We start from the raw sequence: 110,331 nt of genomic DNA, 5'->3' as shown, positions 1-110,331 counted from the left end.
GCCGACGGGCGCGTAGATGCGGCAGCGGGTCTTTTCCTGCTCGTGCACGATCTCGTGCAGCCGCTCGCCCATGCCGTGCAGGCGCTGGAACTCGAAGCTGTCGCGGTCATCGCCTGCCATCTCGAGGATCGCCGCCACCGTGTGGGCGTTGTGTCCGGCGAACTGCGGGTAGATGCGGTCGGTCATGCCGAGCAGCTTGCGGGCGTTGGCGATGTAGGAAATGTCGGTGTTGTGCTTGGCGGTGAAGACCGGGAAGTCGGTCAGGCCCATGACCTGCGCGCGCTTGATCTCCATGTCCCAATAGGCACCCTTCACGAGGCGCACCATGATCTTGCGGTCGAGCCGCTGTGCGGTGGCATAGAGCCAGTCGAGGGTCTGGCTGGCGCGCTTGCCGTAGGCTTGCACCACCACGCCGAAGCCGTCCCAGCCTGCCAGCGAGGGCGCGGCCAGCGCCGCCTCGATCACGTCGAGCGAGATGGCGAGGCGGTCGGCCTCCTCGGCGTCGATGTTGAGGCCGATCTTCGCCTTGGCCGCCATCTCGCAGAGCTCGACGAGGCGCGGCACGAGCACGCGCATGACGTCGTCGTGCTGGCCCTCTTCGTAGCGCGCGTAGAGCGCCGACAGCTTCACCGAGATCCCGGGGTTGTCGCGCAGGTCGTTCTTCTTGGCGGCCGTGCCGATCGCCTTGATCGCATCGGCATAGGCCTTGAAGTAGCGCAGGGCGTCGGGCTCGGTGCGGGCGGCTTCGCCCAGCATGTCGTAGCTGTAGGTGTAGCCCTTGGCTTCCTGCTGTGCGCCACGCTTCATGGCGCTCTGGATGGTCTCGCCCAGCACGAACTGCGCGCCCATCTCCTTCATCGCGCGGCCGACGGCCTTGCGGATCACCGGCTCGCCGAGACGGCGCACGGCCGAGCGCAGGTGGCCGACCGGACCGGGGCGCTGGTTCGGGTCGAGCACCTTGCCGGTCAGCAACAGGGCCCAGGTCGAGGCGTTGACCAGCGGCGAGGTCGAGCGGCCCATGTGCTTGCCCCAGTCGGAGGGGGCGATCTTGTCCTCGATCAGCGCGTCGATGGTCTCGGCGTCGGGAACGCGCAGCAGCGCCTCGGCAAGGCACATCAGGGCGATGCCCTCGTCGGTCGACAGGCCGTATTCGGCGAGGAAGACCTCCATAAGCCCTGGCTTGGCGCTGGAGCGGATAGCGCGGACCAGATCGGCGCCCTTGGCATTGATCCGCGCCCGATCGCCCTCGGTCAGGGCGGCGAGATCGCGCAGGCGGGCAATGGTTTTCGCCTCATCGGCGTAGGTTGCGGCATCCATCTCGGCGCGCAGGTCGGAAAGGGTGTCGTAAGGCATGGTGGTCTCCAGACGTTTGCCCTATGCTATCTCAGGTTCCAAAGTCCATTTTCCTGAAGATGGTATTTTTGAAAGGCGGGTTCTCTTAAAATGATGGAAGTCACGATGCAAAACGTCACGGACGAGTTTGACCGCTTCGACCGTGCGATTCTCACCACCCTGGCCGAGGAGGGGCGGCTCTCGATCACCGAACTGGCAAAGCGCATCGGCCTGTCGAAAAGCCCGACGCAGGCGCGTCTTCGTCGGCTCGAGGACTTGGGGGTGATCCGTGGCTACCGCGCGATTCTCGACCCCATCCAACTTGGCCTCGATCACGTGGCCTTTGTCGAGGTCCGCATGTCCGACACGCGCGAAACTTCGCTCGAAGCCTTCAACAAGGCGGTCACCGCGATCCCTGAAATTGAGCAAGTGCATTTGATTGCCGGAAATTTCGACTATCTTCTAAAGGTGAGGACCTCGGACATGCGCAGCTACCGGCGGGTTCTGGCCGAAAAGCTTTCGACGCTGCCGCATGTCTCGACCACGTCGACCTATGTCGCCATGCAGGCGGTGAAAGAGGACGGTCTGGCGGAGATCGCTGACTGACGACAGCCGCGCCGCCTCGGTCCCGGGCGCACCGGGAGAAAAGGAGTGTTGGCATGGTGACCCGTTGGATTCTTTCAATATTTCTCGTGGCAGCGGGGCCGTCAGTCGCGGAAAACACCGCGGAAAGCGCTGCGGAAAACGCCGAAGGCAGGCTGCCGGTGCACATCGGGCTGTCCTGCGCCGACGCGACGCTGGCGCTGACGTTGCAGGGCGAGAGCGGCAGGCTCTTCTTCAGCGGTGCCGAGATGCCGATGGCGCGGGCGCGCAGCGCGTCCGGCGTGAAGTTCGATTCGATCGACGATCCGGAAACCCACGTCTGGACCAAGGGCGACGAGGCCATGGTGCGGATCGCCGGGCAGGACCTGAAAGGATGCCGGGTCGACCGTGTGTCGCGTGTCACGGAAACGCAATGGCAGATGGTGCGCCTCGACGGGGCACAGATCGAGGCGACGCCTGCCGAGCTCACGTTCGAGGCAGACGGGACGCTCTCCGGGCAGGCCGGCTGCGACAGGCTGACGGGCAGCTGGGCCGCACCAGAGGCCGGAGCCCTGACGCTTGCGGTTGACGCGTCTCGCGCCGACGGCTGTCCGGCAGAAGACGCGGCGCGCGGAGAGGCCTTGCTCGCGGCCATGCAGGAGCTGACCAGCATCGGGTTTTCCGCGGAGGGCGAGCTGGAATTGCGGGCAGGTGACGTGACGCGGCTCACCGCAACACACTGACAGCAAAGACTGGCCAAGCGCGTCTGGATGCGGCACAGAGGGCACGGGCCCGCGTGGTGGAATGGTAGACACAGGGGACTTAAAATCCCTAGCCTTCACGGCGTGCCGGTTCGAGTCCGGCCGCGGGTACCAAACTTCAGGTCGCATCTGCGCTTGCGCCTCGGGCTGCCGATAGCGGCCATCTTCCTGATATTCCCCAAGGTCTACAGGCACCGCGCGCCATTTCCGAAGGGCCCGGGGCCGAAGGGGGCGGCGATCGGATGCGGGGGGCGTCCTGCACCGGAGGCCTAGTTCAGGGTGACGCTTCTGCTGCCCGCTCACCTTGAGGGTCCGCGGCAGATCCGCATGGCTCTCGGAGGGGGTTCTCGGTTGGGCTGTGGTCCATCCGAGAAGCGCGGCGACCTCGGAAGTGGGCCCGGCGAGGAGCCCCGCGGAAAAAGGGGCCCTCTGGCGGCGAGGAAAAAAGGTTAACGGATCCGGCGCGAATCTGGCTATCGTTTGTGAATTGTTTGAAAATTATGGAGTTGGCGGTGGCGGAAGAGTCGATCCACCCGTTGGCCCCGGACCACATTCCCGGATACGTGGCCGGCGCCGATGGCAGTGATGTTTTGTTCACGGCGATGACGATTTTCGGTATCGCGCTCATCATCGGTCTGGGCGTCATCTACCTGACGCTGCATTCCATCCCAGAGCGGATGGCGCATAAATCCAGCCACCCACAGCTGCAGATTGTCGGCATCCTCGCGCTGCTTGCCCTGTTCACCCACAACAACCTGTTCTGGGTTGCGGCGGTGCTGGTCGCGGGCTTCCAGTTTCCGGACATGCTCTCGCCACTGCAATCCATCGCGCGCTCGCTGGCGCGTCTCGCGGGGCGCCCGGTCGAGGAGGAGATCGCCGAGGCCAAGGCGACCGAACCGACCTTCCACCACCGTGACGGGGAGGGCTGACCATGCTCGAGGCCATTCTCTGTTCGCTGGTCACGCTGGTGCCGGACTACCTCTATCGCCGCTACGCGCAGGGCAAGCGGTTCGGGCAGGAGCTGACGCTTTTCTCGGTCTGGTACGAGCTGCGCTGGGGGTTGACGCTCTGGATCTTCCTGACCGTCACGCTGATCACCGTGCTTTTCTACTTCCACCCTGCCAGTCTCTCGGTGTCCTCCTATTTCCTCACGGTGACGATCCTGCCGCAGGTGAGCGGGCGGGTTGCCGAGATTTACGTGGACAACAACCAGAGAGTCGCCGCGGGAGACCCGCTGGTGCGGCTCGACGGGCTGTCGCAGCAGGCGCAGGTGGATGCGGCACAGGCACTGCTGGCGGAGACCGAAGCCTCGGCCAAGCTGGCGCAGACCGACCTCGCGCAGGCCGATGCCGGGATCGCGCAGGCGCGCGCGGCGCTGGTGCAGGCGCAGGAGGAGCTGCAGCGCAACGAACAGCTGCGCGACCAAGGGTCGAGCGCGGTGCGGCTTGTCGAGATCGAGCGCTACGAGAACATCGTCGACCAGCGCGAGGCGCAGCTGCGCGCCGCGGAGCTGCAGAAGGAAAGCGCCCAGCAGCAGATCGACGAGGTGCTGCCTGCCAAGCTCGAAAGCGCCCGGGCGCAGCTGGCACTGGCCAAGGCGGAAATGGATAAGACGCTGATCTCAGCCGGGGTCGATGGGCGCATCGAGCAACTGGCCCTGCAGGTCGGGGATTTCATCAGCCCGCTTGCCCGGCCCGCGGGCATCTTCGTGCCCACCGGCGCTGGGGCCGAGCGCTTTCAGGCCGGGTTCAATCAGATCGCCGCGCAGGTGATCCACCCGGGAATGGTCGGCGAGATGGGCTGCATGAGCAAGCCGCTCGACATCATCCCCATGGTGGTGACCGAGGTGCAGGACGTGATCCCCTCGGGGCAGTTGCGCCCCTCGGACCGGCTGGTCGACCCGCAGGACGACGTGCGTCCGGGCAGCGTGCTGGTCTATCTCGAGCCGCTCTACACCGACCAGCCGACCAACGTGCCGCCGGGCAGCAGCTGCTCGGTCATGCTCTACACCGACAACCACCATCGGCTGGAACACGAGGAAATGGGCACCGGGAAGCGCATCTTCTTGCACGTGGTCGACACCATCGGCGTGGTGCATGCAGCCGGGCTGCGGCTGCGCATGCTGTTCCTGCCGGTGCAGACGCTGGTCTTCTCCGGCGGCCACTGACGCAGGGCAGGGCGGGTGTTCAGGCCGCCTGTGGCAGGCTCTCGAGATGCGCGAGCACCTCGCCGAGCGGCAGCACGTCCGCGTAACGCCGCCCCATGTCGCCGAGATTGGCGGCATGGGTCTGCGGATCGTGGTCGCCGACGCATTCCTCGGGGATAATCACCCGGAAGCCATGCGAGAAGGCGTCGATCACAGACGCTCGGATGCAGCCCGAGGTGGCGCAGCCGGTGACGATCACCGTGTCCACGCCCTCTTGGGTGAAGAAGCTCGAAACGCCGGTCTGGAAGAAGATCGAGGGCGCGCGCTTGATCACCTGCGTGTCGTAGGCGGGGTCGAGGATGCGGGGGTCGAACTCGCAGCCGGGGGTGCCGAGGATCCAGTTCTCCACGTCGGCGATCTTCCAGCGCAGCGCGTCGCGGGCCGAGCTGTAGCCAGTGACGCAGCTGGCGACCGGCAGGCCCGCGGCGCGGGCCGGGGCGAGCAGCCGGGCGGTGGCCTCGACCGAAGCATCGATGCGCGCGCCGCCGCCCATGGGGAAGGCCGGGTCGGTCAGGCTGCGCTGGAAGTCGACGACGACGACCCCGCAGCGCCGGCCAAAGCCGATCTGCCCGCTGCCAAAGCCGAGTGCGGAATAACGGGTGAGCATGTCCATGGGAGGGTCTCCGGCAAAAGTCCGGACATTCTCGCGCAGCCGCGCCGGCTTCTGTCAACCGGAAGCGGTGGGTCTCGTGCCGCAGACGGTGCAGCAAGGGCGCGCCGCCCAATGTCCAAGCGCCCCGGCGAAGAGGTGCGCAAGCCATGCGCTGAGCGCGCAACTTTCCGGATAAGGTATGCGTTAATTGCATATCTGTCTTGCAGGTTGGATCCGCGTCTGGTGGCGGGCGCCGAGTCTTGCATAGATGTCGGGAAGGACTGCCGCGGTGCCGTGGTGCGGGCAGGGAGCCCGCAAGCGCAGCACTGCCGCGCCACAGGAGGACCTCAGGATGAACACCCACGCCCGCATCGCCTTTCCGGATCTGCAGTCGAAGACCATGAGCGCCGACGATGCCGCTGCGCTGATCCACGACGGCATGACCATCGGCATGAGTGGCTTTACCGGCTCGGGCTATCCGAAATCGGTGCCCGTGGCGCTTGCGTCGCAGATCGAGGCCGCACATGCGGCGGGCAATCCCTTCCGGGTGAAGGTGTTCACCGGGGCCTCGACCGGCCCCGAGCTTGACGGCGCACTGGCCAAGGCAAACGGCATCGAATTCCGGCTGCCCTACAACTCCGACCCCATCGCCCGCGAGCAGATCAACTCTGGCGAGATGAACTACGTCGACATGCACCTCAGCCAGGTCGCTCCGGTGGTCTGGGAGGGATTTCTCGGCAAGCTCGACATGGCAGTGGTGGAGGTCTCCGGCATCACGCCGGACGGTGACCTGATCCCCTCGACCTCGATCGGCAACAACAAGACCTGGCTCGATCAGGCCGAGAAGGTGATCCTCGAGGTCAACCATTGGCAGAGCCACGCGCTCGACGGCATGCACGACATCTACTACGGCACGGCGTTGCCGCCGAGCCGCGTGCCGATCCCGCTCGTCCGTCCCGACGACCGCATCGGCCAGAAGCATTTCCGCATCGACCCGTCGAAGGTGGTGGCGGTGGTCGAGACCGAGGCGCCGGACCGCAACCTGCCCTTCGCCAAGCCCGATGCGGTTGCCGAAGCCATCGCTGGGCACCTGCTGGAGTTTCTCGCGCATGAGGTGGCAAGAGGGCGCCTGCCAGCCAATCTGCTGCCGCTGCAGTCGGGGGTCGGCAATGTCACCAACGCGGTGCTCTCGGGGCTGATGGACTCGCCCTACCACGACATGACGGCCTTCACCGAGGTGGTGCAGGACGGCATGCTGGACCTGCTCGACGCCGGCAAGCTGCGCATGGCCTCGGCCACGGCCTTCTCGCTCAGCCCCGAGGCGGCGGAGCGGTTCAACCGCGACGCATTGCGCTACCGGGACAAGCTGATCCTGCGCCCGCAGGAAATCTCGAACCACCCCGAACTGGTGCGCCGCCTGGGCTGCATCGCGATGAACGGGCTGATCGAGGCCGACATCTACGGCAACGTCAATTCGACCCACGTGATGGGCTCGCGCATCCAGAATGGCATTGGCGGCTCGGGTGATTTCGCCCGCAACGCCTACCTGTCGATCTTCATGACGCCCTCGACCGCCAAGGGTGGCAAGATCTCCGCCATCGTGCCGCAGGTGGCGCATGTGGACCACATTTCGCAGGACGTGCAGGTCATTGTCACCGAGCACGGGCTCGCGGACCTGCGCGGGCTGGCGCCGCGCCAGCGCGCCGGGGTGATCATCGACCGCTGTGCCCATCCCGACTACAAGCCGATGCTGCGGGACTACTACGCGCGGGCGCTGCAGGGATCGTTCGGCAAGCATGCCCCGACGCTGCTGAACGAAGCGTTGAGCTGGCACCAGCGCTACGTCGAGACCGGCTCGATGAGGTAGGGTGGATGTCCTCCGAGCAGGCGCCAGCCCGGCGGCTTCGCCTTGTTCAGGACTTCCAGTGTACGACCTGAACGAAAAAGCCCGGCCAATGGCCGGGCTTTCGCATCTCGAGCGGGGGCCGGGGCCTCAGATATTCTCGGCCTGCGGCATGCCGAGGATGTGGAAGCCGCCGTCCACGTGCAGGATCTCGCCCGTCGTGCAGGCGCCCGCGTCGGAGACCAGGTAGACGGCGGTGCCGCCCACGGCTTCGAGCGTCGCGTTGGATCGCAGCGGGGTGTTCTGCTCGGTGAACTTGTAGGTCTTGCGCGCGCCGCCGATGGCCGCGCCCGCGAGGGTCTTCATCGGGCCGGGGGAGATCGCGTTCACGCGGATGCCCTCGGGGCCGAGGTCGTTCGCCAGATAACGGGTCGCCGATTCCAGCGCTGCCTTGGCCACGCCCATGACGTTGTAGTTCGGCACGACCTTGATCGAGCCGTCGTAGGTGAGCGTCAGCAGCGTGCCGCCGTTCTCGACCATAAGCGGATGCGCGCGGCGCGCCACTTCGATGAACGAGTAGCAGGAGATGTCCATCGAGTTCTTGAAGTTCGAGCGGCTGGTGTTGAGGAACCGGCCGGTCAACTCGGACTTGTCCGAGAACGCGATGGCATGGACCACGAAGTCGATGGTCGGCCAGCGCGCGCCGAGCTGTTCGAAGGCGGCGTCGAGCGAGGCGTCGTCGGTGACGTCCACATCGACCATGAAATCCGAGCCGACGCTCTGCGCCAGCGGCTCCAGCCGCTTGCCGAAAGCCTCGCCCTGATAGGTGAAGGCAAGCTCCGCCCCCGCCTCGTGCAGCGCCTTGGCGATGCCCCACGCGATGGAGCGGTCGTTCGCCACTCCCATGATCAGCCCGCGCTTGCCCTTGAGAAGCTCGCCCATGTCCGTCTCTCGCTTGTTATTCTTGATATTTGCTCAGCAGCATCGACCCGTTGGTGCCGCCGAAGCCGAAGGAGTTGGTCATCACCGTGTCGAGACCTGCGTTCTCGACGAGGCTGGTGGCAATCTCTTCGGGTTTCAGGGCCGGGTCCAGCGTCTCGACGTTGATCGAGGGGGCGATGAAGTCGTTCTGCAACATCAGCAGACAGTAGATCGCCTCCTGCGCGCCGGTGGCGCCCTGGCTGTGGCCGGTCATCGACTTGGTCGAGGAGACCAGCGGCGTGCTGCCATCGCCGAAGACGCGGCGCACCGCCTCGATCTCGCCGACGTCGCCGACCGGGGTCGAGGTGCCGTGGGCGTTGATGTAGCCGACCTTGCGGTGCTCGGGCAGGGTCTGCAGCGCAAGGCGCATGGCGCGCTCGCCGCCCTCGCCCGAGGGGGCGACCATGTCATGCCCGTCGGAGGTGGCGGCATAGCCGGTCACTTCCGCGTAAATCTTGGCACCGCGCGCCTTGGCGTGCTCCAGCTCTTCCAGCACGACGATGCCGCCGCCCGCCGAGATCACGAAACCATCGCGGCCCGCGTCGAAGGCGCGCGAGGCCTTCTCGGGCGTGTCGTTGTACTTCGAGCTCATCGCGCCCATGGCGTCGAAGAGGCAGGAGAGAGTCCAGTCGAGTTCCTCTCCGCCGCCGGCGAACATCACGTCCTGCTTGCCCATCATGATCTGCTCGGCAGCGTTGCCGATGCAGTGCAGCGAGGTCGAGCAGGCCGAGGTGATCGAGTAGTTGATGCCCTTGATCTTGAAGGCGGTCGAGAGGTTCGCCGAGATCGTCGAGCACATGGCCTTCGGCACCGCGAAGGGGCCGACGCGCTTGGTGGCGCCGGTGCTCAGCACGGTCTGATGCGCGGTCAGCAGCGCCGAGGTCGACGGGCCGCCCGAACCGGCGACAAGGCCGGTGCGCGGGTTGACCACGTCCGACTCCTCAAGGCCTGCGTCGGCGATCGCCTGCTGCATCGCGATATGGGCATAGGCCGCGCCCGGACCCATGAAGCGCAGGGTGCGCTTGTCCACGTGCTCGGACACGTCCAGATCGACGGCGCCCGCGATCTGGCTGCGGAACCCGTGTTCCTTCATCTGCTCGTTGGCGGTGATGCCGGAGCGGCCCGCCTTCAGCGAGGCGAGAACTTCTTCGGCATTGGTGCCGATGGACGAAACAATGCCCAGTCCCGTGACGACGACTCGACGCATGGGAAACCTCCCTTTCAGCTCTCGGAAAGAGCCACTTTCATGTCCTTGACCTGGTAGATGACTTCGCCATCCGCCTCGACGATGCCGTCGGCAACGCCCATGGTCAGCCGGCGGGTCTGCACGGCCTTGGTGAAATCGACCTTGTAGGTCAGCATCTTGCGGTCCGGGCGCACCATGCCGGTCAGCTTTACCTCGCCCACGCCGAGCGCGTAGCCGCGGCCCAGCCAGCCGCGCCAGCCGAGGTTGAAGCCGGTCAGCTGCCACAGGCCGTCGAGACCGAGGCAGCCGGGCATGATCGGGTTGCCGGGGAAATGGCAGTCGAAGAACCAAAGGTCCGGCGTGACGTCGAATTCCGCCACCACGTGCCCTTTGCCATGCAAGCCGCCATCACCCGAGATCTCGGTGATGCGATCCATCATCAGCATGGGCGGCGCCGGAAGCTGCGCATTGCCCGGTCCGAAGAGCTCGCCGCGCGCGCATTTCAGAAGATCTTCCTTGCCGAAGCTGGTGGGATAGTCGGCCATGCAGGCACGCCCCTTTTTCCTTTGTTTCAAGTTGCGCCCCCTCTATCACCGCGAAACCGCGCCATGCAAGCCTGAGCATCGTCGCGTCACGGCAGGGCCCGCGCCATGCCATCTTCGGTTTTCCGTTTGAAATGACAGGCTGTGCACCATTATATACAGTCCATGAAGCTAGGTAACCGGACTGAGCGATGACATCCGACGCCGTACAGAGAGGCAGCGACTGGTTGAACCAGGCAGGGCTGAGGCCGACACGGCAGCGCGTAGCGCTGGCGGCTTTGCTCGTGGGCGATGGCAAGCACCGCCATTTCACCGCCGAGAGCCTGTTCGCCGCGGCCCAGGCCGAGGGCGAGAGCGTCTCGCTGGCCACGGTCTACAACACGCTGCGCGCCTTCTGCGATGTCGGGCTGATCCAGGAAGTCACCGTCGACGGCAGCCGCAGCTACTTCGACACCAACACGCATGATCACCCGCATTTCTTCTGGGAGGATGATGGTCATCTGACCGATGCGCCCTCCGAGGATCTGGTGATCTCCAAGCTGCCGAACGCACCGGACGGGGCCGAGATCGCCTCGGTCGACGTGGTGATCCGCCTGCGCAGGAAGTGAGCGTCGCGCCTCCGGTTGCGGGGGCTGTCCCTCTTTGGCCGCTCTCGGGTAACTCCGCTCTCGGGTAACGATGTCGCATCCGCGGCCGGGTCGCGGATGCGTATTTGGAAAGAGAAGAAGCGCAGCCGGGGGCAGCTCGACGGAACCCGCCGCGCGCAGAGGGCGTTTTTCGGACAACCGGAAAAGGAGGCCCCCATGAGCCGCAAGCTGACTCTTCAATCCATCGAGCCCGTGACCCACGACGTGAACCATCTGGTGTTCGACCGTCCCGAGGGGCTGGACTTCGTGCCCGGCCAGGCGATCGACATGGCCCTGGACAAGGAGGGCTGGCGCGAGGAGCGCCGCCCGTTCACCTTCACCTCGCTGCCGGGGCAGGACCGGCTGGAATTCGTCATCAAGTCCTACCCCGAAAGTGCCGACGGTCATGACGGCGTGACCGAGCGCACCGGCCGGATGCAGCCCGGCGACGCGGTTCTGGTCGAAGAGCCCTGGGGCGCGATCGAAGACAAGGGCGACGGCGTGTTCATCGCCGGCGGCGCCGGGGTCACCCCGTTCATCGCTATCCTGCGCAAGAAGCTGAAGGAGCGTGGCACTCTCGAGGGCAACACGCTGGTCTTCTCCAACAAGACCGAGGCGGACATCATCCTGCGCGAGGCCTTCGAGGGTATGCCGGGTCTGAAGACCGTGTTCCTCGTCACCGACGAGGAAGCCAGCCCGTTGCACCGCGAGCAGATCGACGGCAAGCTTCTGGCGCAGGTGGTGACGCCCGCGCGCGACGTCTGCTACGTCTGCGGCCCGGACGCGATGCTCGACGACATGGCCAAGGCCCTGCGCGACATCGGCGTGGCCGAGGATCGGATCGTCACCGAGGAGTTCGACTGACCCCCTCGGGCCGGGGTGATCAGAACCATTGCCCCGGTTCCATCAGCCCCAGATCCAGAAGCTGCCGCGAGTGCCATTCGAAACGCGCCGAGTTGTGCCAGCGGAAGCTTGAAATCCCGTCGCTCGAGCCGGGGTTGCGCTTAAGCGCCTTGGCGGTGCGGAAGGAAGCGATGGCCGCGGTGAGGTTGTGGTGCCACGGACAGGCGTAGGTATTGTATTTCTCGTCACTGAAGGTGTGATCGCCGCGCAGCGCCAGGCCTTTCTCGGCACGGAAGAGCGCGATGCGGTCAATCTTGCGCCGGGCGACGGGGATGTGCTCCTCGAAGCGCCAGCGCAGCCCTCCGAAGAAATCCAGCTGCCGCTCCTTGGGGTGGTTGCCGCGCGCCGGGTCCGGACGCGCCAGCGCATAGTAGCCCGAGCGGTCGAGCCAGGCGTCGTCGAGCGAGACGGCGTTTGGCGCCATACCCAGATCACCGGCGTAGAGGTCGATCACGTAGGTCAGCATGGCGTCGCGCCGTTCCTCGCTGTGAAAGGCCAGCATCTCGGCGATGCTGCGTGTCTCGCAGAACGGGTAGAACAGGAACTCGGCGTTGTAGCAGTAATACATCCAGCGCCCCGGCAGTACGGCGCTCATCCGGGTGACCGCGCGCGGCACCGCATCCTCCGCATGGGGGTCGAAATCGATGCGCTTGGTTCGTTCGGCGACGTCGGGGGCCAGCGTCAGGTGAGGCGCCATGAACAGCAGGACCGGCGCGAAGCCGAGTTGCATATGGTGGCGCGCGGTGGTGTCCACCTCGGCCTGATCCTCGCAGAAGATCATCGCCACGGGGGTGCCGGCCGGCGCTTTCGCCAGCTCTGCTGCCTCCCGTTTCAGGAACTCGTCCAACCCGCTATACTGCATCCGCTTCTCGCCCGGCGTTTTGCGCAGAGACTCGGGGAAAAGCGCACGCATTGCAAGCTGGGGCGGTTTTGCGCTATGCGCACGCCCTGAACCGCCGAACCGGAGTCCTCTCATGTCCCAGTCGAAGACCGCGCCGAAGAAGCTTTTCATCAAGACCTACGGGTGCCAGATGAATGTCTACGACAGCGAGCGCATGGTCGAAGCTCTTGGGGGGCAGGGCTACGTGGAGACGCAGAGTCCCGACGACGCGGACATGATCCTGCTCAACACCTGCCACATCCGCGAGAAGGCCGCCGAGAAGGTCTATTCCGAGCTGGGCCGCTACAAGCACCTGAAGGCCGAAAGGCCCGACCTGAAGATCGGCGTAGCGGGCTGCGTGGCGCAGGCCGAGGGCGAAGAGATCATCCGTCGCCAGCCGATGGTGGACCTTGTCGTAGGCCCGCAGAGTTACCACCGGCTGCCCGAGATGGAGGCGAAGGCCGGGGCAGGGGTCAAGGCGCTCGACACCGACTTCCCCGAGGAAGACAAATTCGAGAAGCTGACATCGCGGCCCAAGGCCAAGCGCGGCCCGACCGCCTTCCTGACGGTGCAGGAAGGCTGCGACAAGTTCTGCGCCTTCTGCGTGGTGCCCTATACCCGCGGTGCCGAAGTCTCGCGTCCCGCCGGGCGCGTGCTGTCCGAGGCGCGTGACCTGGTGGAGCGCGGTGTGCGCGAGATCACCCTGCTGGGGCAGAACGTCAACGCCTACCACGGCCACGACAAGGGGCTCGCCGGGATCATCCGGGATCTTGCGAAGATCGATGGGCTGGAGCGCATCCGCTTCACCACCTCGCATCCCAACGACATGGACGACGCGCTGATCGCCGCCCATGCCGAGGTCGAAAAGCTGATGCCCTACCTGCACCTGCCGGTGCAGGCCGGCTCGGACAAGATCCTCAAGCGGATGAACCGCCAGCACACCGCCGAGAGCTACCTGAAGGTGGTCGAGCGGCTGCGTGCGGCACGCCCCGACCTGCACCTGTCGGGTGATTTCATCGTCGGCTTCCCGGAAGAGACCGAGGAGGATTTCCAGGCGACGCTCGACCTCGTCGAAGCGGTGCAATATGGGTCGGCCTTCTCGTTCAAGTATTCCGAGCGGCCGGGCACCCCGGCGGCGGAGCGTCCGCAGGTTTCCGAGGACGAGAAGGACGACCGCCTGCAACGCCTGCAGGCACTCCTGGGTCGCCAGCAGCGCGCGCTGCAGGACGCGATGGTCGGTCGCGAAGTCGGTGTGCTTTTTGAGAAACCCGGGCGCAAGCCGGGGCAGATGGGCGGAAAATCCGACTACCTGCACGCGGTACATGTGGCGGGCGAGGGGCTCTCGGTTGGCGATCTGCGCCGGGTGCGCATCGTCGAGTCCGGTGCCAATTCGCTGAAAGGCGAGTTGCTCTGACGCGATCCCGCCGCCGCATTTTTGTCACAGGCGGTTGGGAAACATCGGGCATTGGTGAGAGCTCGGAGACAATCCCCTGTCCGCGGCGCAGATGGTGGCCTTTTAGACACAATATGTGGTGGTTGCCCCTTCACAGGCGAGGAAATGGTGCTACTCTCCCGCTAAGTAAGGGGTTTGCCTTTGGACCGGGATGTCCGCGCCATGGGCTGATTGAGTATCAACATTGAAGGGGACAGAGGCTGTGGCGACACGCTTTTCCAAGGCTCTCCGCGGCGTTCTGGGGGCAGCGGCCGTATCCGCAATCGCCCTGACCGGCATCGCCGCCCCTGCGGCTGCCGCCGCGGACGGTGCGAACACACCTATCATTTCCACGCAGAACACGCGGACCATTCGTGGCGAGCGGTATATTCCGGGCATCTCGCTTTCACCCGACGGCTGCGAGATCTGGGTGATGGACGATGGCGCCGAGGGGTACGCGGTTTCGCGCGTGACCCGTGACGGCCGCCCCGTCTGCCATGAGATCAACATCTGCGGCACGCTCAAGGCGGACCAGTATTTTGCCACGGACAGCTACAAGATCTACCCGCAGAGCCGCTACCGGCTTGACGAGTTCTTCCGCGACGCCAAGGCATTCGGCTACATCATCGTGGGCCACACCGACGCCCGTGCCAGCAACGCCTACAACGACCGGCTGAGCCTCAACCGCGCCAATTCCGTGGCGGCGGTTGCCCATGCCAATGGCGCCCGGGTCATCGATGTGCGTGGCTACGGCGAGAACTACCCGGTGGCGACCAACAGCACCGCCGAGGGCATGGCGCAGAACCGCCGTGTCGAAATCCTGTGCGTGCGCTGAGGGGGGCCGGCCAGATGAAACTTGCGAAACTCGCGCTCGTGCTCGCCGCTGCCTCGGGTCTTGCCGCCTGCGACATGCCGATCGGCGAAGACAAGAGCCAGGACGTCAACCTGATCGACCGCAACGACCTGTCGCAGATCCGCTGGGGCGTCTGGGTTGATCCGGACGGCTGCGACAACTGGATCGCCGACGACGGCGTCGAGGGCTACCTTGCCCGCCGCCTCGACAAGTACGGCAAGCCGGTCTGCTCCGGCGTCGCCCCGCCCACGGTGGCAACCGGCGGCTTCAAGCAGGGCGCCACCTCGGTGATCGGAGACCCGCTCTGAGCGGGGCACTCACATACCAATGCCAACGGCCGCGCGGTGCACACCGCGCGGCCGTTTTGCTTCTTTGCACCCGCCAAGGGAACGAACCTGCTTGACCTCGGGCCCCGCCGCTTGGCACCATCAAGGTACACTCAAGCGCAGGAGACATGCGTGAACACAGGCATCCTGACCGAAGCCATCCTGGAATTTCCGGACAATCGCCTCCTCATCGATCTGTGCGGAGAATACGACCGCAACCTCACCGACATCGAAGCCCGAACCGGCGTGCAAATCCTGCGCCGTGGCAACCAGTTGGCGCTGCACGGCCCGGCCGAAGCGCAGGAGGCCGCGCGCGAGGTGCTGAATGCCCTCTACCAGCGGCTGGAACAGGGTCGCTCGGTCGGCCGCGGTGACATCGACCGCGAGTTCCGACTCGCCCCCGAGGAGCAGGAACCGGGCGATCAGCTCGAGATGTTCTCGGGTGGCAAGGTCGAGATCAAGACCCGCAAGAAACTCATCGAACCGCGCACCGACGCCCAGAAGGCCTATGTCCGCGCGCTCTTCGAGAACGAGCTCGCCTTCGGCATCGGCCCGGCGGGCACCGGCAAGACCTACCTCGCCGTGGCCGTCGGCGTGAACCTCTTCATCACCGGCCAGGTCGACAAGATCATCCTCAGTCGCCCGGCGGTGGAAGCGGGCGAGAAGCTCGGCTACCTGCCCGGCGACATGAAGGACAAGGTCGATCCTTACATGCAGCCGCTCTACGACGCGCTGAACGACTTCCTGCCCGGCAAGCAGCTGGCGAAGATGATGGAAGAAAAGACCATCGAGATCGCGCCGCTGGCCTTCATGCGCGGGCGCACCCTGTCGAACGCCTTCGTGGTGCTCGACGAGGCGCAGAACGCCACGTCGATGCAGATGAAGATGTTCCTGACCCGCCTCGGCGAAGGCTCGCGCATGGTGATCACCGGCGACCGCAGCCAGGTCGACCTGCCGCGCGGCGTGCAATCGGGTCTGCAGGACGCCGAGCGCCTGCTCAGCCATATCGACAAGATCAGCTTCAACTACTTCACCTCTGCCGATGTGGTGCGTCACCCCCTTGTGGCGAAGATCATCGAAGCCTACGAGAAGGACGCGGAGCGCGGGGCCTGACGGCCCCCGCTCCTTCCTACAGGCTCAAACATCCCGGGGGTCCGGGGGCGCGATGTCCCCGGCTTGCACATATGGCTCAGCTGACCGACACCGTTTTCGAGGACGACCGCTGGGAGGAAGCCGGGTTCGAGGAGCTGGTCGAGACCGCGGCCCGCGCCGCCCTGGCCCATCTCGGGCTTGATCCGGACGGCTTCGAGATCGCCGTGCTCGCCTGCGACGACGCGCGCATTGCCGAGCTGAATGCCGAGTTCCGCGAGAAGCCGACCCCGACAAACGTACTGTCCTGGCCTTCCGAGGAGCGTGGTGCCGACGTCGAGGGGGACGCGCCGGAGCTGCCCGAGACCGAGGACGGCCCCTTTGCGACCGAGCTCGGGGACCTCGCCATCGCCTATGAGACCTGCGCGCGCGAGGCGCAGGAGGCGGGCAAGGTCTTTGAGGACCATGTGACGCATCTGGTCGTTCATGGAACTTTGCACCTTTTGGGCTATGATCACGTGCGTGACGGCGATGCGACGCTCATGGAAAATATTGAGACCGAAATACTTGGCAAAATGGGTATCGCGGACCCATATTCGTCTGACCTCTGAGAGACACAGGATCAAAAGGACCGATGGGAGACAACGACGACTCGTCTAATGCAGCGCAAGGCGCGCATGAAAACGAGCAGATGGACCGGCCTCCGGGCTTTTTCAAACGCATCTTCTCCGGCCGCGTGAGCGGTTCTGACGGCGAAGGTGACCCGGGGCAGAGTCTCGTGGCAGCCTATGAGCGGCCCGTACATGGCATGATGAACCTGCGCCGCATGCGCGTGGAAGACGTGGCGATTCCCAAGGCGGAGATCGTCGCCGTGCCCGATACCCTCACCATGGATGAGCTCGTGACGGTCTTCCGCGACAGCGGCATGACCCGCCTGCCGGTCTACGCCGGCACGCTCGACACGCCCGTGGGCATGGTGCACCTCAAGGACTTCGCGCTGCTGCATGGCTTCAACGGCCATGGCGAGGAGTTCGACATGAAGAAGATGCTGCGTCCGCTGCTCTTCGTGCCGCCCTCGATGCCGATCGGCGTCCTGCTGACCAAGATGCAGACCGAGCGTCGGCATATGGCGCTGGTGATCGACGAATACGGCGGCGTCGACGGGCTCGTCACCATCGAGGACCTGATCGAACAGGTCATCGGCGAGATCGAGGACGAGCACGACACCGAGGAAGGTCGCAACTTCTTCCGCGAAAAGTCGGGCAGCTGGCTGGCGCTCGCCAAGACCCCGCTCGAGGAATTCGAAGCGGCGACCGGCATCGCGCTCACCGATCCCGACGAGATCGACGAGGAAGAGATCGACACGCTTGGCGGCCTCGTCTTCATGCTCGCCGGTCACGTGCCTGCGCGTGGTGAGGTGATCCCGCATCCCGACGGCATCGACTTCGAGGTGGTGGACGCCGATCCGCGTCGTATCAAGCGGTTGCGCGTGCGCCCCTCCACGCCGGCCTCCGACGGCACCATCACCGCGCCTGCGCTCCTGCCGCCGGTGCGCCCCGAGGGTGCGGTCAATGGCGGCGATGCCGGGGCCGGGCGTGGCTGAACCGGAGGCGCAGTCCGATGCCGGGCAAATCGGGGGCCGCCGCATGGTGACGGCCCCCGTTGCCGCATCGAAGTCGCGCCTCCTGACCGGGCGTCTGCGCATTCTTCCCGCTCTGGCCTGTGGCGTGCTGATGGCACTGGGGCAGGCACCATGGAACCTGTGGTACGCGGCGCTGGCCGGGCTGGTCCTGTCGATGGCGCTCTTCTCCCTGCAGCGTGGGTCGCGCGCGGCGCTGGCGGTGGGCTGGGGCGTCGGTACCGGCTATTTCGGCCTCGCGCTGAACTGGCTGACCGAACCCTTCCAGGTCGACGCGGCGGTGACCGCCTGGATGGCACCCTTCGCGCTGTTCTTCATGGCGGCAGGGCTGGCGCTGTTCTGGGGCCTCGCCTTCTGGGGCGCCGCACAGGCACCGCGATCAAGGCTCTTCGCCCTGGTCGCCACATGGACGCTGGCCGAATTGGCCCGCGGATACCTGTTCACCGGCTTTCCCTGGGGGCTCGTCGGCTACCTCTGGGAGCCCACCGATGCCATCCAGTGGGTGAGTTGGACGGGTTCCTTCGGTCTCACCCTGGTGACGCTGGCGCTGGCGGCGCTGCTCTCGCGGGCGCTGCGCGGTGCGTGGCGGCCGGCGGTGGCGGGGCTGGTCCTGCTGGCCGCTCTGCTCTGGGGTGGAACGCAGATGCTGCCGCCGCTTCAGGAGCTTGCGGGACGCCCGGTGGTCCGCCTCGTGCAGCCCAATGCCCCGCAGACCCAGAAGTGGGACCGGGACTACATCCCGATTTTCTTCGAGCGGCAGGTCGAGTTCACCGCCGCCCCAGCACAGGACGGGCTGCCGCGTCCCGAGCTGATCGTCTGGCCCGAGACCGCCGTGCCGCGGCTGCTGGAGAACGCCGAGGCCGAGTTGCGGGTGATCACCGATGCCGCCCTGCCGGCCCGCGTGGTGCTGGGGATCCAGCGCAGCGAGGGTTACGACTACTACAACTCCCTGGCGCTGGTGGCGCAGGGGCCGAAGGTCGAGGCAGTCTACGACAAGCACCACCTCGTGCCCTTCGGCGAGTACATGCCCTTCAAGGAGCTTTTCCGCCACATCAACGTCAGCGGCATCGCCGCGCGGGCCGAGGGCGGTTATTCCGCCGGGCCGGGCGCGCAGCTGCTCGATCTCGGCGGAACGTTCGGCAATGCCCTGCCGCTGATCTGCTACGAGGCGGTCTTCCCGCAGGACCTGCGCGCTGCCGCGCGACCCGAGCTGCTGCTGCAGATCACCAACGATGCCTGGTTCGGCAACTTCTCTGGCCCGTACCAGCACCTCGCGCAGGCCCGCATCCGGGCGATCGAACAGGGCTTGCCGATGCTGCGCGCCGCCAACACCGGTGTCTCGGCGATCATCGACGGGGCAGGGCGGGTGCTCAAGTCGCTGCCGCTGGGGGAGGCGGGCTTCCTGGATGCCCGGCTGCCGCCGCCGTTGCGCGTGACCTTCTATAGCCGGATCGGCGACCTGCCCCTCCTGGGACTCCTCGCGCTGCTGATGGTGCTGGCCTTCGCGCCGCGCCGCGGCGATTTCGATTGACGGCGTGATCACAAGGGCGTAGCCAGAAGTTTCACATCCCTGTCACAACGGCTTCCTGGCGTGACAGCTGGTATCTAATGGAGCACTTATGTCCCGAAAAAACTATATCTTCACCTCGGAGTCCGTATCCGAGGGGCACCCCGACAAGGTGTGCGACCGCATTTCCGATGCCGTGCTTGACGCGCTGCTGGCAGAGGACCCGCTGGCGCGGGTTGCCTGCGAGACCTTCGCCACCACCAACCGCGTGGTCATCGGTGGCGAGATCGGCCTGACCGACCAGGACAAGCTGCATGAATACATGGAGCGCATTCCCGATATCGCCCGCGCCTGCATCAGGGATATCGGCTACGAGCAGGACAAGTTCCACCACGCCACCTGCGAGGTCACCAACCTGCTGCACGAACAGTCCGCGCATATCGCGCAGGGCGTGACCGGCGCGGGCAACCGCGACGAGGGCGCCGGCGACCAGGGCATCATGTTCGGCTACGCGACGAACGAGACGCCCGAGCTGATGCCGGCGCCGATCCTCTACTCGCACGCCGTGCTCAAGAAGCTCGCCGAGGTGCGCAAGTCCGGCGCCGAGCCGATGCTGGGACCGGACGCCAAGTCGCAGATCTCGGTGCGCTACGAGGGCGGCAAGCCGGTCGGGGTGACCTCGATCGTGCTGTCTACGCAGCACACAGACGAGGGGCAGACCTCCGACGACATCCGCGCCATCGTCGAACCCTACATCCGCGGCACACTGCCCGAGGGTTGGATCACCGCGGACACCGAATGGTGGGTGAACCCCACCGGCAAGTTCGTCATCGGCGGGCCGGACGGTGACGCGGGTCTCACCGGGCGCAAGATCATCGTCGACACCTACGGCGGGGCCGCGCCGCACGGCGGCGGCGCCTTCTCCGGCAAGGATCCCAGCAAGGTCGACCGCTCGGCCGCCTACGCGGCGCGTTACCTTGCCAAGAACGTGGTCGCGGCGGGCCTGGCGGAGCGCTGCACGGTGCAGCTCTCCTACGCCATTGGCGTGGCCAAGCCACTGTCGATCTACGTCGACACCCATGGCACCGGCGATGCCGATGCCGAGGCGATCGAACGGGCCATTCCCAAGGCGATGGATCTCACTCCGCGCGGCATCCGCACCCACCTCGAGCTGAACAAGCCGATTTACCAGCGCACCGCGGCCTACGGCCACTTCGGCCGCGCGCCGGATGCGGACGGGGGCTTCTCCTGGGAGCGCACCGATCTTGCCGAGGCGTTGAAGCGGGAGCTCTGAGCCCGCGCAAATCCCTTTAGAAGGATTTGCAAATTCGACCGGGTCGAATTTGAAGGTAAGCAGGCGGGCCGGTGGGAAACCTCTGGCCCGCTTCGCTTTTGGCGCTTGAGCTATGGTCAATGCCTGCGGCCCATGCCATGGCTCTGGCATGGATTTGTGGATTGTCGTCACCCTTTGCGCCGCCTTCTTCCAGACCTTGCGCTTCATGCTGCACAAGGTGCTGAGCACGGGCGGGCTAACGGCAACCTCCTCGACCTTTGCGCGCTTTGCCTATGCCGCTCCCGCCGCGGTGCTGGTGGTGGCCGGCTACCTCATTGCCACTGGGCAGGAGTGGCCGCAGCTGAGTATCGCCTTCTGGGCCTATGCGCTCTTCGGCGCGCTGGGCCAGATCCTCGCGACGGTCTTCGTCGTGGCGCTGTTCCGGCAGCGCAACTTCGCCGTCGGCATCACTTTCAAGAAGACCGAGGTGATCCAGACCGCGCTGGTCGGCCTCGCGGTCCTGGGCGAAAACATCTCGGCGGCGGGCTGGGGGGCGATTCTGGTCGGTCTTGTCGGGGTGCTGCTGCTCTCGGAGACACCGGGCCTCCAGGGCAACTGGCTGCGCCGGATGGGCAGCCCGGCGGTGGCGCTGGGTCTCGCCTCGGGGTTCTTCTTCGCCATCTCCGGCGTCGGGTATCGCGGCGCCTCGCTCGAGATCGCCTCGGACGCGCCCTTCCTGCGGGCCGGGGTGACTCTGGTCTGCGTGGTGCTGTCGCAGGCGCTGGGAATGGCTCTTTGGTTGCGTCTCTTCGAGCCCGGACAGATCACTGCGGTCTGGGCCGCGCGCCGCACGGCATTCTGGCTCGGCCTTACATCGATGGCCGGCAGCCTGTCGTGGTTCACCGCCTTCACCCTGCAGACCGCCGCCTATGTGCAGGCGCTCGGGCAGGTCGAGCTGATCTTTTCACTCATGGCCTCGGTGCTGGTCTTCAAGGAAAGCATCACCCGGCGCGAGTTGGCGGGGATCGGCTTCCTGTGCCTATCGGTGCTCATCCTCGTTCTGGTGCTCTGAGCGCCGCTTCCGGGTTGCGCCGGACCGGGGAGGCTGACATTTTCCGCGCCAGAAAAGGAGCCCGCCCCATGTCCTTCACCCTTGCCACCTGGAACATCAACTCGGTCCGCCTGCGCGAGCCCATCGTCCTCAAGCTGCTGGCAGAAGAGGGGCCGGACGTGCTGTGCCTGCAGGAGACCAAGAGCCCGGTCGACAAGATCCCGCTCGAGCAGTTCGCGGCGCTCGGCTACCACCACATCGTGGCGCGCGGGCAGAAGGGCTACAACGGCGTCGCCATCCTGTCGAAGCTGCCGCTGCTCGATGCCGGGGACCAGGATTTCGCCACGCTCGGCCATGCCCGCCACGTCGCGGCGAAGCTCGAGAACGGCGTCACCATCCACAACTTCTACGTCCCGGCGGGTGGCGACGAGCCGGACCGCGAGAAGAATGTGAAGTTCGGCCAGAAACTCGATTACCTGACCGAGATGCGCGACTGGTTCCACGCCAACAAGCCGGAGAAGTCGATCCTCGTCGGCGATCTCAACATCGCCCCGCGCGAGGATGACGTCTGGAGCCACAAGAAGCTGCTGAAGATCGTCTCGCACACGCCGATCGAGGTCGAGCATCTGGCGCAAGCGCAGGACGCGGGCTCCTGGGTCGATATCACCCGTCAGGACATCCCCGAGGGACTGCTTTATTCTTGGTGGTCCTACCGCGCCCGCGACTGGGACGCGGCGGACAAGGGACGGCGGCTCGACCACGTCTGGGCGACACCGGACATTTCCAACGCCGGCCATGGCTCGCGCATCCTGCGCGACGCGCGCGGCTGGGAGAAGCCCTCGGACCACGTGCCGGTCTTCGCCAGCTTCGACCTCTGAGCCACAGCTGTGCCCGGACTTGTGACAAGTCCGGGCGCTTGCGGAACAATCCGCGATGCGCTCTGGTTGAGGCGGGGCCGGGGCAGGGGTCCCGGCAGCAATACCGGAGCGCCGCGCATGGGTCCCAACACCACCACGATATTCGCCGTCATATTGGCAGTCGCGCTGCCGCTGACGGTTGCCTTCGCCGTTTGGCGGGCGATCACCACCGCGCGCACTCCGCAGGGCGCGGCGGGCTGGACGGTGTTCCTGCTCGCCGCGCCGTGGTTCGCGCTGCCCGCCTACCTGTTCTTCGGCCAGCACAAGCTCCGCGGCTATCGGATCACCCGGCGCAGCAGCCGCGCGGTGCGCCGCGAGATGGACGCCTTCTGCGCCGACTACCCGCCGGCCGAGGCCGATCCCACCCGCTACCGCGCCTTCGAACGTCTCGCGGCCATGCCGGCGGTGGGTGGCAATTCGGCGGATCTGCTGGTCGATGGCAGGGCGACCTTCGACGCGGTCTTCGAGGCAATGGATCGGGCGCAGCATTACCTTCTGGTGCAGTTCTACACGATTGCCGAGGACGGGTTGGGCAACGAGATGGCCGCGCGCATGATCGCCGCCTCGGAGCGCGGCGTGCAGGTGCGGCTGATCTTCGACGGGGTGGGCAGCTACGGGCTTCCGGCGCAGTACCTCAAGGCGCTGCGCGATGCCGGGGTGCAGGTGGTGGACCCGGCCAATGCCCCGGGTCCGACCTCGCGCTTCCAGATCAACTTCCGCAACCACCGCAAGACGGTGATCATCGATGGCGAGGAAGGCTACATCGGCGGCCACAACGTCAAGGACGACTACCTCGGCAAGAACCCCACCTTCGGTCCGTGGCGCGACACCCACCTGCGCCTGCGCGGACCGATGGTGGCACAGCTGCAGCTGGTCTTCGCCGAGGACTGGCACTGGGCGACGGGCGAGACCATCGGACGCGGGCTCAACTGGCGGCCGGAGAGCGCCGAGGAGAACCTGTCGGGGCTGGTGCTGCCCTCGGGTCCGGCCGACGACATGGACACCGGCGCGCTGTTCTTCATTTCGGCCATGGCCGAGGCCCGCGACCGGGTTTGGATCGCCTCACCTTATTTCGTGCCCGATCAGGACGTGCTTTCGGCGCTCGTGGGGGCCGCCCTGCGCGGCTGTGACGTGAAGGTGCTCGTCCCCGATGCCATCGACCACTACCTGCCCTGGCTCGCCGCCCATGCCTTCTTTGACGAGGTGCGCGCCGCGGGCGTGGAGGTGCTGCGCTACGAGGGCGGCTTCGTGCACCAGAAGGTGATACTGGTGGACGACGATCTGGCGGCAGTGGGCTCGGCCAACCTCGACAACCGCTCGTTCCGGCTCAATTTCGAGACAATGGCGGTGATTTTCGACCGCGGCTTCGCGTCGCGGGTCTCGAAGATGCTGGAGGCCGATTTCACCAGCGCCTACAAGATGGACAAGCCGCTGAGCGCGCACCCGCTGTGGGTGCGCACCGCCGCGCCCTTCGCGCGGCTGCTGGCTCCGATCCTGTGAAGGCTCTGCCATGACGTCCGCTTCCTCTTCCCCCAGACCGGCCCTGAAGGTCGCCAGCTACAACATCCGCAAGGCCATGGGCATCGATCGCCGCCGCGATCCGGCGCGGATCCTGCAGGTGCTCAACCAGATCGGTGCCGACGTGGTGGTGTTGCAGGAGGCCGACCTGCGGCTCGGCCCGCGCCCTGCCGCCATCCCGCGCTTCCTGATCGCCCAGGAAACCGACTACGAGGTGGTCGACCTGGCCCGCAACGACGTCAGCCTTGGCTGGCACGGCAACGCCATCTTCGTGCGAAGGGGGCTCGAGGTGACCCTTACCGGGCGCATCGAGCTGCCGGGGCTTGAGCCGCGCGGCGCGGTCATGGCGCGGGTTGAAGGGGTGAACGTGGTCGGCGCGCACCTTGGTCTGCTGCGCCGCTACCGGCTCAAGCAGATGTCCCAGATCCGCGACCATCTGGGGGATCTGCGCGCCGAGGCGGCGATCTTTGGCGATTTCAACGAGTGGTCGGACGTGCGCGGCTACGAGCCCTGGGAGCGCGATTTCACCCTCACCCTGCCGGGGCGCAGCTACCACGCCTCGCGGCCCTTCGTCGCGCTGGATGGGGTCGCCTACGGCAGCGCGCTGGCGCTCGATGACGCCGGGGTGGAGGAGGGCGGCGCCGCGCGCCGCGCCTCGGACCACCTGCCGATCTGGGCGCAACTGTCGCGCCGGGACTGAGCGCGGCGGGAGGGTCTGGCGGGGCCGGTCTTGCATCAGGCCATATCCTGCGCCATGTAACACGCCAAGCGAACCGCCGCAGCGGAGGGAAAAGCATGCTGGAACTGGGCAAGACCGAGGCCCCCAAGGGCGATCTCATTAAGGACGTCAGCGAAGCCGACTTCATGGCCGAGGTGGTGGACGCCTCGCAGGAAGTGCCTGTGATCGTCGATTTCTGGGCGCCCTGGTGCGGCCCGTGCAAGCAGCTTGGACCGGCGCTGGAAGCCGCCGTGACCGAGGCTCGCGGCGCGGTGAAGATGGCCAAGGTCAACGTCGACGAAGCGCAGATGATCGCCGGCCAGCTGCGCATCCAGTCGATCCCGACGGTCTATGCCTTCTACAAGGGCCAGCCGATCGACGGCTTCCAGGGCGCGCTGCCCGCCTCGGAGCTGAAGGCCTTCATCGACCGCGTTGTCCAGGCTTCGGGCGGGGATGCCTCGGGCGGTCTCGACGAGGCCGTCGCCACCGCCGAGGAAATGCTCGAGCAGGGCGCGGCCGCAGACGCGGCGCAGGTCTTCGCGGCGATCCTCGAAGAGGACCCCAACAACGCCAAGGCCTTCGCCGGCATGGTGTCCTGCTATCTCGCTCTCGGCGAGATCGAGCAGGCCGAGGCGGTGCTGAACGGCGTTCCTGCGGAGATCTCCAAGGCCCCCGAGCTGGAAGCGGCGCACGCCAAGATCGAACTGGCCAAGCAGGCGAGCAACGCCGGTCCCGTGGCCGAGCTGACCGCCAAGGTCGAGGCCGATCCGGCGGACCTGCAGGCGCGTTTCGATCTGGCACAGGCGCTCTATGCCAACGGTCAGACCGAAGAGGCGGTGGACCATCTGCTCGACCTCTTCCGCCGCGACCGCGAGTGGAACGAGGGCGCGGCCAAGGCCCAGCTCTTCACCATCTTCGATGCGCTCAAGGCGAATGATCCGGTGGTGCTCAACGGGCGCCGCAAACTCAGCTCGATGATATTTGCCTGACCGCCGATGCGCCCTAGCTCGCAGGTCATGGTGAGACGAACCGATCTTCCGGGCATCATCCCGGTCTTCCCGCTTCCCGGTGCGTTGCTGCTGCCGCGCTCGCGCCTGCCGCTGCACATCTTCGAGCCGCGCTATCTTGCGATGTTCGACGATGCGCTGAAGAGCGACGCGCGGCTGATCGGCATGGTGCAGCCCGCGGCCAACGGCTCTGACGACAAGCCGGCGCTGCAGCGCATCGGCTGCGCCGGGCGCGTCACCCAGTTCTCCGAGACCGAGGACGGGCGCTACATGATCACCCTGTCGGGCCTGTCGCGCTTCCGGGTGATGGAAGAGGTCGATGGCTTCACGCCCTACCGTCGCTGCAAGGTCAGCTGGGAAGGGTTCGAGCACGACCTCGATCCGCATGCAGACCGCGATGACGCCTTCAACCGTGACGCCTTCCTGCGGCTGCTGGACCGCTATTTCGATGCGCGCGGTCTGTCTGCCGACTGGGACACGCTGAAGGACGCCGAGGACGAGCTGTTGATCAACTCGCTCTCGATGCTGCTCGACTTCGCACCCGAGGAAAAGCAGGCGCTGCTCGAGGCGCCGCGTCTGGAGTCGCGCCGCGAGACCCTCGTGACGCTGATCGAGTTCGCCCTGCGCGGCGGAGAAGAGGATTTGATACAATGACCGAAGAGACGTTCGCCTTTGACCGCCACATGCTCGAGGCGCTGGTCTGCCCGGTGACCCATGCGGGGCTGGACTACGATGCCGAGCGGCAGGAGCTGGTGAGCAAGGGCGCGGGGCTGGCCTTTCCGATCCGTGACGGCATTCCCGTCATGCTGATCGACGAGGCACGGCGTCTCGACGACTGACCGGCGCGCAGGCGAGGGGCCAGCCTCTCGTGCTCCCCGGCGTGTTTTCAAAGAGAAGAAGGGGCGGGGTCTGATCAGGCCGCGCCCTTTCGCTTTTTGCCACGCAGCTTGCGCCGAGGGGGATCTGATCCCGACTTGCGCAAGGCTGCGTGGCGGCTAATCTCGCGCCATGATTGTACTGGATGACAAGAGTATCCGTGTTCTGGAACGGGTTTCGGAGCTGGACTACTTCGACTCCCAGACGGCAGAGCTGCCCTGTGAAGTCACGCCTCTCGACGTCTGGAACCTCGTGATCTCCGAGCCCCGGCCCTGCCTGAAGCTGGCGTTCAAGGTGCGCGACAGGATTTCGGCCGTGTTCGGGGTGCAGGAAATCCAAGGCTTCAGCGGGCAGCAGGTGGCGTCTGTAGAGGTCGGTGACCGGCTGGATTTCTTCCTGGTCGAGGATGTCGATGACAGCGTGTTGGTCTTGACCGCGCGGGATCGACATCTTGACGTGATGACTTGCATTTCAACGCAGGGCAGCGCGGTGACCATCACCTCCTCTGTACAGGTCCACAATGCCTTTGGGCATGCCTACATGCTGCCTGTCGGAATTGCGCATAGGTGGATCGTTCGCAACATGCTGAGGCGCCTGCAGTCCAAGCTGTCAGCCTGATGTCCGCAGCCCGGGAGCCGTGCTGCACAGGAGCGCTCCTGTGCAGCACTATGGGTGACCCGCGCGCAAGGGCCGCGGCCCTGCGCGTGTTCAGACCTCCAGCGCGAGCGCGCGGGCAAGGATCGCCGGGTCGACGTTGCCGCCGGAAACGGTGCAGATCACCGCATCACCCGCGATCTCGTCCTTGCGGAACAGCACCGCGGCCAGCGCCACGGCACCGCCGGGCTCGGCGATGATCTTGAGGTGCCGCGCCGCGAGTTGCATGGCCTTCAGCGCCTCCTCTTCGGTCACCGCAAGGCCGGGGCCGCAGAGGCGGTGCATGATCGGGAAGGTGATGTTGCCGGGCTGCGGCGTGACGATGGCGTCGCAGATATTGCCACCCAGAGCCGGGTTGCGCTGGATCGTTCCCGCGGCAAGCGAGCGTTTCACGTCGTCGAAGCCCTCGGGCTCGGCTGGGCGCACGCGCAGCCCCGGCGCCTTTGCCTCGAGCGCCAGCGCGATGCCCGAGGTGAGCCCGCCACCGCCGCAGCAGACCAGAACATCGGCCTCGGTCACGCCTTCCTCGGCGGCCTGTTCGGCGATCTCGAGTCCGCAGCTGCCTTGTCCGGCGATCACCTCGGGCTCGTCGAAGGGTTTGATCAGCGTCAGGCCCCGCTCTGCCGCGAGTTTGGCGCCGAGCGCGTCGCGGTCTTCCTTCTCGCGATCATAGGGCACCACCTCGGCGCCGAGTCCCTTCGTGCCCGCGACCTTGGCGGCGGGGGCGTCGGCGGGCATGATAATCACCGCGGGCACGCCGAAACCTTTGGCCGCTGCGGCGATGCCCTGCGCGTGGTTGCCCGAGGAAAAGGCGATGACGCCCTTGGCCCGCACATCGGGATCGAGCGCCGAGAGCGCCGACCAGGCACCGCGGAACTTGAAGCTGCCGGTGTGCTGCAGGCATTCGGCCTTCACCAGCAGGCGGCGCCCGGCGATCTCGTCGAGGAAGGGCGAGGAGAGCAGCGGTGTGCGGCGGGCGTGGCCCTGCAGCCGCGTCGCGGCGGCCTCGATGCGGGTGATGTCCATGGGAAGTCCTCGGTCTGTCGGTGGCTTGTCGGTGTCGGCCAGACCCTGTGCCGGGCATTGGGCGGTGTCAACGGGCTTGCCAAGCCGGGCCGGGGCTGGCGAGATGGCCCGCATGATCGAACGGCGGCACGCGCAGGACGGGATGCGCTCGCGGGCGCTCTATTCGCCCTGCGAGACCTATCGCTATGGCCTCGAGCGGGTCTGGAAAGATGTGCCGGGGCCGCTGCTGCTCTGGGTGATGCTGAACCCGGCGCGCGCTGACGAGCGCCGCAACGACCCAACCATCGAGCGCTGCCAGCGCCGCGCGCAGGCGATGGGTTTCGGCGGCATGCGCATCGCCAACATCTTTGCCTACCGCGCGCCCACACCCGTCGAGCTGCGCCGCGCCGAGGCGCCTGTGGGGCCCGAGAACGACGCGCTGCTGCTGCGCTGGCACGCGGGGGCGGGGATGACGCTGGCGGGCTGGGGGGTGCACGGCGCGCACTTGGGGCGGGGCGCCGAGATTGCCGCGCTTCTGGGCGGCGAGCTGCATGTGCTCGGGTTGACCAAGGCCGGCCATCCGCGCCATCCGCTTTATGTCGCCTACAGCCAGCAGCCGCAGGTCTGGGATCGCGGCAGCGGTCCGTAGGGACGGTCGGTCCGTCAGCCAGCGGTTAACCCTGCCGGGCGATCGGTTTTGGTTAAGCCCTCCCCACGCGCGCAGTATTCCGGCTTCGCTGACCGTGGAGGCGCGCCATGCTGATGCTGGCCGGATTGATGGGCATGGCGCTGCTGGGGTCTCTTGCAGTGTTTGCCATGCCGGACTCGGAAGAGGACGCGAATGGCGCGCCGGAAGAGCCCGAGAGCGCGCGGGCCGACGATACGGCGACCAGTTTCGACACCGCTGGAGACGAGCTGCCCGAAGCAGTCCCGTCCGAGGTCAATGTCGCCGAAGTGCTCCAGCCCGGGGGGCAGGGCACGGGTTCCGGGGAGAACGCCATCGCGCCGGGCGAGACGCTGGAAGGCACTTCGCTGACGGACATGCTGGCGGGTGGTGCGGGTGCGGACCTCATCGACGGGCAGGAGGGTGACGACGAGCTGCGTGGCGGCGATGGCGCGGACACGCTGCTTGGCGGGCCGGGCAATGACACGCTGCATGGCGATGCAGGGGGCGATGTGTTGCGCGGCGGGGCGGGCAACGATCTGCTCTTTGCCCATGACGGCGGTGGGGTGCTGGACGGCGGCATGGGGGACGACGTGCTGCAGGGCGGGTTGGGCGCGGACGATCTGACCGGAGGCGCAGGGCAGGACGCGCTGCATGGGCGCGAAGGGGCGGACACGCTGATCGGCGGGCGCGGCGTCGACACGCTTTTCGGCGGGGCAGGGGGCGACACGCTCTCGGGGGTCGTTCTGAACGCGGGTGGCTCAGATGTGGATGGGACGGACTATCTCAATGGTGGTGCGGGAGATGACCTGCTTTGGATCGGGCGCGGCGACGTGGTGAGCGGCGGCGATGGCGCGGACAGCTTCCTGCTCGGCGACTGGATCGCCGGGGGCGAGGCGGCCGAGCTGATGGATTTTGATCCGCAACAGGACCAGATCGTCGTGGTCTGGTCCGGGGCAGAGGCGCCGGTCCTGGAATTGCGCGCGAGCGCGGAGGAGCCCGGCATGACCGAGATTTGCGCCGACGGCGAAGTGTTGGCGCTGCTGCCGGCTGCGGATATGCCGGGGCTGGAGACCATTGCGCTGATCGAGGCGCAGCAGGCGGGCCTGCCGGGCGCAGCGTGATCCTGCTTCGGCACGCCCGGAACTTGGGGCTTCCCTTTGCAGCTGAATCGCCCTATACGCGCGCATCCGGCCATGCGGGCCGGAGCGCTCCAAGGGCCCTGCTGGACGACATCCCGGCTTGAGCCATCCCTCTAACCTTCAAGGAGACCCCGATGTCGATCACCGCCGAAGAGAAAAACCGCCTGATGAAGGAATTCGCAACCAAGGAAGGCGACACCGGTTCGCCCGAAGTTCAGGTTGCCATCCTCACCAGCCGCATCTCGACCCTGACCGAGCACTTCAAGACCCACAAGAAGGACAACCACTCCCGTCGTGGCCTTCTGAAGCTCGTGGCTCAGCGCCGCAAGCTGCTGGACTACCTGAAGGGCAAGGAAGAGGCACGTTACACCGACCTCATCCAGCGCCTCGGCATCCGCCGCTGATCCGCTCAGGATACGGAATTTGCAGCGCCCGCTCCTCTGGAGCGGGCGTTGTCATTTTTCGGGCAGACCGTTTCCGGGCGGGCACAGCTCATGGCAGGGCGGGCAGCAGGCGGTCCTCGACGAGAAACCGCAGGCCGCGCTGCCAGGCGATATCGGTGTTGCCACGGATGTCGGTCTGGTACAGCGCGACGACCTCGCCGCTCTCGGCATCGCGGACCCGCACCACCACGGTCTGAACCAGCACCGAGAGCTTCTGCACCGCGCCGCTGAAGCTCAGCTCCGCGCCGAGCTTCCGGGCCATTGCCACCTCGCAATGGTTGCAGGTGAAAACCTCGCCATGTTTGCGCAGATCCGCGGCAAGCGGCGCGGGGTCGATGAGGCGATAGCGCCCGCTGTCCTCCAGCAGCGCGCGGAAGTGGTCCGAAAGCATGGCGATACGGGCATGCTCGGCCTCGTTGGTGGCGCCATAGTCCACTTCCTGGCTGAAGTTGATGAAGCTCATCTCATGCACGACCACGGGCCGTGCGGCCCCGGACGCAGCCGCAAGAGGCGAGAGGCAGAGCGCTGCCTGCACGGCAAGCAGGCGCAGGAGGCTGGGGCGGATGGGCCTGCGCATCTCGATCTCCTCTCTCGTTTGCCGGCTTCCGCGCGATCCCGGCAAGCCTATCATGGGGTGACAGGCAGCGCCGCCCATCCATTCGGATCACCTGCGGCGCGCTTTGGCCGGTGGTGGCCGCTCTGCGCTTATTGCTTCCCAAAAGCCGGATTCTCATGTATGCGCCCCCCATCTGAGACGTGACGCCTTTGGCTCCCGGGCACATGCAAGAGGATAGGGAGCGGCGGCAATGGGGCCGCCATAGGAACGGGAGACCCGGAGGGCCGGGAGTGCTCCCTTACAGGATACGCTACATGTTCAACGTTACGACGAAATCCATGCAGTGGGGCGAGGAAACCCTCACCCTGGAGACCGGCAAGGTTGCCCGTCAGGCAGACGGCACCGTCATCGCCACCCTCGGCGAGACCTCGGTCATGGCCAACGTGACCTTCGCCAAGGAACCGAAGCCGGGTCAGGATTTCTTCCCGCTGACCGTCCACTACCAGGAAAAATACTACGCCGCGGGCAAGGTGCCCGGTGGCTTCTTCAAGCGCGAGGCGCGTCCGACCGAGAAAGAGACGCTGACCGCACGCCTGATCGACCGTCCGATCCGTCCGCTCTTCGTCCCCGGCTTCAAGCATGAAGTGCTGGTGATGTGCACCGTGCTGTCGCACGATCTGGTCAACGACCCCGACGTCGTGGCGATGATCGCCGCCTCTGCCGCGCTGACCATCTCGGGCGTGCCCTTCATGGGCCCGATCGCCGGCTGCCGCGTCGGTTACACCGATGGCGAATACGTGCTGAACCCGACGGTCGACGACATGCAGGGGCTGCGCAACAACCCCGAGCAGCGTCTCGATCTCGTCGTCGCCGGCACCAAGGACGCCGTGATGATGGTGGAGTCGGAAGCTTACGAACTGACCGAAGAAGAGATGCTGGGCGCGGTGACCTTCGCGCACGAGCAGATCCAGCCGGTCATCGACCTGATCATCGATCTGGCCGAATCCGCTGCGAAAGAGCCCTTCGACTTCCAGGCGCCCGACTACTCGGAGCTCTTCGAAGTGGTGAAGGGTCTTGGCGAAGCCAAGATGAAAGACGCCTACGCGATCAGCGACAAGCAAGAGCGCGTCGCTGCGGTTGCCGCTGTGAAAGAGGCGATCAAGGCTGAGCTCTCCGAAGAGCAGCTCGAAGACGCGAACCTCGGTTCGGCGATCAAGAAGCTCGAGTCGGTCGTGCTGCGCTCGGACGTGGTGAAGAACAAGCGCCGCATCGACGGTCGCGCTCTCGATCAGGTTCGCTCGATCGTGTCGGAAACCTCGGTTCTGCCGCGCACCCACGGCTCGTCGCTGTTCACCCGCGGTGAAACCCAGGCGCTGGTCGTGACCACGCTGGGCACCGGCGACGATGAGCAGATCATCGACGCGCTGCACGGCAACTTCCGCAGCAACTTCCTGCTGCACTACAACTTCCCGCCGTACTCGGTTGGTGAAGTTGGCCGCGTTGGCTCGCCCGGTCGCCGTGAAATCGGCCACGGCAAGCTGGCATGGCGTGCGCTGCAGGCCGTGCTGCCCGCCCCGACCGACTTCCCCTACACCATCCGCGTGGTGTCCGAGATCACCGAATCCAACGGCTCGTCCTCGATGGCGTCCGTCTGCGGCGGCTCGCTGTCGATGATGGATGCGGGCGTTCCGCTGAAGGCACCGGTGGCCGGTGTGGCCATGGGCCTTGTGCTGGAAGACGACGGTGAGTATGCGGTCCTGACCGACATCCTCGGCGACGAGGACCACCTCGGCGACATGGACTTCAAGGTTGCAGGCACCGAGAACGGCATCACCTCGCTGCAGATGGACATCAAGGTCGCGGGCATCACCCCCGAGATCATGAAGCAGGCCCTGGCTCAGGCCAAGGACGGCCGGATGCACATCCTCGGCGAGATGGCCAAGGCGCTCACCGAAGCTGGCGATTTCTCGGTCCACGCACCGCGCATCGAGACCATGCAGATCCCGACCGACAAGATCCGTGAAGTGATCGGCTCGGGCGGCAAGGTGATCCGCGAGATCGTCGAGGTGTCGGGCGCCAAGGTCGACATCAACGACGATGGCGTGATCAAGATCGCCTCGGCAAACGGCGAAGCCATCCAGAAGGCCTACGACATGATCTATTCGATCGTGGCGGAGCCGGAAGAGGGCGCGATCTACAAGGGCAAGGTCGTGAAGATCGTCGACTTCGGCGCCTTCGTGAACTTCTTCGGTAAGCGTGACGGCCTCGTGCACGTCAGCCAGATCGAGAACCGCCGCCTGAACCACCCGTCGGACGTGCTGAAGGAAGGCCAGGAAGTCTTCGTTAAGCTGCTCGGCTTCGACGATCGCGGCAAGGTGCGCCTCGCCATGAAGATGGTCGATCAGGAAACCGGCGAAGAGCTGGCAGCCGACAAGAAGGAAGAGACCGCGGAGTGATCCGCGGCCTCGGCCACTTCTGAAAATGCGAACGCCCCGGCCTTTCGGTCGGGGCGTTTTGCATTGGGAGTTCGGCGGTCACTTGGCGATCCGGCCTTGGGTGGCGGAATGGGCACCCCGGCCATGTCACCGGCGGAGGATCAGTGCAGCAGGGCAGGGGCGCGCGGCTGGTCCAGAACCAGAGACGACGTGCCCGCACCGGCCCAGAAGCCTTCGAGGTAGCGGGCGGGGTCGGCTTTCTGGCGCACTTCTTCGGTGATCGCGAGCAGGCCGGTCACCTGGTCCTGCGACCAGCTGAGCAGCATGCCGGGAGCCGAGATCGCCGAGATCGGCGCATCCATCAGCGCTACCGGCGGCTCGTCGCGGTGGAAGGCCTCGACCGGACATTCCAGCGAGGACGTGCGGGTCTCGTCCCAGAGCGTGACCTCGTCCAGGCGCAGCGCCTCGAGGTAGGGGACCAGCATCGGTTCGAGCACCAGCGGCAGCCAGTCCTCCTCGGGCTTGTAGAGACCTTCCTGGCGGCAGTGTCGCGCGATGCGCGATACCAGGGAGGCATCGAGGTCCGGCGGTTCGGCGCCGATCACCCAGAGCCAGACCATGCGGGCGAAATGCCGGAAATCGCTGACCCCGAGCGCCTGCGCGATCATGTCCCAACGCACCGGCTGGCCCGTCGTCTTGATGATCTCGTCGAAGGCGTCGGGAGCCTGATCGTCCTGCGGCCCTCCGAGGCTTTCGAGCAGCGCCTCCAGCTCCTGCGGAGTCGTCGCCTCGCTGCGCAGCGGTCCCCAGGCGGTGGTCTCCGGCGTGAAGCCGGGCACGCGGAAGAAGGGGTTGAGCACCACGAAGACATGATCGTAGTCGCGCATCCACCAATGCAGCAGCTGCGCGTTCATGTTCGGATGTTCGAGACGTCGGGGGGTGTCGGTCAAGCTGGGTCCTTTCCGGCCGGAGCGCCGGGCTTCTATCATGTCCTGCCGCATGAGCAAGCGTCGGTCGGAAGAACGCCTCAGGGCACGGGGAATCTTCCGCTCGTTTCGAATTTATTAATGATTTTCCCCGCTGATCGAAAGGGCAAGCCAGCGCGCTGCCGCTCACGGAACATGCGACGGTTTGACTGCGCTTCGGGCCTCGGAGGGGGACGCCGGGGTCCGAGGCGCTGAAAACGGTCAGAATGCATGTCTGAACGTCGGCGACCACCGGACGAGCTTCCCGGAGGAAACCTCATCTGCCAAAGAAACCTCAGCTATCAAAAAAGAGGCCGGGCGCGAGGCCCGGCCCAGTCCAACAGGGAGGTGCATGTGATGACCCGCACATGCAACGGGAACTGGTGGGTCGCCTCCGACCAAGGGCCCTATCCGAAAGGTTAGGTCAGAGTATCACCAAGTACAGTGTCAACCAATGGGCGAGTGGTTCGAGGGTGGCGGAAAATCGCTATGCCGTGGCATTTCCGCCGCCTACTCAGGCAACCAGCCGATAACCCCCGGATTCCGTGACCAAAATGCGGGCATTTGAAGGATCGGGCTCAATTTTCTGCCGCAGACGATAGATATGCGTCTCCAGCGTGTGGGTCGTGACGCCCGCGTTATAGCCCCAGACTTCGTGGAGCAGGATCTCGCGCGGCACGACGCCCTCGGTCGAGCGGTAGAGGAACTTCAGGATGTTCGTCTCCTTCTCGGTGGGGCGCGTCTTGCGATCGTCCTCGGTCACGAGAAGCTTCATCGAGGGCTTGAAGGTGTAAGGGCCGACCGTGAAGACCGCGTCTTCGGATTGTTCGTGCTGACGCAGCTGGGCGCGGATCCGTGCGAGCAGCACCGGGAACTTGAACGGCTTGGTCACGTAGTCGTTCGCGCCAGCATCCAGGCCGAGGATGGTGTCCGCATCGGTGTCATGGCCGGTCAGCATGAGAATCGGCGACTTCACACCCTGCTTGCGCATGAGCTTGCAGAGTTCGCGCCCGTCGGTATCGGGCAGGCCGACATCGAGGATCAGCAGATCGTAGACCTGCTCCTTCACCCGCGCCATTGCGGCGGTGCCGGTCTCGGCCTCGAACACCTCGAAATCCTCGGTCATGACCAGCTGCTCGGCCAGCGCCTCGCGCAGGTCGTCGTCGTCGTCCACCAGCAGGATATTCTTGATCTGGGCCATGTGCCTCTCCGTCTTCGTGTCGTGGTTCACATGTAAGAGCCCGGGTGTACAAACAAGTTTTGCTGCAGGGTTCTCACGCTCTCGTGTTGCGGTGCGGCTTTTGTTACAGCAATGAAGCTGCTTTGTTTCAGCGCCTTCCCGGGCAGGCTTGCCCGGGTGTACCATTTGCCCGGCTCGCTGCGGCCCAGACAGGAAGACGCCCATGTCCCTCGCGCCCGATCTCGGAGAATTGCTCGCCCGTGCCCGCGCCGACCTGCGCATGGGGGTGCCCGTGGTGTTGAAGGCCGCGACGGGCGGCGCGCTGGTTGTCGCTGCGGAGACGGTCTCGGCGGCGCGGCTGGCGGTGCTTCGGGCGCTGCCGGGCGAGCTCGATCTGGCCATCACCGCGCGCCGGGCCGAGACGCTGAAGGCGCGGGCCTACGATGGCGATCTGGCGCGGGTGATGCTGCCCGGCGACGCGGGGCTGGATTGGGTGCAGTCGATCGCCGACCCGGCGGATGATCTTGCCAAGCCGATGAAGGGTCCGCTGGCCACGCGGCGCGGCGGCGATACCGGGCTGCACCGTTTGGCGATCACCCTGGTCAAGTCGGCGCGGCTGCTGCCCGCCGCACTGATCCTGCCGCTGGACGACCCCGAAGGCTTTGCGCAGGGCGAGATGCTGACCGTGGTCGAGGCCGACCCGGCGGGCCCCTACATGCTGACGCTGGCGCGGCTGGACCATGTGGTCTCGGCCAAGGTGCCGCTGCGCGCGTCGCAGAACGCCCGGCTGCATATCTTCCGCCCTGAGGACGGCTCGGACGAGCACTATGCCATCGAGATCGGCCGCCCCGACCGCTCCAAGCCGGTGCTGTCGCGGCTGCATTCGGCCTGTTTCACCGGCGACCTTCTGGGCTCGCTGAAATGCGACTGCGGTCCGCAGCTCAATGCCGCGCTGGCGCAGATGGGGGCCGAGGGGGCAGGGGTGCTGCTCTATCTCAACCAGGAAGGGCGGGGCATCGGTCTGGCCAACAAGATGCGCGCCTACGCGCTGCAGGACCAGGGGTTCGACACGGTCGAGGCGAACCACCGGCTGGGCTTCGAGGATGACGAGCGCGATTTCCGTCTCGGGGCCGAGATCCTGCGCAAGATGGGGTTCGGAGCGGTGCGCCTGCTGACCAACAACCCCAGCAAGATGGCGATGATGGAGCGCTGCGGCATCACGGTGGCCGAACGGGTGCCGCTGAAAGTAGGGCTCAACACCTACAACGAGCGCTATCTCGCCACCAAGGCCGAGAAGTCGGGGCACCTGCTGTGAGCGGGGTGGTCTCGCCGGACGACCTGGTGCTGACCCGCGCAGGTCTGCGCTTCGCGGGGCGGCTCTGGCCCTGCGTGATCGGTCGCGGCGGTGTGCGCGCCGGCAAGCGCGAGGGCGACGGAGCAACGCCGGTCGGCGTGCACCGGGTGGTCGCCATGCTGTACCGGCCGGACCGCATGGCGCGCCCGGCCTTCTGGGCCGAGCCGATCGGGCTCGGCGATCTGTGGTGCGATGACAGCGCCTCGCCCGCCTACAACCAGCTGGTGCGTGCGCCTTTCACCCCGAGTCACGAAACCATGCGGCGCGCCGATCCGCTCTATGATCTGGTGCTGATCACCGACTGGAACTGGCCGGAGGCCGAGCCGGGCCGGGGCTCGGCGATCTTCCTGCACCAGTGGCGGCGGCCGGGCTATCCGACGGCGGGCTGCGTCGGCTTCGCGCCCGAAGATCTGCGCGAGATCGCCGGGCGGCTGCTGCCGGGCGCGCGTCTGGTGGTGCCAGAGCCGCTGGACGGCTGGCGCGCCGGGTGAGAGGACAGGAGCGGGGGGCACACCCCCGCACCCCCGTGGGATATATTCGTCCAGACGTAGCGGCGATCGAGTGTCAGGCGGCGAGGCTGTGGGCCACGCCCTCGAGAAGGCCGAGGCATTGCGCCAGCTGGCCGCGGGTGACGAACTCGTCGGGTTTGTGGGCCTGGGCAATCTCGCCGGGGCCGCAGACCACCACCGACATGCCCATCTGCTGGAACAGCCCGGCCTCTGTGCCGAAGGGCACTACGTCGGCGGAATTGATCCCGGTGAGCCGGGAGATCAGGTCGCGCGCCTCGTTGTCGTCCATCGGCATGAGCCCCGCGACCTCGCCGATCACCTCGGTGGTGATCGCGGCCTCGGGGTGGACAGCGCGCATCGCGGGCAGCAGCTCGTGCGCGATGCAGTGCTCCAGCGCCTCCTTGACCATTTCGGCGTCGCCGGGCTGCACCGGGCGCATCTCCCAATCGATCTCGGCCTTGCCGGGGATGACATTATGCGCCACGCCGCCGGCAAGGCGGCCGACGTTCACCGTGGTCCAGGGCGGGTCGAACCGGCTGGACGCCGGCGCGCGGGCCTTCAGCAGCTCGGCCATTTCCATCAGCCGCTGGGTGTAGCGCAGCGCGTAGAGCACCGCGTTGACGCCGCGATCCGGGGCGGAGCCATGGCCTTCGAGGCCGTGGAAGCGGGTGGTGTATTCGCAGCAGCCCTTGTGCCCCTCGATCAGCCGCATGCCGGTGGGCTCGCCGATGATCGCCATGCGCGGCGCGTAGCCGCGGCGCTGTAGCTCGGGGACCAAGGCGCGGGCGCCGAGGCAACCGACCTCCTCGTCATGGGTGAAGCACAGGTGTAGCGGGCGGCGCAGGCTCATCCGCGAGACCGGCTCGGCCAGCGCCAGCGCGGCGGCGATGAAGCCCTTCATGTCGCAGGTGCCGCGGCCGTAGAGGTGGTCGTCGCGTTCCACCAGGGTGAAGGGGTCACTGCTCCAGTCCTGATCGGTCACCGGCACCACGTCGGAATGGCCCGAGAGCACCACGCCACCGGGGATGTCCGGGCCGAGCGTGGCGAACATGTTGGCCTTTGTGCCGGTCTCGTCGCGCAGGATCTCGACCTTTGCGCCGAGGTGCTCGAGGTAATCGCCCATCATTGTCATCATCGCGAGATTGCTCTCGCTCGAGACCGTCGGGCAGGCAATGAGGTGCTTCAGATGCTCCTCGGTGGCGGGCAGAAGATGACTCATAGGACAAGACTTAGCAGCGACGCGCCCATGCGCAAACAGCTTCCGGGTCGCGGCGCAGGCCCAAGGGCGCGGATCCGGACCCGGCTTATCCCCGCGCGGTGTGCTGCGCTCGATCTTCTGGCGACTGCCCCGCGTAGCTGCACCCGTTTTGCCCAGCACTTTGCCAAATTGTGTACAGCTTGCGGCGTGCGAGACGCAGAAATTGTCGGCGTTTTCGCGGCCACGTTTCCGATCGGCGCGTTTCTCCGCAGTTGCCGCCAAAATGGGCGATTGCGAAGCCGATGGGCGGGCAAGATCGACGATTCTGCGCCAAATTTCCGCTTCGGGCCGGGAAATGTCCCTTGGGTCACGCAGCGGAAGTGGCAGGACATCGGCCTTTTCTGAATTGTACCATGACGATTTTTCACCGCGAAAGGACGCATTTGTGCCCGAAGGTCCTGCCGAAACGCGAATCTCTTCGAGATAGCGGCAACACGGTTGCAACACGGGTCCGGACGCGTTCTTATTCCACGCAAGACAGCGGAGAAAAATCCGCGGAACATAAAATGGGGAGCCGGATTTGCCAGATACCGGGAATAGCGACGCGTTCGTCGCCTTCGAACGCGTGCAGAAAAGCTATGATGGCGAGACCCTTGTCGTCAAAGACCTGAACCTGAGCCTGCCGAAGGGCGAGTTCCTGACCATGCTTGGGCCGTCCGGCTCTGGCAAGACAACCTGCCTGATGATGCTGGCCGGTTTCGAGACCGCCACCCACGGCGAGATCAAGCTCGACGGAGTCTCGATCAACAACATCCCGCCCCACAAGCGCGGCATCGGGATGGTCTTCCAGAACTACGCCCTCTTCCCGCACATGACCGTTGCCGAGAACCTCAGCTTCCCGCTCGAGGTGCGCAAGATGGGCAAGTCGGACCGCGAGGCGAAGGTCAAGCGGGCGCTCGACATGGTCGAAATGGGCGCCTTCGGCGGACGTCGCCCGGCGCAGCTTTCGGGTGGCCAGCAGCAGCGGATCGCGCTGGCGCGCGCGCTGGTGTTCGAGCCCGAGCTGGTGCTGATGGACGAGCCGCTCGGCGCGCTCGACAAGCAGCTGCGCGAGAAGATGCAGTTCGAAATCACCGACTTGGCGCACCGCCTGGGGATCACCGTGGTCTATGTGACCCACGACCAGACCGAGGCGCTGACCATGTCGGACCGCGTTGCCGTGTTCAACGACGGGCGCATCCAGCAGCTCGCCCCGCCGGACCAGCTCTACGAGCAGCCCGAGAACAGCTTCGTGGCGCAGTTCATCGGCGAGAATAACACGCTCGAGGGCACCGTCGCCGAGATCAAGGGAGACCATTGCGTGGTCAAGCTCGATGGCGGCGAGGTGATCGACGCCAAGCCGGTCAACGTGACCAAGGTCGGCGAGCGCACCCGCGTCTCGATCCGCCCCGAGCGGGTCGAGTACAACAAGGACCGCCTCCAGGAAGGTGCCCACACGCTCAAGGCCAAGGTGCTCGAGTTCATCTACATGGGCGACATCTTCCGCACGCGGCTGGAAGTGGCGGGCAACCGCGAGTTCGTCATCAAGACCCGCAACGCGCCCGACCAGGTGCGCCTGACGCCCGGCACCGAGATCGAGATCGGCTGGTTGCCCGAGGACTGCCGCGCGCTCGACGCCAACTGACGAGAATCTGCCCGCGCTGCCCCCTTTGCAGTGGGCGGGCGGTGCGGACCGGTAAGGTTCCGGCGGTTTGCCCGTGTCCCGGAATCCCAAATACACAACGGGCTATCTAAGGGAGTTACAGATGAAACGGACCAAGACCCTCCTGGCCACGACCGCGCTCACGGTTGCCGCAGGCGCCGTCTCCGCGCAGGATATGGCCAACGACATGACCCTCGTGTCGTGGGGCGGCGCGTATCAGACGAGCCAGACCAAGGCCTATGCCGACCCCTACAAGGAAATGCACCCCGAGGTGAACATCTCCTGGGACGAGAGCTCGGCTGAAGCCGTGGCCAAGCTGCGCGCGATGAACGAGGCCGGCAACATCACCTGGGACCTCGTCGACGTCGTGGCCGCTGACGCCATCCGTCTCTGCGACGAAGGCCTCGCCATGGAATACGATCCCGAGGAGCTGCTCGCCGAGGGCGATGACGGCAGCTCGGCCGAGGATGACTTCGGCGACATGATCGTCTCCGACTGCTTCATCCCGCAGATCGTCTATTCGACCACCTTCGGCTACCGCACCGACATGGTTCCGGAAGGCGCCGATGCGCCGTCGGACATCTGCTCGATCTTCGATCTCGAGACCTACCCGGGCAAGCGCTCGCTCGAGAAGCGCCCGATCAACAACATGGAGTGGGCGCTGTATTGCGACGGCGTTGCCAAGGACGAGATCTACGACGTTCTGGCGACCCCGGAAGGTCAGGACCAGGCGCTCGCCAAGCTCGACACCATCAAGGACAGCGTCGTGTGGTGGTCGGCCGGTTCCGACACGCCGCAGCTGCTGGCGGACGGCGAAGTCTTCATGGGCTCGACCTACAACGGCCGTCTCTTCTCGGTGATCGAGGAGCAGGACCAGCCGGTCGCCATGATGTGGGACATGCAGGTGTTCGACCTCGACGGCTGGATCATCCCCGAGGGCCTCGATGACGACGCGCTGGCCCGCGTGAAGGACTTCGTGAAGTTCGCCACCGACACCCAGCGTCTTGCCGATCAGGCTGCCTACATCTCCTACGGTCCGGCACGTGAGTCCTCGGCTCCGCTCGTCGGCAAGCACGCAGATCTGGGCATCGACATGGCGCCGCACATGCCGACCGATCCGGCGAACGCCGCGAACACGCTGCTCTACAACTACGAGTTCTGGGCCGACTATCGCGACGACATCGACGCGAAGTTCCAGGCCTGGCTCGCGCAATAAGCGCAGGCGCGACATGGAGAGGGGCCGTACGGCCCCTCTCTGAACCAAATACAATAATCAAAGAATAACAGACCCGCAGGGGGTAGGATGACAGCTTCGACCGACGTCCCGGAGAAAGACGCCAACGGGCCCATGCTGGCCGCGGATGGCACGCCGCTCAAGAAAAGCCTGTCTCGGGCGCTGCGCGTGCAGAAGATGCGCGCCCTCGCGCTCGTCGCCCCACTGCTGATCTTCGTTCTGGTCACCTTCATCGCACCGATCGGGGACATGCTGTTCCGCTCGGTCGAGAACCAGATCGTCTCGGACACCATGCCGACGACCACAGCAGCGCTGGCCGATTGGGACGGAACCGGCCTGCCGCCCGACCAGGTGTTCGAGGACGCCTACTACGATCTCTTCGTCGCCGCCGAGCGCAAGGAGCACACCCGTCTCGGCTCGCGCCTGAACTACGAGCAGACCGGCGCGTCCTCGCTGTTCCGCAAGTCGGGCCGTGGCCTCGACGACATCGGCGAGGTCTACCAGGACCAGTTCGAGGATCTCGACAAGAACTGGGACGAGGCGCAGCCCTGGGCCGAGATGATGGGCTCCGAGGACTGGCTGGCCAAGGAAGCCGCCTGGGAAAAGGGCAGCCGCCTGCCAAAGTTCGCACTGCGTGACGGCGTCGAGGAGCTGCTGCCGCGCACCGCCGCGCAATATGCCATCTTTGCCGGCTATACGCACAACGAAGAGCGCAAGTCGCTGCTGAAGGAAGAGCCCTGGTCGGCGGTGCATACCGCGCTCTACCAGGATCTTTCGACGCAGGACGTCTCTGGCTACAGCGGCCCGCATGCGGAGATGCTGAAAGCCGCGGCCGCGCTGGTCGCCAGCCCCGATTTCGAGACCGTCAGCTTCAAGGACGGCTTCGGCGAGATCGACAAGGACTGGCTCGAACCGGAGATCTGGCAGACGCTGAAGCTCTACGCCCCGAAATACACCTCAGGCTACTTCCTCAACTCGGTGGACATGAAGCTCACGCCGGAAGGGGCGGAGGCGCGCCCGGAGAACGAGCGCATCTACATCATGCTCTTCAAGCGCACGCTGTTCATGAGCCTCGTCATCACCTGCAGCTGCATCCTGCTGGGCTACCCGGTGGCCTACATCCTGTCGAACCTGCCGGCGCGCAAGGCGAACCTTCTGATGATCCTCGTGCTGCTGCCGTTCTGGACCTCGCTGCTGGTGCGGACCTCGGCCTGGAAGATCATGCTGCAACAGCAGGGCGTCATCAACGACGTGCTGGTCTGGATCGGACTGGTCGCCGATGACGGCCGCCTGACGATGATCAACAACCAGTTCGGCACGATCGTCGCGATGACTCACATCCTGCTGCCCTTCATGATCCTGCCGATGTACTCGGTGATGTCGACGATCCCGCACAGCTATGTGCGCGCCTCGAAATCGCTGGGCGCGACCGACTGGACGACGTTCTGGCGGGTCTATTTCCCGCAGTCGGTGCCGGGCATCGGCGCGGGCTCGATCCTCGTGTTCATCCTTGCCATCGGCTACTACATCACCCCCGAGATCGTCGGCGGCACCACCGGTACCTTCATCTCGAACCGGATCGCCTATCACATCTCGACCTCGCTGAACTGGGGCCTCGCGGCCGCGCTCGGCTCGATCCTGCTGGCGGTGGTCTTGATCCTCTACTGGGCCTACGACCGCATCGTCGGCATCGACAACGTGAAGCTGGGGTAACGGACATGAGCAACGTCATTCTCACACCCGCCGTCAAGAAACCCCTCTCGCTGACCGTGCCGGTGGTTGCCGCCGCCGGGGCCTTTGCCGGCATCTTCATCGGTGCGGCCAACGGTTCGGTGCTGCTCGGCATCGTGCTGGGCGCGCTGATCATGGCCGGGTTCGCCTATGTCGCCATGGCCCTGTCGAAGGACCTCGAGAAGCCGCTGCGCTGGGGCATACTCGCGGTCTTCGCAGTGCTGGGCTTTGTCGGCGGCGGCGTCTCGGGCGGCCTCGTCGGCCTTCTCTTTGGCTGGTTCTTCGGCTGGTTTACCTACTGGATCGGCTACGGCCGTTACCGGGTGTCGCTGGTGCCCTATCTCACACCCAATCAGGTGCTCTGGCACTACACTTTCCGGGTGATCTGCGGGGCGATCTTCGTCTTCCTGATCACGCCGATCCTGGTGGTCATGCCGCTGTCGTTCAACGCGCAGGACTTCTTCACCTTCACCCCGGAGATGCTGCGCTTCGACCCGGCGGGCTATTCGCTGAAGCACTACCGCGACTTCTTCACCAACCCCGAGTGGACCAGCGCGGTGAAGAACTCGCTGATCATCGCGCCACTGGCGACGATCATCTCGGTGAGTCTCGGCACGCTGGCGGCCATCGGGCTGTCGCAGAGCCACGTGCCCGGCAAGCGCGCGATCATGGCGATCCTGATCTCGCCGATGATCGTGCCGCTGATCATCTCGGCCACCGGCATGTATTTCTTCTACTCGAAGATCAACATCGTCGGCACGCTCTGGGGCGTGGTGCTGGCCCACGCGGTGCTCGGCATTCCCTTCGTGATCATCACCGTGACCGCGACGCTGGTCGGCTTCGATCGCAGCCTCGTGCGGGCGGCGGCGAACATGGGGGCCAACCCGGTGACCACCTTCTTCCGGGTGCAGATGCCGCTGATCCTGCCGGGGGTGATCTCGGGCGGGTTGTTCGCCTTCATTACCTCCTTCGACGAGGTGGTGGTGGTGCTCTTCATCGGCTCGGCCGAGCTGCAGACCCTGCCGTGGCAGATGTTCACCGGCCTGCGTGAGCAGCTCTCGCCGACCATCCTCGCGGCGGCGACGGTGCTGGTGGCGATCTCCATCGTGCTGCTGGCGACCGTCGAGATGCTGCGCCGCCGCTCCGAGCGGTTGCGGGGCCTGTCGCCGAGCTGAGCCTCGCGCCGATCACGGGACCTTGGAAGAGCCGCGGATTTCCGCGGCTCTTCATCTTTCGGAAACCCCGCCGGGGGCATGCTGCGCGGCGTATCGGCGTTCCAAGCAGCGTGGCCCAGATGACCCAGCACGATTCTCAGCTCATGGCCCAGACCCGCAACAGCACCGTCGGCGAGGTGCCGTTCGAGCTGAAGGACCTGTTCTTCTCGCGCACCGACGACCGCGGGGTGATCATTCACGGCAACAGCGTGTTCCGCAAAATCTCGGGCTACATGTGGGAAGAGCTGAAGGGCGCTCCGCACAAGGTCGTGCGCCATCCCGACATGCCCAAGGGGGTGTTCCAGCTCTACTGGGACAAGCTGAAGGCCGGGGACTATGTCGCCGCCTACGTCAAGAACAAGGCCAAGGACGGGCGCTACTACTGGGTGCTGGCCGTTGCCTGGCCGATCGCGGGCGGCTACATATCGGTGCGGGTGAAACCCTGCTGCGGGCTGCTCGACAAGGTCAGGGACATCTACGCCCGCCTGCGCGAGGCCGAGACCGAGCAGGGCGCTTCGCCCACGCGCAGCAGGGACATGCTGCTGGCCGAAGTCGGCGAGCTGGGTTTCGCTTCCTACGAGGGGTTCATGACCGCCGCGCTCGCGCAGGAGCTCGAGGCCCGGGCGCAGCGCATGGGCAGCAAGCTCGGACCGCGGCAGATGCGGTTCCAGACCATGGCGAAGACCATCCTGCAGATCCGCGAGGAAACCGATCGGATGACCGAGATCATCAAGGCGATCCGCACGGTGCCGATGAACATGCGCATCCTCGCCTCGCGGCTGGAGAACGCGGGCGGACCGATCAGCGCCATCTCGGTCAATTACGGCTCCATGCTCGACGAGATGGCGGCCTGGGTGCGCAGCTTCGTCGAGGGCGAGGACAGCACCTACATGCGCATGCTGACCACGATCCAGCAGGGGCAGTTCCTGGTCAACGCCGGCAGCCTGCAGGCCGAGATGTCGGCCATCTTCCAGGAAGACGTGCGCCATGCGGCCGCCAAGGATGACGTGCTGCGCGACAAGGAAACGCTGATCGCCGAGGAGATCGCCTTTCAGAAGGCCGCCATCGACGCGCTGAAGGTCGTCGAGATAGAGGCGACACGGCTCGGCCGCTCGGTGCTCGACATGAAGCGCTACGTGACCGGCCTCAGCTCGACCCGGATGATGTGCAAGATCGAGAGCGCGGCGCTCACCGGCACCGGCGACTCGCTTGCGGGGATTGTCGAACAGCTCGACGCCGGGCAGGACGAGATCGAGGCACGGCTGGCGCGGATCGTCGAGCTGAACACGGTGATCCAGTCCAACACCGCGATGCTGCGGGCGATGAGCTGACAGCGCAGGGCGGTGGAGGCACCGAGGTCGGGCTCAGGCTTCATTTGCGCAAGGCCGCTGACCCGACCGGAAATGCAAACGACCCGCGCGTGGCGCGGGCCGTCGTCGGGATGCGAAACCCGGGGGAGGGGGCCGGGGCCCCTAAACTCGCCGCTCAGGAGCGGACGAGCTTTTCGTAGGTCTCGGCGATGTCGCGGGTCAGCGCGCCGACTTCGAAGGTGTAGTCACCGATCTGGCCCACCGGGGTCACCTCAGCGGCGGTGCCGGTCAGCCAGCACTGTTCGAAGCCTTCCATCTCCTCGGGCATGATGTGGCGCTCATGCACGGTGATGCCCTTTTCCTTCAGCAGCTTGATCACCGTCTGACGGGTCAGGCCGTTGAGGAAGCAATCGGGCAGCGGCGTGTGCACTTCGCCATCCTTCACGAAGAAGATGTTGGCGCCGGTCGCCTCGGCCACATAGCCGCGGTAGTCCATGAACAGCGCGTCCGAGCAGCCCTTGGCTTCCGCCGCGTGCTTCGAGGTGGTGCAGATCATGTAGAGACCCGCGGCCTTGGCGTGCACCGGGATCGTTTCCGGGCTCGGGCGCTTCCATTTCGCGATATCGAGTTTGGCACCCTTCATCTTCGCGTCGCCGTAGTAGTTGCCCCAGGCCCAGGCTGCAATCGCAAGGCGCACCGGGTTGCGCGCCGAGGCAACGCCCATGTCCTGGCCGGCCCCGCGCCAGGCAACCGCCCGGACGTAGGCATCGGTGAAGCCGTTCGCCTTGAGCACGGCGTCCTTGGCTGCGTCGATCTCTTCGACGGTGTAGGGGATCTCGAAATCGAGCTCGCCGGCAGAGAAATGCAGTCGCTTCGAGTGCTCGTGGCCGAGGAAGATCTTGCCGTTGTAGGCCCGCTCACCCTCGAAGACGGAGCTCGCATAATGCAGCGCGTGGGTCAGGACATGTACCTGAGCATCCCGCCACTCCACCATCTGGCCATCCATCCAGATCTTGCCGTCGCGGTCGTCGAAAGCTCCGTCCATGGGTCATCTCCTTCACATAGGCGCTTTGCATTAGTTGCGTCTCTTACGTCCGAAGCGGACATAATGTTGCGCAAAAACTGCGACTCGCTAACAGTTCGCTATTGGAATGTCAACAACGCTGACTTAAAGTGCAGAAAACGAACGCAGAGGGATTTATGGCAGACGCGTCGGCAAGTCAGGTTCTGGGCGGTGAGTCGCTTCTCTACCTGACCGATGAACAGCTTCGGCAGGGGATCGAGGCGATGTTCTTCGCCTATCGCGGGTTCACCGCGGACCCGGACCGGATCCTTCAAGGGCTCAGCTACGGTCGGGCGCATCACCGCGCGATCCATTTCATCCATTGCGCGCCGGGCACCACGGTCAACAACCTTCTGAACATTCTCGGCGTGACCAAGCAGTCGCTCAACCGCGTGCTGCGCACGCTGGTCGAGGACGGGCTGGTCGAAAGCCGCGTCGGCCGCGCCGACAAGCGCGAGCGTCATCTCTATCTGACCGAGGCGGGCGACGCGCTGGAAAAGCAGCTCTCGGACGCGCAGCGCGCCCGCATGCGCTCGGCCTATCGGCAGGTCGGTCCCGAGGCGGTTGCGGGCTTCAAGCAGGTGCTCGAGGCGATGATGGACCCCGAGATGCAGCGCCAGTACCAGCGGCTGCGGGAGAACCGCGGATGAGCGATCCCGACGCCCACCTGCTGATCGTCGATGATGACGAACGCATCCGGAGTCTGCTTCAGAAGTTCTTGATCCGACACGGCTTTCTTGTCAGCGCGGCGCGTGATGCGGCGCATGCGCGGCGGCTCCTCGCGGGGCTCGATTTCGACCTGATCGTGCTCGACGTGATGATGCCGGGCGAGGACGGCATCAGCCTCACCCGCGCGCTGCGCGAGACCCGCCAGACGCCGATCATGCTGCTGACCGCCCGGGGCGAGACCGAGGACCGGATCGCCGGTCTCGAGGCCGGGGCGGATGACTACCTGGCCAAGCCCTTCGAGCCCAAGGAACTGCTGCTGCGGATCAATGCGATCCTGCGACGCATGCCCGAAGCCCCCGCCGCCGCCGAGATGCAGCCGAAACTGCTGACGCTCGGCCCGATCCGCTACGACATCGAGCGCGGCGAGATGTGGCACGGCGACGATCTCGTGCGGCTCACCGCGACCGAGAGCCAACTGATGCGCATCTTCTCCGCCAAGCCGGGGGAGGCGCTGAGCAGGACGCGGCTGGTCGAGGAACTGGGCCGCGACAAGGGGCAGGCGCAGGAACGCGCGGTCGACGTGCAGATCACCCGCCTGCGCCGCAAGATCGAGAGCGACCCGAAGCAGCCGCGCTACCTGCAGACCGTGCGCGGCGCGGGGTACATGCTGGCGCCGGATTGAGCTGTCGGGCACCGCGGCGCTGATCGCGGCCGGGCGCGGGCCCCGCCCCCTTGTTCCTTCTTCGGAATCGCGCTCTGCTGCACCAAACCCGCAACCGGAGGAGGGCTGCGATGGGCTGCGCGCTGATCACCCATGCCGACTGTCTCGATCATCTGACGCCTGATGGCCACCCCGAACAGGTGGCCCGTCTCGATCACGTGCTGCACGCGCTGCAGGGTCTCGATCTGCTGCGCATCGCCGCCCCGCGTTGCGAGGATCGCGACATCCTGCGCGTGCACCCGCAGGCCTATCTCGACCGGCTGACCGGGGCGCTGCCCGGCGAGGGGCTCATCCCGCTCGACGAGGACACATGGCTCTCGCCGCGCTCGCTGGAGGCGGCGCGGCGCGCGGTCGGCGGCGCGGTCCGGGCGGTGGACGCGGTGCTGGCGGGCGAGGCCAGGACGGCGTTCTGCGCCACCCGTCCCCCCGGCCACCACGCCGAGGCCGAGACCCCGATGGGCTTTTGCCTCTTCGGCAATGCCGCCATCGCGGCCAAGCACGCGCTCGACCGGCACGGGCTCGACCGCGTCGCCATCGTCGACTTCGACGTGCACCACGGCAACGGCACACAGGCGCTGCTCTGGGACGAGCCGCGCGCGCTGGTGATCACCTCGCAGCAATATCCGCTCTGGCCGGGCACCGGCGCGGCCAGCGAGACCGGCGGTCACGACAACGTGCTCAACCTGCCGCTGCCGCCGGGCAGCGGCGGGGCCGAGATGCGCGCCGCCTACGAAGCCCATGCCTTTCCCCGCCTCGAGGGGTTCCAGCCCGAGCTGATCATCATTTCCGCCGGGTTCGATGCCCATGCCGATGACCCGCTGGCCGAACTCAACTGGCGAGAGGAAGACTTCGGCTGGCTCACACACGAGCTGTGCCGGATTGCGCAGGGCTCCGCGCAGGGGCGGGTGGTCTCGGTTCTCGAAGGTGGCTATGATCTGCGCGCGCTCGCGGACTCGGCCCGGGTGCACGTAGAAGAATTGATCAAGGCAGGCAGATGACTGACACCCCCGTCGCGGAAATGAGCTTTGAACAGGCAATGGCAGAGCTCGAGCAGGTGGTGACCCAGCTCGAGCGCGGCGAGGTGCCGCTGGAGGAGTCGATCTCGCTCTACCAGCGCGGCAGCGAGCTGCGGAAGCATTGCGAGACCAAGCTCAAGGCGGCCGAGGAGAAGGTCGCCGCCATCACCCTCGACGCGAACGGCGAGCCCACGGGCACCAAGCCGGTCGAGGGGCTCTGAGCCCCCATGTTTGCAGAGTCCCTGGTCGGTGCGGCGGCGGCGGTCGCTGCCCACCTCGAAAGCGTTCTGGACGAGCACGACGCGCTGCCGGTGGTCGAGGCCATGGGCTACGCCACCCGCGGGGGCAAGGCGCTGCGCGGCTATCTGGTGCTGGAATCGGCCCGGCTGCACGGTGTGCCCGAGGGGCATGCGATCTGGCCGGCCTGCGCCATCGAGGCGGTGCATGCCTATTCGTTGGTGCATGACGATCTGCCCTGCATGGACGACGATGACCTGCGGCGGGGTTTGCCGACCGTTCACCGCAAGTGGGACGAGGCGACGGCGGTTCTGGCCGGCGATGCGTTGCAGGCGCTCGGTTTCGAGCTGGTGAGCGACCCGCGCTGCCATCCCTCCGGCGAGGTGCGGGCCGATCTCGCGCTGTCGCTGGCCCGGGCGGCGGGCGCGCGCGGCATGGTCAAGGGGCAGGCGCTCGACATGGCCGCCGAACGCACCGATGTGCCGCTCGACCTTGCGCAGATCACCGCATTGCAGGCCGGCAAGACCGGGGCGCTGATCCGCTGGTCCGCCGAGGCTGGCGCGCGGCTGGCCGAGGTCGACCCCGCGCCGCTCACCGCCTATGCCGACCGGCTCGGCCTCGCCTTCCAGATCGCCGACGACATCCTCGACGTCGAGGGCGACGCGGCGATGATGGGCAAGGCCGTCGGCAAGGACGCCGAGCGCGGCAAGGCCACCTTCGTCTCGCTGCTCGGGCTCGATGCCGCGAAGCTGCGCGCGCAGCAGTTGGTGGACGAGGCCTGTGACGCGCTATCTCCCTATGCAGACCGGGCGGAAAACTTGCGGGCCGCAGCCCGCTTCGTTATCTCCCGCAGCAATTGACGCCAGAGGTGCACCCCATGTCCTCCCGCCCCGAGACGCCCCTTCTCGACCGCGTGACCACGCCCGCCGATCTCAAGCGGCTCTCGGATGACGAGCTGATCCGCCTTGCGCATGAGCTGCGTACCGAGACCATCTCGGCGGTCTCCGAAACCGGCGGGCACCTCGGCGCGGGCCTTGGCGTGGTCGAGCTGACCGTGGCGCTGCACGCGGTCTTCGATACGCCGCGCGACAAGCTGATCTGGGACGTCTCGCACCAGTGCTACCCGCATAAGATCCTTACCGGCCGCCGCGACCGCATCCGCACGCTGCGCATGAAGGACGGTCTGTCGGGCTTCGCGAAACGCTCCGAGAGCCCCTATGACCCCTTCGGCGCCGGCCATAGCTCGACCTCGATCAGCGCCGCGCTCGGCTTTGCCATGGCGCGCGAGCTGGGCGGGTCCTGCGAGACCGGGCTCGGCGACGCCATTGCGGTGATCGGCGACGGCTCGATGTCGGCGGGCATGGCCTTCGAGGCGATGAACAACGCCGGCCACCTCGGCAAGCGGCTGATCGTCATCCTCAACGACAACGAGATGTCCATCGCGCCGCCGACCGGTGCCATGTCCTCCTACCTCAGCCGGCTCTACGCCGAGGCGCCGTTCCACGACCTCAAGGCTGCGGCCAAGGGCGCCGTGAGCCTGCTGCCGCCGCCCTTCCGCGAGGGCGCCAAGCGCGCCAAGGACATGCTGAAGTCGATGACCGTGGGTGGCACGCTGTTCGAGGAGCTGGGCTTTTCCTATCTCGGCCCGATCGACGGGCACGACCTGCACCAGCTCCTGCCGGTGCTGCGCGCGGTCAAGGCGCGGGCCACCGGGCCGATCCTGATCCACGCGCTGACCAAGAAGGGCAAGGGCTACGCCCCGGCCGAAGGCTCCGCCGACCGCGGCCACGCCCGCGCCAAGTTCGACGTGGTCACCGGCGAGCAGAAAAAGGCGCCCTCCAACGCGCCGGCCTATACCAAGGTTTTTGCCAAGACCCTGACGCAGCTCGCCGCCGAGGACCCGCGGATCTGCGCGGTGACCGCCGCCATGCCCGACGGCACCGGGCTCGACCTGATGGCCGAGCGCTTCCCCGAACGGGTCTTCGACGTCGGCATCGCCGAGCAGCACGGGGTGACCTTCTCTGCCGGTCTCGCGGCGGGCGGGCTGAAACCCTTCTGCGCGATGTATTCGACCTTCCTGCAGCGCGGCTACGACCAGGTGGTGCACGACGTGGCGATCCAGCGCCTGCCGGTGCGTTTCGCCATCGACCGTGCCGGTCTGGTGGGCGCTGACGGTGCGACCCACGCCGGCGCCTACGACATCGCCTTCATGGCCAACCTGCCTGGGATGGTGGTCATGGCCGCCGCCGACGAGGCGGAACTGGTGAACATGGTGGCCACCGCCGCCGCGCATGACGAGGGGCCCATCGCCTTCCGCTACCCGCGGGGCGAGGGCGTGGGCGTCGAGATGCCCGAGACCCCGCAGATCCTGCCGATCGGCAAGGGCCGGATGATCCGGACCGGCAGCCGCGTCGCGATCCTCAGCTTCGGCACCCGCCTGTCGGAGGTGCTCAAGGCCTGCGAGAAGCTCGAGGCGCGCGGCATCTCGCCGACCGTCGCCGATGCCCGTTTCGCCAAGCCGCTCGACCGGGACCTGATCCTGCAGCTGGCGCAGGACCACGAGGCACTGATCTGCATCGAGGAAGGCGCGGTCGGCGGCTTTGGCAGCCACGTTGCACAGCTGCTGTCGGACGAGGGCGTCTTTGACCACGGACTGAAGTTCCGCTCCATGGTGCTGCCTGACACCTTCATCGACCATTCCAGCCCCGCGGACATGTACGCGACGGCCGGGCTCAATGCCGAGCAGATCGAGGAAAAGGTCCTCACCACCCTCGGCGTCGACATCCTCAACAAGCGCGCCTGAAACCTCCGGACGCTTCCGTCCGCTCGCCGCTTCTTCTCTTTGAAAATACGCCGGGGGGAGTCCGCGAAGCGGACGGGGGTGGAGCCCCCCTCTTTTCGGTTGCCCGGCCGAACCGCGCGCCGGGCAGTGCCCCTCCCATGGCCCGCCCGCGCGCACGTCCCCGTGTCCGCGCGGCCATGAACCCTTGCCCCGTGGCGCCCGATCCTTTAGGGACCCGCCCACACCGGTCGCAGCCTACCCGGTCATCAAAACAAGGGTTCAAACATGAAGATTATCGTCATCTGCTCCGGCGGGCTGGATTCCGTCTCGCTCGCCCATATGGTCGCAGCAAGGCACGAGCTCACCCGGCTCGTCTCCTTCGACTACGGCCAGCGCCATGCCAAGGAGCTGGACTTCGCCAAGGCCGCGGCCGAGCGCCTCGGCGTGCCTTTCCACCGCATCGACATGCGCACCATCGGCGCGGCGCTCACCGGCTCGGCGCTGACCTCGGACATCGACGTGCCCGACGGGCACTACGCCGAGGAGACCATGCGCATCACCGTGGTCCCCAACCGCAACGCCATCATGCTGGCCATCGCCTTCGGCGTCGCTGCGGCCAACGGCGACGAGGCGGTTGCCACCGCCGTGCATGGCGGGGATCATTTCATTTACCCCGACTGCCGTCCGGGCTTCACCCGCGCCTTCGAGACCATGCAGCGCGCGGCGCTCGACGGCTACGCGGATGTGTCGCTCTACACGCCCTTCGTCACCCGCACCAAGGCCGACATCGTCACCGAAGGCGCCAAGCACGGTACGCCCTTTGCCGAGACGTGGTCCTGCTACAAGGGCGGCGAGACCCATTGCGGGCGCTGCGGCACCTGCGTCGAACGCCGCGAGGCGTTCCATCTGGCGGGCGTCGCCGATCCCACCGTCTACGCCGACCCCGACTTCTGGGTGCAGGCCGTGGCCAGCCGGGAGGAGGCGTGATGTTCCGGATCAGCAAGGAATTTCACTTCTCCGCCTCGCACCAGCTGACGCATCTGCCGGGCGATCACCAATGCGCCCGGATGCACGGGCACAACTACATCGTCGTGGTCGAGCTGGCGGCGCGCGAGCTGAATTCGGACGGCTTCGTGCGCGATTACCACGAGCTGGCGCCGCTCAAGGCCTATATCGACGAGTGCTTCGACCACCGGCACCTCAATGACGTGCTGAACGTCGCCTCGACCGCCGAGAACCTCGCGCTGCATTTCTACGAGTGGTGCGCCGCGCGCTGGCCCGAGACCACCTCGGTCAAGGTCAGCGAGACGCCGAAGACCTGGGCCGAGTACCGGCCCGCGCCGCTGGCGGCCTGACATGGGTCTGCGCATTGCCGAGATTTTCGGCCCGACGATCCAGGGCGAGGGCGTGCTGATCGGCGAGCCCACCGTCTTTGTCCGCGCTGGCGGCTGCGATTATCGCTGTAGCTGGTGCGACAGCCTGCACGCGGTGGACAGCGCCTATCGCCACAGCTGGATCCCGATGAGCGACGAAGAGGTCTGGGGGGAGGTCACGCGCCTCTCGGGCGGGCGGCCGATCACCGTCTCGCTGAGCGGCGGCAACCCGGCGATCCAGGACTTTGGCCCGATGATCGAGATGGGCCGGGCGGAGGGCTACCGCTTTGCCTGCGAAACGCAGGGGTCGGTGGCGCGCCCGTGGTTCGGGCGGCTCGACACGCTGGTGCTCAGCCCCAAGCCGCCGTCGAGTGGCGAGACGGTGGATTGGGACGCCTTTGCCGCCTGCGTCGCCGCGGGTCGGGGCGCGCGGCAGGTGGTGATGAAGATCGTGATCTTCGACCAGCGCGACTACGACTGGGCAAAGGACGCCCACGCCCGGCACCCCGAGCTGCCGCTCTACCTGCAGCCCGGCAACCCGGAGGTCGACCCCGATGTGCCGGTCGACCCGCAGAGCCTGGCCGACCGGCTGCTGTGGCTGACCGAGACCGCCACCGCCGACCATTGGTTCGCGCCCCGCATCCTGCCGCAGCTGCATGTGCTCCTCTGGGGCAACAAGCGCGGCGTCTGACTTCCCGTTTCCGGAGACCCCGAAATGACCGATAGCATCTACAGCAACCTCAAGCAGCTTGGCGGTGCCACGGTGCTGCCCAGCTCGCCCGAAGCGGCCGAGCTGGAACGCGTCCCGAACCCGCAGGCCGATGTGGCTTACAACGTGCGCTTCACCGCGCCGGAGTTCACCTCGCTCTGCCCGATGACCGGCCAGCCCGATTTCGCCCACCTTGTGATCGACTACGTTCCGGGCGACTGGCTGGTCGAGAGCAAGGCGCTGAAGCTCTACCTCGGCTCGTTCCGCAACCACGGCGCCTTTCATGAGGATTGCACCATCTCCATCGCCCGGCGGCTGGTCGACTTTCTCGACCCGCAATGGCTGCGCATCGGCGGCTACTGGTACCCACGCGGCGGGATTCCGATCGACGTCTTCTACCAGACAGGCCCGATGCCGGAGGGCGTGTGGATCCCCGACCAGGGTGTGCCGCCCTACCGCGGGCGCGGCTGATCCGGTGGGGTCAGGGGGCGCTGCCCCCGCCCGCCTGCGGCGGGCTCCCCCGGGATATTTCAGCCATGTGGAAGCGGCAAGCGCGGCGCGGGCTCAGGTCTCGTCGCCTAACAGCGCGGCCAGTCCCGCGCGGTAGTCGGGGTAGAGCAGCGTCACCCCAAGTTCGTCCTTGATGCGGTCGTTCCGCACGCGCTTGTTCTCGGCATAGAAGCTGCGTGCCATGGGGCCCAGCTCGGCGTCGTCGAAGGCGACCTCGGGCGGGGGCGGCAGGTCCAGAAGTTCGGCAGCGTGCAGCAAAACGTCTTCGGGCGGGGCCGGATCGTCGTCGCAGAGGTTGTAGATCGCCCCGGGGCGCGGCTGGCGGATCGAGGCCTCGAGCACCTGGGCGATGTCCGCCACGTGGATGCGGCTGAACACCTGCCCGGGCTTGACGATGCGCCGCGCCGTGCCCTGCCGGACCTTTTCGAAGGGGCCGCGGCCCGGCCCGTAGATGCCGGCGAGGCGGAAGATGTGCAGCGGCAGGCCTTGGATCGCCTGCCAGGCGGCCTCGGCCTCGGCCCGCGCCCGGCCGCGCGCCGTGCCGGGGGAGAGCGGCGTGCTCTCGTCGACCCAGGCGCCGCCGTGATCGCCGTAGACCCCGGTGGTCGAAAGATAGCCGGCCCAGTCCAGCGCGGGCGCCCGCGCGGCGATGGCGGGGCCGATCTCGGCCAGCGCCGGATCGCCCGTGTCGCGCGGTCCGGCGGAGACGAGCAGGTGGCTCGCCTGTGCCAGCGCTTCTTCCAGCGCGGCGCGCTCCCAGAGCACCGGCTCCACCCCCTGCGCCGCGACATCCGGCGCCTTGGCCGGATTGCGGTGGGTGCCGAGAATGCGCCAGCCCTGCGGGAGAAGGCGGCGGGCGAGGGCAGCGGCCGAGTAGCCGTGGCCGAGGGTGAGCAATGTGCGTGTCATGGCCGGCAAACTGGTCTGCGGCACCGGCTTTGGCAAGCCCGGCCGGACCGGCGCGCTTCCGCTCATATGCCATCGTGCAGGATAGGCCGGCGCGCGCGATGGGAGTATCAGGGCGCATCTGAGGCTACGTGGAATTCGGAATGTCCCGAAAAACCGAAATGACCCGGCGCGCCTGGCTGTCGCTCGTTCTGCTGCCGCTGGTGGCGCCACTCTCTGCCTGTGCCGTGCAGCAGGAGGAGCAGCTCGAGGTGACGCGCTTCGATCCGCCGCTCTACCCGAACGAGACGCCCGAGCTGCGCGCCTCGATCAACCGGTGGTCCGATTACTACGAGGTGCCCCGGCGGCTGGTGCACCGTCTCGCGATCCGCGAGAGCACCCACAGCCCCGAGGCGCGCAACGGCCCTTACTATGGGCTGCTGCAGATCCTCCCCGCCACCGCGCGCACCATGGGCTTCCAGGGGCAGCCGCGCGAGCTGCTCGATGCGGATACCAACCTCGAATATGGCGTGAAATACCTGCGCGGCGCCTGGCTGCTGTCGGATGGCAATCCCGACGCGGCCATCGGGCTCTATGCCAAGGGCTATTACTACGAGGCCAAGCGGCGCGGCATGCTGGTCGAGACCGGGCTGCGCCGGGGCTGAGCCTCAGCGCTCCAGAAGGGCGAGCAGCTGCGCCTCGGCACGGCGCAGCCCGGGGCGGTCGGGGGCACGGTCGAGCCTCTTCGGCAGGCCGGACTCCGCAAGGGCGATCACCTCGGGATGGATGTAGGAATTGCGCGCCACCGTCGGCGTGTTCGCCAGCCGCTCCGCCGCCGCTTCCGCCATCCCCTTGATGCTGATCTTCTCCGCCCGCAGCGCCGTCTCCAGCGCCGCCACGCTGCCGTTCCAGGTGCGGAAGGTCTTGGCGGTGAGGGCGGCGTTGCCGGTGCGCTCGGCCAGCCAGCGATTGATTTCTTCCGAGCGCAGCCCGTGCGGCCGGCCGTCCTCGTCGAGCCAGGCGATCAGTTCCTTTCCGGGCAGATCGTCCAGCGCGGTGAGAGCCCGCTGCAGGGTGCGGTCCTTCAGTTGCTTGTGGACGCGCTTGCCGCCCTTGCCGGGGAAACGCAGGTGCAGCGTGCCTCCGTCAAGGCGCAGATGCGTGCCGCGCAGCGTCGTCGCCCCGTAGCTGCCGTTCTCCAGAGCGTAATCGGCGTTGCCCACCCGCAGCCCGGCGCGGTCGAGCAGCGCCAGCGTGGCGGCGAGGGCGAAGTCCTTCTCGCCCGGATCGCGGGCGCGGAGCTGGGCGAGAATGCTGCGGCGCAGTCCGGGCAGGGCCGCGCCGAATTCGGCGAGATGCCCGTATTTCCGCTCTGCCCGAAAGGCCGTCCAGTCGGGGTGGTAGCGGTATTGCTTGCGGTCGCGTGCGTCGCGGCCGGTGGCCTGAAGGTGGCCGTTGTCGCGCGGGCAGATCCACACCTGCTCGTAGGCCGGCGGCACGGCGAGCGCCTTGATCCGGGCGCGCTCCTCGGCGGCGTCGATGCGGGTACCGTCGGGGGCGATGTAGGAAAAGCCGCGCCCGCAGCGCCGCCGCAGGATGCCGGGGCGGCTGTCGGGATAGTAGACAAGATCGGTGCGCGGGGTCATGCCAGCGAACGCCGGGTGCCGCCGAGGGGTTCCGCGCCGGTCAAGACCAAGGCGCGGAGGTGTGACGCGGCGTCTTGAACCCGTCACGTCTTCCTGCCACGCTGGCCGGCAAAATAGCGGAAGGAGCCGCAGATGCAGGACATGCAGGCGCAATTGCAGATCGTTTCCCCCGAGGCCCCGGAGGCGGAGCTTTTCGACGATGCGGAGGCGGCGGTCGAACGGCTTTGCGCGCTCTACGCGCAGGCCTCGGAGTTTCTGAAGGAGCGTTTCCTGTCCTCCATGGCCGAGGGGCATCCCGGCGTCCGCTATCGTGCCTTCTATCCCGAGGTCCGCATCACCACGACCAGCTTCGCCAAGGTCGACAGCCGCCTCAGCTTCGGCCACGTCTCGGCGCCGGGCACCCATGCCACATCGATCACCCGGCCGGACCTGTTCCGGCATTATCTGAAACAGCAGATCGGCCTGCTGATCGAGAACCACGGCGTGAAGGTGCAGGTCGGCCTGTCGGCGACGCCGATGCCCGTGCATTTCGCCGTCGCCAACTACCCCGAGCTGACTGTGCCGCAGGAAGGGGCGGGCAGCTTCATCCTGCGCGACGTCTTCGACGTGCCGGACCTGACCACCACCAATGACGACATCGTCAACGGCGTGGCGCGGCCCGCGCCAGACGGGGCAGAGCCGCTGGCGCCCTTTACCGCGCAGCGGGTGGATTACTCGCTGGCCCGGCTGGCGCATTACACCGCCACCGACCCGGCGCATTTCCAGAACCACGTGCTGTTCACCAACTACCAGTTCTACGTCAGCGAGTTCGAGGCCTACGCCCGCAAGCAACTCGCCGATCCCGAGAGCGGCTACGTCTCCTTCGTGTCGACCGGCAACGTCGAGATCACCGATGCCGGGACCGAGATCCCGCTGACCGCGAAGATGCCGCAGATGCCGACCTACCACCTCAAGCGCAAGGACGGCTCGGGGATCACGCTGGTCAACATCGGGGTGGGGCCGTCGAACGCCAAGACCGCGACCGACCACATCGCCGTGCTGCGCCCGCATGCCTGGCTGATGGTCGGGCACTGCGCGGGCCTGCGCAACTCGCAGAGCCTCGGGGACTTCGTGCTCGCGCACGCCTACCTGCGCGAGGACAAGGTGCTCGACGACGACCTGCCGATCTGGGTGCCGATCCCGGCGCTGGCGGAGATCCAGGTGGCGTTGGAGGACGCGGTCGAAGAGGAAACGCAGCTTTCGGGCTACGACCTCAAGCGGGTCATGCGCACCGGCACCGTCGCCTCGGTGGACAACCGCAACTGGGAGCTGCGCGATCAGCGCGGCCCGGTGCAGCGGCTGAGCCAGAGTCGCGCCGTGGCGCTCGACATGGAAAGCGCCACGATCGCTGCCAACGGCTTCCGATTCCGGGTGCCCTACGGCACCCTGCTCTGCGTCAGCGACAAACCGCTGCACGGAGAGTTGAAACTTCCCGGCATGGCGTCGGATTTCTACAAGACGCAGGTGGCGCGCCACCTGATGATCGGGATAAGAGCCATGGAACACCTCCGCACGATGCCCCTCGAGAGGATCCACAGCCGCAAATTGCGTAGCTTCGACGAAACAGCCTTCCTGTGAATCGGCAGTTTCAGGCGCAAAGCGCGTAGATTTCTCTTGCAATAAGCCACTATTCGTTGTGTTTCGACTCTACATAGAGTTAAGTGACCTCAATGGGGCCCAAGTACTCGGGCAGTTCAAGGAGACCATGAAATGGCGAAGCCGATGACCAAAACCCAACTCGTGGCCGCACTGGCAGAAGAGATGGGCGCAGACAAGAAGACCGCGTCGACCGCTCTGGAAGCGATCACCGGGATCATCACCAAGGAAGTTGCAGACGGCGGCGCCGTGACCCTGCCGGGCGTTGGCAAAATCTACTGCCGTGAGCGTCCCGAGCGCATGGTGCGCAACCCCGCCACCGGCGAGCAGTTCAAGAAAGAGGCCGACAAGGTGGTCAAGATGACCATCGCGAAGGCGCTGAAGGACAGCGTGAACGGCTGATCTTTCCTGCTCGACTGAGCATCAGGGCCGCGGTTTCGCGGCCCTTTTTTATTGTTTTACAGATATTTACATGTCCTGAAGGCGGGCGATCTGCCGCCCTTCTGCGTCGAAGTTCGACGGGTCGAGCCAGGCTTCGAGCCGCGCCTTCAGCTTCGGCCATTCGCTGTCGACGATCGAGAACCACGCGGTGTCGCGGTTGCGGCCCTTGCTGACCACGGCCTGCCTGAAGGTGCCCTCGTAGGTGAAGCCGAGCCTTTCCGCTGCGCGGCGCGAGGGGCCGTTGAGCGCGTCGCATTTCCACTCGTAGCGGCGGTAGCCCAGCTCGTCGAAGGCGCGCTTCATCATCAGGTACATGGCTTCGGTCGCTGCCGGACTGCGCTGCAGCAGGGGGCTGAAGTGGATGTGCCCGACCTCGATCACGCCGTTTTTCGGGTCGATCCGCAGGTGCGAAGCGATTCCCAACGGCGTGCCATCGGGCGTGCAGAGCGTATAGAACTGTGGATCGGTGCTCGCGGCGCACTCGTCGATCCAGGCTTGCGCCTCACTCAGGTCCCGCAGGGGCTCGCGCAGCAGGTAGGTCCAGTTGCGGCCGCTCTCGTCCTTCAGGAAGGCGTCGTAGAGCGCGGCCGCGTGCTCGGACCGGGTCGGCTCGAGCGAGATGCGGTGGCCCTGCATGGGTGCCTGAGAGGGGAAGGGGCGGGGGAAACTGCCGTCGACGAGCAGCCCGATGGGCTGCCCGTGTTCGTTCGTGCGATGATCGGTCATCTCAGCCGAAGACCGTTCCCAGCGCGCCGTCCACGGCCTCGACGATCTGGTCGATGTCGTCCTTGGTGGCGATCAGTGCCGGGGCGAAGCAGAGCGTGTTGTTGTAGCCGGGGATCGAGCGGTTGGTCATGCCGATGATGACACCGCGCTTGTTTACTTCGGCGACCACGGCGGCGGTGCGCTTTTCGTCCATCGGCTCGCGGGTGGTGCGGTCGGTCACCAGCTCGGCGCCAAGGAACAGGCCCTTGCCGCGCGCCTCGCCGACGACCGCGTGCTTGTCCTTCAGCGCCTCGAGTTGGCCGAGCATGTACTCACCCATGTTGGTGGTGTTCTCGAGCAGCTTCTCGTCCTCGATGATGCGCATGTTCTCCAGCGCCGCGGCGGGGCCGGCGGTGCAGCCGCCGAAGGTCGAGATGTCGCGGAAGTAGTTCATCGGGTCCGAGGCATCGTCCTTGAACAGATCGAAGACGCGCTCATTGGTCACGCAGCAGGCGATGGCCGCGTAGCCCGAGGCGACGCCCTTGGCCATGGTCACGAAGTCGGGCTCGACGCCGTAGTGCTGGTAGCCGAACCAGGTGCCGGTGCGCCCGACGCCGCAGACCACCTCGTCGATGTGCAGCAGGATGTCGTACTTGCGGCAAATCTCCTGCACGCGCTGCCAGTAGCCCGCCGGGGGCACGATCACGCCGCCGCCCGCGGTCACCGGCTCGAGGCAGAGTGCGCCCACGGTGTCGGGGCCTTCGCGCAGGATCACCTCTTCGATGGCATCGGCGGCACGCTGGCCATAGGCCTCGCCCGACAGATCGCCCCAGCCCTGATCGCCAGCGCGGTATTCAAGGCAATGCGGCACCGACACGAAGCCCGGCGCGAAGGGGCCGTACTGCGCGTTGCGCTCTTCCTGACCGCCAGCCGACAGCGCGGCGATGGTGGTGCCGTGGTAGTCGCGCTCGCGGTAGAGGATCTTGTGCTTCTTGCCGCCGTAGCGCTTGTGCGCGATCTGGCGGACCATCTTGAAGGCCTTCTCGTTCGCCTCGGAGCCGGAGTTGCAGTAGTAGACGCGGCTCATGCCCGGCATCTTGTCGATCAGCTTTTCGGCGAAGAGCGCGCCGGGGATAGAGCCCGCGGCCCCGGCGTAGTAGTTCAGCTTCATCAGCTGCTCGGAGATCGCGTCGACGATGCTCTTGCGGCCGTAGCCGACGTTGACCGTCCAGACCGCGCCCGACACCGCGTCGAGCTGTTCGCGCCCGGTCTGGTCCCAGACGCGCATGCCCTTGCCCTCGACGATGATCTTGGGGTCGCTGGTCTCGAACTGCTTGTGCTGCACGAGGTGGTGCCACACGTGGGCCTTGTCGGCTTCGACGACGTGGCTGAGGTCGTTCTGGGTGAGGGTGCCGTCCATGGAAGCTCTCCTGAAATCCGGGCGCCGCGAGGGGCGCGAAAGCGTGACTCCGCGATGCGGGATGCTAGCACATGTGCCAGAAGCGCGGGGAAGTCTTAGTGCCAGATTTCCGCATGATATAAGTCCAGATTTGCGCGGGATGGGGCCAATCTGCCGAAGTTGGCAGGGATCCCGGGATATTTCTCGCAAGGCGCTGCCCGGTGATTGGGCAGCTAACCTTACTGCCCCCAACGTATCTGCTGCATCTGCAGGCATTGCCCATTGATTGAGCGCATCTTTTCCGGTCGGATCACTCGCGAGCCGGGTGCCCGACGGTCCCGGCCTGGCACAAGCCTCGCGACCATGACGGGGCAGCAAAACGGGAGAGACGAGATGACGATCAAGAAGAGCCTGATGGGCGCGGTCGGGGCCGCGGCGCTGCTGGCCGGGGCTGCAAGCGCCGAGACCATCACCGTGGGCTATTTCCTCGAGTGGCCCATGCCCTTCGAATACGCCAAGGCCGAGGGCCTCTACGAAGAGGCCATGGGCACCGAGATCAACTGGGTGAGCTTCGACACCGGCACCGCCATGTCGGCGGCGATGGCCTCGGGCGACGTGCAGCTGTCGGTCAGCCAGGGCGTGCCGCCCTTCGTGGTCGCCACCTCGGCGGGGCAGGACCTGCAGGCGCTCGACGTCGCGGTGAGCTATGCCGACAACGACAATTGCGTCGTGCGCTCGGAACTGGAAATCGACAAGGACAGCGCCGGCGAGCTGGAAGGCAAGAAGGTCGCCGTGCCGCTCGGCACCGCCGCCCATTACGGCTTCCTAAAGCAGATGGACCACTTCGGCGTGCCGCTGGACAGCCTCGAGATCGTCGACATGGCACCGCCCGACGGCGCCGCTGCCATTGCGCAGGGCGCGGTCGACATGGCCTGCGGCTGGGGCGGCTCGCTGCGCCGCATGAAGGAGCATGGCAACGTGCTGCTCACCGGTGCCGAGAAGGAAGAGCTTGGCATCCTCGTCTTCGACGTGACCTCCGGTCCGGCGGGCTGGGTTGCCGAGAACTCGGACCTCGTGGCCGCCTTCCTGAAGGTGACCGCGGATGCCAACGCCATGTGGGCGGATGAGGCCAACCACGCCAAGATGCTGCCGGTGATCGCCAAGGACGCGGGCATGGACGAGGACGCCACCGCCGAGACCATGGCCACCTTCGTCTTCCCCACCGCTGAAGACCAGCTCTCGGCCAAATGGCTGGGCGGCGGCGCGGCCGACTTCATGAAGGGCGTCGCCGACGTCTTCGTCGAGGCCGGCTCGATCGACGCGGCGCTCGACAGCTACGCCGACCACGTGAACACCGGGCCGCTGTCTTCGGCAGGCTCGATGTAAGGCCTTCGGGCCACCTGTCCCGGCGGTGGGGGGCTGCCGCCGGGGCCTTCGCATCAGAACGACATTTTGGGGGCGGAACCCCCGAACCGCGGCGACGGGCCGCGAAAGGCGGATCATGAGCGGATTATCCATCCAGAACCTGTCGATGCGCTTCGACCTGCCGAACGGTAGCTCGGTACAGGCGCTGAAGGACGTCTCGCTGGACCTTGCGCAAGGCGAGTTGCTGTCGGTACTGGGCCCCTCGGGCTGCGGCAAGACCACGCTGCTGAACATCGTCGCGGGCTTTCTGGCGCCCACCGATGGCAAGATCATCCTCAATGGCCACGAGGTGCGCGGCCCCGCCGCCGAGCGCGGCATGGTATTCCAGCAGGGCGCGCTATTCGAGTGGATGAACGTGCGCGACAATGTCAGCTTCGGGCCGCGCATGGCCGGCAAGCGTGAGAAGGATTACGGTGCCAACGTCGATCACCTGCTCGAGGTGGTTGGCCTGCGCGACTTTAAGGAAAAGGCGGTTTACGAGCTTTCGGGCGGCATGCAGCAGCGCGTGGCGCTGGCCCGCTGCCTTGCCAACGATCCCGACGTGATCCTCATGGACGAGCCGCTGGGGGCGCTCGACGCGCTCACCCGCGAGAAGATGCAGAGCCTAGTGCTGAAGCTCTGGAAGGAGACCGGCAAGACCATCATCCTCATCACCCACTCGGTCGAGGAAGCGCTGTTGCTGGGCGAGCGGCTTCTGGTCATGGCACCGCGCCCCGGCCGCATCCACCGCGAGTACCGTCTGCCCTTTGCCGACCTCGGCGCCGGTCAGGACCTTCGTGCGGTGAAGAAGCATCCCGATTTCGCCACCACGCGCGAGGAGATCCTCGGGATGATCTGGGATATGGAAGAAGAGATCATGGGCCGCAGCGAAACCGCGGGGGCCGCGTCATGATCGTCTTTGCTCTCTATATCGCAATCTTCGTGGTCAGCTGGCTGCTGGTGAAGCTGCTGGTGCACCGCGCGTTGAACGACTTCACCGCCCGTAAGACCGTCACCTTCGGCGACGAAAGTGCCGTGCGCCCGAGCCGCATCGCCAGCGTGGTCTCGATCCTGACCATCTTCCTGCTCTGGGGGGCCTTCACCGGTTCGACCTGGGTGCCGAAGTTCCTGCACGCGCCGGGGCCCTTCGTCGGTGATGCCAGCTTCACCTACACCGCCGAGGCGGACGGGGTCGAACCCGACGAGGCGACGGTCACCGTGCGTGTCTTCCCGGTGGGCGAAGAGACCGAGGATCCCGAGGTCGATCCCGGGGATGGCTGGGCGAAGAATGACAGTGCGAGCGTCGGGGCCTGGCGCTCGGGGCTGGTGCGGGTCGATCAGAACGACGACCACGGCCGCGACGCCGGGCACAGGGTCGTTGCCGTCAACGGTCAGCCGATCGAGCCGGGCGGCGAGGTCATCACCGAGTATGGCCGGGTCGGCATGTCGCCCAAGGGCACGCTCAATTTCGAGCCCGCCAAGGGCTGGCAGATGGAGCCGATCTGGCTGCCCGCCCCCGAGGCCGTGCTCTCGCGGCTCGTGGAGATCTCCCGCGACGGCTACCGCGACAGCACGCTCTGGGAGCATCTCGGCTGGTCGCTGTTCCGGGTCATCGCGGGCTTCTTCTTCGGCGCGCTGATCGGCATCCCGCTGGGCTATGCCATGGGCCTGTCGGACTGGTTCCGTGGCTGGTTCGATCCCATCGTCGAATTCATGCGGCCGGTGCCGCCGCTGGCGCTGATCCCGCTGGTGATCATTTGGGCGGGCATCGGCGAGGCGGGCAAGATCATCCTGCTGTTCCTCGCGGCGCTCTGGATCATGGCTATCGCCGCGCGCTCGGGCGTCTCGGGGGTGAAAATATCGAAGGTCCACGCGGCCTACTCGCTGGGCGCCAGCAAGGTGCAGATCCTGCGCCATGTGATCATCCCCAACTCACTGCCCGACATCTTCACCGGCGCGCGGGTTGCCATGGGGGTCTGCTGGGGCACCGTGGTGGCCGCCGAGCTTGTCGCCGCCGAGAAGGGCGCGGGGATGATGATCATGGTCGCCTCGAAGTTCCAGCTGACCGACATCGTGATCATGGGGATCATCTTGATCGGGGTTATCGGCTTCGGCATCGACATGCTGATGCGGCTGGCCGAACGCAAGCTGGTGCCCTGGAAGGGCCGGGGCTGAAAGGGCCGGGGCTGAGCGCGGATGGAACGGGCGGAGCGAGGGGGCTGTCTGCCCCCTCGCGCTCCCCCGAGGATATTTTCGACATATGGAAGGCGCGGGCGCGGCGCGGCCGCCGGGGCGTCAGCCCAGCAGCGCGCCGAGCTGGGCGTCGAGCCAGAGCCGCATGCCGTCTACCGTCGCCACGTAGGGATCGAGCAGCGGGGCGAGCGCGGGCACCATGTCGGTGAGCGCAGGCGCGAGCGCGTAGAGCAGCACCGACAGCACCGCGAGGATGAGCATCGCACCGAAGCCGCGGGCGAACCCGCTGCTCTGCTGCTCTTCTTCCTCGGCGTAGAGCGCGCGGCCCTGCGGCGTTTCCATGCGGCGCGGCTCGGGGGCCACCCGCAGGGTCTGGTTGATTTCCTCGATGTCCGGCAGCAGGTCGCGGCGCGAGGGGGCCACCGCCGGGTGTTCGGGCTCCGAGGTGACGAACTCGGGGCTGTCCGGCGTCTCGGGCTCGGCCACCGGCTTCTGTTCCGGCCGCGGCTCTTCGGAGAGCGGGGCGTCGCCGCGGATGCGGGCCATATGCTCGCGGGCGACACGGGCGCGATGGGCGGCGTCGTCGCCGGAGGGCTCGGTCAGCCCGAGGTCGGGCTGGCTTTCGAGAGGCTCGGGGTCGGTGCGACGTCGCGCCTCGCGCTCGGCCTCCTGGCGCAGCACTTCGGCGACTGACGGGTCAAGCCCGCGGGCGCGCACCGGACGGCGCGGCACCGGGGTGGCGCTTTCCTGAGAGGGGGCTTCCGCGGCGGCGGGCGCCGGGTCGGGATCAGGGGCGGGCGCGGCGTCCGGCTCCGCAGACGGCAGCGAAGTGCCTTCGTCCATCTCTTCCCAGATGTCATCGGTGGACAGATCGTCGGGCTGCGGCGCGGCGGGGTCGTCTACGCGGAGCGTATCCTCGGGGTGCAACTGGAACCAGGTGTGGCCGCAGCTCGAGCATTGCACGTCTCGGCCGCCCGCGGGGATCGCGTCGACCGGCACCTCGTATTGCGCGCCGCAATTGGGGCATATCAGCCGCATATTGTCCTTAGCTTTCCATCTGTTCTGGCCACCATCCCTTTGCCGACAATAGGTTGCCGCAGGGGAGCGGGAAAGCCAATTTTCGGCCCGGGGGGCGGATTGCAACTGCGCCGCGGCTCGGGCACAACAGGGCATCAATTTCACCGGGGGCGCGCAGGCGTGATCGAACTCGATAATGTGGCCTACAGCTACGGCGGCGGCGAGCTGCTGAGCGGGCTCACGCTGCGGCTGGCGCCCGGGTCCTTCCACTTCCTCACCGGCCCCTCGGGCGCCGGCAAGACGACGCTGCTGAAGCTCTGCTACGGCGCGCTGGTGCCCACCGCCGGCCACGCGCGGCTGTTCGGCGAGGACGTGCGGCGCATGGATCGCGACGCCATTGCGCTCAGCCGGCGCCGCATCGGCGTGGTGCACCAGGACTGCCAGTTCCTCGATCACCTCTCGGTCGCCGAGAACGTTGCCCTGCCGCTGACCGTGGCGGGTGAGGGCGGGGGCGATCTCGAACAGAACCTCATCGAGCTGATGACCTGGGTCGGGCTGAAGAGCCGCGCCGAGGCGCTGCCGCCGGAGCTGTCGGGCGGCGAGCGCCAGCGCGCGGCCCTGGCCCGCGCGGTGATCATGTCGCCCGAGGTGATCCTCGCCGACGAGCCCACCGGCAACGTCGACTGGGAGATGTCGCAGCGCCTGCTGCGGCTGCTGGTCGAGCTCAACCGCATGGGCAAGACGATCCTCATCGCGACCCACGACCTCGGCCTCATCCGGTCGGCCAAGAGCCAGGTGCAGGCGCGGGTGCTGCGCATCTCGAACCGCAAGCTGCAGTCGGCGGGGGCGGACCTGTGAGGCTGATCCGCGACTCCCTCGGGGCCTTCACCGGCTCGGACACCGGCGCCGACCGGGTGGTGCCGCCCACCGGCTTCACCGCCTCGCTCACGCTGTTTGCCGCCGGCGCCATGGCCTTTCTTGCGGTCTTTGCGCTGGCGCTGTCGCTGGCCGCAGGGCGACTGGCGACGAGCTGGGGCGACGAACTGGCGCGCGCCTCGACCCTGCGCATCTCGGCCCCGGCCGGGCAGCAGGCGCAGCAGACCGAGGCGGCGCTGCGGCTGCTCGGCCAGACCCCGGGCGTCGCCTCGGCGCGGGCGCTCAGCGAGGCGGAGCAGCAGGCGTTGCTCGAGCCCTGGTTCGGTCCGGACCTGCCGCTGGCCGACCTGCCGGTGCCGCAGCTCATCGAAATCATCGAGGAGGGCGAGGGCTTCGACGGGGCCGGGCTGCGGCTGCGGCTGCAGGCCGAGGTGCCGGGCGCTGTGCTCGACGATCACACCCGCTGGCGTCGGCCGCTGGTGGCGGCTGCGGGCAAGCTGCGGCTGCTGGGCGCGGTGTCGATCCTGCTGATCGCCGGTGCCGTGGCGGCGATGGTCACGCTGGCGGCCAATGCCGCGCTGGCGGCCAACGCGCAGGTCATCGCGGTGCTGCGCCTGGTCGGCGCCACCGACGGGTTCATCGCCCGCGCCTTCGTGCGGCGCTTCACCCTGCGCGCGCTCGGCGGCGCGGCGCTCGGCGCGGCGGCGGGCTCGGGCGCGCTGCTGCTGATGCCCTCGGCGGGCGAGACGGCGGGTTTCCTGACCGGCCTGTCCTTCGTCGGCTGGCACTGGATCTTCCCGCTGCTGGTGCCGCTGCTGACCGCGGCGGTGGCCTTTGCCGCAACGGCGATCGCGGCGCGGCGGGTGCTTGGAGACTTGAGATGATGCGATACGCGCTGCAATGGACCCGCTCGCTGCTCTTCGTCGGGCAGATCTACCTGGCGATGGCGGTGGTCGGCCTGCTGTTCTTTCCCTGGGCGCTGTTATCGGACCGGGGCGCGCGGATGGGCGCCCGAACCTGGTGCCGCTGGGTACGCTGGACCGCCGCTTGGATGGTCGGGCTGAAGAGCGAAATCCGCGGCAAGGTGCCGTCGGGCGAGCTGCTCATTGCCGCCAAGCACCAGAGCTTCTTCGACATCATCCTGCTGTTCGGCGCGGTGCCGTCGGGCAAGTTCATCATGAAGCGCGAGCTGCTCTTCACCCCGGTGCTGGGGCAATATGCGACCCGGATGGGCTGCATCCCGGTGAACCGCGGCAAGCGCGGGGCGGCGATCTCGAAGATGGTCGCCGACGTCAAGAAGAGCGCCGAGGACCATCCCGGCCAGCTGATCATCTACCCGCAAGGCACCCGCGTGCCGCCAGGGGAGAAGCTGCCCTACAAGGTCGGCACGGCGATCCTCTACAGCCAGAGCGGAGAGCCCTGCGTGCCGGTGGCCACCAACGTCGGGGTCTTCTGGCCCAAGCGCGGCATCTACCGCAAGCCGGGCACGGCGGTGATCGAATTCCTGCCGGTGATCGAGCCCGGCATGCCGAGCAAGGTCTTCCTTGCGAAGATCGAGGCGGATGTGGAGGCGGCCTCGAACCGCCTGATGGCGGAGGCCGGGTTCCATGCGGAAGATTGACAGCATCGATGCGCTTGAGGCGCTCTACGGCACCGCCGCCGGGGCGTCGATCGACAAGGTCGTGCGGCGCATGACGCCGCTTTATCGCAAATGGATCGAGGCGTCGAAACTCTGCGTACTGAGCACCGTGGGACCGGCGGGGACCGATGCCTCGCCGCGCGGTGACGATGGGCCCGTGGTGCTGGAGCTCGACCCTGGCACGCTGGCGATGCCCGACTGGCGCGGCAATAACCGGCTCGACTCGCTGCGCAACGTGGTCGAGGACGGGCGGGTGTCGCTGATGTTCTTCGTGCCCGGCAGCAACAACGTCGTGCGGGTGAACGGCACCGGATGGCTCACCGACGACGAGGGGATGCGGGGGCGCTTTGCCAAGGACGGCAAGCTGCCGGCCACCGTGCTGATCGTCGAGATCGCCGAGATCTACACCCAATGCGCCCGCGCGCTCTTGCGCGCCGGGACTTGGGTCTCGGGCGACGAGAGCGTGGGTCTGCCGACCATCGGCCAATTCCTCGCGGAGGCCACGCAGGGGGCCACCGACGGCGAGGCCTACGACCGCGAATGGCCGGAGCGGGCCGCGAAGAGCCTGTGGTGAGCCGCTGACGGTTTCGTGATCCAAAAGTCCCGACGGAGGCCCGGCTCCGCTGCGTTCAACGTTCAACGTTCAACACGAACAAGACGCAAAGGATGTCGAGCATGTCTGATTTCATCGAGCGCCCCAGCCGCCGGGCCCTGCTCACCGGGCTCGCGGTCTCACCCATCGCGGTGGCAGGGATTGGGTCCTTCTCGGGCACCGCGCGGGCGCAGGCGCAATCTGCCGGCCTGATCACGCCCAACGTCTGCATGGTGATGCCCGAGGTCACCGAGGGGCCCTACTACCTCGACGAGCAGCTGGTGCGCGCCGAGATCACCGAGGACCGCGAAGGGGTGCCCATGCGCCTGCGCCTGCAGGTGGTGACCGCCGATTGCACCCCGGTCGAGGGCGCGCGGGTCGATGTCTGGCATTGCGATGCGCTGGGCAACTACTCGGGCTATGCCACGCAGGGCAGCGACGGCACCAATGACACCTCCGACCAGACCTTCCTGCGCGGCACGCAGATGACAGCCGCGGATGGCGTGGCCGAGTTCCGCACGATCTATCCGGGCTGGTATCGGGGCCGGACCACCCATGTGCACTACAAGGTCTTCCTCGACGAGCGCACGGTGCTGACCAGCCAGATCTTCTTCCCCGACGCGCTGAGCGAATACCTGTTCCAGTCGGTGGCACCCTACAACGACCGCGCCGGCGCCGAGCGCGACACGATGAACACCAACGATGGCATCGCCAAGCAGGCGGGCGAGGGTGCCTACGCGGCGATCCGCGAGCAGTACGCGTATTACGACGCGGCGCTGGTTGTGGGGATCGACCCCGAGGCGACCTCCTCCGAGAGCGGCATGGGGGCGGGCGGGCCTGCCGGCGGTCCGCCGCCCTCCGGAGAGCGCCCCGATGGTCCGCCGCCCGAGGGCATGGGCGGGCCGCAGGAAGGCGTTGCCGCCGAGGTCTTCATTCCGGGACGGACCGCGACCGAATAGGCCAAATCTCTTCGAAGAGATTTGCAAGAGCCTTCGAAGGCTCTTAACGGGCGGATCCGGTGGGATTCGCCCGTCTTTGTTCAGCGGTCCAGTGCACCCTTGCCCGCGAGGATCTTCGGGCGCAGCTTCTCGACCCTGGCAATGCGGGTCTCGGATTTCTTCGCGCCGCCGATCTGCAAGACGTGGCTCTTCTGCCGCCCCGGGGTGAGCGCGTTGAACGCCTCGGCCAGCGCCGGATCGGCGTCGAGTGCGGCAACCAGCTCCTCCGGAAGGTCGAGCGTGATCTCTTCCTTCGGCGGACGGAGGCCCCGCGCGGCGTAGTCCCGCGCCTCGGCGAGATAGGCGGCGAGCACCGGGCGCAGCTCGGCGACGCGCGCCGCCGAAGCAAATCGGATCACGTTGGGATGCCGGGTGTTGGGCCCCTGTCGCTCCAGCACGCCCTCGCGGTCGGTCATCAGCGCCGGGTTGAAGAAACTGAGCGTGAACTCCCCCCGGAATGCCCCGATCAGCGCGACGTTGCGCTCCCCCTCCATGTAGACCGGATGTCCCCATTTCGCGGTTTCCCGGAGGCCAGAAGCGAGACAGATCGCGCGCAGCTCGGCCAATCCGTCCGACCAGAGCCGGGTGGCGCAGTCCGCCGTGTCGAAACGGGCGCAGCGACCGCAGCCGCGGGTGAAATAGGCGTCGCTGTTGGTGATCATTGTGGCTCCGGCGCTGGCTTGACGGAAGCCTAGCCCGGCGATCCCGGTCTGGCGAGGGGGTCGCGGCAGCTCACATCTTGAGGATCGAATTGCCGCCGTCTGCCAGCATGGCGCTGCCGGTGACGAAGGACGACTGGTCAGACAGCAGGAAGAGCGCGGCGCGGGCGATCTCCTCGGGGGCGGCCATGCGTTTCAGCGCATGCATGTTGCGGACCACCTCGTGGAATGCCGCATCGCTCCCGGCCATCTCGGTCATCGTACCGCCGGGCAGCAGCGCGTTGACGCGGATGTTCTCGGCTCCGTGCTCGGCGGCGAGCACCTGCGCCAAGCCGATCAGCCCGGCCTTGGCGGCGGCATAGGCCGCCATGCCCGGCAGGCCGATGGTGTGGCCGACGAAGGAGGAGGTGAAGACCAGCGAACCGCCGCCCGCGGTGCGCAGCGCGGGAATCTGCGCGCGCGCGGCATGGAAGGCGCTGGTGAGATTGACCTCGAGCACCTCCCGCCAGTTGGCGTCGGACATCTCTGTGACTGCGCCGAGCGCTCCGGTGATGCCGGCATTGTTGAAGGCACCGTCGAGCCCGCCGAAGCGGTCGATTGACAGCGCCACGAGCGCACCGGCGTAGTCGGGGTCCGAGACATCCCCGGCGAGATAGGCGGCCGTGCCGCCCGCTGCACGTATGTTGCGCGTGAGCGCGTCCAGCCTCTCCCCGCGCCGGGCACCGAGCACGACCCTCGCCCCGCCCTCTGCAAGCAACCGGGCGGCGGCTGCGCCGATGCCGCTGCTCGCGCCGGTTACGATGATCGTCTTTCCCGTCAGCATTGGCACTGCCTCCCTGCGATATGCGGGGACACTGTCACCGCAGGCGATCCCCGAGGCGATCCGCTTCCTGCGCATTGGGAGCGGGCAAACGAAAAGACCCCCGGAGCGGCGCTCCGGGGGTCTCTGTCTTGCGTCCCGCGAAGGGATCAGGCGTGGATTGCGCCGTCGCCGCAGGCCAGCGCCGCCTCGCGCACCGCTTCCGAGAAGGTCGGGTGGGCGTGGCAGGTCAGCGCGACGTCCTCTGCGGAGGCGCCGAATTCCATCGCCACGCAGATCTCGTGGATGAGATCGCCGGCCGACGGGCCGATGATGTGGCAGCCGAGCACGCGGTCGGTGTCCTTGTCGACGATCAGCTTCACGAAGCCGTCGCCGGCGAAGACGGCCTTGGCGCGACCGTTGCCCATGAAGGAGAACTTGCCGACCTTATAGGCGCGGCCTTCTTCCTTGAGCTGCTGCTCGGTCTTGCCGACCGAGGCGACCTCGGGGTGGGTGTAGATCACGCCCGGGATCACGTCGTAGTTCACGTGGCCGGCCTTGCCGGCGATGACCTCGGCGCAGGCCATGCCCTCGTCCTCGGCCTTGTGGGCCAGCATCGGGCCCTCGATGGCGTCACCGATGGCATAGACGCCCTTCACCGCGGTCTGCCAGTGGCCGTCGGTCGCGATCTGGCCGCGCTTGGTCAGCTGCACGCCGAGCGCCTCGAGCCCGAGCCCGTCAGTGTAGGGCGCGCGGCCGGTGGCGCAGAGCACAACGTCGGCTTCGGTGGTGTGCTCGGAGTCATCCTTGCGCAACTTGTAGCTGACCGTCGCCTTGCCGCCCTTGGTCTCGACCTTGGAGACGGCCGCGCCCATGGTGAACTTCAGGCCCTGCTTGGTGAGCATCTTCTGGAAGGTCTTCTGCACCTCGGCGTCCATGCCGGGGGTGATGGCGTCGAGGAATTCGATCACCTCGACCTCGGTGCCGAGGCGGGAGTAGACCGAGCCCATCTCGAGGCCGATCACGCCGGCGCCGATGACGACCATCTTCTTGGGAATCTTGCCAAGCTCCAGCGCGCCGGTGGAGGTGACGACGATCTTCTCGTCGACCTCGACCTCGGCGCCCGGCACGGAGGCGGGCACGGAACCGGTGGCGATGATGATGTTCTTGGCCTCGTGCACCTCGTCACCGACCTTGACCTTGCCGGCCTCGGGGATCGAGCCCCAGCCCTTGAGCCAGTCGACCTTGTTCTTCTTGAACAGGAACTCGATGCCCTTGGTGTTCTGGCCGATCACGTCGTCCTTGTAGGCGAGCATCTGCTTCCAGTCGACCTTGGGCGCGGCGCCCTTGAGGCCCATCTTGGCGAAGTTGTGCTCCGCCTCGTGGAGCTGGTGCGAGGCGTGCAGCAGCGCCTTGGAGGGGATGCAGCCTACGTTGAGGCAGGTGCCGCCGAGGGTTTCGCGGCCCTCGACGCAGGCGGTCTTCAGGCCGAGCTGGGCGCAGCGGATGGCGGCGACATAGCCGCCCGGGCCGGCGCCGATCACGATGACGTCGTATTGTGCCATTGGGGTCTCCTATCGGGTATTTTGGCGGGCACGGGACGTGCGCATTCCATGCGCAGGCCATGCAAATGCGAAGGTGGAGAGGGAGGCGGGGGCGCTGCCCCCATCCGCGCGGAGCGCGGATTCCCCCGGGATATTTGAACCATGTGGACGCTGCGGGCGCGGGACCATCAGAACAGCGCTCCGAGCAGCATGAGGGTGGTGGCCAGGAGCCCGATGGCCCAGATCAGCGAGCGCCAGGGGGCCCAGCCGAAGAGGTAGGCGGGCACGTAGAGCAGGCGTGCACAGAGATAGACCAGCGCGCAGAGCGCGGTGCCTTTGCCGGTCTGGTCGGTGTAGGTGACCAGCATCACCGCGATGGCAAAGAGCAGCAGGCCCTCGAAGTGGTTGTTCATCGCCCGCTGCGCGCGACCGGCGAGGCCCGAAAGCTCGCGGCCCTCGTCGCGGGGCGAGGCGGCGTAGCGCGAACCGACCTGACGCTGGGCCAGCACAGAGTAGAGCGCCATCTGGGCGATCTGAAGCAGGGTCGCGAGCGTCAGTGCAAGCAGTTCCGGCGTCATGCGGTGCTCAGCATGTGGGACGCGGAGGGGTCGTGGCCGAGCGAAGCTTCCTGGCTCAGCCAGGCCTGCGCTTTCTCGGCATCGTTGACGGTGAAGAGCGCCCAATGCGCGGCGCTGCCTTCGGTCCAGAGCTGCAGGAGGGTGAGCCCGGCCTGGGCGCGGGTCTCGGCCTCGGCGTCGAAGCGGCCGGCGTCGAAACTGTCGTAGCGGAGCAAAAGCTGCTGGCTCATCTGGTTCTCCCTTCGGGATCACGCGGGGCTCTGGAAGGCCTCGCCCGGGCGGGGCCGGGCGAGGCGATGTCTTGGGGCGGGGCGCCGGTGTGACGCCCCGGGGCCCCGGATCAGAGATCCATCAGCAGGCGGCGCGGATCCTCGAGGGCTTCCTTGACGCGGACCAGGAAGGTCACGGCGCCCTTGCCGTCGACGATGCGGTGGTCGTAGCTGAGCGCCAGGTACATCATCGGGCGGATTTCCACCTTGCCGTTGATTGCCATCGGGCGGTCCTGGATCTTGTGCATGCCGAGGATGCCCGACTGCGGAGGGTTCAGGATCGGCGAGGACATCAGCGAGCCGTAGACACCACCGTTGGAGATGGTGAAGGTGCCGCCCTGCATCTCGGCCATCGAGAGCTTGCCGTCACGGGCACGCTTGCCCTTCTCGGCGATCTCCAGCTCGATTTCGGCAAAGGACTTCTGGTCGACGTCGCGCAGCACCGGGACCACGAGGCCCTGCGGCGTGCCGGCGGCGATGCCCATGTGCACGAAGTTCTTGTAGACCACGTCGGTGCCGTCGATCTCGGCGTTCACCTCGGGGACTTCCTTCAGCGCGTGGCAGCAGGCCTTGGTGAAGAAGGACATGAAGCCCAGGCGGGCGCCATGCTTCTTCTCGAAGAGGTCCTTGTACTGGTTCCGCAGCGCCATCACCTCGGTCATGTCCACCTCGTTGTAGGTGGTCAGCATGGCTGCGGTGTTCTGCGCGTCCTTGAGGCGGCGCGCGATGGTCTGGCGCAGGCGGGTCATCTTGACGCGCTCTTCGCGGGCGGCGTCCTCTGCGGCCACCGGCGCGCGCGGTGCGGCGGCGGGGGCGGAGGCGGCCGGGGCCGACTTGGCAGCGGCGAGGGCGGCGGAGACGTCATGCTTCATGACGCGGCCGTCCTTGCCCGAGCCCTGCACCTGGTCGCGGCTGAGGCCGGCCTCGGCCATGGCCTTCTTGGCGGCGGGGGCGTCCTCGACGTCCTTGCCGCCAGCGGCGGGGGCTGCTGCGGGTGCTTCGGCCGGGGCCGCGGGGGCTGCGGCTGCACCGGACGCGCCGCCGAGCACGGCGAGCTGGCCGCCGGCCTGAACCGTGGCGCCTTCCTCGGCGAGGATCGCGGTCAGCGTGCCGGCGGCCGGCGCTGGAACCTCGACCGAGACCTTGTCGGTCTCGAGCTCGCAGAGCATCTCGTCGGCGGCGACGGTGTCACCGACCTTCTTGAACCAGGTGGCAACCGTGGCTTCGGAGACGGATTCGCCCAGAGTGGGGACCATCACCTTGACCTCTTCGCCGCCCGAGGAGGCGGGAGCGGCTTCGGACTTGGCGGAGGGACGTGCCTCGACAGCCTCGGAGCCGGCTTCGCCCGCGGGGGCGACATTGGCGAGCAGGGCATCGACGCCCACGGTGTCGCCTTCCTTGGCCACGATGTCGGCGAGCACACCGGCGACCGGGGAGGGAACCTCGACGGTCACCTTGTCGGTCTCGAGCTCGCAGAGCATCTCGTCCACGGCGACGGAGTCACCGGGTTTCTTGAACCAGGTGGCCACCGTGGCTTCGGTCACGGATTCGCCCAGCGTGGGGACGCGCACTTCGGTCGTCATCGCTTCATTTCCCTTCGATGGTCAGCGCTTCGTTCACAAGCGCCTCTTGCTGTGCCTTGTGCTGGCTGGCCAGACCCGTGGCGGGCGAGGCCGAGGTGGCGCGGCCGACGTAGACCGGCCGCTTGTGCGTGGCGTCGATCCGGCCAAGCACCCATTCGATATTGGGCTCGATGAAGGTCCAGGCGCCCTGGTTCTTGGGCTCTTCCTGGCACCACACCATCTCGGCGCCCTTGAAGCGTTCCAGCTCCTTGACCAGCGAGATCGCCGGGAAGGGATAGAACTGCTCGATCCGCAGCAGGTAGACATCGTCGATGCCACGGGCGTCGCGCTCCTCGAGCAGGTCGTAGTAGACCTTGCCCGAGCACATCACGACGCGCTTGATCTTGTCGTCTGCCACCAGCTTGGTTGCGCTCTCGCCGGATTCCGCGCTGTCCCAGAGGACGCGGTGGAACGAGGAGCCGGTGACGAAGTCCTTGGCCTCGGAAACCGCCAGCTTGTGACGCAGAAGCGATTTCGGCGTCATCATGATCAGCGGCTTGCGGTAGCTGCGGTGCAACTGGCGGCGCAGGATGTGGAAGTAGTTCGCCGGGGTCGTGACGTTGGCCACGATCCAGTTGTCCTGACCGCACATCTGCAGGAACCGCTCGAGGCGCGCCGAGCTGTGCTCGGGGCCTTGGCCCTCGAAGCCGTGCGGCAGCAGGCAGACGAGGCCGGACATGCGCAGCCACTTGCTCTCGCCCGACGAGATGAACTGGTCGAACATGATCTGCGCGCCGTTGGCGAAGTCGCCGAACTGCGCTTCCCAGAGGACGAGCGCGTTGGGCTCGGCCAGCGAGTAGCCGTATTCGAAGCCCGAGACCGCGTATTCCGACAGGGCGGAGTCGATCACCTCGTAGCGGGCCTGGCCCTCACGGATGTTGTTGAGCGGGTAGTAGCGCTCTTCGTTGTCCTGGTTGATCAGGCCCGAGTGGCGCTGCGAGAAGGTGCCGCGGGTCGAGTCCTGGCCCGCGAGGCGGACCGGGTAGCCCTCGGTCAGCAGCGAGCCGAAGGCAAGCGCCTCGCCGGTTGCCCAGTCAAAGCCTTCACCGCTCTCGAACATCTTCGAGCGCGCATCGAGGAAGCGGCCCACGGTCTTGTGCAGCGGGAAGCCCTCGGGGACGGTGGTCAGTCCCTTGCCGACATCGGCCATGGTCTCGGGTGCGATCGCCGTTTCGCCGCGCTGGTAGTTGCCTTCCTTCTGCGCGTCGAGATGCGACCAGCGGCCGTCGAGCCAGTCGGCCTTGTTCGGCTTGTAGGTCTTGCCGGCCTCGAATTCCTCGTTGAGGTGGGCCTGGAAGGCAGCCTTCATGTCCTCGATCTCGCCCTCGGGGATGAGACCGTCCTTGACGAGGCGATCGGTGTACAGGGTCAGCGTGGTCTTCTGCTGCTTGATCTTCTTGTACATGATCGGGTTGGTGAACATGGGCTCGTCGCCCTCGTTGTGACCGAACCGACGGTAGCAGAACATGTCGATGACCACGTCCTTGCCGAACTTCTGACGGAACTCGATCGCCACCTTGGCGGCGTGTACCACGGCCTCGGGGTCGTCACCGTTGACGTGGAAGATCGGCGCCTCGACCACCAGCGCGTTGTCGGTGGGGTAGGGCGAGGAGCGCGAGAAGTGCGGCGCGGTGGTGAAGCCGATCTGGTTGTTCACCACGATGTGGATGGTGCCGCCGGTGCGGTGACCGCGCAGGCCGGAGAGCGCGAAGCACTCGGCCACGACGCCCTGGCCGGCGAAGGCCGCGTCGCCGTGCAGCAGCACGGGCAGAACCTGGGTGCGCTCGGTGTCGCCGAGCTGGTCCTGCTTGGCGCGGACCTTGCCCAGAACCACCGGGTTCACCGCCTCGAGGTGCGAGGGGTTGGCGGTCAGCGACAGGTGCACCTTGTTGCCGTCGAACTCGCGGTCCGAGGAAGCGCCGAGGTGGTATTTCACGTCGCCGGAGCCGTCCACGTCCTCGGGCTTGAACGAGCCGCCCTGGAATTCGTTGAAGATCGCGCGGTAGGGCTTCTGCAGCACGTTGGCGAGCACCGACAGGCGACCGCGGTGCGGCATGCCGAAGACGATCTCCTTGATGCCGAGGTTGCCGCCGCGCTTGATGATCTGCTCCATCGCGGGGATCAGCGATTCACCGCCGTCGAGGCCGAAACGCTTCGTGCCCATGTACTTGACGTGCAGGAACTTCTCGAAGCCCTCGGCTTCCACCATCTTGTTGAGGATCGCCTTGCGGCCCTCGCGGGTGAATTTCACTTCCTTGCCGTAGCCCTCGATGCGCTCCTTGAGCCAGGCGGATTGCTCCGGGTCGGAGATGTGCATGTACTGCAGCGCGAAGGTGCCGCAGTAGGTGCGCTGGAGTACACCCATGATCTCGCGCATCGAGGCGACCTGCAGGCCGAGCACGTTGTCGATAAAGATCGGGCGGTCCATGTCGGCGTCGGTGAAGCCGTAGGCCTTGGGGTCGAGCTCGGGGTGCGGGTCGCGGCCGTGCAGGCCCAGCGGGTCGAGATCGGCGGCGAGGTGGCCGCGGATGCGGTGCGCGCGGATGATCATCAGCGCGCGGATCGAGTCGAGCACGGCGCGCTTGATCTGGTCGTCGGTGACCGCGACGCCCTTCTCGGCGGCCTTGGCGGCGATCTTCTTGCCGGCACCCTTTGTCTCGGCGACGGGCATCAGCGGCCACTCGCCGGTGATCGCGGCGGTCAGGTCGTCGTTCGGGGTCGGCGGCCAGTCGGCGCGCTCCCAGGAGGCGCCCTGCGCCTCGGCCTTCACGCTGGTCTCGTCGTCGCCAAGTTGTTTGAAGAACTCGCTCCACGCCTCGTCCACCGCGGAGGGGTCGTTGGCGTAGCGGGCATACATCTGTTCGAGATATTCCGCGTTCGCGCCCTGCATGAAGCTGAGGGCGTGGAACTGGTCATTCGAGCCTTGATCCGTCATCGCGCGCATTCCTTTCTGACCGATCGTTGAAGCAGCAGGAGGGGGGCCTTCGATAAAGGCCCCCGTCATGATGCTCCGGGTAGGTTTCGGGCCGGAACCCTGAAGGGGGCGCGGGGCGGGCAATGACCGCCCCGCTGAGTGCTATTTAGCCCTTGATGGCTTTCATGACAGCTTCACCAAGCGTCGCCGGGCTGTCCGCGACCACGATGCCGGCGGATTTCATCGCCTCGATCTTGGACTCGGCGTCGCCCTTGCCACCGGCGACGATCGCGCCAGCGTGGCCCATGCGGCGTCCCGGAGGGGCGGTGCGGCCCGCGATGAAACCGGCGGTCGGCTTCCAGCGGCCCTTTTTCTTCTGCTCGGCGAGGAACTCTGCCGCTTCCTCTTCCGCGGAACCACCGATCTCACCGATCATGATGATCGACTGGGTTTCCGGATCGTCGAGGAACATGTCCAGCACGTCGATGTGCTCGGTGCCCTTGATCGGGTCGCCGCCGATGCCGACTGCCGACGACTGGCCGAGGCCCATGTCGGTGGTCTGCTTCACGGCTTCGTAGGTGAGCGTGCCGGAGCGCGAGACCACGCCGACCGAGCCACGCTTGTGGATGTGGCCGGGCATGATGCCGATCTTGCAGGCGTCGGGGGTGATGACACCCGGGCAGTTCGGGCCGATCAGGCGCGACTTGCTGTCGATCAGCGCGCGCTTGACCTTCATCATGTCGAGGACGGGGATACCCTCGGTGATGCAGATGATCAGCTCGATCTCGGCGTCGATCGCTTCGAGGATCGAGTCCGCGGCGAAGGGCGGCGGGACGTAGATCACCGAGGCGTTGGCTTCGGTCACGTGCTTGGCTTCGTGCACCGAGTTGAACACGGGCAGGCCGAGGTGTTCCTGGCCGCCTTTGCCGGGGGTCACGCCGCCGACCATCTTGGTGCCGTAGGCGATGGCCTGCTCGGTGTGGAAGGTGCCCTGCGAGCCGGTCAGGCCCTGACAGATGACTTTGGTGTTTTCGTTAACGAGGACTGCCATTGTGGCGTTCTCCTGATTGTCGCTGCGGCGGACGCAGCCTGAATTCCGGGGAGGGAGCGCCGCGGCGCCCCCAGACGCATCAGCCCTTGACCGCTTTCACGATCTTCTCGGCGCCGTCGGAGAGGTTGTCGGCAGCGATCACGTCCATGCCGGACTCGTTGATGATCTTCTTGCCGAGCTCAACGTTGGTGCCTTCGAGGCGGACGACGAGCGGAACCTGCAGGCCCACTTCCTTCACCGCGGCGATGACGCCCTCGGCGATCACGTCGCAGCGCATGATGCCGCCGAAGATGTTGACGAGGATGCCTTTGACGTTCTTGTCGGAGGTGATGATCTTGAACGCCTCGGTCACCTTCTCCTTGGTCGCGCCGCCACCCACGTCGAGGAAGTTGGCAGGCTCTGCGCCGTAGAGCTTGATGATGTCCATGGTCGCCATGGCGAGGCCCGCGCCGTTCACCATGCAGCCGATCTCACCATCGAGAGCGATGTAGTTGAGGTCGTACTTGGAGGCTTCGAGTTCCTTGGCGTCTTCCTCGGTCTCGTCGCGCAGGTTGGCGATATCGGGCTGGCGGTACATCGCGTTGCCGTCGAAGCCGAGCTTGGCGTCGAGCACCTTGAGGTTGCCGCCGGGCATGAGGATCAGCGGGTTGATTTCCAGCATCTCCATGTCCTTCTCGATGAAGGCCTTGTAGAGCTGGCCCATCAGCTTGACGCACTGCTTCATGGCAGCGCCTTCGAGGCCGAGGGCAAAGGCGACGCGGCGGCCGTGGTACGGCTGGTAGCCGGTGGCCGGGTCGACGGAGAACGACAGGATCTTCTCGGGGGTCGAGGCTGCGACTTCCTCGATGTCCATGCCGCCCTCGGTGGAGCAGACGAAGGACACGCGCGAGGTCACGCGATCGACCAGCAGGGCGAGATAGAGTTCGCGCTCGATGTCCGAGCCGTCCTCGATGTAGATGCGGTTGACCTGCTTGCCGGCCGGACCGGTCTGGTGGGTCACCAGCGTCTTGCCGAGCATCTTCTTGGCTTCCTCAGCCGCCTCTTCCACCGACTTGGCAAGACGGACGCCGCCCTTCTCGCCAGCTTCGGCTTCCTTGAACTTGCCCTTGCCGCGGCCACCTGCGTGGATCTGCGCCTTGACGACCCAGAGCGGGCCGTCGAGTTCGCCGGCAGCGGACTTGGCTTCGTTGGCGCTGAGCACGACGCGGCCGTCCGAAACCGGGCAGCCGTATTCGCGCAGGAGCGCTTTCGCCTGATATTCATGGATGTTCATGGAAGACTCTTCCCGTCTTGCTGCGATTTCGGGGCCGGTATACGCCCCTCATTCGCGCCGCGCGAAGAGATTTTTGGCTTTCGGCGAAGATTTGCGAGATTTTCTGCCAGTTGTGATCACGCGTCGAAAAAGCGTGATCACAAAACCGGGTCACGTAAGATTCCGTTAGCGTCTCACGTCGAAAGAATCAGCGACCTGCCGCAACGGCAGGCAGAAAATCAAAGCCCTGAAATGCCAAAGGCCCCGGCGCTTTCACGACCGGGGCCCTGAATGTCGTGAGCCCGGAGGCTCTGCCGGGGCTTATGCCAGGCTGCCGTCGATGCCCTTGCAGGCTTCGACCAGGCCGTTCACCGCGGCGACCGACTTGTCGAACATCTCCTGCTCTTCCTTGTTGAGCTTGATGTTCACGATCTTCTCGATGCCGCCGGCGCCGATCACGGTGGGCACGCCCACGTACATGTCTTTCAGGCCGAACTCGCCGTCGCAGTAAGCGGCGCAGGGCAGCACGCGCTTCTGGTCCTTGAGGTAGGCTTCCGCCATCTCGATGGCCGAAGTCGCGGGTGCGTAGAAGGCCGAGCCGGTCTTCAGCAGGCCGACGATTTCGGCGCCGCCATCACGGGTGCGCTGCACGATGGCGTCCAGCTTCTCCTGCGTGGTCCAGCCCATCTCGACCAGGTCCGGCAGCGGGATGCCGGCAACGGTGGAGTAACGGACGGAGGGCACCATGGTGTCGCCGTGGCCGCCGAGAACGAAGGCGGTGACGTCCTTCATCGACACGTCGAATTCCACCGACAGGAAGTGGCGGAAGCGCGCCGAGTCGAGCACGCCGGCCATGCCGCAGACCTTGTGCGCGGGCAGGCCCGAGAACTTCTGCAGGGCCCAGACCATCGCGTCGAGCGGGTTGGTGATGCAGATGACGAAGGCGTCGGGGGCGTTTTCCTTGATGCCCTCGCCGACCGATTTCATCACCTTGAGGTTGATGCCCAGCAGGTCGTCGCGGCTCATGCCCGGCTTGCGCGGCACGCCGGCGGTGACGATGCAGACGTCTGCGCCCGCGATGTCGGCGTAATCCTGGGTGCCCTTGAGCTTGGCGTCAAAGCCTTCGGAGGGGCCGGATTCCGCGATGTCGAGCGCTTTGCCTTCCGGGGTGCCTTCCGAGATATCGAAGAGCACGACGTCGCCGAGTTCCTTCAGGGCCGCGAGATGTGCAAGCGTGCCGCCAATCTGTCCCGCGCCGATGAGGGCAATCTTGGGTCTGGCCATGGATCTGTTCTCCGCTCCATTTGTGAAGTCCGCCGCTTGCGTAAGGTCTCTGCCGCCGACGCGCAAGGGCGCTGCAGGGCAGCATCACGGAAGCTCGATTGCTGACCACGCGGCATGATTGCGATAAAGGTGTTAAGTTTCGGGGCGTTAGTGTCTGTATGCGAGGGTATGCTTTCTGCGGGACTGGCGTGCCGATGGGGTGGGAAGGGCCTCAACCTGCGGGCGCAAAATGCCGCATTCACAGGCAATCAGGCGATTCTTTTCGGGGTCACCTGCGTCCGCTACGCCGCGTCAGGTATTTCTCCAGCTGCCCCAGCGCGTCGTGGATCAGCACTGCGAAGAGGCCCACGATCAGCCCGCCTTGCAGCACGAAGGCGGTGTTGCTTGTCAAAAGCCCGGCGATGATCACCTCGCCAAGCGTGCGCGCCGCCACCGTTGAGCCGATGGTCGCGGTGCCAAGCGCGATCACCACCGACAGGCGGATGCCGCCGAGGATTACCGGCATGGCCAGCGGCAGCTCGACCCGCCACAGCCGCTGCCAGCGACCCAGGCCGATACCCCGCGCTGCCTCCATCGTGGCGGCGGGCAGGGTCGATAGGCCGGTCATCGCGTTCTCGAAAATCGGCAGCAGCCCGTAGAGGAAAAGCGCCACCAGTGTCGGGCCGGCGCCGAAGCCGAGCGCCGGGACGGCTAGCGCCAGCACGGCGACCGGCGGAAACGTCTGACCGACATTGGTGATCGTGCGCGAGAGTGGCCGGAAGGCGGTGCCTGCAGGGCGGGTGACGAGGATCGCCAGCGTGACGGCGACCACGGTCGCCGCGAGAGAGGCCACGGCAACGAGGCCGAGATGGCTCAGAGAGAGCGAGAGCAGCGAGCTGCGTGTGTAGATCACCGGCCCGTTCTCCGGCGCGAAGGGGGCGAAGACCGGGGTGAAGGCCTCCGGCGACAGCACCAGGGCCAGCAGCAGCGCGACGAGCGCAGCGCGCAGGATCAGTCCCGGTCTCACCCGTGGCGCTCCGCCCGCGCGCGGATGGCGGCGAGGGTGACCCGTCCGGCAGGAGCACCGACCGTCTCGACCGGGATCGCCTCCCGCCCGGACCAGAGGCAGGCGGAGAGCGCCTCGCGGAGGCTGGCGTCTTCGGGAAGGGCGGGGCCTTCGGCGGGGCCGGGCTCCGCAAGCTCGGAGACGGGGATGAGCGAGAGCAGGCGCATTGGCCGCTCGGCATCGCCCACCATGTCCGCCACGAAGGGCGTGGCGGGCTTCGCGACGATTTCTTCCGGCGGTCCGTATTGCACCAACTTGCCGCCATCCATCACGGCGATGCGGTCGCCGAGGCGGATTGCCTCGTCCATGTCGTGGGTGACCAGCAGAATGGTCGACCCGAGCTTGCGCTGAATGGCGCGCAGGTCTTCCTGAGCGCGGGTGCGGATGATCGGGTCGAGCGCGCCGAAGGGCTCATCCATCAACAAAAGGTCCGGGCGCGAGGCCAGTGCCCGGGCGACGCCGACGCGCTGCTGCTGGCCGCCCGACAGCTCCAGCGGCAGGCGGTCGCGGAATTCGGCGGGGTCCATGCCGAAGAGCTCCAGCAGCTCGTCCACCCGCGCGGCGATCTTGTCCCTCGGCCAGCCGAGCAACTCGGGCACGGCGCCGATGTTGCGGGCGACCGTATGGTGCGGAAACAGCCCATGGCCCTGGATGGCGTAGCCGATGCGGCGGCGCAGGAGGTGCGGCTTCACTGCGTGGGTCGGCTCGCCGTTGATGCGCACCTCGCCCGAGGTCGGCTCGACCAGCCGGTTGATCATCCGCAGCAGCGTGGTCTTGCCCGAGCCGGAGGTGCCGACGAGGACGGTGATTGTGCCGGTCTCGGCGGTGAGCGATACGGCGTCGACGGCGCGGGTGCTGCCGTAGAGCTTGGTGATCCTGTCGATCTCGATCATGGCTGGCGCTCCGGGATGCGGCGGGTGAGGTCGACGAGGATGTCCATGACGATCGCGGCGACGAGGGCCATGACCACGGTGGGCAGGGCGCCCAGCAGGATGAGGTCGGTGGCGGTCTGGTTGAGGCCCTGGAAGACGAAGCTGCCGAAGCCGCCGCCGCCGATCAGCCCGGCGATGACCGCAAGTCCGATGTTCTGCACCAGCACGATGCGCAGCCCCGCGAGGATTACCGGCATGGCAAGCGGCAGCTCGACCCTCCAGAGCCGCTGCATGCCGGTCATGCCCATGCCGCGGGCGGCCTCGATGGTGGCGGGCGGTGTGGCGGCGAGACCGGTGACCGTGTTGGCGACCACCGGCAGCAGCGAGTAGAGCACCAGCGCAAGAAAGGCGGGGGCAAAGCCGATGCCGGCGATGCCGAGCGCCTGCGCGGCGGGGTAGGTGGCGGCCACCCAGCCGAGGATCGGGATCATGATGCCGAACATTGCAAGCGACGGAATGGTCTGCAGGAAGCTCAGCACCGGCAGGGTCGCGGCGCGCAGGCTCCCATTGCGGTGGCACAGGATGCCGAGCGGGAAGCCGATCAGCGCCGCCGCGCCGAGCGAGCCCAGAGCGAGGGCAACGTGGCGCAGGGCGGCGGTACGGAAGGCGTCCGTGCGGCTGGCGTATTCACGCATCACCGAGAGGTCCGAGAGCGCCCCGGACCAGAGCAGCGCGGCCAGCGCGGCCAGCAACAGCGCCAGCAGTCCGGCTCGGGAACGCGGGCCGGGACGCAGCTGCGACAGCGCGTCGGCCATGAGCAGCATAAGCACCAGCAGCAGGCACCAGGCCCCGGCGGCGGGCGAGACGCGGGCAAGGTCTCCGGACCCTTCGAGCTGGGTGCCTGCGCCCTCCACCAGCAGAATGACAAAGCCGCCAAGGCCAAGAAGGCTACCGCCGAGGCGCAGCAGCGGCGGACCGGAGAGCAGACCGAGGCCGATCCCGGCGGCAAGTGCGAGACTTCCGGGGATCACCGCCGCCATCTCGGCGCTGTCCCAGAGCATCACGCCTTCGCCGGCGACGATGCGGTTGGCGCGCAGGGTCAGGAAGGGGAGGGCCAGAGAGGCCAACCCCAGCACCGCGAACAGCAAGCCGGGCGGGGAGAGACCCCGTCCGGCCGGTGCCCTCTGTTCAGCAGTGTCGGAGATCAGTCCAGTACCCCGGACTTGGTGAGATAGTCGCGGGCCACCGCCTCGGCGGGTTCGCCGCCGACCTGGATGCGGCCGTTGAGCTCCTGCAGGGTCTCCATCGTCAATCCTTCGAAGATCGGGTTCAGGACCTCGGGGATCGACGGATATTCCTCGAGCACCGCGTCGCGGACGATGGGGGTGGGCTCGTAGACCGGCTGCACGCCCTTGTCGTCCTTCATCACCACGAGGCCCGTCGCGCCGACGCCGCCGTCGGTGCCGTAGACCATCGCCGCGTTCACGCCCGAGGTGCCGCGCGCGGCGGCCTGGATGGTCGCGGCGGTGTCGCCGCCCGAGAGGATCACGGTCTGATCCTCGGTCAACTCAAAGCCGTAGGTCTGCTGCATGGCGGGCAGCACCGCGGGGGAGGAGACGAACTCGGTCGAGGCAGCAAGCTTCACCTCGCCGCCACCCGCGACCCAGGCGCCGAAGTCGCTCATCGTGTCGAGTGCGTTTTCCTCGGCCACGGGACCGGTCACGGCGATGGCCCATGTGTTGTTGGCGGGGGCGGAGCTGAGCCAGATGATGCCGTTCTCGGCGTCGAGTTCCTTGGCGCGGTCATGCGCGGCTTGCGCGTCTTTCCAGAGGTCCGCGTCGGCCTCGTTGAAGAAGAAGGCGGCGTTGCCGGTGTACTCTGGATAGATGTCGATCTGGTCGGCGAGGATCGCTTCGCGAACCACCTGCGTGCCGCCGAGCTGAAGCCGCCGTTCGACCGGCAGCCCGGCATCTTCAAGCGCGAGGGCGATCATGTTGCCGAGCAACCCGCCCTCGGTGTCGATCTTCGACGAGACGGTAATGTCTGCTTGGGCGGTGCTAGCAAGGCCGACCGCCAGGCCGACGGCGGCGAGAATAGGTTTGGGGGTCATGGCGCGTCCGGCTCCCTTCCGTTGCGTCCTGTCGAGTATGACAGCGTTTTGCTGAGAAGCTAGGATGCGACCGGCGCGGGCCAAGTATTCTGGGAGATTTTCCTGTCAGATGGCGTCAGCAGGGACGTGGTCTTCAGGCGTCGCTTTCTTCCGGCGGGAGGCTTTCGGCGAGGGTCTCGAAGGCGAGACCGCTGGCAACGAGGCAGGTCACGCCGTTGGTGGAGGTCACCGTGATGGTCCAGGTGCCGGTCTCATCCGAGGCGAAGAGTTCCATCACCGCATTGTTGCTGCCGAGTCCGATGGAATGGCGGGTCTCCCCGTATGTCTCGGCGAGGCGGGAGATCACGACATCGCGCGGGCCGCAGGCCTGACTTTGCGCGGCGACGGGGACGGGATGGAACCCAGCCGCACCTGCGCAGAGCAGCGCCGCAAGACCAGTCGGCGCTCGCGCGGGGCGCAGCGCCCGCGAAGCTCGGGTGGCAGTATTGCGCTGGGCTGCGGGGACCTGTGCCGTCATCACCTTTGCCTTTCCGTTGCGGCGGCGGCGAGGCGCGCCGTGTCTGTTTCCGGCTGACCTCAGAGCGATCGAAACACCGGAGCGATCGAAACACCGGATCAATCGGACTTTGCCGTTCCTGGCCGCTCGCGGCCCGGTCGCCACGTTCGGTGTTCGGTCGCACGCTGGCTCTGCGTCTTCCTGAGCCTGCGGCGCAAGTCCGAAGGATTGGTTAAACATCCGATCCCGGTTAAAATCCGACGGATATCTCAGGGGGGGGGGGCGCTGAATTCTTCTGCACCGCGGCATGAATGCGCTTGCAGTTTTAGGAAAATAATTGCATCACTTGCGCAAGATTGTTGCTCGACGGAGGAAGGCATGGATCTCGCGCTTCGGCCCTATCGCTCGGTTCTCTACATCCCCGGCTCGAAGGAGCGGGCGCTGGACAAGGCGCGGGGGCTGCCGGTGGATGCGATCATTTTCGACCTCGAGGACGCGGTGGCCCCGGCCGAGAAACCCGCCGCGCGGGAGACGCTCGCCGCAGCGCTGGGCGTCGGCGGTTACGGCAACCGCACGCGGATCGTGCGGATCAACGGGCTCGACACCGAGTGGGGCGAGGCGGATGCACGCGCCGCCGATGCCATGGACTGCGACGCGGTGCTGCTGCCCAAGGTCGAGGATCCGGCGCAGCTCGACGCGCTGGCCAAGCTCACGGACAAGCCGCTCTGGGCGATGATGGAGACGCCGAAGGGCATGCTGAACGCGCAGGCGATCGGCGCGCATCCGCGGCTTGCGGGCATGGTCATGGGCACCAATGATCTGGCCAAGGAGCTGAACTCGCGCTTCCGCGCCGACCGGCTGCCGATGCTGACCTCGCTGCAGCTCTGCCTGCTGGCCGCCAAGGCCAGCGGATGCGTGATCGTCGACGGGGTCTACAACGCCTTCAAGGACGACGAGGGGTTGCGGGCCGAATGCGATCAGGGCCGCGACATGGGCTTTGACGGCAAGACGTTGATCCACCCGGCGCAGGTCGAGACCGCCAATGGCGCCTTTGCCCCGACCGAAGGCGAGATCGAACTGGCCCGTCGCCAGATCACCGCCTACGAGGAAGCCGAGGCCGCGGGGCAGGGGGTTGCTGTCGTCGACGGCAAGATCGTCGAGAACCTGCACGTCTTCACCGCAAAATCGGTGCTGGCAAAGGCGGATGCCATTGCCGCCATGGGGGCTTGAGGGCAGGGTCGGGGCGGACCCGGCAAGAGGAGACCCCCAATGCTGCTTCTGATTCTCGGCGTCGCGCTCTGGTGGGCGGCGCATCTGTTCAAACGGCTCGCCCCCGAGGCGCGGGCGAAGATGGGCGACAAGGGCAAGGGGGTCGTTGCGCTCGTCCTTCTTGCCAGCGTGCTGCTGATGATTTTCGGCTACCGCATGGCCGACGGTGCCTTCTTCTACGGGCGCACCCCGGCCACGGTTGGCATCAACAACCTGCTGATGCTGGCCGCGCTCTATTTCACCTCGCCCGGTCCGAAGAAGGGCGCGCTCTTCTATAAGATGCGCCACCCGATGCTCACCGGCTTCCTGCTTTGGGCCATCGCGCACCTGATGGTGAACGGCGACACGCCGTCCTTCGTGCTGTTCGGTGGGCTGGGCATCTGGGCGCTGGTCGAGATGAGCACGATCAACCGCACCGAGCCAGAGTGGACCCCCCCCGCGAAGGGACCGATCAAGAAGGACCTGATCTTTCTCGCGGCCAGCCTCGTGCTGCTCTTCGTGATCGGCGCGATCCACACCTGGCTCGGCTATCCCACCTTTGGATGACAACTACCGGAACTGACCAAATGAAAATCTATCGACTGCTGACCGAGGACGACACCTCGGCCTTCTGCCACAAGGTGTCCGAGGCCCTGAGCAAGGGCTGGGAGCTCTACGGCAGCCCGACCTATGCCTTCGATGCGGCCAACGGCGTGATGCGCTGCGGCCAGGCCGTGACCAAGGACATCGACACCCCCTACACGCCGGACATGAAACTGGGAGCTCAGTGATGGCCAAGACCAACCCCGGGCGCTTCTTCGAGGATTACCGCATCGGCCAGGTCATCGACCACGCCGTGCCGCGCACCGTCTCGGGCGGGGAGCGGGCGCTCTACCACGCGCTCTACCCGGCCCGGCACGCGCTCTATTCCTCGGATGAGTTCGCCCGGAGCGTTGGTCTGCCCATGGCGCCGCTGGATGATCTGGCGGCGTTCCACCTGGTGTTCGGCAAGACCGTGCCGGACGTGTCGCTGAACGCGGTGGCCAACCTCGGCTATGCCGAGGGGCGCTGGCTGAAGCCGGTCTATGCCGGGGACACGCTGCGTTCCTCGTCCGAGGTGATCGGGCTCAAGCAGAACTCCAACGGCAAGTCGGGTGTCGTCTACGTGCGCACGCGCGGCACCAACCAGCGCGGCGAGACCGTACTGGAATATTGCCGCTGGGTGATGGTGCGGAAAAAGGATCTCGACGCCCCCGCGCCCGAGGCGGTCCTGCCCGAGCTGAAGCCGGTCCTGGCGCCGGAGGACCTGGTGATCCCCGAGGGGTTGGACTTCACCAAGTACGATTTCACGCTTGCCGGAGAGCCGCATCGCTGGGGCGACTACGCGGTCGGCGAGCAGATCGACCATGTCGATGGCGTCACGATCGAGGAGGCCGAGCACATGCTCGCAACCCGCCTCTGGCAGAACACCGCCAAGGTGCATTTCGACGCGACCCACCGCGAGGACGGCAAACGGCTGATCTACGGCGGCCATGTCATTTCGCTGGCGCGGGCTCTCAGCTTCAACGGTCTGGCGAACGCGCAGATGATCGTCGGGCTGAATGGTGGCGCGCATGCAAACCCCTGTTTTTCCGGGGATACGGTCAAGGTCTGGTCCGAGGTCCTGGACCGGGCGGAGACCGCTGCGCCGGGTGTCGGCGCGCTGCGGATGCGGCTGGTGGCGACCAAGGGCGGAGCGCCGTTTGAGCTCAAGGGCGATGACGGCAAATACCTTCCGCACGTCCTGCTCGATCTCGACTACTGGACGCTGGTTCCGCGCTGATCGGCCGCAGGGGCACGCGCTGGACAAGCAGTTGAGTCGCTTCGCTGCGGCGCGGAAATCTGAGTTAAACACTTAGGAATAAGGCGACTCTACGGAATGAGCCGTTAGCGCCGGAAATGTGATCACGCTTTTTCAAGTGTGATCACGTATTGCGATCATTTTTTGGAATTGGGTGGAAAAAACACGCCCAAGTGCAGTGCAGCCGCGTGACAGGGCAGGGCAAGAGGCGCTAGAAACCGGCCACAAGGGAACCGAAAAGGACAAGCCATGGCTGAAGAGAACCGGATCCAGCGCCCGCTCTCCCCCTTCATGATCGGGCCGTATTACCGACCGCAGCTCACCTCCATGAGCTCCATCCTCACCCGCATCACCGGCAACGCGATGATCGTCGCGGTCTTCCTCATCGTCTGGTGGCTGCTCGCCCTGGCCGCGGGGCCGGAGGCATTCGCCACCGCCGAATGGTGGATCACCAGCTGGGTGGGCAACCTCGTGATGTTCCTCTCGCTCTGGGGCATCTGGTACCACTACCTCGCGGGTCTGCGGCACCTGATCTTCGATGCGGGCAAGTGCCTCGACATTCCGACCGCCGAGAAGCTCGGCTGGGTCTGCATCTACGGCTCGGTGGTTCTGACCATCCTGACCGTGATCATCTACTGGATCTGAGGGAGGCGACAGACATGCGTTATCTGACCGACCGCAAGCGCGCCGTTGGCAAGGGCTCGGCCCATTCCGGCGCGGAACATCACTGGCACATGATCGTCAGCGCCGTCGCGCTCGCGTTCATGGTTCCGACCTTCCTCTTCATCTTCGGCAACGCGCTCGGCTCCGGCTACGAAGCCGCGCTGGCGACCTTCCAGAAGCCCTTCGTGGCGATCCTGACCGGCCTCGTGCTGGTCGTCGGCCTGCAGCACTTCCAGAAAGGTGCCCGCGTCATGCTCGAGGATTACACCTCCGGCACCACGCGCAAGCTGCTGATCATGCTGGTCGTCGGCCTGTGCTGGTCGCTGACCGCCGCCGGCCTCTTCGCGCTCGCCAAGATCGCCCTCTGAGAGAAAGACTGAAAGATGGCTGCATACGAATACGAGACGCATGACTATGACGTCGTGGTCGTGGGGGCCGGCGGCGCCGGCCTGCGCGCCACCCTCGGCATGGCAGAGCAGGGCCTGCGTACCGCCTGCGTGACCAAGGTCTTCCCCACCCGCTCGCACACCGTCGCGGCGCAGGGCGGCATCGCCGCCTCGCTGGCCAACATGGGCCCGGACAACTGGCAGTGGCACATGTACGACACGGTGAAGGGCTCCGACTGGCTCGGCGATACCGACGCCATGGAATACCTCGCCCGTTCCGCGCCTGCCGCGGTCTACGAGCTCGAGCACTACGGCGTGCCCTTCTCGCGCACCGAGGAAGGCAAGATCTACCAGCGCCCCTTCGGCGGTCACACCACCGAGTTCGGTGAAGGCCCCGCCGTGCAGCGCACCTGCGCCGCGGCTGACCGCACCGGCCACGCCATCCTGCACACGCTCTATGGCCAGTCGCTGAAGAACAACGCCGAGTTCTACATCGAATACTTCGCCATCGACCTGCTGATGGAAGACGGCGTCTGCAAGGGCGTGCTGTGCTGGAAGCTCGACGACGGCACCTTCCACGTGTTCAACGCCAAGATGGTCGTGCTGGCCACCGGCGGCTACGGCCGGGCCTACTTCTCGGCCACCTCGGCGCACACCTGCACCGGCGACGGCGGCGGCATGGTGGCCCGTGCGGGCCTCGCGCTGCAGGACATGGAGTTCGTGCAGTTCCACCCGACCGGCATCTACGGCTCGGGCTGCCTGATCACCGAGGGTGCCCGCGGTGAAGGCGGCTACCTGACCAACAAGGACGGCGAGCGGTTCATGGAGCGCTATGCGCCCCAGTACAAGGACCTCGCGCCCCGCGACTACGTCTCGCGCTGCATGACTATGGAAATCCGCGAAGGCCGCGGCGTGGGCGAGCATGGCGACCACATCCACCTGAACCTCTCGCACCTGCCCAAGGAAGCGCTCGCCGAGCGTCTGCCGGGCATCTCCGAGAGCGCGAAGATCTTCGCCGGCGTGGACGTGACCAAGGAGCCGATCCCGGTTCTGCCGACCGTGCACTACAACATGGGCGGCATTCCCACGAACTACTGGGGCGAGGTGCTGAACCCGACCGCCGAGAACCCGAACGCCGTGGTGCCGGGCCTGATGGCCGTGGGCGAGGCGGGCTGCGCCTCGGTGCACGGGGCGAACCGCCTCGGCTCGAACTCGCTGATCGACCTCGTGGTCTTCGGCCGCGCCGCCGCGATCCGCGCTGGCGAGGTGGTGGACCGGGAGGGCGCCGTGCCGACCGCACCGGTTTCGCAGATCGACAAGGCCTTCGACCGCTTCGACGGCGTGCGCAACGCGACGGGCGCGATCCCGACGGCCGAGCTGCGCCTCGAGATGCAGCGGACCATGCAGGCCGATGCCGCGGTGTTCCGCGCCTCCGAGACGCTGAAGGACGGCAAGGAAAAGATGACCGAGATCGCCGGCAAGATGGGCGACATCAAGGTCACCGACCGCTCGCTCGTCTGGAACTCGGACCTGATGGAAAGCCTCGAGCTGACCAACCTGATGCCGAACGCCATTGCGACCATCTACGGCGCGGAAGCGCGCCACGAGAGCCGCGGCGCCCACGCGCACGAGGACTTTGCCAACCGCGACGACGAGAACTGGCGCGTGCACACCATCAGCCGCGTCGAGGGCAACAAGGTCGAGCTCAGCTACCGCCCGGTGGTTGTCGACCCGCTGACCACCGAAGCCGAAGGCGGCATCTCGCTGAAGAAGATCGCACCGAAGGCACGGACGTTCTGATGCGCGCTGCCCTCGGCCTCGTATTCGTGCTGGCGGCCTGTTCGGCCCAGACGCAGGACCAGATTGCGCGGCAGGCCGCGAAATCCACGGTCGCCCGCGTCGTGGCCGACCGGTACCCGGGCGTGCCCGTGGAGCCGGCGCTGGACTGCGTGATCGACAATGCGTCGTCCACGCAGATCTACGCTCTGGCCGCGGACAGCGTGACCGGGCCGACCGCCAGCACCGTCGAGGTGGTTTCCGACATCGTCTCGAAGCCCGAGACCCTGACCTGCCTGGCAGCCGACGGGCTGCCGGCCCTCATCCGATAGGAGAGCGACATGGTTCAATTCACACTTCCCAAGAACTCCAAGATCCGCACCGGCAAGACCTGGCCGAAGCCCGAGGGCGCGACCAATGTGCGGGCGTTCAAGATCTACCGCTGGAACCCCGATGACGGCGAGAACCCGCGGGTCGACACCTACTTCCTGGACATGGACAAATGCGGTCCGATGGTCCTGGACGCGCTGATCAAGATCAAGAACGAGATCGACCCGACGCTGACCTTCCGCCGCTCCTGCCGCGAGGGGATCTGCGGCTCCTGCGCGATGAACATCGACGGGATCAATACGCTGGCTTGCATCTACGGGCTGGACGAGGTCAAGGGCGACGTGAAGATCTACCCGCTGCCGCACATGCCGGTGGTGAAGGACCTGATCCCCGACCTGACGCACTTCTACGCGCAGCACGCGTCCATCATGCCCTGGCTGGAGACCAAGACCAACCGTCCCCAGAAGGAGTGGAAGCAGTCCATCGAGGACCGCAAGAAGCTCGACGGTCTCTATGAGTGCGTCATGTGCGCCTCCTGCTCGACCGCCTGCCCGAGCTACTGGTGGAACTCCGACCGCTACCTCGGCCCGGCCGCGCTGCTGCACGCCTACCGCTGGATCATCGACAGCCGTGACGAGGCCACCGGCGAGCGTCTCGACGAGCTCGAGGATCCGTTCAAGCTCTACCGTTGCCACACGATCATGAACTGCGCCAAGACCTGCCCGAAGGGTCTGAACCCGGCGAAGGCAATCGGCGAGATCAAGAAGATGATGCTCAACCGTCACGTCTGATCCGGAGTGGCGACACCAATGCAAGGCGCCGTCCCCTCGCGGGGGCGGCGCTTTGCCGTTCCGGGCCGCGCCACGTCCGAAAGTTGCCGGGGCGCGGAGCAGGGCGGACAGCGACGGTTGCGCTCAGCGCAGAGCTTGGTTGCAGCATCCGCCGGTGTGCTGCAGCGCTCAAAGCCCTATGTAGGGTGGCACACGGGAGGAGATCGAGAGATCAAGGATAGATGCTATGACCAGCACCGCTGCTAAGACCGAGACCACCGCCCGCGAAGCGCTCGAAGCCCTCGAGCAGGCATTTGCCTACTACCAGCCCGAGCCCGTGCTGGTGCAGGTGGCGCACAAGGATGTGACCGCCGATCTGGGCACGCTGGATTACTACCGCGCCGCCTGAGACTGGCGACCGGTGGCACGGCGCGCTAGGTAGACCGCCATGCGCACTGCTTCCTGCACAAGACAGACCGATCGAGGCCCCCGGTGATTTTCGCGGGGGTCTTTGTCGTTGCGGTGATCCTGCTGCTGGTCTTCAACTACCGGCATGGCGACACCCGCAAATGCCGTTGGCGCGAGCGCCGCGGCGAGGGCCAGAGCAGCTGGACCTGCGTGCAATGCGGGGCGACGACGACAGGGCCACGCGGCGAGACCCCCGAGATTTGCCTGAGGCCAAAGGCCTGAGCTTCGCGCCCGTTGTGCGCGGGGAGGGGGCTCTGCCCCCGTCCGCTGCGCGGACTCCCCCGGCGTGTATCGAAAGAGAAGAAGGGGCGGGGCTTGCGCCTTGGGCCTGCGCAGGGTCATCTGGCGTCGGAACAGGAGTGACCCGATGACCCAAGCCCCCGCAGATGCCGAAGCCCGCCGCGCCGTGGAGCCGGTGATCTGCTACCCGAACGAGACGTTGCCGGTGCCGGACATGGCGCTCTATCGGGACGCGCTGGCACAGGCGGAGCTGGTCGAGACCGTGGTCGCCGCCCCACGCGAGGCTTGCGCCTTCCGAGTGCCGGCGGGCGGCTTCTTCCGCATCCGCAGCGTAGAGGCGCCGCAGGTGGGAGACCTGAACCTGTGGAACGCGAACGATCTGTCGGAGCGCTTCTACTCGGGCAAGACGCGGGCGCTGCATGGCGCACACCTGACCACCGGCGAGCGCATGTGGTCGAGCTTTCCGCATCTGCGCCCCATGGCGACCATCGTCGAGGACAGCCTCGACTGGTACGGTATCGACGCCTTCGGCGGCTCGGTGCACGATGTGATCGGCACGCGCTGCGATCCGCACACCCATCACCTGCTGAGCGGCGGCCAGTACCACCATTGCTGCCATTCGAACCTGACGCGGGCGCTGGCGGATGCGACGGGGCTCTCGGCGGAGGCGGCGGCGCGCGAGGTGCATGACGTGCTGAACGTCTTCATGTGCACCGGCTTCACGCGCGACACCGGCCAGTACTTCATGAAGGCAAGCCCGGTGCGCCCCGGGGATCATCTGACCTTCTTTGCAGAGATCGACCTCCTCGGGGCGCTCAGCGCCTGCCCGGGGGGCGATTGCAGCAGCGAGCACAGCTCCGACGCGGCGCGCTGCGCGCCGCTGGAGGTGGATATCCTCTCCGTCCCGCAGGAGATGCTGAAAGGCTGGCAGCCCCCCGCGCGCAACGGCTACGACGGCAGCCACGGCATGTGAGCGGCGGGCGCGGTGTGGAGCAGCGCTGCGAAGGAAAGACGGACGGGGCTTCTGCCCCGCCCGGGTCTCAAGCGAAGGCCGCCTCGAGCGCGATCTCGACCATCTCGGCAAAGGAGCTCTGCCGGTCTTCTGCCGGCAGCGCTTCTTGCGTGATGAGATGGTCCGAGACGGTGAGAACCGCCAGCGCGCGAACGCCGTGGCGGGCCGCCAGATTGTAGAGCTCTGCGGCTTCCATCTCCACGCCCAGGATTCCGTGCCGGGTCATGATCTCGTTCAGATCGGGGCGTTCATCGTAGAAGACGTCGGCGGAATAGATCCCGCCCACATGGGGTTTCGCACCGATGCGCTCGGCTGCATCGGCCGCCGCGCGCAGCAGGCCGTAGTCGGCGCAGGGTGCGAAGTTCAGCTCGCGGAAAATCCCGCGGGACGGTGTCGACAGGCTGCTCGCGGTCATCGCGAGAATGACGTCACGCACCGAAACGCTCTGCTGCATCGCGCCGCAGGAGCCGATGCGGATCAGGGTCTTCGCCCCGTAGTCCCGGATCAGCTCATTGGCGTAGATGGAGAGGCTGGGCATGCCCATGCCGGAGCCATGCACGGAAACGCGGTGTCCTTTCCAGAACCCCGTGAAGCCATACATGCCGCGCACCCGGTTGACGCATTCTGCGTCGTCCAGAAACGTTTGCGCCACCCATTCCGCGCGCAGCGGGTCTCCGGGCAGCAGTACCGTTTCGGCGATTTCGCCGGGGTTCGCTCCGATATGGACGGTCATCAGAGAGCGAGTTCCTCGAGCGACTTGCCAGCTCCGAGCGCATCGATCACCCAGTTGGGTTTGCGGCCGCGACCGGTCCAGGTTTGTGCGGGATCGGCGGGGTTGGCGTATTTGGGCGCGCCCTTGGAGCCCTTGGTGCCGCCGGCGGTGATGATTTCGTCCAGCGAGTATCCGAATTGCTTGGCCACTTGCTCGGCCGCGCGCTTTGCTTCCGCCTTGCGGCGCGCGTCTATTGTAACCAGGGCTTTCTCAACGTCGGCCTGCAGCTGCTTCAGCTCGTCTTTGGACAGGGTATCAAGGTCAATATTCACGATAGTCTCCGTTTTCTGTGCCTTAAAAATTCGGCAAATGGAGCTATTCTGCAAGACATGGCTTTGTGTCAATTGGACATTTCGCATAGAGCGATAGTCGGCTGACCACCTCAGGGTGGAACAGCCGATTCCTTTTGCAACCCTTGTTTGGAATGTCGCGTTATTGCGCCGCGACACACTCTGGGTCGGCCAAGGCGACGATATCCTTCATGATTTCGTTAAGTTCAAAGTCCTTGGGTGTGTAGACCCGCGCGACGCCGAGCGCTCTTAGTTTCGCGGCATCCTCTTCCGGAATGATACCGCCGACGACCACCGGTATTTGCGCCATACCTTCGGCATGTATCCGCCGCATTATATCTTCGATCAAGGGAATGTGACTTCCGGAGAGAATGGACAGGCCGATGACATGCGCGCCGTTTCGGGCTTGTTCGACAATCTGTTCCGGGGTCAGGCGTATTCCTTCGTAGTCGATATCCATGCCGCAATCGCGGGCGCGGAAAGCGATCTGCTCGGCGCCGTTGGAATGCCCGTCGAGACCGGGTTTGCCGACCAGAAAGCGCAACCGGCGTCCGAGCCGGTCGCTGACTGCGTCGACGGCGGCGCGCAGGGCCTCAAGGCCCTCGGTGCGGTTCGACATGGCCTTGGCGACGCCGGTGGGACCACGGTACTCGCCGTGCACAGCACGCATTTCCCCGGCCCATTCGCCGGTGGTCACGCCAGCCCGCGCGCAAATGATCGAGGCGGGCATGACATTTTCACCTGCCGCGGCGGCGCGGCGCAGCTCCGCGAGCGCCGCATCGACGGCGGTGTTGTCGCGCGCGGCACGCCACGCCTCGAGGCGCGAAATCTGCTCCTGCTCGACAGCCGGGTCCACAACCATGATGCCGCCGTCTTCTCCGAGCAGCGGCGAGGGTTCCGCTTCGGTCCAGCGATTCACACCGACGACGGTGGTCTCGTTGCGCTCGATCCGTCCCAGCCGGTCGGCATTGGCATCGACCAGCCGTGATTTCATGTATTCGATCGCGCCGATTGCTCCGCCCATGGAGCCGATATTCGCCAGTTCGGCGCGGGCACCTTCTTTCAGCGAAGTGACCTTTCGCTCGACCGCGGGATTTTCGTCGAAGAGGTCGTCGAATTCCAGAAGGTCTGTCTCGTAGGCGAGGATCTGTTGCATGCGCATCGACCATTGCTGGTCCCAGGGACGCGGCAGACCGAGGGCCTCGTTCCATGCCGGCAATTGCACAGCGCGGGCGCGGGCCTTCTTGGAAAGGGTCACGGCCAGCATCTCGATGAGAATGCGGTAGACGTTGTTTTCCGGCTGCTGTTCGGTCAGTCCCAGGGAATTGACTTGCACGCCGTAACGGAAGCGCCGGTATTTCGCGTCGGTGACGCCGTAGCGCTGCTGCAGGATTTCGTCCCATAGGTCGACAAAGGCGCGCATCTTGCACATCTCGGTGACGAAGCGGATACCCGCATTCACGAAGAAGGAGATGCGTCCGCAGAGTGCTGGGAAATCCTCGGCGTTAACCCGAGGTTTCAATTCGTCCAGAACCGCGCAGGCGGTGGCGAGGGCAAAGGCAAGCTCCTGCTCCGGCGTCGCGCCCGCCTCCTGGAGATGATACGAGCAGACGTTCATCGGGTTCCACTTGGGAACGTGGGCATAGCAATATTCGGCCACGTCCCCGATCATCTTCAGCGAGGGTTTTGGCGGGCAGATATAGGTGCCGCGGCTGAGGTACTCCTTGATCAGGTCGTTCTGCACCGTGCCCTGCAGCTTCGCGACGTCCGCGCCCTGTTCCTCCGCGACAGCAATATAAAGAGACAGCAGCCAGGGCGCGGTGGCGTTGATCGTCATCGAGGTGTTCATCTGCTCGAGCGGAATCTGGTCGAACAGCGCGCGCATGTCGCCGAGGTGACAGACGGGCACGCCGACCTTGCCCACCTCGCCGCGCGCCAGCACGTGGTCGCTGTCGTAGCCGGTCTGCGTCGGCAGGTCGAAGGCCACGGAAAGGCCGGTCTGCCCCCTGGCAAGATTGGCGCGGTAGAGCGCGTTCGAGGCGCTGGCGGTCGAATGGCCGGCATAGGTGCGGATCAGCCAGGGGCGGTCGGGCTGGCGCGGGCTGCTGCTGTCTTTCATGTCATCCTCCCTCGGGCTGCGCGAATCTTGCGAGCAATCATCTTGCGATGTGGTGTGGATATTGGAAATAAAATGTCTCGTCAATTCGCCGCATCGCGGCGGAGAGGCCGGGGCTGCGCCGCAGCAGACGAAGGATCTCTCAAAGCTCAGTATACATGCGTTTCGGTACGAAGGTGCGCGAAGTTTCTGCATTTGCGAGGTTATAAAATTTCTCAGCGTAATCCATTTGAGTTGCAATATTGCGCGACGGATTGTATCCCGATGGTGAGGAGCCCCGCGATTCTGCACTGCGGCGCGGGCCACGCAGGAGTGAGGAAGGAGGCCATGATGGCGTTGGACAGCAAGACCGAGATCGCGCCCTATAACGCACCGGTGAAAGACCTCTACGAGATCGGCGAGATGCCGCCCCTCGGCCATGTGCCGAAGCAGATGTACGCATGGGCGATTCGCCGCGAGCGTCACGGCGAGCCCGACCAGTCGTTCCAGAAGGAGGTCGTCGACACCTGGGAGATCGACAGCTCCGAGGTGCTGGTTCTGGTGATGGCGGCCGGGGTCAACTACAATGGCGTCTGGGCCGGGCTCGGCGTGCCGATCAGCCCCTTCGACGGCCATGGTGCCCCTTATCACATTGCCGGCTCCGATGCCTCGGGCATTGTCTGGAAGGTGGGCGACAAGGTCACCCGCTGGAAGGTTGGCGACGAGGTGGTCATCCACTGCAATCAGGACGACGGCGACGACGAGGAGTGCAACGGCGGCGATCCGATGTTCTCGCCCAGCCAGCGCATCTGGGGCTACGAGACGCCGGACGGCAGCTTTGCCCAGTTCACCCGCGTGCAGGCGCAGCAGCTCATGCCGCGGCCCAAGCACCTGACCTGGGAGGAAAGCGCCTGCTACACGCTGACGCTGGCCACCGCCTACCGGATGCTTTTCGGCCACCACCCGCACGAGCTGAAGCCGGGCCAGAACGTGCTGGTCTGGGGTGCCTCGGGCGGCCTCGGGTCCTATGCGATCCAGCTGATCAACACCGCCGGCGCCAACGCCATCGGGGTGATCTCGGACGAGAGCAAGCGCGAGTTCGTCATGTCGATGGGTGCCAAGGGCGTCATCAACCGCAACGAGTTCAAGTGCTGGGGCCAACTGCCCACCGTCAACACGCCCGAGTACAACGAGTGGCTCAAGGAAGCGCGCAAGTTCGGCAAGGCGATCTGGGAGATCACCGGCAAGGGCGTCAGCGTCGACATGGTCTTCGAGCACCCGGGCGAGGCGACCTTCCCGGTCTCGGCGCTGGTCTGCAAGAAGGGCGGCATGGTGGTGATCTGCGCCGGCACGTCCGGTTTCAACTGCACCTTCGACGTGCGCTACATGTGGATGCACCAGAAGCGTTTGCAGGGCTCGCATTTTGCCCATCTCAAGCAGGCGTCGGCCGCCAACAAGCTGATGATCGAACGGCGGCTCGATCCCTGCATGTCCGAGGTCTTCGGCTGGGAGGAGATCCCGGCGGCGCATGTGAAGATGCTGCGCAACGAGCACAAGCCGGGCAACATGGCGGTGCTGGTGCAGGCCCCGCGCACCGGGCTGCGCACCTTCGAAGAGGCGCTTGCGGGCTGACCCCGGGACAGTCCGCAAATGAACAGGGGCCGCAATTGTACAGGGGCCGCAATGGAACAGGGAGGGGGCGCTGCCCCCTCGTCGCCATCGGCTCTCTGACCGCAGGCGCACCTCGGCGAGCCTGCGGCCAATTCACCCTTGGCGCCTTTGGAATGAGACGAAGCGGCATCGGCCTGCGCTTCTTCTCTTTCCAAATACGCACGTCCGGCGGCAGGTCCGGGCGCGCCCCGGGTCAGGGGCCGTAGAAGCGCCGCCCGGTGCGCGCCATCTCGGTCAACGTCTCGGGGCAGGCGAAACGGCGGCCATGGCGCTCGGCCAGCTCGGTCGCGCGCTCTGCGGCATAGGGCGCGCCGAGCATGTCGAGCCAGGAGAACGGCCCGCCCGACCAGGGCGCGAAGCCCCAGCCCAGAACCGCCCCAACGTCGCCCTCGCGCACGCCCGGCAGCACGTGGCGCTCCAATGCCCGCACCGCCTCGAGCGCCTGCACGAAGAGCAGCCGGTGCTGCACCTCCAGCACCTCCGGCTGTGTCTCCGCCTGCGGCCAGGTCTCGGCCAGCCCCTCCCAGAGCCCGCGCCGCCTGCCGCCCTCGTATGAATAGAAGCCTGCGCCGGCCTTGCGCCCCAGCCGCCCGAGCTCGGCCATGCGCTCGAGCACCTCGTCCACGTCGGCATCCCTGTAGGCGTCGCCCATCGCAGCGCGGCTTGCCCGGGCGATCTTCAGCCCCAGCTCGATCGAGGTCTCGTCGACCAGTTGCAGCGGACCCAGCGGCATACCGGCCAGCTTGGCGGCGTTCTCGATAAGCGCCGGGGCCACGCCCTCGCGCAAGAGCCGCATGCCTTCGTTGAGATAGGGGATGATGCAGCGATTGGCGTAGAAGAAGCGTGCGTCGTTGACCACGATCGGCGTCTTGCGGATCAGCCGCGCAAAATCCAGCGCCTTGGCCACGGCGCGCGGGCCGGTACGCGCACCCTTTATCACCTCGACCAACAGCATCTTCTCCACCGGAGAGAAGAAATGCAGCCCGACGAAATTCTCCGGCATCAGCGAGGCTTCGGCCAGTTTCGACACCGGCAGGCTCGAGGTATTGGTGGCGAAGATGCAGCTTTCGGGCACGTGGCGCAGCGCCTTGCGGGTGACCTCGGCCTTCACCTCCGGATCCTCGAAGACCGCCTCGATGATCATGTCACAGCCCGCGAGCGCGTCGAACTCCGTGCTGGCGGTCAGCCGGTCCAGAACCGCCTGCTTCTGCTCCGGGCTGGTCTTGCCGCGCCTCATACCCTCGTCGAGATAGGCCTCGGCATGGGCGCGACCCTTGTCCGCCGCCTCCTGCGTGCGGTCGATCAGGACTACGGGAACCCCCGCCTGCGCCGCCACCAACGCAATACCCGCCCCCATCATCCCGGCGCCGAGCACGCCGAGCTTCTTCACGCTCTGCGGCGGCACGCCCTCGGGCCGTCCGGCGCCTTTCTCCAGCGCTTCCTTGCCGACGAACAGTGTGCGGATCATCGCGCTCGAGCTCGGATCGAGCATGATATGGGTGAACCAGCGCGCCTCGATCCGCAGTGCCGTGTCGAAGGGCACCTGCGCGCCTTCGTAGACCGCCGAAAGCAGCGCCTTCGCCGCCGGGTAGACGCCCTTGGTCTTGCCGTTCACCATGGCCGAGGCACCGAGGAAGGTCATGAAGCCCGCCGGGTGATACGGCCCGCCGCCGGGCAATTTGAAGCCCTCGCGGTCCCAGGGTTTCACCAAGTCCTCGGGCGCGGCCTGCAGCACCCAGGCGCGGGCGGCTTCGAGCGGGTCCTCGGCGATCTCGTCGATCAGCCCCGCCGATCTGGCTTTCTCCGGCGAGAGCAATTGACCCTCCAGCAGGTAGGGTGCCGCGCCCATGGCGCCGAGCCTGCGCACCAGCCGCGTGGAGCCGCCGGCACCCGGAAACAGCCCGACCTTGATCTCCGGCAGGCCGATCTTTGCCTCGGGATTCGGCGCAGCGAAGATGCGGTGGCAGGCCAGCGCCAGCTCGTAGCCGATGCCGAGCGTGGTGCCGGGCAGGGCGCAGGCGATGGGCTTGCCGCCCTTGTGCGCCGCGTCCATCCCGGCGCGCTCGATCCGGCGCAGCCCCGCGTGCAGCCCCATGATCCCCTCAAAGATGCTCCTGGCCGGGTCGTCCCGGGTGGCCTCGCGCATCGCCGCGAGGGTTTTCAGGTCCATGCCGCCGGCAAAGCTGCCGGGCTTGGCGGAGGTGATCACGATGCCCCGGATGCCCGCGTCCTCCAGCGCCGCGCCTACCAGCGCGTCGAGCTCGGACAGCGCCTCGAGGCTCATGACGTTCATCGACTTGCCGGGCGTGTCCCAGGCGATGGTGCAGACGCCGCCCTCGGTGCTGGCAGAGAAATCGCTCATGTCTTTTCCTCCCCGTCGTGCCGCTCCAGTTCCGAGCCGTCGCGGCGGCGGTAGACCCGCGCCGCGCCATGGGTCTCGGTCACCAGGTCATGATCGCTGTAGTGGATGATGTCCGAGCCGCTGCGGGTACCGATCACCAGATAGCGGGCGGGTGCATCCGAGCGGTTCTCCAGCCGGTGGCCAATGCGCTGTCCGGCGGGCCAGCAGGCGCAGTCGCCGGGCCCCATTGGTACCTCTTCGTCCTCGACCAGCACCAGCGCTCCACTCAGCACGTAGACCATCTCGTCCTCGCGCTCGTGCCAGTGCCGCCAGCCCGAGGCCGAGCCGGGCGGCAACTCCTCGATGAAGGCGCCGAACTGAGTCAGCCCGCCGGGGTCGGACAGCAGCTGGCAGCCGTAGGGGCCGGGGCCGTCCCCAAGCACGCGGTGGCGGCTGGCGCGGTGGGTGGTGACGGGTTGGGGATCAAGCTTCGGCATCACACCCTCTCGATGATCATCGCGGCCCCCATGCCCGAGGCAACGCAGAGCGTGACGAGGCCGGTGGATTTGTCCGCGCGCTCCAGCTCGTCGAGCAGGGTGCCGAGCAGCATCGCCCCGGTGGCCCCGAGCGGGTGGCCCATGGCGATGGCACCGCCGTTCACGTTGACCTTGCCGGGGTCGGCCTCGAAGGCCTGCAGGAAGCGCAGCACGACCGAGGAGAAGGCCTCGTTCACCTCGAAGAGGTCGATGTCGCCGGTCTGCATGCCGGCCTCCTGGAGCACCCGCTCGGTGACTGGGATTGGCCCGGTCAGCATGATCGTCGGCTCGCTGCCGACGCGTGCCATGGCCCGGATCCGGGCACGCGGTTTCAGCCCCAGGGCCGTGCCGAAAGCCGCGGAGCCCACCAGCACCCCCGCCGCACCGTCAACGATGGCCGAACTGTTGCCGGCGTGGTGGATGTGCTCGATGCGCTCCAGCTCCGGGTAGCGCATCAGCGCCACCGCGTCGAAGCCGGGCATCTGCTGGCCCATCTCCCGGAACGAAGGCGTCAGCGCCGCGAGGCCCTGCAGGTCGGTGTCCGGCCGCAGGGCTTCGTCGCGCGCGAGGATGGGCAGCCCGTTGATGTCTGTGACGGGCAGGATCGAGCGGGCGAAGCGGTCTTCCTTCCAGGCCCGGGCGGCGCGCCTCTGGCTTTCCGCGGCATAGGCATCGGCCGCCTCGCGGCTGATGCCATGCTTGGTCGCGATGAGGTCGGCGGCGATGCCCTGCGGCACGAAATGCCGCGGCATGGCGAGCGAGGGATCGACGGCGATCGCCGCCCCGTCCGAGCCCATGGGCACGCGGCTCATCATTTCGACCCCGCCCGCGACATAGGCCTGCCCCAGCCCGCCCTGAACCTGCGCGGCGCCGAGCATCACCGCCTCCAGCCCGGAGGCGCAGAAACGGTTGATCGACAGGCCGGGGATCGCCTCGTCCAGCCCCGAGGCCAGAACCGCGGAACGCCCGAGGCAGCCGCCCTGCTCGCCGATCTGCGTGGCATTGCCCCAGATCACATCTTCGATCACCGGGCCATCGAGCCCGTTCCGGCCCCGCAGCCCGTCCAGCACCAGCGCCGAGAGCCGCAGGGCGGTCACCTCGTGCAGCGCGCCATCGGGCCGCCCCCGCCCGCGCGGGGTGCGGATCGCGTCGTAGATATAGGCCTCGGTCATGGCTCCTCCTTCCATGTCGCGCGGCGCGTCCGCCGGGACCCCGGCTCCCGGTCAGGCCCTGTCTGCGGGCGAGCCGGGCATCAGGTCGTAGGGATGCTTCCAGCCCGGCAGCGCCTCGATAGACCCGAGCCAGCGGTCGATGTTCGGCCAGTCGGCCCGGACAAAGCCGAAGGGCTCGGGGTAGAATAGATAGCCGCAGCAGCAGAAATCCGCATGTGTCGGCCCGGCGCCGACGATCCAGTCGCGCCCTTCGAGATGCGCCTCCAGCACCTGGTAGGCCGCCTTCAGCCGCGCTTGCGTGAAGGCGATCACCTCCGCGGGGCGTTTCTCCTCCGGCAGGAAATTCATCAGGAACCGGGTCATTCCGGCCTGGCTGCTGAGCTTGTGATTGTCCCAGAACTGCCAGCGCAGCACCTCGCGCGCCTCTTCGGGGGTGGCGCCGCCGAACCTACCGGTCTTCTCGGTGATGTAGTGCTGGATCACGCCGGACTGGGTGAGTGTGACGCCGCCATCAACCAGCACTGGCACTTCGCCCATCTCGTTGATCTCTGCTCGGTACTCCGGCGTGCGCGTGCCACCATTGAAGAAATCCACCTTCACCGGCGCCCAGTCCAGCCCCGAGAGCTGCAGCGGCAACGCGGCCTTGTAGGCGTTTCCGGATTCGCCGAAGCAATAGAGCTTGATGGTCATGAGAGAGGTCTTTCCCTGGTGCGTGTGGCGCGGGTCGAGGCGGGGGCTTCGCGCCCCCGCACCCCCGCGGGATATTTGGAACATATGGAAGGCCGGAGGGACGGGTCTTGGCGCGCTAACCCTGCCTTAACCAAGCCTGGGGCAGACTCTCGGCGCGGTACAGGCTGGGAAGCCGATGACCGCACATGTGGAAGCCCCGCCATCGCGTCCGCCGGTCGCAGCTGGTTCCGACGCGGTGGCGGGGTGGACCGAGAGCAGTCGCGATTCAGGGGCCGACCATCGTGGGGAGCGCCGCGTCCGGCGAGCCAGTGACCGGCGAGACGGTCCCCGGTGAGACAGTGACCGGCATCATCATGAAAGGTGAGTCTTCGGCAAGCGACCCGATGAGCGTGTCCGCTGTTTCCACATGGGTCAAATATCCCACGGGGGTCCGGGGGTGTGAAACCCCCGGTCCTTCGCGCGCCACAGGGTGCGCGGCGAGGGGGCGCCGCGATGCTCACCGCTTGCGCGCCTCGAGCTCTGCATTGAACAGCCGCAGCCGGTGGCCCAGAACCTCGCTGTCGGTCACGCTGTCGAAGTTCTCGAAGAGGAAAGACAGCGCCTCTCCTTCATCCAGCCCGGCCGCCGCGGCGAAGCCGCGCAGCCCGCGATAGCCGTCCTCGGTCATCGCCACCGAGAATCTGCGGGTGAGGCGAAAGCGCTTGGCCATGAGCGGCTCCTTTCCGGTCTTGTCTCGCTCAGGGTTTCACTCTGCGGCCCCGGCGTCCAGTGGCAAGCTGGCCACGGCGCCGGCTTCGATCCGCGCAAGGTGCAGCGCGGTCGCCGGCAGGTGGCGAGACATGTAGTGGCGCCCGGCGGCGAGCTTGGCGCGGCGGGCGGGCTCGTCCAAGACACCGGGCGCGCCGGCGGCGCGGGCCATGCGCGCCCACATGTAGCCGAGGCAGACATGGCCGAGGAGGTGCAGGAAGTCGCTGGCGCCGGATAGCGCGGCCGCAGGATCATTTGCGCCGAAGGCCTGCAGGCGCAGAAGCGCGTTCTGCAAATCTCCAAGCGCGGCCCGCAGCGGCGCGTGGAACTTCGCCTCGACCTCCTCGGGCGCGCTTTCGGCGGCATAGCCGGTCATCTCGCCGAGCAGTGCCATGATCGCGGCACCGCCGTCGCCGCCGAGCTTGCGCGCCACCAGGTCGAGCGCCTGCACCCCATTGGTGCCCTCGTAGATCGTCGTCACCCGTGCATCGCGGAGGATCTGCGACAGGCCCATCTCTTCGATGTATCCCGCGCCGCCCAGCACCTGCTGCGCCTTGAGGCAGCTTTCCACGCCCTTGTCGGTCAGGAAACCCTTGATCACCGGGGTGATGAGAGAGAGCCGCGCCGCGGCCGCCGTGTCGCCGCCGCGTGCGAGGTCGACCAGCTGGGCGCCCCAGAGCGTCAGGGCGCGGGCGCCTTCGGTGAAGCCCTGCTGGTCGAGCAGCATGCGGCGTACGTCGGGGTGCACGAGGATCGGGTCGGCCGGTGCCTCGGGCCGGGCCGGGGCCCCGAGGGCGCGGCCCTGCGGGCGCGTGCGGGCATAGGCCAGAGCGCCCTGGAAAGCGCGGTCGGCCTGGGCATAGCCCTGCAGTCCGACGCTGATCCGCTCTTCGTTCATCATGGTGAACATCGCCGCGAGTCCCTGGTGCGGCGCGCCCAGAAGTTCCGCCTCTGCGCCGTCATAGAGCATCTCGCAGGTGGCATTGCCGTGCAGTCCCATCTTCGCCTCGAGCCGCGCCGCGCCAAGGCCGTTGCGCGCGCCCGGGCTGCCGTCCGTGTCGGGCAGGAACTTGGGCGCGATGAACAGGGACAGGCCCTTTACCCCTTCGGGGGCGTCGGGCAGCCGGGCGAGGACGAGGTGCACGATGTTCTCGGTCAGGTCGTGATCACCGGCAGAAATATAGATCTTTGTCCCGTAAAGCTTGTAGCGCCCCTCGGTACCGGGAACGGGTTCGGCGCGGGTGCGGATGAGCCCGAGATCGGTGCCGCATTGCGGCTCGGTCAGATTCATCGTGCCGGTCCAGCGGCAATTGGCCAGCCTCGGCAGGTAGAGCGCCCGTTGCGCTGCGCTGCCATGGGCGGCGATGGCGCTGTAGGCGCCATGGGTCAGCCCGGCATGGATGTGGAAGGCCATATTGGCGCCCGAGAGAACCTCGCCCACCGCGCTGTGCAGCATGTGGGGCAGGCCCTGGCCGCCGTGTTCGGGTGCGCAGTCGAGCCCGTACCAGCCCCCGGCGCAGACCGCCGCAAAGGCCTCGGCGAAGCCGTCCGGGCTGCGGACGACGCCGTTCTCGAGGCGACAGCCCTGCAGGTCGCCAAGGCGGTTGAGGGGAGCGAGCCGCGTTTCTGCGAGCCGCGCCACCTCTGTCAGCACCGCGGCGCAGGTGTCGCGGTCGACGGAAGCAAAATCGCCCCGGTCGATCCGCAGGACGTCGCAAAGGACGAACAGCAGATCCGTGACCGGGGCGGTATAGTCGGGCATTGCACCCTGGGGTGCGCCATGTGCTGCGCTTGGCATTGGGCCTCCTCTCCCGTCCGCCAAGACCAGCCGTGATCCGAGTGCCGGATCAGCCGGCCTTGCGCTCCAGCTCGCCGAGCATCTGTTCGCCCCATGCAAGCTGGTCTTTCAGTTCGTCGATCGCCATGGTCAGATCATCGCGCTGACGGATCATGTCGGCAAGACGTTCCTGGCCGATCTCGTAGCTGCGCGCGATCTGGGTGCGCTGCTGGTCGCCCTTGTCATAGAGCTCCAGCAACTGGCGGATCTCTTCGAGGCTGAAGCCGAAGCGCTTGCCGCGCAGGATCAGTTTCAGCCGGGCCCGGTCGCGCCGGGTGAAGAGGCGCTTCTGCCCTTCACGGATGGGAAAAAGCAACTCTTTCTGTTCGTAGAAACGGAGCGTCCGCGGCGTCACCTCGAAGAGGTCGCACATTTCGCGGATCGTCATCAACTGGTCGTCACTCATGTCAGGTCTTCTACCTCACTTCGCGTCAAGATGACGGTTCACCTGCGCCTTTCGTGAGAATCCTACAACTGCCCCCTATCCTTTTGAGACTCGGACGCCGCGTCATTTGTCAATTTACGTAACATCATTAAGCGTCACGCGACGCCGCGAAGAATTTTCTTTCTCAGGTTGCGCGATGCTCAGCCATTCCGGAGCCGGAATGTATACTGCCGGGTACGGAACCAAAGCGTTTCGAGGGTTTCAAACCGAGTGATTCGGCTCAATCTCCAAGTTGCTTGAGCGTGAGATCCCGAAGCGCTTTGAGTTCATCGATCGCGGCGTCGAGCTGCGCCCGCTGATCGCCAAGCTCGACGAGCTGCTTGTCGGCCATCTCGACCCAGGTCCGCATCTGTGCCTCGGTGCCGTCGCTCTCGTACATCTGCAGCCACTGCCGGATCTCCTCGAGCTGGAAGCCGAACTTCCGGCCACGCAGGATCAGCGTCATCCGAGCGATCTCGCGCGGTCCGTACCAGCGCGAGCGTCCCTCGCGGCCGGGACTGAGCAGCTCGATGTATTCGTAATAGCGCAGGGTTCTCGGGGTGACCTCGAACCGCGCGCACATTTCCTTGAAGCTGAGACGTGTCTCGCTCATGGGCCCTCCTGACGTAGCGAAAGGTAATGCGGCGCTGCGGCGAGGGCAATGGCTGGCCGGCTTGCGATGCGCGGTCGCCCGCCGCATAAAGGCACGAGACAGAAAGGGATATCGGCATGTCTACGGATGCGGAGTCGGGCTTTGACCCGGCGGTTTCGGATGACCTGATCCTGCGGCTGCCGCAGGCCCGCGCGCTCGGACTGCAGATCCGCGCCTTCGGAGCGGGGCGGGCAGAGATCCACATGCCCTTTGCCGCGCAGCTGGTGGGCGATCCCGAGACCGGGGTGATCCATGGTGGCGCCGTCTCGACGCTGATGGACACCTGCGGCGGCGCCTCGGTGATGGCGCACCCGCAGGTCGAAGGCCATACCGCCACGATCAGCCTGCGCATTGACTACCTGCGCGCGGCGACGCCGGGGCAGGGGATCACCGCCCGCGCCGAATGCCACCATGTCACCCGATCCGTCGCCTTCGTGCGGGCGGTGGCGCTCGACGAGGACGAGGACCGCCCCGTTGCCATGGCCACCGGCACCTTCACCGTGCCGCAGATGCGCGGCGATGCACCGGAGGGCGCGGCATGAGCCATCGCAAGCCGGAACCCGTTCAGGTGGTCAAGCAGCGCCGTGACACGGCGCTGCGCGCGCTCGCCGAAGGAGTGCCCTACGTGAACTTCCTCGGCATCACCTTCGACCGCCGGGGCGACGAGCTGACCGGGGTGCTGAACTACGACGACAAGCTGATCGGCAACCCGGACCTGCCGGCGCTGCACGGCGGGGTGACCGCGGCATTCCTCGAGGTGACCTCGATCATCACCCTGAGCTGGATGAGCCTCTGGGACGAGGTCGAATCCGGCCGGCTCGACCTCGGGTCGCTGGAAAAGGGACAGCTGCCGCGCCTGCCCAAGACCATCGATTTCACCATCGACTACCTGCGCCCCGGGCTGCCGCGCGACGCCTATGCCCGGGCCCGCGTCACCCGTTCGGGGCGGCGCTACGCCTCGGTGCATGCCGAGGCTTGGCAGGACAACCGCGACCGGCCGATCGTGCAGGCCGTGGGGCATTTCCTGATGCCGTGGGACGAAAGGTGAGCGGGCCTCTTCCTCGCCGCTCCTCTTCGCCTCCTGTCGACGCCGCCGTGCCGAAATGACCATGTCCTCCCAGATCCTCCCCCTGACCCATGGCCGCGTGCTGAAAATCGCGCTGCCGATCCTGTTGTCCAACGCCACCGTTCCGATTCTCGGCGCGGTGGACACCGCCGTGGTCGGTCAGATCCCGCAGCCGGAGCCGATCGCAGCGGTGGCGGTCGGGGCGGTGGTGCTCTCGGCGGTCTACTGGATCTTCGGCTTCCTGCGCATGGGCACCACCGGGCTCACCGCCCAGGCCCTTGGCGAAAGGGACAGCTGCGAGGTCTCGGCGCTGCTGGCGCGGTCCTTGCTGATCGGGCTCGCCGGCGGGGTGCTGCTGATCGCG

At 66.6% G+C, this 110,331-nt stretch carries 114 protein-coding genes, 1 tRNA gene and 1 riboswitch (2 of these 116 cut by a window edge); of the genes, 72 read left to right on the top strand and 43 right to left on the bottom strand.

The window, feature by feature from the left end; all coding sequences use genetic code 11:
• Window positions 1–1,353: the start of a bifunctional proline dehydrogenase/L-glutamate gamma-semialdehyde dehydrogenase PutA gene (putA, locus tag BM397_RS14860; protein ID WP_092424854.1), read on the bottom strand. The gene continues 2,076 nt to the left of window position 1, outside the view; 1,353 of the gene's 3,429 nt are visible here — the first part of the coding sequence; its start codon is at window positions 1,351–1,353; its stop codon lies beyond the left edge, outside the window.
• 105 nt (window positions 1,354–1,458) lie between these two features.
• Between putA and BM397_RS14855 the strand changes: the two genes are divergently transcribed.
• The 5 genes from BM397_RS14855 (at window position 1,459) to BM397_RS14835 (ending at window position 4,842) form a co-directional block, all read left to right on the top strand.
• Window positions 1,459–1,938, top strand: coding sequence for an Lrp/AsnC family transcriptional regulator (locus BM397_RS14855; RefSeq protein ID WP_092425481.1), 480 nt, complete (start codon window positions 1,459–1,461; stop codon window positions 1,936–1,938).
• Between the two features lie 53 nt (window positions 1,939–1,991).
• A complete protein-coding gene (locus BM397_RS14850; RefSeq protein ID WP_092424856.1) occupies window positions 1,992–2,657 on the top strand; it encodes an META domain-containing protein in 666 nt (221 codons plus the stop codon).
• A 47-nt stretch (window positions 2,658–2,704) separates the two neighbouring features.
• Window positions 2,705–2,789, top strand: a tRNA-Leu gene (locus BM397_RS14845).
• A 398-nt stretch (window positions 2,790–3,187) separates the two neighbouring features.
• The gene (locus BM397_RS14840; RefSeq protein WP_245696069.1) at window positions 3,188–3,604 is read left to right on the top strand and encodes a hypothetical protein; all 417 of its coding nucleotides are present in this window, start codon (window positions 3,188–3,190) and stop codon (window positions 3,602–3,604) included.
• Between the two features lie 2 nt (window positions 3,605–3,606).
• Window positions 3,607–4,842: an HlyD family secretion protein gene (locus BM397_RS14835; protein ID WP_092567402.1), complete on the top strand. Its 1,236-nt coding sequence runs from the start codon at window positions 3,607–3,609 to the stop codon at window positions 4,840–4,842.
• Window positions 4,843–4,861: 19 nt separating this feature from the next.
• Here BM397_RS14835 and BM397_RS14830 read toward each other — a convergent pair whose 3' ends face one another.
• Window positions 4,862–5,494 carry an isochorismatase family protein gene (locus BM397_RS14830; RefSeq protein WP_245696070.1) on the bottom strand — a complete coding sequence of 211 codons (633 nt, stop codon included), beginning with the start codon at window positions 5,492–5,494 and terminating at the stop codon, window positions 4,862–4,864.
• 331 nt (window positions 5,495–5,825) lie between these two features.
• Here BM397_RS14830 and scpC point away from each other — a divergent pair, with 331 nt between their 5' ends.
• Window positions 5,826–7,340: a succinyl-CoA:acetate CoA-transferase ScpC gene (gene scpC / locus BM397_RS14825; RefSeq protein ID WP_092424862.1), complete on the top strand. Its 1,515-nt coding sequence runs from the start codon at window positions 5,826–5,828 to the stop codon at window positions 7,338–7,340.
• A 126-nt stretch (window positions 7,341–7,466) separates the two neighbouring features.
• On the opposite strand, the gene BM397_RS14820 is transcribed toward scpC, so the two are convergent.
• Genes BM397_RS14820 through fabA form a run of 3 tightly spaced genes read right to left on the bottom strand, consistent with a single transcriptional unit; the run spans window position 7,467 to window position 10,028 of the window.
• Entirely contained in the window at window positions 7,467–8,258 is a 792-nt protein-coding gene (locus BM397_RS14820) for an enoyl-ACP reductase FabI (protein ID WP_066102044.1), read from the bottom strand.
• 16 nt (window positions 8,259–8,274) lie between these two features.
• The gene (gene fabB / locus BM397_RS14815; RefSeq protein WP_092424864.1) at window positions 8,275–9,504 is read right to left on the bottom strand and encodes a beta-ketoacyl-ACP synthase I; all 1,230 of its coding nucleotides are present in this window, start codon (window positions 9,502–9,504) and stop codon (window positions 8,275–8,277) included.
• A gap of 14 nt (window positions 9,505–9,518) precedes the next feature.
• Complete coding sequence (gene fabA, locus BM397_RS14810; protein WP_092424865.1) at window positions 9,519–10,028, bottom strand: bifunctional 3-hydroxydecanoyl-ACP dehydratase/trans-2-decenoyl-ACP isomerase; 510 nt, start codon at window positions 10,026–10,028, stop codon at window positions 9,519–9,521.
• A gap of 188 nt (window positions 10,029–10,216) precedes the next feature.
• Between fabA and irrA the strand changes: the two genes are divergently transcribed.
• Together irrA and BM397_RS14800 are read left to right on the top strand one after the other, a co-directional pair.
• The gene (gene irrA / locus BM397_RS14805; protein WP_092424867.1) at window positions 10,217–10,633 is read left to right on the top strand and encodes an iron response transcriptional regulator IrrA; all 417 of its coding nucleotides are present in this window, start codon (window positions 10,217–10,219) and stop codon (window positions 10,631–10,633) included.
• A 195-nt stretch (window positions 10,634–10,828) separates the two neighbouring features.
• Window positions 10,829–11,515: an FAD-binding oxidoreductase gene (locus BM397_RS14800; protein WP_092424869.1), complete on the top strand. Its 687-nt coding sequence runs from the start codon at window positions 10,829–10,831 to the stop codon at window positions 11,513–11,515.
• Between the two features lie 19 nt (window positions 11,516–11,534).
• Here BM397_RS14800 and BM397_RS14795 read toward each other — a convergent pair whose 3' ends face one another.
• Window positions 11,535–12,416: a hypothetical protein gene (locus tag BM397_RS14795; protein WP_092425485.1), complete on the bottom strand. Its 882-nt coding sequence runs from the start codon at window positions 12,414–12,416 to the stop codon at window positions 11,535–11,537.
• Between the two features lie 112 nt (window positions 12,417–12,528).
• Here BM397_RS14795 and miaB point away from each other — a divergent pair, with 112 nt between their 5' ends.
• The 16 genes from miaB (at window position 12,529) to BM397_RS14715 (ending at window position 27,258) form a co-directional block, all read left to right on the top strand.
• On the top strand, window positions 12,529–13,848 hold the full coding sequence (gene miaB / locus BM397_RS14790) for a tRNA (N6-isopentenyl adenosine(37)-C2)-methylthiotransferase MiaB (protein ID WP_092424871.1): 1,320 nt from the start codon (window positions 12,529–12,531) through the stop codon (window positions 13,846–13,848).
• A 241-nt stretch (window positions 13,849–14,089) separates the two neighbouring features.
• The gene (locus tag BM397_RS14785) at window positions 14,090–14,701 is read left to right on the top strand and encodes an OmpA family protein (RefSeq protein ID WP_092424873.1); all 612 of its coding nucleotides are present in this window, start codon (window positions 14,090–14,092) and stop codon (window positions 14,699–14,701) included.
• Window positions 14,702–14,715: 14 nt separating this feature from the next.
• Window positions 14,716–15,027: a hypothetical protein gene (locus tag BM397_RS14780; RefSeq protein WP_092424875.1), complete on the top strand. Its 312-nt coding sequence runs from the start codon at window positions 14,716–14,718 to the stop codon at window positions 15,025–15,027.
• Between the two features lie 150 nt (window positions 15,028–15,177).
• Window positions 15,178–16,158 (top strand): PhoH family protein, encoded by a 981-nt coding sequence (locus BM397_RS14775; RefSeq protein WP_092424877.1) that lies wholly within the window; start codon window positions 15,178–15,180, stop codon window positions 16,156–16,158.
• Window positions 16,159–16,229: 71 nt separating this feature from the next.
• Complete coding sequence (ybeY, locus tag BM397_RS14770) at window positions 16,230–16,745, top strand: rRNA maturation RNase YbeY (protein WP_092424879.1); 516 nt, start codon at window positions 16,230–16,232, stop codon at window positions 16,743–16,745.
• 23 nt (window positions 16,746–16,768) lie between these two features.
• Window positions 16,769–17,737 (top strand): hemolysin family protein, encoded by a 969-nt coding sequence (locus BM397_RS14765; protein ID WP_245696071.1) that lies wholly within the window; start codon window positions 16,769–16,771, stop codon window positions 17,735–17,737.
• Window positions 17,730–19,304 carry an apolipoprotein N-acyltransferase gene (gene lnt, locus BM397_RS14760; protein WP_369678442.1) on the top strand — a complete coding sequence of 525 codons (1,575 nt, stop codon included), beginning with the start codon at window positions 17,730–17,732 and terminating at the stop codon, window positions 19,302–19,304. Before BM397_RS14765 ends, lnt begins: the two co-directional genes overlap by 8 nt.
• Before the next feature lie 36 nt (window positions 19,305–19,340).
• A riboswitch (SAM-SAH riboswitch) is annotated at window positions 19,341–19,389 on the top strand.
• 3 nt (window positions 19,390–19,392) lie between these two features.
• Complete coding sequence (gene metK / locus BM397_RS14755; RefSeq protein WP_092424881.1) at window positions 19,393–20,574, top strand: methionine adenosyltransferase; 1,182 nt, start codon at window positions 19,393–19,395, stop codon at window positions 20,572–20,574.
• Between the two features lie 148 nt (window positions 20,575–20,722).
• Window positions 20,723–21,625: an EamA family transporter gene (locus BM397_RS14750; RefSeq protein ID WP_092425489.1), complete on the top strand. Its 903-nt coding sequence runs from the start codon at window positions 20,723–20,725 to the stop codon at window positions 21,623–21,625.
• 68 nt (window positions 21,626–21,693) lie between these two features.
• Complete coding sequence (locus BM397_RS14745) at window positions 21,694–22,482, top strand: exodeoxyribonuclease III (protein WP_092424883.1); 789 nt, start codon at window positions 21,694–21,696, stop codon at window positions 22,480–22,482.
• Window positions 22,483–22,599: 117 nt separating this feature from the next.
• Window positions 22,600–24,021: a cardiolipin synthase gene (gene cls / locus BM397_RS14740; protein WP_092424885.1), complete on the top strand. Its 1,422-nt coding sequence runs from the start codon at window positions 22,600–22,602 to the stop codon at window positions 24,019–24,021.
• 10 nt (window positions 24,022–24,031) lie between these two features.
• Window positions 24,032–24,739: an endonuclease/exonuclease/phosphatase family protein gene (locus BM397_RS14735; protein WP_176806651.1), complete on the top strand. Its 708-nt coding sequence runs from the start codon at window positions 24,032–24,034 to the stop codon at window positions 24,737–24,739.
• A gap of 95 nt (window positions 24,740–24,834) precedes the next feature.
• Window positions 24,835–25,746, top strand: a complete 912-nt coding sequence (locus BM397_RS14730) for a thioredoxin family protein (RefSeq protein WP_092424887.1) — start codon at window positions 24,835–24,837, stop codon at window positions 25,744–25,746.
• A gap of 27 nt (window positions 25,747–25,773) precedes the next feature.
• Window positions 25,774–26,418 carry an LON peptidase substrate-binding domain-containing protein gene (locus BM397_RS14725; RefSeq protein ID WP_092424889.1) on the top strand — a complete coding sequence of 215 codons (645 nt, stop codon included), beginning with the start codon at window positions 25,774–25,776 and terminating at the stop codon, window positions 26,416–26,418.
• Window positions 26,415–26,603, top strand: coding sequence for a Trm112 family protein (locus BM397_RS14720; RefSeq protein ID WP_092424891.1), 189 nt, complete (start codon window positions 26,415–26,417; stop codon window positions 26,601–26,603). Before BM397_RS14725 ends, BM397_RS14720 begins: the two co-directional genes overlap by 4 nt.
• A 169-nt stretch (window positions 26,604–26,772) precedes the next feature.
• The gene (locus BM397_RS14715) at window positions 26,773–27,258 is read left to right on the top strand and encodes a DUF2867 domain-containing protein (protein ID WP_092424893.1); all 486 of its coding nucleotides are present in this window, start codon (window positions 26,773–26,775) and stop codon (window positions 27,256–27,258) included.
• 90 nt (window positions 27,259–27,348) lie between these two features.
• On the opposite strand, the gene BM397_RS14710 is transcribed toward BM397_RS14715, so the two are convergent.
• Window positions 27,349–28,320 (bottom strand): threonine ammonia-lyase, encoded by a 972-nt coding sequence (locus BM397_RS14710; protein WP_092424895.1) that lies wholly within the window; start codon window positions 28,318–28,320, stop codon window positions 27,349–27,351.
• A gap of 112 nt (window positions 28,321–28,432) precedes the next feature.
• Between BM397_RS14710 and BM397_RS14705 the strand changes: the two genes are divergently transcribed.
• The 3 genes from BM397_RS14705 (at window position 28,433) to rpsO (ending at window position 30,509) form a co-directional block, all read left to right on the top strand.
• Entirely contained in the window at window positions 28,433–28,948 is a 516-nt protein-coding gene (locus BM397_RS14705) for a DUF1643 domain-containing protein (RefSeq protein WP_092424897.1), read from the top strand.
• 107 nt (window positions 28,949–29,055) lie between these two features.
• Window positions 29,056–30,087 carry a calcium-binding protein gene (locus tag BM397_RS14700; RefSeq protein WP_092424899.1) on the top strand — a complete coding sequence of 344 codons (1,032 nt, stop codon included), beginning with the start codon at window positions 29,056–29,058 and terminating at the stop codon, window positions 30,085–30,087.
• Between the two features lie 152 nt (window positions 30,088–30,239).
• Window positions 30,240–30,509 carry a 30S ribosomal protein S15 gene (gene rpsO, locus BM397_RS14695; protein ID WP_092424901.1) on the top strand — a complete coding sequence of 90 codons (270 nt, stop codon included), beginning with the start codon at window positions 30,240–30,242 and terminating at the stop codon, window positions 30,507–30,509.
• A gap of 88 nt (window positions 30,510–30,597) precedes the next feature.
• On the opposite strand, the gene BM397_RS14690 is transcribed toward rpsO, so the two are convergent.
• On the bottom strand, window positions 30,598–31,125 hold the full coding sequence (locus BM397_RS14690; RefSeq protein WP_176806653.1) for a DUF3280 domain-containing protein: 528 nt from the start codon (window positions 31,123–31,125) through the stop codon (window positions 30,598–30,600).
• Between the two features lie 293 nt (window positions 31,126–31,418).
• Between BM397_RS14690 and pnp the strand changes: the two genes are divergently transcribed.
• Window positions 31,419–33,560 (top strand): polyribonucleotide nucleotidyltransferase, encoded by a 2,142-nt coding sequence (gene pnp / locus BM397_RS14685; RefSeq protein ID WP_092424905.1) that lies wholly within the window; start codon window positions 31,419–31,421, stop codon window positions 33,558–33,560.
• A gap of 140 nt (window positions 33,561–33,700) precedes the next feature.
• Here pnp and BM397_RS14680 read toward each other — a convergent pair whose 3' ends face one another.
• Both BM397_RS14680 and BM397_RS14675 read right to left on the bottom strand, forming a co-directional pair.
• Window positions 33,701–34,489 carry a DUF2711 family protein gene (locus tag BM397_RS14680; protein ID WP_245696072.1) on the bottom strand — a complete coding sequence of 263 codons (789 nt, stop codon included), beginning with the start codon at window positions 34,487–34,489 and terminating at the stop codon, window positions 33,701–33,703.
• 529 nt (window positions 34,490–35,018) lie between these two features.
• A complete protein-coding gene (locus tag BM397_RS14675; protein ID WP_092567401.1) occupies window positions 35,019–35,705 on the bottom strand; it encodes a response regulator transcription factor in 687 nt (228 codons plus the stop codon).
• A 202-nt stretch (window positions 35,706–35,907) separates the two neighbouring features.
• Between BM397_RS14675 and ribA the strand changes: the two genes are divergently transcribed.
• Together ribA and BM397_RS14665 are read left to right on the top strand one after the other, a co-directional pair.
• Window positions 35,908–36,999: a GTP cyclohydrolase II gene (gene ribA, locus BM397_RS14670; protein WP_092424909.1), complete on the top strand. Its 1,092-nt coding sequence runs from the start codon at window positions 35,908–35,910 to the stop codon at window positions 36,997–36,999.
• Window positions 36,996–37,529: a L,D-transpeptidase family protein gene (locus tag BM397_RS14665; RefSeq protein WP_245696073.1), complete on the top strand. Its 534-nt coding sequence runs from the start codon at window positions 36,996–36,998 to the stop codon at window positions 37,527–37,529. The genes ribA and BM397_RS14665 overlap by 4 nt, the downstream gene beginning before the upstream one ends.
• A 73-nt stretch (window positions 37,530–37,602) precedes the next feature.
• Here BM397_RS14665 and argE read toward each other — a convergent pair whose 3' ends face one another.
• Window positions 37,603–38,766, bottom strand: a complete 1,164-nt coding sequence (gene argE / locus BM397_RS14660; protein WP_092424911.1) for an acetylornithine deacetylase — start codon at window positions 38,764–38,766, stop codon at window positions 37,603–37,605.
• Window positions 38,767–39,325: 559 nt separating this feature from the next.
• On the opposite strand from argE, the gene BM397_RS14655 reads away from it, so the two are divergent.
• The 5 genes from BM397_RS14655 to BM397_RS14635 all read left to right on the top strand — a co-directional run bounded on the left by BM397_RS14655 (window position 39,326) and on the right by BM397_RS14635 (window position 45,957).
• Window positions 39,326–40,429: an ABC transporter ATP-binding protein gene (locus BM397_RS14655; RefSeq protein WP_092424913.1), complete on the top strand. Its 1,104-nt coding sequence runs from the start codon at window positions 39,326–39,328 to the stop codon at window positions 40,427–40,429.
• A gap of 121 nt (window positions 40,430–40,550) precedes the next feature.
• Window positions 40,551–41,663, top strand: a complete 1,113-nt coding sequence (locus tag BM397_RS14650; protein WP_092567400.1) for an extracellular solute-binding protein — start codon at window positions 40,551–40,553, stop codon at window positions 41,661–41,663.
• Between the two features lie 87 nt (window positions 41,664–41,750).
• Complete coding sequence (locus tag BM397_RS14645; RefSeq protein ID WP_092424917.1) at window positions 41,751–43,394, top strand: ABC transporter permease; 1,644 nt, start codon at window positions 41,751–41,753, stop codon at window positions 43,392–43,394.
• 5 nt (window positions 43,395–43,399) lie between these two features.
• Window positions 43,400–44,587, top strand: a complete 1,188-nt coding sequence (locus BM397_RS14640; RefSeq protein ID WP_092424919.1) for an ABC transporter permease — start codon at window positions 43,400–43,402, stop codon at window positions 44,585–44,587.
• A gap of 119 nt (window positions 44,588–44,706) precedes the next feature.
• A complete protein-coding gene (locus BM397_RS14635) occupies window positions 44,707–45,957 on the top strand; it encodes a PAS domain-containing protein (RefSeq protein ID WP_092424921.1) in 1,251 nt (416 codons plus the stop codon).
• A gap of 154 nt (window positions 45,958–46,111) precedes the next feature.
• Here the strand turns inward: BM397_RS14635 and BM397_RS14630 are convergent, their stop codons facing one another.
• Window positions 46,112–46,981, bottom strand: coding sequence for a branched-chain amino acid aminotransferase (locus BM397_RS14630; protein WP_092424923.1), 870 nt, complete (start codon window positions 46,979–46,981; stop codon window positions 46,112–46,114).
• Window positions 46,982–47,136: 155 nt separating this feature from the next.
• On the opposite strand from BM397_RS14630, the gene BM397_RS14625 reads away from it, so the two are divergent.
• From BM397_RS14625 to queF, 10 genes are all read left to right on the top strand, one after another.
• Window positions 47,137–47,649, top strand: coding sequence for a MarR family winged helix-turn-helix transcriptional regulator (locus BM397_RS14625; RefSeq protein ID WP_092424925.1), 513 nt, complete (start codon window positions 47,137–47,139; stop codon window positions 47,647–47,649).
• Complete coding sequence (locus BM397_RS14620; protein WP_092424927.1) at window positions 47,646–48,350, top strand: response regulator; 705 nt, start codon at window positions 47,646–47,648, stop codon at window positions 48,348–48,350. Before BM397_RS14625 ends, BM397_RS14620 begins: the two co-directional genes overlap by 4 nt.
• 110 nt (window positions 48,351–48,460) lie before the next feature.
• Entirely contained in the window at window positions 48,461–49,387 is a 927-nt protein-coding gene (locus tag BM397_RS14615) for a histone deacetylase family protein (RefSeq protein WP_092424929.1), read from the top strand.
• On the top strand, window positions 49,384–49,626 hold the full coding sequence (locus tag BM397_RS14610) for an exodeoxyribonuclease VII small subunit (protein ID WP_092424931.1): 243 nt from the start codon (window positions 49,384–49,386) through the stop codon (window positions 49,624–49,626). The genes BM397_RS14615 and BM397_RS14610 overlap by 4 nt, the downstream gene beginning before the upstream one ends.
• A gap of 6 nt (window positions 49,627–49,632) precedes the next feature.
• On the top strand, window positions 49,633–50,502 hold the full coding sequence (locus BM397_RS14605; RefSeq protein ID WP_092424933.1) for a polyprenyl synthetase family protein: 870 nt from the start codon (window positions 49,633–49,635) through the stop codon (window positions 50,500–50,502).
• Between the two features lie 17 nt (window positions 50,503–50,519).
• The gene (gene dxs / locus BM397_RS14600) at window positions 50,520–52,445 is read left to right on the top strand and encodes a 1-deoxy-D-xylulose-5-phosphate synthase (protein ID WP_092424935.1); all 1,926 of its coding nucleotides are present in this window, start codon (window positions 50,520–50,522) and stop codon (window positions 52,443–52,445) included.
• Window positions 52,446–52,709: 264 nt separating this feature from the next.
• Entirely contained in the window at window positions 52,710–53,411 is a 702-nt protein-coding gene (gene queC, locus BM397_RS14595; RefSeq protein WP_092424937.1) for a 7-cyano-7-deazaguanine synthase QueC, read from the top strand.
• Window positions 53,411–53,779, top strand: a complete 369-nt coding sequence (locus BM397_RS14590) for a 6-pyruvoyl trahydropterin synthase family protein (protein ID WP_092424939.1) — start codon at window positions 53,411–53,413, stop codon at window positions 53,777–53,779. Before queC ends, BM397_RS14590 begins: the two co-directional genes overlap by 1 nt.
• Before the next feature lies 1 nt (window position 53,780).
• The gene (queE, locus tag BM397_RS14585) at window positions 53,781–54,488 is read left to right on the top strand and encodes a 7-carboxy-7-deazaguanine synthase QueE (protein ID WP_092424941.1); all 708 of its coding nucleotides are present in this window, start codon (window positions 53,781–53,783) and stop codon (window positions 54,486–54,488) included.
• Between the two features lie 24 nt (window positions 54,489–54,512).
• Window positions 54,513–54,977, top strand: a complete 465-nt coding sequence (queF, locus tag BM397_RS14580; RefSeq protein WP_092424943.1) for a preQ(1) synthase — start codon at window positions 54,513–54,515, stop codon at window positions 54,975–54,977.
• Window positions 54,978–55,070: 93 nt separating this feature from the next.
• On the opposite strand, the gene BM397_RS14575 is transcribed toward queF, so the two are convergent.
• Window positions 55,071–55,925 carry an SDR family oxidoreductase gene (locus tag BM397_RS14575; RefSeq protein ID WP_092424945.1) on the bottom strand — a complete coding sequence of 285 codons (855 nt, stop codon included), beginning with the start codon at window positions 55,923–55,925 and terminating at the stop codon, window positions 55,071–55,073.
• A gap of 158 nt (window positions 55,926–56,083) precedes the next feature.
• Between BM397_RS14575 and BM397_RS14570 the strand changes: the two genes are divergently transcribed.
• A complete protein-coding gene (locus BM397_RS14570) occupies window positions 56,084–56,566 on the top strand; it encodes a transglycosylase SLT domain-containing protein (RefSeq protein WP_092424947.1) in 483 nt (160 codons plus the stop codon).
• Between the two features lie 3 nt (window positions 56,567–56,569).
• Here the strand turns inward: BM397_RS14570 and BM397_RS14565 are convergent, their stop codons facing one another.
• A complete protein-coding gene (locus tag BM397_RS14565) occupies window positions 56,570–57,547 on the bottom strand; it encodes a DNA topoisomerase IB (RefSeq protein WP_092424949.1) in 978 nt (325 codons plus the stop codon).
• Between the two features lie 132 nt (window positions 57,548–57,679).
• Between BM397_RS14565 and BM397_RS14560 the strand changes: the two genes are divergently transcribed.
• Window positions 57,680–59,164, top strand: coding sequence for an AMP nucleosidase (locus BM397_RS14560; protein ID WP_092424951.1), 1,485 nt, complete (start codon window positions 57,680–57,682; stop codon window positions 59,162–59,164).
• Between the two features lie 132 nt (window positions 59,165–59,296).
• On the top strand, window positions 59,297–59,584 hold the full coding sequence (locus BM397_RS14555) for an HU family DNA-binding protein (RefSeq protein ID WP_066101901.1): 288 nt from the start codon (window positions 59,297–59,299) through the stop codon (window positions 59,582–59,584).
• 66 nt (window positions 59,585–59,650) lie between these two features.
• On the opposite strand, the gene BM397_RS14550 is transcribed toward BM397_RS14555, so the two are convergent.
• Window positions 59,651–60,349: a GNAT family N-acetyltransferase gene (locus BM397_RS14550; protein ID WP_092424952.1), complete on the bottom strand. Its 699-nt coding sequence runs from the start codon at window positions 60,347–60,349 to the stop codon at window positions 59,651–59,653.
• Between the two features lies 1 nt (window position 60,350).
• On the bottom strand, window positions 60,351–61,748 hold the full coding sequence (locus BM397_RS14545) for an aminotransferase family protein (protein ID WP_092424954.1): 1,398 nt from the start codon (window positions 61,746–61,748) through the stop codon (window positions 60,351–60,353).
• A 372-nt stretch (window positions 61,749–62,120) separates the two neighbouring features.
• Here BM397_RS14545 and BM397_RS14540 point away from each other — a divergent pair, with 372 nt between their 5' ends.
• From BM397_RS14540 to BM397_RS14530, 3 genes are all read left to right on the top strand, one after another.
• The gene (locus BM397_RS14540) at window positions 62,121–63,113 is read left to right on the top strand and encodes a taurine ABC transporter substrate-binding protein (protein ID WP_092424956.1); all 993 of its coding nucleotides are present in this window, start codon (window positions 62,121–62,123) and stop codon (window positions 63,111–63,113) included.
• Window positions 63,114–63,228: 115 nt separating this feature from the next.
• The gene (locus tag BM397_RS14535; RefSeq protein WP_092424958.1) at window positions 63,229–64,044 is read left to right on the top strand and encodes a taurine ABC transporter ATP-binding protein; all 816 of its coding nucleotides are present in this window, start codon (window positions 63,229–63,231) and stop codon (window positions 64,042–64,044) included.
• On the top strand, window positions 64,041–65,306 hold the full coding sequence (locus BM397_RS14530) for an ABC transporter permease (protein ID WP_092424960.1): 1,266 nt from the start codon (window positions 64,041–64,043) through the stop codon (window positions 65,304–65,306). The genes BM397_RS14535 and BM397_RS14530 overlap by 4 nt, the downstream gene beginning before the upstream one ends.
• 120 nt (window positions 65,307–65,426) lie before the next feature.
• Here the strand turns inward: BM397_RS14530 and BM397_RS14525 are convergent, their stop codons facing one another.
• Complete coding sequence (locus tag BM397_RS14525) at window positions 65,427–66,362, bottom strand: zinc-ribbon domain-containing protein (protein WP_092424962.1); 936 nt, start codon at window positions 66,360–66,362, stop codon at window positions 65,427–65,429.
• Window positions 66,363–66,521: 159 nt separating this feature from the next.
• Between BM397_RS14525 and BM397_RS14520 the strand changes: the two genes are divergently transcribed.
• From BM397_RS14520 to BM397_RS14500, 5 genes are all read left to right on the top strand, one after another.
• Window positions 66,522–67,199 carry a cell division ATP-binding protein FtsE gene (locus tag BM397_RS14520; RefSeq protein WP_092424964.1) on the top strand — a complete coding sequence of 226 codons (678 nt, stop codon included), beginning with the start codon at window positions 66,522–66,524 and terminating at the stop codon, window positions 67,197–67,199.
• Complete coding sequence (locus BM397_RS14515) at window positions 67,196–68,101, top strand: cell division protein FtsX (protein WP_425425938.1); 906 nt, start codon at window positions 67,196–67,198, stop codon at window positions 68,099–68,101. Before BM397_RS14520 ends, BM397_RS14515 begins: the two co-directional genes overlap by 4 nt.
• Window positions 68,101–68,838, top strand: coding sequence for a lysophospholipid acyltransferase family protein (locus BM397_RS14510; RefSeq protein ID WP_092425501.1), 738 nt, complete (start codon window positions 68,101–68,103; stop codon window positions 68,836–68,838). The genes BM397_RS14515 and BM397_RS14510 overlap by 1 nt, the downstream gene beginning before the upstream one ends.
• Window positions 68,825–69,430, top strand: a complete 606-nt coding sequence (locus BM397_RS14505; RefSeq protein ID WP_092424966.1) for a pyridoxamine 5'-phosphate oxidase family protein — start codon at window positions 68,825–68,827, stop codon at window positions 69,428–69,430. The genes BM397_RS14510 and BM397_RS14505 overlap by 14 nt, the downstream gene beginning before the upstream one ends.
• Before the next feature lie 101 nt (window positions 69,431–69,531).
• Complete coding sequence (locus BM397_RS14500; protein WP_092424968.1) at window positions 69,532–70,407, top strand: intradiol ring-cleavage dioxygenase; 876 nt, start codon at window positions 69,532–69,534, stop codon at window positions 70,405–70,407.
• 80 nt (window positions 70,408–70,487) lie between these two features.
• On the opposite strand, the gene BM397_RS14495 is transcribed toward BM397_RS14500, so the two are convergent.
• The 15 genes from BM397_RS14495 to BM397_RS14425 all read right to left on the bottom strand — a co-directional run bounded on the left by BM397_RS14495 (window position 70,488) and on the right by BM397_RS14425 (window position 86,962).
• Entirely contained in the window at window positions 70,488–71,108 is a 621-nt protein-coding gene (locus BM397_RS14495; protein ID WP_092424970.1) for a YdeI/OmpD-associated family protein, read from the bottom strand.
• 70 nt (window positions 71,109–71,178) lie between these two features.
• Complete coding sequence (locus BM397_RS14490; protein WP_092424972.1) at window positions 71,179–71,928, bottom strand: SDR family oxidoreductase; 750 nt, start codon at window positions 71,926–71,928, stop codon at window positions 71,179–71,181.
• 146 nt (window positions 71,929–72,074) lie between these two features.
• Window positions 72,075–73,469 carry a dihydrolipoyl dehydrogenase gene (gene lpdA / locus BM397_RS14485; RefSeq protein ID WP_092424974.1) on the bottom strand — a complete coding sequence of 465 codons (1,395 nt, stop codon included), beginning with the start codon at window positions 73,467–73,469 and terminating at the stop codon, window positions 72,075–72,077.
• Window positions 73,470–73,636: 167 nt separating this feature from the next.
• Window positions 73,637–74,026 (bottom strand): MAPEG family protein, encoded by a 390-nt coding sequence (locus BM397_RS14480; RefSeq protein ID WP_092424976.1) that lies wholly within the window; start codon window positions 74,024–74,026, stop codon window positions 73,637–73,639.
• Window positions 74,023–74,256, bottom strand: a complete 234-nt coding sequence (locus BM397_RS14475; RefSeq protein ID WP_092424978.1) for a hypothetical protein — start codon at window positions 74,254–74,256, stop codon at window positions 74,023–74,025. The genes BM397_RS14480 and BM397_RS14475 overlap by 4 nt, the downstream gene beginning before the upstream one ends.
• Before the next feature lie 110 nt (window positions 74,257–74,366).
• The gene (odhB, locus tag BM397_RS14470; RefSeq protein ID WP_092424980.1) at window positions 74,367–75,878 is read right to left on the bottom strand and encodes a 2-oxoglutarate dehydrogenase complex dihydrolipoyllysine-residue succinyltransferase; all 1,512 of its coding nucleotides are present in this window, start codon (window positions 75,876–75,878) and stop codon (window positions 74,367–74,369) included.
• Window positions 75,879–75,882: 4 nt separating this feature from the next.
• Window positions 75,883–78,852, bottom strand: coding sequence for a 2-oxoglutarate dehydrogenase E1 component (locus BM397_RS14465; RefSeq protein ID WP_092424983.1), 2,970 nt, complete (start codon window positions 78,850–78,852; stop codon window positions 75,883–75,885).
• 145 nt (window positions 78,853–78,997) lie between these two features.
• Window positions 78,998–79,882: a succinate--CoA ligase subunit alpha gene (sucD, locus tag BM397_RS14460; RefSeq protein WP_092424985.1), complete on the bottom strand. Its 885-nt coding sequence runs from the start codon at window positions 79,880–79,882 to the stop codon at window positions 78,998–79,000.
• Window positions 79,883–79,961: 79 nt separating this feature from the next.
• Window positions 79,962–81,155 (bottom strand): ADP-forming succinate--CoA ligase subunit beta, encoded by a 1,194-nt coding sequence (gene sucC / locus BM397_RS14455; RefSeq protein WP_092424987.1) that lies wholly within the window; start codon window positions 81,153–81,155, stop codon window positions 79,962–79,964.
• 300 nt (window positions 81,156–81,455) lie between these two features.
• Window positions 81,456–82,418 (bottom strand): malate dehydrogenase, encoded by a 963-nt coding sequence (gene mdh / locus BM397_RS14450; RefSeq protein ID WP_092424989.1) that lies wholly within the window; start codon window positions 82,416–82,418, stop codon window positions 81,456–81,458.
• A 268-nt stretch (window positions 82,419–82,686) separates the two neighbouring features.
• Window positions 82,687–83,424 carry an ABC transporter permease gene (locus tag BM397_RS14445; RefSeq protein ID WP_092424991.1) on the bottom strand — a complete coding sequence of 246 codons (738 nt, stop codon included), beginning with the start codon at window positions 83,422–83,424 and terminating at the stop codon, window positions 82,687–82,689.
• Window positions 83,421–84,356: an ABC transporter ATP-binding protein gene (locus BM397_RS14440; RefSeq protein ID WP_092424994.1), complete on the bottom strand. Its 936-nt coding sequence runs from the start codon at window positions 84,354–84,356 to the stop codon at window positions 83,421–83,423. Before BM397_RS14440 ends, BM397_RS14445 begins: the two co-directional genes overlap by 4 nt.
• Window positions 84,353–85,471: an ABC transporter permease gene (locus BM397_RS14435; protein WP_245696088.1), complete on the bottom strand. Its 1,119-nt coding sequence runs from the start codon at window positions 85,469–85,471 to the stop codon at window positions 84,353–84,355. The genes BM397_RS14440 and BM397_RS14435 overlap by 4 nt, the downstream gene beginning before the upstream one ends.
• A gap of 68 nt (window positions 85,472–85,539) precedes the next feature.
• Window positions 85,540–86,445 carry a glycine betaine ABC transporter substrate-binding protein OsmF gene (gene osmF / locus BM397_RS14430; RefSeq protein ID WP_092424996.1) on the bottom strand — a complete coding sequence of 302 codons (906 nt, stop codon included), beginning with the start codon at window positions 86,443–86,445 and terminating at the stop codon, window positions 85,540–85,542.
• A 133-nt stretch (window positions 86,446–86,578) separates the two neighbouring features.
• Window positions 86,579–86,962 carry a hypothetical protein gene (locus BM397_RS14425; protein WP_245696075.1) on the bottom strand — a complete coding sequence of 128 codons (384 nt, stop codon included), beginning with the start codon at window positions 86,960–86,962 and terminating at the stop codon, window positions 86,579–86,581.
• Window positions 86,963–87,319: 357 nt separating this feature from the next.
• Between BM397_RS14425 and BM397_RS14420 the strand changes: the two genes are divergently transcribed.
• The 12 genes from BM397_RS14420 to BM397_RS14370 all read left to right on the top strand — a co-directional run bounded on the left by BM397_RS14420 (window position 87,320) and on the right by BM397_RS14370 (window position 95,635).
• Window positions 87,320–88,171 carry an HpcH/HpaI aldolase/citrate lyase family protein gene (locus BM397_RS14420; protein WP_092424998.1) on the top strand — a complete coding sequence of 284 codons (852 nt, stop codon included), beginning with the start codon at window positions 87,320–87,322 and terminating at the stop codon, window positions 88,169–88,171.
• Between the two features lie 39 nt (window positions 88,172–88,210).
• Window positions 88,211–88,756, top strand: a complete 546-nt coding sequence (locus BM397_RS14415) for an NnrU family protein (protein ID WP_092425000.1) — start codon at window positions 88,211–88,213, stop codon at window positions 88,754–88,756.
• Window positions 88,757–88,776: 20 nt separating this feature from the next.
• Window positions 88,777–88,980: a DUF1737 domain-containing protein gene (locus tag BM397_RS14410; protein WP_092425002.1), complete on the top strand. Its 204-nt coding sequence runs from the start codon at window positions 88,777–88,779 to the stop codon at window positions 88,978–88,980.
• Window positions 88,980–90,011, top strand: a complete 1,032-nt coding sequence (locus BM397_RS14405; RefSeq protein ID WP_092425004.1) for a MaoC family dehydratase — start codon at window positions 88,980–88,982, stop codon at window positions 90,009–90,011. Before BM397_RS14410 ends, BM397_RS14405 begins: the two co-directional genes overlap by 1 nt.
• Before the next feature lie 267 nt (window positions 90,012–90,278).
• The gene (gene sdhC, locus BM397_RS14400) at window positions 90,279–90,674 is read left to right on the top strand and encodes a succinate dehydrogenase, cytochrome b556 subunit (RefSeq protein ID WP_092425006.1); all 396 of its coding nucleotides are present in this window, start codon (window positions 90,279–90,281) and stop codon (window positions 90,672–90,674) included.
• A gap of 14 nt (window positions 90,675–90,688) precedes the next feature.
• Entirely contained in the window at window positions 90,689–91,060 is a 372-nt protein-coding gene (gene sdhD / locus BM397_RS14395) for a succinate dehydrogenase, hydrophobic membrane anchor protein (RefSeq protein WP_092425008.1), read from the top strand.
• Window positions 91,061–91,075: 15 nt separating this feature from the next.
• A complete protein-coding gene (gene sdhA, locus BM397_RS14390) occupies window positions 91,076–92,878 on the top strand; it encodes a succinate dehydrogenase flavoprotein subunit (protein ID WP_092425010.1) in 1,803 nt (600 codons plus the stop codon).
• Window positions 92,878–93,186: a hypothetical protein gene (locus BM397_RS14385; protein WP_092425012.1), complete on the top strand. Its 309-nt coding sequence runs from the start codon at window positions 92,878–92,880 to the stop codon at window positions 93,184–93,186. Before sdhA ends, BM397_RS14385 begins: the two co-directional genes overlap by 1 nt.
• 9 nt (window positions 93,187–93,195) lie before the next feature.
• A complete protein-coding gene (locus tag BM397_RS14380) occupies window positions 93,196–93,975 on the top strand; it encodes a succinate dehydrogenase iron-sulfur subunit (RefSeq protein WP_092425014.1) in 780 nt (259 codons plus the stop codon).
• 226 nt (window positions 93,976–94,201) lie between these two features.
• The gene (locus BM397_RS29350) at window positions 94,202–94,363 is read left to right on the top strand and encodes a hypothetical protein (RefSeq protein ID WP_176806655.1); all 162 of its coding nucleotides are present in this window, start codon (window positions 94,202–94,204) and stop codon (window positions 94,361–94,363) included.
• A gap of 83 nt (window positions 94,364–94,446) precedes the next feature.
• Window positions 94,447–94,644, top strand: a complete 198-nt coding sequence (locus tag BM397_RS14375; RefSeq protein WP_092425016.1) for a hypothetical protein — start codon at window positions 94,447–94,449, stop codon at window positions 94,642–94,644.
• A 145-nt stretch (window positions 94,645–94,789) separates the two neighbouring features.
• A complete protein-coding gene (locus BM397_RS14370) occupies window positions 94,790–95,635 on the top strand; it encodes an urea carboxylase-associated family protein (RefSeq protein ID WP_092425017.1) in 846 nt (281 codons plus the stop codon).
• 67 nt (window positions 95,636–95,702) lie between these two features.
• Here BM397_RS14370 and deoD read toward each other — a convergent pair whose 3' ends face one another.
• The 3 genes from deoD to BM397_RS14355 form a co-directional block, all read right to left on the bottom strand.
• Window positions 95,703–96,407, bottom strand: coding sequence for a purine-nucleoside phosphorylase (gene deoD / locus BM397_RS14365; protein WP_092425019.1), 705 nt, complete (start codon window positions 96,405–96,407; stop codon window positions 95,703–95,705).
• Window positions 96,407–96,718, bottom strand: coding sequence for an H-NS histone family protein (locus BM397_RS14360; RefSeq protein ID WP_092425021.1), 312 nt, complete (start codon window positions 96,716–96,718; stop codon window positions 96,407–96,409). Before BM397_RS14360 ends, deoD begins: the two co-directional genes overlap by 1 nt.
• Window positions 96,719–96,878: 160 nt before the next feature.
• Window positions 96,879–98,855 carry a protein meaA gene (locus tag BM397_RS14355; RefSeq protein ID WP_092425023.1) on the bottom strand — a complete coding sequence of 659 codons (1,977 nt, stop codon included), beginning with the start codon at window positions 98,853–98,855 and terminating at the stop codon, window positions 96,879–96,881.
• A 327-nt stretch (window positions 98,856–99,182) separates the two neighbouring features.
• Between BM397_RS14355 and ccrA the strand changes: the two genes are divergently transcribed.
• Complete coding sequence (gene ccrA / locus BM397_RS14350; protein WP_092425509.1) at window positions 99,183–100,463, top strand: crotonyl-CoA carboxylase/reductase; 1,281 nt, start codon at window positions 99,183–99,185, stop codon at window positions 100,461–100,463.
• 232 nt (window positions 100,464–100,695) lie between these two features.
• On the opposite strand, the gene BM397_RS14345 is transcribed toward ccrA, so the two are convergent.
• From BM397_RS14345 to BM397_RS14310, 8 genes are all read right to left on the bottom strand, one after another.
• A complete protein-coding gene (locus BM397_RS14345) occupies window positions 100,696–102,864 on the bottom strand; it encodes a 3-hydroxyacyl-CoA dehydrogenase NAD-binding domain-containing protein (RefSeq protein ID WP_092425025.1) in 2,169 nt (722 codons plus the stop codon).
• On the bottom strand, window positions 102,861–103,340 hold the full coding sequence (locus BM397_RS14340) for a cupin domain-containing protein (RefSeq protein ID WP_092425027.1): 480 nt from the start codon (window positions 103,338–103,340) through the stop codon (window positions 102,861–102,863). Before BM397_RS14340 ends, BM397_RS14345 begins: the two co-directional genes overlap by 4 nt.
• Window positions 103,340–104,551, bottom strand: a complete 1,212-nt coding sequence (locus BM397_RS14335) for an acetyl-CoA C-acetyltransferase (protein ID WP_092425029.1) — start codon at window positions 104,549–104,551, stop codon at window positions 103,340–103,342. Before BM397_RS14335 ends, BM397_RS14340 begins: the two co-directional genes overlap by 1 nt.
• A gap of 51 nt (window positions 104,552–104,602) precedes the next feature.
• Window positions 104,603–105,241 (bottom strand): glutathione S-transferase family protein, encoded by a 639-nt coding sequence (locus tag BM397_RS14330; protein ID WP_092425031.1) that lies wholly within the window; start codon window positions 105,239–105,241, stop codon window positions 104,603–104,605.
• A 496-nt stretch (window positions 105,242–105,737) separates the two neighbouring features.
• Entirely contained in the window at window positions 105,738–105,950 is a 213-nt protein-coding gene (locus BM397_RS14325; RefSeq protein WP_092425033.1) for a hypothetical protein, read from the bottom strand.
• Window positions 105,951–105,986: 36 nt separating this feature from the next.
• Window positions 105,987–107,750: an acyl-CoA dehydrogenase family protein gene (locus tag BM397_RS14320; protein ID WP_092425035.1), complete on the bottom strand. Its 1,764-nt coding sequence runs from the start codon at window positions 107,748–107,750 to the stop codon at window positions 105,987–105,989.
• Between the two features lie 85 nt (window positions 107,751–107,835).
• Window positions 107,836–108,231 carry a MerR family transcriptional regulator gene (locus tag BM397_RS14315; RefSeq protein ID WP_092425037.1) on the bottom strand — a complete coding sequence of 132 codons (396 nt, stop codon included), beginning with the start codon at window positions 108,229–108,231 and terminating at the stop codon, window positions 107,836–107,838.
• Window positions 108,232–108,490: 259 nt separating this feature from the next.
• Window positions 108,491–108,862: a MerR family transcriptional regulator gene (locus tag BM397_RS14310; protein WP_092425039.1), complete on the bottom strand. Its 372-nt coding sequence runs from the start codon at window positions 108,860–108,862 to the stop codon at window positions 108,491–108,493.
• A gap of 116 nt (window positions 108,863–108,978) precedes the next feature.
• On the opposite strand from BM397_RS14310, the gene BM397_RS14305 reads away from it, so the two are divergent.
• From BM397_RS14305 to BM397_RS14295, 3 genes are all read left to right on the top strand, one after another.
• Window positions 108,979–109,443 (top strand): PaaI family thioesterase, encoded by a 465-nt coding sequence (locus tag BM397_RS14305; protein WP_092425041.1) that lies wholly within the window; start codon window positions 108,979–108,981, stop codon window positions 109,441–109,443.
• Entirely contained in the window at window positions 109,440–109,949 is a 510-nt protein-coding gene (locus BM397_RS14300) for a PaaI family thioesterase (RefSeq protein WP_092425043.1), read from the top strand. Before BM397_RS14305 ends, BM397_RS14300 begins: the two co-directional genes overlap by 4 nt.
• A gap of 61 nt (window positions 109,950–110,010) precedes the next feature.
• A protein-coding gene (locus tag BM397_RS14295; protein ID WP_092425045.1) for an MATE family efflux transporter crosses the window boundary here: on the top strand, window positions 110,011–110,331 show its start. Its footprint extends 1,005 nt past the window's final position; 321 of the gene's 1,326 nt are visible here — the first part of the coding sequence; its start codon is at window positions 110,011–110,013; its stop codon lies off the right edge, out of view.

Origin of the sequence: Alloyangia pacifica (assembly GCF_900116195.1) — a bacterium.
Taxonomy (GTDB): domain Bacteria; phylum Pseudomonadota; class Alphaproteobacteria; order Rhodobacterales; family Rhodobacteraceae; genus Salipiger; species Salipiger pacificus.
The sequence above is the reverse complement of the archived record's forward strand: the minus strand, read 5'-3'. Positions and strand labels throughout refer to the sequence as shown.

Excerpts from the sequence above, each read along its gene's own strand:
- BM397_RS14855 (WP_092425481.1), top strand. The coding sequence starts at position 1,459 with ATGCAAAACGTCACGGACGAGTTTGACCGCTTCGACCGTGCGATTCTC.
- BM397_RS14850 (WP_092424856.1), top strand. The coding sequence starts at position 1,992 with ATGGTGACCCGTTGGATTCTTTCAATATTTCTCGTGGCAGCGGGGCCG.
- BM397_RS14835 (WP_092567402.1), top strand. The coding sequence starts at position 3,607 with ATGCTCGAGGCCATTCTCTGTTCGCTGGTCACGCTGGTGCCGGACTAC.
- BM397_RS14830 (WP_245696070.1), bottom strand. The coding sequence starts at position 5,494 with ATGGACATGCTCACCCGTTATTCCGCACTCGGCTTTGGCAGCGGGCAG.
- scpC (WP_092424862.1), top strand. The coding sequence starts at position 5,826 with ATGAACACCCACGCCCGCATCGCCTTTCCGGATCTGCAGTCGAAGACC.
- BM397_RS14820 (WP_066102044.1), bottom strand. The coding sequence starts at position 8,258 with ATGGGCGAGCTTCTCAAGGGCAAGCGCGGGCTGATCATGGGAGTGGCG.
- fabB (WP_092424864.1), bottom strand. The coding sequence starts at position 9,504 with ATGCGTCGAGTCGTCGTCACGGGACTGGGCATTGTTTCGTCCATCGGC.
- fabA (WP_092424865.1), bottom strand. The coding sequence starts at position 10,028 with ATGGCCGACTATCCCACCAGCTTCGGCAAGGAAGATCTTCTGAAATGC.
- irrA (WP_092424867.1), top strand. The coding sequence starts at position 10,217 with ATGACATCCGACGCCGTACAGAGAGGCAGCGACTGGTTGAACCAGGCA.
- BM397_RS14800 (WP_092424869.1), top strand. The coding sequence starts at position 10,829 with ATGAGCCGCAAGCTGACTCTTCAATCCATCGAGCCCGTGACCCACGAC.
- BM397_RS14795 (WP_092425485.1), bottom strand. The coding sequence starts at position 12,416 with ATGCAGTATAGCGGGTTGGACGAGTTCCTGAAACGGGAGGCAGCAGAG.
- miaB (WP_092424871.1), top strand. The coding sequence starts at position 12,529 with ATGTCCCAGTCGAAGACCGCGCCGAAGAAGCTTTTCATCAAGACCTAC.
- BM397_RS14780 (WP_092424875.1), top strand. The coding sequence starts at position 14,716 with ATGAAACTTGCGAAACTCGCGCTCGTGCTCGCCGCTGCCTCGGGTCTT.
- ybeY (WP_092424879.1), top strand. The coding sequence starts at position 16,230 with ATGGCTCAGCTGACCGACACCGTTTTCGAGGACGACCGCTGGGAGGAA.
- BM397_RS14765 (WP_245696071.1), top strand. The coding sequence starts at position 16,769 with ATGGGAGACAACGACGACTCGTCTAATGCAGCGCAAGGCGCGCATGAA.
- metK (WP_092424881.1), top strand. The coding sequence starts at position 19,393 with ATGTCCCGAAAAAACTATATCTTCACCTCGGAGTCCGTATCCGAGGGG.
- BM397_RS14750 (WP_092425489.1), top strand. The coding sequence starts at position 20,723 with ATGGATTTGTGGATTGTCGTCACCCTTTGCGCCGCCTTCTTCCAGACC.
- BM397_RS14745 (WP_092424883.1), top strand. The coding sequence starts at position 21,694 with ATGTCCTTCACCCTTGCCACCTGGAACATCAACTCGGTCCGCCTGCGC.
- cls (WP_092424885.1), top strand. The coding sequence starts at position 22,600 with ATGGGTCCCAACACCACCACGATATTCGCCGTCATATTGGCAGTCGCG.
- BM397_RS14735 (WP_176806651.1), top strand. The coding sequence starts at position 24,032 with ATGACGTCCGCTTCCTCTTCCCCCAGACCGGCCCTGAAGGTCGCCAGC.
- BM397_RS14730 (WP_092424887.1), top strand. The coding sequence starts at position 24,835 with ATGCTGGAACTGGGCAAGACCGAGGCCCCCAAGGGCGATCTCATTAAG.
- BM397_RS14725 (WP_092424889.1), top strand. The coding sequence starts at position 25,774 with ATGGTGAGACGAACCGATCTTCCGGGCATCATCCCGGTCTTCCCGCTT.
- BM397_RS14720 (WP_092424891.1), top strand. The coding sequence starts at position 26,415 with ATGACCGAAGAGACGTTCGCCTTTGACCGCCACATGCTCGAGGCGCTG.
- BM397_RS14715 (WP_092424893.1), top strand. The coding sequence starts at position 26,773 with ATGATTGTACTGGATGACAAGAGTATCCGTGTTCTGGAACGGGTTTCG.
- BM397_RS14710 (WP_092424895.1), bottom strand. The coding sequence starts at position 28,320 with ATGGACATCACCCGCATCGAGGCCGCCGCGACGCGGCTGCAGGGCCAC.
- BM397_RS14705 (WP_092424897.1), top strand. The coding sequence starts at position 28,433 with ATGATCGAACGGCGGCACGCGCAGGACGGGATGCGCTCGCGGGCGCTC.
- BM397_RS14700 (WP_092424899.1), top strand. The coding sequence starts at position 29,056 with ATGCTGATGCTGGCCGGATTGATGGGCATGGCGCTGCTGGGGTCTCTT.
- rpsO (WP_092424901.1), top strand. The coding sequence starts at position 30,240 with ATGTCGATCACCGCCGAAGAGAAAAACCGCCTGATGAAGGAATTCGCA.
- BM397_RS14690 (WP_176806653.1), bottom strand. The coding sequence starts at position 31,125 with ATGCGCAGGCCCATCCGCCCCAGCCTCCTGCGCCTGCTTGCCGTGCAG.
- pnp (WP_092424905.1), top strand. The coding sequence starts at position 31,419 with ATGTTCAACGTTACGACGAAATCCATGCAGTGGGGCGAGGAAACCCTC.
- BM397_RS14675 (WP_092567401.1), bottom strand. The coding sequence starts at position 35,705 with ATGGCCCAGATCAAGAATATCCTGCTGGTGGACGACGACGACGACCTG.
- ribA (WP_092424909.1), top strand. The coding sequence starts at position 35,908 with ATGTCCCTCGCGCCCGATCTCGGAGAATTGCTCGCCCGTGCCCGCGCC.
- argE (WP_092424911.1), bottom strand. The coding sequence starts at position 38,766 with ATGAGTCATCTTCTGCCCGCCACCGAGGAGCATCTGAAGCACCTCATT.
- BM397_RS14650 (WP_092567400.1), top strand. The coding sequence starts at position 40,551 with ATGAAACGGACCAAGACCCTCCTGGCCACGACCGCGCTCACGGTTGCC.
- BM397_RS14645 (WP_092424917.1), top strand. The coding sequence starts at position 41,751 with ATGACAGCTTCGACCGACGTCCCGGAGAAAGACGCCAACGGGCCCATG.
- BM397_RS14640 (WP_092424919.1), top strand. The coding sequence starts at position 43,400 with ATGAGCAACGTCATTCTCACACCCGCCGTCAAGAAACCCCTCTCGCTG.
- BM397_RS14635 (WP_092424921.1), top strand. The coding sequence starts at position 44,707 with ATGACCCAGCACGATTCTCAGCTCATGGCCCAGACCCGCAACAGCACC.
- BM397_RS14630 (WP_092424923.1), bottom strand. The coding sequence starts at position 46,981 with ATGGACGGAGCTTTCGACGACCGCGACGGCAAGATCTGGATGGATGGC.
- BM397_RS14625 (WP_092424925.1), top strand. The coding sequence starts at position 47,137 with ATGGCAGACGCGTCGGCAAGTCAGGTTCTGGGCGGTGAGTCGCTTCTC.
- BM397_RS14620 (WP_092424927.1), top strand. The coding sequence starts at position 47,646 with ATGAGCGATCCCGACGCCCACCTGCTGATCGTCGATGATGACGAACGC.
- BM397_RS14615 (WP_092424929.1), top strand. The coding sequence starts at position 48,461 with ATGGGCTGCGCGCTGATCACCCATGCCGACTGTCTCGATCATCTGACG.
- BM397_RS14610 (WP_092424931.1), top strand. The coding sequence starts at position 49,384 with ATGACTGACACCCCCGTCGCGGAAATGAGCTTTGAACAGGCAATGGCA.
- BM397_RS14605 (WP_092424933.1), top strand. The coding sequence starts at position 49,633 with ATGTTTGCAGAGTCCCTGGTCGGTGCGGCGGCGGCGGTCGCTGCCCAC.
- dxs (WP_092424935.1), top strand. The coding sequence starts at position 50,520 with ATGTCCTCCCGCCCCGAGACGCCCCTTCTCGACCGCGTGACCACGCCC.
- queC (WP_092424937.1), top strand. The coding sequence starts at position 52,710 with ATGAAGATTATCGTCATCTGCTCCGGCGGGCTGGATTCCGTCTCGCTC.
- BM397_RS14590 (WP_092424939.1), top strand. The coding sequence starts at position 53,411 with ATGTTCCGGATCAGCAAGGAATTTCACTTCTCCGCCTCGCACCAGCTG.
- queE (WP_092424941.1), top strand. The coding sequence starts at position 53,781 with ATGGGTCTGCGCATTGCCGAGATTTTCGGCCCGACGATCCAGGGCGAG.
- queF (WP_092424943.1), top strand. The coding sequence starts at position 54,513 with ATGACCGATAGCATCTACAGCAACCTCAAGCAGCTTGGCGGTGCCACG.
- BM397_RS14575 (WP_092424945.1), bottom strand. The coding sequence starts at position 55,925 with ATGACACGCACATTGCTCACCCTCGGCCACGGCTACTCGGCCGCTGCC.
- BM397_RS14570 (WP_092424947.1), top strand. The coding sequence starts at position 56,084 with ATGACCCGGCGCGCCTGGCTGTCGCTCGTTCTGCTGCCGCTGGTGGCG.
- BM397_RS14565 (WP_092424949.1), bottom strand. The coding sequence starts at position 57,547 with ATGACCCCGCGCACCGATCTTGTCTACTATCCCGACAGCCGCCCCGGC.
- BM397_RS14560 (WP_092424951.1), top strand. The coding sequence starts at position 57,680 with ATGCAGGACATGCAGGCGCAATTGCAGATCGTTTCCCCCGAGGCCCCG.
- BM397_RS14555 (WP_066101901.1), top strand. The coding sequence starts at position 59,297 with ATGGCGAAGCCGATGACCAAAACCCAACTCGTGGCCGCACTGGCAGAA.
- BM397_RS14550 (WP_092424952.1), bottom strand. The coding sequence starts at position 60,349 with ATGACCGATCATCGCACGAACGAACACGGGCAGCCCATCGGGCTGCTC.
- BM397_RS14545 (WP_092424954.1), bottom strand. The coding sequence starts at position 61,748 with ATGGACGGCACCCTCACCCAGAACGACCTCAGCCACGTCGTCGAAGCC.
- BM397_RS14540 (WP_092424956.1), top strand. The coding sequence starts at position 62,121 with ATGACGATCAAGAAGAGCCTGATGGGCGCGGTCGGGGCCGCGGCGCTG.
- BM397_RS14535 (WP_092424958.1), top strand. The coding sequence starts at position 63,229 with ATGAGCGGATTATCCATCCAGAACCTGTCGATGCGCTTCGACCTGCCG.
- BM397_RS14530 (WP_092424960.1), top strand. The coding sequence starts at position 64,041 with ATGATCGTCTTTGCTCTCTATATCGCAATCTTCGTGGTCAGCTGGCTG.
- BM397_RS14525 (WP_092424962.1), bottom strand. The coding sequence starts at position 66,362 with ATGCGGCTGATATGCCCCAATTGCGGCGCGCAATACGAGGTGCCGGTC.
- BM397_RS14510 (WP_092425501.1), top strand. The coding sequence starts at position 68,101 with ATGCGATACGCGCTGCAATGGACCCGCTCGCTGCTCTTCGTCGGGCAG.
- BM397_RS14505 (WP_092424966.1), top strand. The coding sequence starts at position 68,825 with ATGCGGAAGATTGACAGCATCGATGCGCTTGAGGCGCTCTACGGCACC.
- BM397_RS14500 (WP_092424968.1), top strand. The coding sequence starts at position 69,532 with ATGTCTGATTTCATCGAGCGCCCCAGCCGCCGGGCCCTGCTCACCGGG.
- BM397_RS14495 (WP_092424970.1), bottom strand. The coding sequence starts at position 71,108 with ATGATCACCAACAGCGACGCCTATTTCACCCGCGGCTGCGGTCGCTGC.
- BM397_RS14490 (WP_092424972.1), bottom strand. The coding sequence starts at position 71,928 with ATGCTGACGGGAAAGACGATCATCGTAACCGGCGCGAGCAGCGGCATC.
- lpdA (WP_092424974.1), bottom strand. The coding sequence starts at position 73,469 with ATGGCACAATACGACGTCATCGTGATCGGCGCCGGCCCGGGCGGCTAT.
- BM397_RS14480 (WP_092424976.1), bottom strand. The coding sequence starts at position 74,026 with ATGACGCCGGAACTGCTTGCACTGACGCTCGCGACCCTGCTTCAGATC.
- BM397_RS14475 (WP_092424978.1), bottom strand. The coding sequence starts at position 74,256 with ATGAGCCAGCAGCTTTTGCTCCGCTACGACAGTTTCGACGCCGGCCGC.
- odhB (WP_092424980.1), bottom strand. The coding sequence starts at position 75,878 with ATGACGACCGAAGTGCGCGTCCCCACGCTGGGCGAATCCGTGACCGAA.
- BM397_RS14465 (WP_092424983.1), bottom strand. The coding sequence starts at position 78,852 with ATGACGGATCAAGGCTCGAATGACCAGTTCCACGCCCTCAGCTTCATG.
- sucD (WP_092424985.1), bottom strand. The coding sequence starts at position 79,882 with ATGGCAGTCCTCGTTAACGAAAACACCAAAGTCATCTGTCAGGGCCTG.
- sucC (WP_092424987.1), bottom strand. The coding sequence starts at position 81,155 with ATGAACATCCATGAATATCAGGCGAAAGCGCTCCTGCGCGAATACGGC.
- mdh (WP_092424989.1), bottom strand. The coding sequence starts at position 82,418 with ATGGCCAGACCCAAGATTGCCCTCATCGGCGCGGGACAGATTGGCGGC.
- BM397_RS14440 (WP_092424994.1), bottom strand. The coding sequence starts at position 84,356 with ATGATCGAGATCGACAGGATCACCAAGCTCTACGGCAGCACCCGCGCC.
- osmF (WP_092424996.1), bottom strand. The coding sequence starts at position 86,445 with ATGACCCCCAAACCTATTCTCGCCGCCGTCGGCCTGGCGGTCGGCCTT.
- BM397_RS14425 (WP_245696075.1), bottom strand. The coding sequence starts at position 86,962 with ATGACGGCACAGGTCCCCGCAGCCCAGCGCAATACTGCCACCCGAGCT.
- BM397_RS14420 (WP_092424998.1), top strand. The coding sequence starts at position 87,320 with ATGGATCTCGCGCTTCGGCCCTATCGCTCGGTTCTCTACATCCCCGGC.
- BM397_RS14415 (WP_092425000.1), top strand. The coding sequence starts at position 88,211 with ATGCTGCTTCTGATTCTCGGCGTCGCGCTCTGGTGGGCGGCGCATCTG.
- BM397_RS14410 (WP_092425002.1), top strand. The coding sequence starts at position 88,777 with ATGAAAATCTATCGACTGCTGACCGAGGACGACACCTCGGCCTTCTGC.
- BM397_RS14405 (WP_092425004.1), top strand. The coding sequence starts at position 88,980 with ATGGCCAAGACCAACCCCGGGCGCTTCTTCGAGGATTACCGCATCGGC.
- sdhC (WP_092425006.1), top strand. The coding sequence starts at position 90,279 with ATGGCTGAAGAGAACCGGATCCAGCGCCCGCTCTCCCCCTTCATGATC.
- sdhD (WP_092425008.1), top strand. The coding sequence starts at position 90,689 with ATGCGTTATCTGACCGACCGCAAGCGCGCCGTTGGCAAGGGCTCGGCC.
- sdhA (WP_092425010.1), top strand. The coding sequence starts at position 91,076 with ATGGCTGCATACGAATACGAGACGCATGACTATGACGTCGTGGTCGTG.
- BM397_RS14385 (WP_092425012.1), top strand. The coding sequence starts at position 92,878 with ATGCGCGCTGCCCTCGGCCTCGTATTCGTGCTGGCGGCCTGTTCGGCC.
- BM397_RS14380 (WP_092425014.1), top strand. The coding sequence starts at position 93,196 with ATGGTTCAATTCACACTTCCCAAGAACTCCAAGATCCGCACCGGCAAG.
- BM397_RS29350 (WP_176806655.1), top strand. The coding sequence starts at position 94,202 with ATGACCAGCACCGCTGCTAAGACCGAGACCACCGCCCGCGAAGCGCTC.
- BM397_RS14370 (WP_092425017.1), top strand. The coding sequence starts at position 94,790 with ATGACCCAAGCCCCCGCAGATGCCGAAGCCCGCCGCGCCGTGGAGCCG.
- deoD (WP_092425019.1), bottom strand. The coding sequence starts at position 96,407 with ATGACCGTCCATATCGGAGCGAACCCCGGCGAAATCGCCGAAACGGTA.
- BM397_RS14355 (WP_092425023.1), bottom strand. The coding sequence starts at position 98,855 with ATGAAAGACAGCAGCAGCCCGCGCCAGCCCGACCGCCCCTGGCTGATC.
- ccrA (WP_092425509.1), top strand. The coding sequence starts at position 99,183 with ATGGCGTTGGACAGCAAGACCGAGATCGCGCCCTATAACGCACCGGTG.
- BM397_RS14345 (WP_092425025.1), bottom strand. The coding sequence starts at position 102,864 with ATGAGCGATTTCTCTGCCAGCACCGAGGGCGGCGTCTGCACCATCGCC.
- BM397_RS14340 (WP_092425027.1), bottom strand. The coding sequence starts at position 103,340 with ATGCCGAAGCTTGATCCCCAACCCGTCACCACCCACCGCGCCAGCCGC.
- BM397_RS14335 (WP_092425029.1), bottom strand. The coding sequence starts at position 104,551 with ATGACCGAGGCCTATATCTACGACGCGATCCGCACCCCGCGCGGGCGG.
- BM397_RS14330 (WP_092425031.1), bottom strand. The coding sequence starts at position 105,241 with ATGACCATCAAGCTCTATTGCTTCGGCGAATCCGGAAACGCCTACAAG.
- BM397_RS14325 (WP_092425033.1), bottom strand. The coding sequence starts at position 105,950 with ATGGCCAAGCGCTTTCGCCTCACCCGCAGATTCTCGGTGGCGATGACC.
- BM397_RS14320 (WP_092425035.1), bottom strand. The coding sequence starts at position 107,750 with ATGCCCGACTATACCGCCCCGGTCACGGATCTGCTGTTCGTCCTTTGC.
- BM397_RS14315 (WP_092425037.1), bottom strand. The coding sequence starts at position 108,231 with ATGAGTGACGACCAGTTGATGACGATCCGCGAAATGTGCGACCTCTTC.
- BM397_RS14310 (WP_092425039.1), bottom strand. The coding sequence starts at position 108,862 with ATGAGCGAGACACGTCTCAGCTTCAAGGAAATGTGCGCGCGGTTCGAG.
- BM397_RS14305 (WP_092425041.1), top strand. The coding sequence starts at position 108,979 with ATGTCTACGGATGCGGAGTCGGGCTTTGACCCGGCGGTTTCGGATGAC.
- BM397_RS14300 (WP_092425043.1), top strand. The coding sequence starts at position 109,440 with ATGAGCCATCGCAAGCCGGAACCCGTTCAGGTGGTCAAGCAGCGCCGT.